This window comes from Bradyrhizobium sp. CCBAU 45389, assembly GCF_028128625.1.
GTDB lineage: Bacteria > Pseudomonadota > Alphaproteobacteria > Rhizobiales > Xanthobacteraceae > Bradyrhizobium > Bradyrhizobium liaoningense_B.
This window is the reverse complement of the sequence record NZ_LBIY01000097.1, coordinates 279,103-391,453: the sequence shown is the minus strand read 5'-3', so window position 1 is coordinate 391,453 and position 112,351 is coordinate 279,103. Positions and strand designations below refer to the sequence as shown.

Annotated in this window: 113 protein-coding genes and 3 tRNA genes (2 of these 116 running past the window's edge); 39 read left to right on the top strand and 77 right to left on the bottom strand. The window is 64.2% G+C overall.

Features of this window, described 5'->3' with window-relative positions; translation table 11 throughout:
• The 3 genes from XH79_RS34750 to XH79_RS34740 all read right to left on the bottom strand — a co-directional run.
• Positions 1-173, bottom strand: partial view of an NIPSNAP family protein gene (locus XH79_RS34750; protein WP_271584603.1) — the 5' portion only. Its footprint begins 169 nt before the window's first position; 173 of the gene's 342 nt are visible here — the first part of the coding sequence; it begins with the start codon at positions 171-173; its stop codon lies beyond the left edge, outside the window.
• Positions 174-531: 358 nt separating this feature from the next.
• A complete protein-coding gene (locus XH79_RS34745) occupies positions 532-1,590 on the bottom strand; it encodes a phosphotransferase family protein (protein WP_271584602.1) in 1,059 nt (352 codons plus the stop codon).
• Between the two features lie 140 nt (positions 1,591-1,730).
• The gene (locus tag XH79_RS34740; RefSeq protein WP_212346020.1) at positions 1,731-2,966 is read right to left on the bottom strand and encodes an acyl-CoA dehydrogenase family protein; all 1,236 of its coding nucleotides are present in this window, start codon (positions 2,964-2,966) and stop codon (positions 1,731-1,733) included.
• Positions 2,967-3,279: 313 nt separating this feature from the next.
• On the opposite strand from XH79_RS34740, the gene XH79_RS34735 reads away from it, so the two are divergent.
• The gene (locus XH79_RS34735; protein WP_212346023.1) at positions 3,280-3,942 is read left to right on the top strand and encodes a TetR/AcrR family transcriptional regulator; all 663 of its coding nucleotides are present in this window, start codon (positions 3,280-3,282) and stop codon (positions 3,940-3,942) included.
• Between the two features lie 6 nt (positions 3,943-3,948).
• On the opposite strand, the gene XH79_RS34730 is transcribed toward XH79_RS34735, so the two are convergent.
• From XH79_RS34730 to XH79_RS34695, 8 genes are all read right to left on the bottom strand, one after another.
• The gene (locus XH79_RS34730) at positions 3,949-4,341 is read right to left on the bottom strand and encodes a RidA family protein (RefSeq protein ID WP_212346026.1); all 393 of its coding nucleotides are present in this window, start codon (positions 4,339-4,341) and stop codon (positions 3,949-3,951) included.
• A gap of 90 nt (positions 4,342-4,431) precedes the next feature.
• Positions 4,432-4,647 carry a hypothetical protein gene (locus XH79_RS34725; protein ID WP_063682708.1) on the bottom strand — a complete coding sequence of 72 codons (216 nt, stop codon included), beginning with the start codon at positions 4,645-4,647 and terminating at the stop codon, positions 4,432-4,434.
• A 175-nt stretch (positions 4,648-4,822) separates the two neighbouring features.
• Positions 4,823-5,698 carry a 3-keto-5-aminohexanoate cleavage protein gene (locus XH79_RS34720; protein ID WP_271584601.1) on the bottom strand — a complete coding sequence of 292 codons (876 nt, stop codon included), beginning with the start codon at positions 5,696-5,698 and terminating at the stop codon, positions 4,823-4,825.
• A gap of 217 nt (positions 5,699-5,915) precedes the next feature.
• Positions 5,916-7,145 (bottom strand): CaiB/BaiF CoA transferase family protein, encoded by a 1,230-nt coding sequence (locus XH79_RS34715; protein WP_271584600.1) that lies wholly within the window; start codon positions 7,143-7,145, stop codon positions 5,916-5,918.
• Positions 7,146-7,323: 178 nt separating this feature from the next.
• A complete protein-coding gene (locus XH79_RS34710; RefSeq protein WP_271584599.1) occupies positions 7,324-8,529 on the bottom strand; it encodes an MFS transporter in 1,206 nt (401 codons plus the stop codon).
• Positions 8,530-8,659: 130 nt separating this feature from the next.
• Complete coding sequence (locus tag XH79_RS34705; protein WP_212346035.1) at positions 8,660-9,487, bottom strand: 3-keto-5-aminohexanoate cleavage protein; 828 nt, start codon at positions 9,485-9,487, stop codon at positions 8,660-8,662.
• A 122-nt stretch (positions 9,488-9,609) separates the two neighbouring features.
• A complete protein-coding gene (locus XH79_RS34700; protein ID WP_271584598.1) occupies positions 9,610-11,007 on the bottom strand; it encodes an MFS transporter in 1,398 nt (465 codons plus the stop codon).
• Positions 11,008-11,268: 261 nt separating this feature from the next.
• Entirely contained in the window at positions 11,269-12,009 is a 741-nt protein-coding gene (locus XH79_RS34695) for an NUDIX hydrolase (protein WP_271584597.1), read from the bottom strand.
• Positions 12,010-12,109: 100 nt separating this feature from the next.
• Here XH79_RS34695 and XH79_RS34690 point away from each other — a divergent pair, with 100 nt between their 5' ends.
• Positions 12,110-13,156, top strand: coding sequence for an SPFH domain-containing protein (locus tag XH79_RS34690; RefSeq protein ID WP_271584596.1), 1,047 nt, complete (start codon positions 12,110-12,112; stop codon positions 13,154-13,156).
• Positions 13,140-14,075 (top strand): sugar kinase, encoded by a 936-nt coding sequence (locus XH79_RS34685; protein ID WP_271584595.1) that lies wholly within the window; start codon positions 13,140-13,142, stop codon positions 14,073-14,075. Before XH79_RS34690 ends, XH79_RS34685 begins: the two co-directional genes overlap by 17 nt.
• 5 nt (positions 14,076-14,080) lie before the next feature.
• Here XH79_RS34685 and XH79_RS34680 read toward each other — a convergent pair whose 3' ends face one another.
• From XH79_RS34680 to XH79_RS34650, 7 genes are all read right to left on the bottom strand, one after another.
• A complete protein-coding gene (locus XH79_RS34680; protein ID WP_018647184.1) occupies positions 14,081-14,284 on the bottom strand; it encodes a hypothetical protein in 204 nt (67 codons plus the stop codon).
• Positions 14,285-14,317: 33 nt separating this feature from the next.
• Positions 14,318-15,652 carry a PQQ-dependent sugar dehydrogenase gene (locus XH79_RS34675; RefSeq protein WP_271584594.1) on the bottom strand — a complete coding sequence of 445 codons (1,335 nt, stop codon included), beginning with the start codon at positions 15,650-15,652 and terminating at the stop codon, positions 14,318-14,320.
• Positions 15,649-16,101, bottom strand: a complete 453-nt coding sequence (locus XH79_RS34670) for a DUF2231 domain-containing protein (protein WP_271584593.1) — start codon at positions 16,099-16,101, stop codon at positions 15,649-15,651. The genes XH79_RS34675 and XH79_RS34670 overlap by 4 nt, the downstream gene beginning before the upstream one ends.
• 75 nt (positions 16,102-16,176) lie before the next feature.
• Positions 16,177-17,130 carry a GDP-L-fucose synthase gene (gene fcl / locus XH79_RS34665; protein WP_271584592.1) on the bottom strand — a complete coding sequence of 318 codons (954 nt, stop codon included), beginning with the start codon at positions 17,128-17,130 and terminating at the stop codon, positions 16,177-16,179.
• Positions 17,102-18,172 (bottom strand): GDP-mannose 4,6-dehydratase, encoded by a 1,071-nt coding sequence (gene gmd / locus XH79_RS34660; RefSeq protein ID WP_271584591.1) that lies wholly within the window; start codon positions 18,170-18,172, stop codon positions 17,102-17,104. The genes fcl and gmd overlap by 29 nt, the downstream gene beginning before the upstream one ends.
• Before the next feature lie 200 nt (positions 18,173-18,372).
• Complete coding sequence (locus XH79_RS34655; protein ID WP_271584590.1) at positions 18,373-18,636, bottom strand: hypothetical protein; 264 nt, start codon at positions 18,634-18,636, stop codon at positions 18,373-18,375.
• Positions 18,637-18,706: 70 nt separating this feature from the next.
• Positions 18,707-18,922 (bottom strand): hypothetical protein, encoded by a 216-nt coding sequence (locus XH79_RS34650; protein WP_271584589.1) that lies wholly within the window; start codon positions 18,920-18,922, stop codon positions 18,707-18,709.
• A gap of 150 nt (positions 18,923-19,072) precedes the next feature.
• Here XH79_RS34650 and XH79_RS43350 point away from each other — a divergent pair, with 150 nt between their 5' ends.
• The gene (locus tag XH79_RS43350; RefSeq protein WP_442870006.1) at positions 19,073-19,285 is read left to right on the top strand and encodes a DUF6894 family protein; all 213 of its coding nucleotides are present in this window, start codon (positions 19,073-19,075) and stop codon (positions 19,283-19,285) included.
• Here XH79_RS43350 and XH79_RS34645 read toward each other — a convergent pair.
• Together XH79_RS34645 and XH79_RS34640 are read right to left on the bottom strand one after the other, a co-directional pair.
• Positions 19,282-20,010, bottom strand: coding sequence for a Crp/Fnr family transcriptional regulator (locus XH79_RS34645; RefSeq protein WP_271584588.1), 729 nt, complete (start codon positions 20,008-20,010; stop codon positions 19,282-19,284). The genes XH79_RS43350 and XH79_RS34645 overlap by 4 nt on opposite strands.
• Positions 20,011-20,199: 189 nt before the next feature.
• Positions 20,200-20,667 (bottom strand): metallophosphoesterase family protein, encoded by a 468-nt coding sequence (locus XH79_RS34640; protein ID WP_271584587.1) that lies wholly within the window; start codon positions 20,665-20,667, stop codon positions 20,200-20,202.
• Between the two features lie 93 nt (positions 20,668-20,760).
• Here XH79_RS34640 and XH79_RS34635 point away from each other — a divergent pair, with 93 nt between their 5' ends.
• Complete coding sequence (locus tag XH79_RS34635; RefSeq protein WP_271584586.1) at positions 20,761-20,970, top strand: hypothetical protein; 210 nt, start codon at positions 20,761-20,763, stop codon at positions 20,968-20,970.
• 27 nt (positions 20,971-20,997) lie between these two features.
• Here the strand turns inward: XH79_RS34635 and XH79_RS34630 are convergent, their stop codons facing one another.
• From XH79_RS34630 to XH79_RS34620, 3 genes are all read right to left on the bottom strand, one after another.
• Positions 20,998-21,804: an aspartate dehydrogenase domain-containing protein gene (locus XH79_RS34630; protein ID WP_271584585.1), complete on the bottom strand. Its 807-nt coding sequence runs from the start codon at positions 21,802-21,804 to the stop codon at positions 20,998-21,000.
• Positions 21,805-21,839: 35 nt separating this feature from the next.
• Positions 21,840-22,565, bottom strand: a complete 726-nt coding sequence (locus XH79_RS34625) for an aspartate/glutamate racemase family protein (protein WP_271584584.1) — start codon at positions 22,563-22,565, stop codon at positions 21,840-21,842.
• Between the two features lie 174 nt (positions 22,566-22,739).
• Complete coding sequence (locus XH79_RS34620; RefSeq protein WP_271584583.1) at positions 22,740-23,594, bottom strand: transporter substrate-binding domain-containing protein; 855 nt, start codon at positions 23,592-23,594, stop codon at positions 22,740-22,742.
• Positions 23,595-23,740: 146 nt separating this feature from the next.
• Here XH79_RS34620 and XH79_RS34615 point away from each other — a divergent pair, with 146 nt between their 5' ends.
• Positions 23,741-24,661, top strand: a complete 921-nt coding sequence (locus XH79_RS34615) for a LysR substrate-binding domain-containing protein (RefSeq protein WP_271584582.1) — start codon at positions 23,741-23,743, stop codon at positions 24,659-24,661.
• 44 nt (positions 24,662-24,705) lie between these two features.
• Here XH79_RS34615 and XH79_RS34610 read toward each other — a convergent pair whose 3' ends face one another.
• From XH79_RS34610 to XH79_RS34570, 9 genes are all read right to left on the bottom strand, one after another.
• Positions 24,706-25,962: an NAD(P)/FAD-dependent oxidoreductase gene (locus XH79_RS34610; RefSeq protein ID WP_271584581.1), complete on the bottom strand. Its 1,257-nt coding sequence runs from the start codon at positions 25,960-25,962 to the stop codon at positions 24,706-24,708.
• A 48-nt stretch (positions 25,963-26,010) separates the two neighbouring features.
• Entirely contained in the window at positions 26,011-26,829 is an 819-nt protein-coding gene (locus XH79_RS34605) for an amino acid ABC transporter ATP-binding protein (RefSeq protein ID WP_271584580.1), read from the bottom strand.
• Positions 26,830-26,837: 8 nt separating this feature from the next.
• Positions 26,838-27,497, bottom strand: a complete 660-nt coding sequence (locus XH79_RS34600) for an amino acid ABC transporter permease (RefSeq protein WP_271584579.1) — start codon at positions 27,495-27,497, stop codon at positions 26,838-26,840.
• 5 nt (positions 27,498-27,502) lie between these two features.
• Complete coding sequence (locus tag XH79_RS34595; RefSeq protein WP_271584760.1) at positions 27,503-28,216, bottom strand: aspartate/glutamate racemase family protein; 714 nt, start codon at positions 28,214-28,216, stop codon at positions 27,503-27,505.
• 83 nt (positions 28,217-28,299) lie between these two features.
• Entirely contained in the window at positions 28,300-29,154 is an 855-nt protein-coding gene (locus XH79_RS34590; protein ID WP_212341567.1) for a transporter substrate-binding domain-containing protein, read from the bottom strand.
• A gap of 77 nt (positions 29,155-29,231) precedes the next feature.
• The gene (locus tag XH79_RS34585) at positions 29,232-30,362 is read right to left on the bottom strand and encodes a saccharopine dehydrogenase family protein (RefSeq protein ID WP_271584578.1); all 1,131 of its coding nucleotides are present in this window, start codon (positions 30,360-30,362) and stop codon (positions 29,232-29,234) included.
• A 10-nt stretch (positions 30,363-30,372) separates the two neighbouring features.
• Entirely contained in the window at positions 30,373-32,154 is a 1,782-nt protein-coding gene (locus tag XH79_RS34580) for a thiamine pyrophosphate-binding protein (protein ID WP_271584577.1), read from the bottom strand.
• A 191-nt stretch (positions 32,155-32,345) separates the two neighbouring features.
• Entirely contained in the window at positions 32,346-32,786 is a 441-nt protein-coding gene (locus XH79_RS34575) for an Lrp/AsnC family transcriptional regulator (protein WP_212341488.1), read from the bottom strand.
• 84 nt (positions 32,787-32,870) lie between these two features.
• Positions 32,871-33,773, bottom strand: coding sequence for a LysR family transcriptional regulator (locus XH79_RS34570; RefSeq protein WP_271584576.1), 903 nt, complete (start codon positions 33,771-33,773; stop codon positions 32,871-32,873).
• 154 nt (positions 33,774-33,927) lie between these two features.
• Between XH79_RS34570 and hglS the strand changes: the two genes are divergently transcribed.
• From hglS to XH79_RS34555, 3 genes are read left to right on the top strand one after another with little or no spacing between them, the layout of a single operon-like run.
• Positions 33,928-35,325, top strand: a complete 1,398-nt coding sequence (gene hglS, locus XH79_RS34565) for a 2-oxoadipate dioxygenase/decarboxylase HglS (RefSeq protein ID WP_271584575.1) — start codon at positions 33,928-33,930, stop codon at positions 35,323-35,325.
• A 36-nt stretch (positions 35,326-35,361) separates the two neighbouring features.
• Positions 35,362-36,924, top strand: a complete 1,563-nt coding sequence (gene amaB / locus XH79_RS34560; RefSeq protein WP_271584574.1) for an L-piperidine-6-carboxylate dehydrogenase — start codon at positions 35,362-35,364, stop codon at positions 36,922-36,924.
• Positions 36,925-36,935: 11 nt separating this feature from the next.
• Positions 36,936-38,165, top strand: coding sequence for a pyridoxal phosphate-dependent aminotransferase (locus XH79_RS34555; protein ID WP_271584573.1), 1,230 nt, complete (start codon positions 36,936-36,938; stop codon positions 38,163-38,165).
• A 98-nt stretch (positions 38,166-38,263) separates the two neighbouring features.
• Here XH79_RS34555 and XH79_RS34550 read toward each other — a convergent pair whose 3' ends face one another.
• On the bottom strand, positions 38,264-38,947 hold the full coding sequence (locus XH79_RS34550; RefSeq protein ID WP_212341483.1) for a GntR family transcriptional regulator: 684 nt from the start codon (positions 38,945-38,947) through the stop codon (positions 38,264-38,266).
• A 171-nt stretch (positions 38,948-39,118) separates the two neighbouring features.
• On the opposite strand from XH79_RS34550, the gene XH79_RS34545 reads away from it, so the two are divergent.
• Both XH79_RS34545 and XH79_RS34540 read left to right on the top strand, forming a co-directional pair.
• Positions 39,119-42,529, top strand: coding sequence for a molybdopterin-dependent oxidoreductase (locus XH79_RS34545; protein WP_271584572.1), 3,411 nt, complete (start codon positions 39,119-39,121; stop codon positions 42,527-42,529).
• A 49-nt stretch (positions 42,530-42,578) separates the two neighbouring features.
• Complete coding sequence (locus XH79_RS34540) at positions 42,579-44,033, top strand: short-chain fatty acid transporter (protein WP_271584571.1); 1,455 nt, start codon at positions 42,579-42,581, stop codon at positions 44,031-44,033.
• A gap of 191 nt (positions 44,034-44,224) precedes the next feature.
• Here the strand turns inward: XH79_RS34540 and argH are convergent, their stop codons facing one another.
• From argH to XH79_RS34500, 8 genes are all read right to left on the bottom strand, one after another.
• Positions 44,225-45,727 carry an argininosuccinate lyase gene (argH, locus tag XH79_RS34535; protein WP_271584570.1) on the bottom strand — a complete coding sequence of 501 codons (1,503 nt, stop codon included), beginning with the start codon at positions 45,725-45,727 and terminating at the stop codon, positions 44,225-44,227.
• A 63-nt stretch (positions 45,728-45,790) separates the two neighbouring features.
• The gene (locus tag XH79_RS34530) at positions 45,791-47,182 is read right to left on the bottom strand and encodes an MmgE/PrpD family protein (protein WP_271584569.1); all 1,392 of its coding nucleotides are present in this window, start codon (positions 47,180-47,182) and stop codon (positions 45,791-45,793) included.
• Between the two features lie 11 nt (positions 47,183-47,193).
• On the bottom strand, positions 47,194-48,201 hold the full coding sequence (locus tag XH79_RS34525; protein WP_271584568.1) for an ABC transporter substrate-binding protein: 1,008 nt from the start codon (positions 48,199-48,201) through the stop codon (positions 47,194-47,196).
• The gene (locus tag XH79_RS34520; protein WP_271584567.1) at positions 48,158-48,973 is read right to left on the bottom strand and encodes an ABC transporter permease; all 816 of its coding nucleotides are present in this window, start codon (positions 48,971-48,973) and stop codon (positions 48,158-48,160) included. The genes XH79_RS34525 and XH79_RS34520 overlap by 44 nt, the downstream gene beginning before the upstream one ends.
• Positions 48,970-49,824, bottom strand: coding sequence for an ABC transporter permease (locus tag XH79_RS34515; protein WP_212341470.1), 855 nt, complete (start codon positions 49,822-49,824; stop codon positions 48,970-48,972). Before XH79_RS34515 ends, XH79_RS34520 begins: the two co-directional genes overlap by 4 nt.
• Positions 49,821-50,876 carry an ABC transporter ATP-binding protein gene (locus XH79_RS34510; protein ID WP_271584566.1) on the bottom strand — a complete coding sequence of 352 codons (1,056 nt, stop codon included), beginning with the start codon at positions 50,874-50,876 and terminating at the stop codon, positions 49,821-49,823. The genes XH79_RS34515 and XH79_RS34510 overlap by 4 nt, the downstream gene beginning before the upstream one ends.
• 15 nt (positions 50,877-50,891) lie before the next feature.
• Positions 50,892-51,914 (bottom strand): ABC transporter substrate-binding protein, encoded by a 1,023-nt coding sequence (locus tag XH79_RS34505; protein WP_271584565.1) that lies wholly within the window; start codon positions 51,912-51,914, stop codon positions 50,892-50,894.
• A gap of 17 nt (positions 51,915-51,931) precedes the next feature.
• Positions 51,932-53,071, bottom strand: coding sequence for an amidohydrolase family protein (locus tag XH79_RS34500; RefSeq protein WP_271584564.1), 1,140 nt, complete (start codon positions 53,069-53,071; stop codon positions 51,932-51,934).
• Between the two features lie 359 nt (positions 53,072-53,430).
• On the opposite strand from XH79_RS34500, the gene XH79_RS34495 reads away from it, so the two are divergent.
• A complete protein-coding gene (locus XH79_RS34495; RefSeq protein WP_271584563.1) occupies positions 53,431-54,402 on the top strand; it encodes an agmatinase family protein in 972 nt (323 codons plus the stop codon).
• 4 nt (positions 54,403-54,406) lie between these two features.
• Here XH79_RS34495 and XH79_RS34490 read toward each other — a convergent pair whose 3' ends face one another.
• From XH79_RS34490 to XH79_RS34480, 3 genes are all read right to left on the bottom strand, one after another.
• Positions 54,407-55,345: a LysR substrate-binding domain-containing protein gene (locus tag XH79_RS34490; protein ID WP_212341465.1), complete on the bottom strand. Its 939-nt coding sequence runs from the start codon at positions 55,343-55,345 to the stop codon at positions 54,407-54,409.
• A gap of 101 nt (positions 55,346-55,446) precedes the next feature.
• Entirely contained in the window at positions 55,447-56,409 is a 963-nt protein-coding gene (gene ctlX, locus XH79_RS34485; protein ID WP_271584562.1) for a citrulline utilization hydrolase CtlX, read from the bottom strand.
• A 2-nt stretch (positions 56,410-56,411) separates the two neighbouring features.
• Positions 56,412-57,482 carry an ornithine cyclodeaminase gene (locus tag XH79_RS34480; protein WP_442870004.1) on the bottom strand — a complete coding sequence of 357 codons (1,071 nt, stop codon included), beginning with the start codon at positions 57,480-57,482 and terminating at the stop codon, positions 56,412-56,414.
• Positions 57,483-57,595: 113 nt separating this feature from the next.
• On the opposite strand from XH79_RS34480, the gene XH79_RS34475 reads away from it, so the two are divergent.
• Positions 57,596-58,021, top strand: a complete 426-nt coding sequence (locus XH79_RS34475; protein WP_271584560.1) for an Lrp/AsnC family transcriptional regulator — start codon at positions 57,596-57,598, stop codon at positions 58,019-58,021.
• 521 nt (positions 58,022-58,542) lie between these two features.
• On the opposite strand, the gene XH79_RS34470 is transcribed toward XH79_RS34475, so the two are convergent.
• Together XH79_RS34470 and XH79_RS34465 are read right to left on the bottom strand one after the other, a co-directional pair.
• A tRNA-Gly gene (locus tag XH79_RS34470) sits at positions 58,543-58,616 on the bottom strand.
• 315 nt (positions 58,617-58,931) lie between these two features.
• Positions 58,932-61,343 carry an ATP-binding protein gene (locus tag XH79_RS34465; protein WP_271584559.1) on the bottom strand — a complete coding sequence of 804 codons (2,412 nt, stop codon included), beginning with the start codon at positions 61,341-61,343 and terminating at the stop codon, positions 58,932-58,934.
• A 330-nt stretch (positions 61,344-61,673) separates the two neighbouring features.
• Between XH79_RS34465 and XH79_RS34460 the strand changes: the two genes are divergently transcribed.
• The gene (locus XH79_RS34460) at positions 61,674-62,387 is read left to right on the top strand and encodes a substrate-binding periplasmic protein (RefSeq protein WP_271584558.1); all 714 of its coding nucleotides are present in this window, start codon (positions 61,674-61,676) and stop codon (positions 62,385-62,387) included.
• Positions 62,388-62,397: 10 nt separating this feature from the next.
• Here the strand turns inward: XH79_RS34460 and XH79_RS34455 are convergent, their stop codons facing one another.
• Both XH79_RS34455 and XH79_RS34450 read right to left on the bottom strand, forming a co-directional pair.
• Positions 62,398-62,601, bottom strand: coding sequence for a hypothetical protein (locus tag XH79_RS34455; RefSeq protein ID WP_271584557.1), 204 nt, complete (start codon positions 62,599-62,601; stop codon positions 62,398-62,400).
• 26 nt (positions 62,602-62,627) lie between these two features.
• Entirely contained in the window at positions 62,628-62,807 is a 180-nt protein-coding gene (locus XH79_RS34450; RefSeq protein WP_271584556.1) for a hypothetical protein, read from the bottom strand.
• Between the two features lie 202 nt (positions 62,808-63,009).
• Here XH79_RS34450 and XH79_RS34445 point away from each other — a divergent pair, with 202 nt between their 5' ends.
• Entirely contained in the window at positions 63,010-63,390 is a 381-nt protein-coding gene (locus XH79_RS34445; protein ID WP_271584759.1) for a YciI family protein, read from the top strand.
• Between the two features lie 9 nt (positions 63,391-63,399).
• Here the strand turns inward: XH79_RS34445 and XH79_RS34440 are convergent, their stop codons facing one another.
• Entirely contained in the window at positions 63,400-63,990 is a 591-nt protein-coding gene (locus tag XH79_RS34440; protein WP_271584758.1) for a TMEM175 family protein, read from the bottom strand.
• A gap of 129 nt (positions 63,991-64,119) precedes the next feature.
• Here XH79_RS34440 and XH79_RS34435 point away from each other — a divergent pair, with 129 nt between their 5' ends.
• Positions 64,120-66,177: an ATP-dependent helicase gene (locus XH79_RS34435; RefSeq protein ID WP_271584555.1), complete on the top strand. Its 2,058-nt coding sequence runs from the start codon at positions 64,120-64,122 to the stop codon at positions 66,175-66,177.
• Here the strand turns inward: XH79_RS34435 and XH79_RS34430 are convergent, their stop codons facing one another.
• The 3 genes from XH79_RS34430 to XH79_RS34420 are packed head-to-tail and all read right to left on the bottom strand — an operon-like array spanning position 66,178 to position 69,297.
• Entirely contained in the window at positions 66,178-67,425 is a 1,248-nt protein-coding gene (locus XH79_RS34430; protein WP_271584554.1) for a metal-dependent hydrolase family protein, read from the bottom strand. It abuts the gene before it with no gap.
• Between the two features lie 13 nt (positions 67,426-67,438).
• Positions 67,439-67,942, bottom strand: coding sequence for a GAF domain-containing protein (locus XH79_RS34425; RefSeq protein ID WP_271584553.1), 504 nt, complete (start codon positions 67,940-67,942; stop codon positions 67,439-67,441).
• Entirely contained in the window at positions 67,939-69,297 is a 1,359-nt protein-coding gene (locus XH79_RS34420) for an MFS transporter (protein ID WP_271584552.1), read from the bottom strand. Before XH79_RS34420 ends, XH79_RS34425 begins: the two co-directional genes overlap by 4 nt.
• Positions 69,298-69,409: 112 nt before the next feature.
• Between XH79_RS34420 and XH79_RS34415 the strand changes: the two genes are divergently transcribed.
• Together XH79_RS34415 and XH79_RS34410 are read left to right on the top strand one after the other, a co-directional pair.
• On the top strand, positions 69,410-70,333 hold the full coding sequence (locus tag XH79_RS34415; RefSeq protein ID WP_271584551.1) for a LysR family transcriptional regulator: 924 nt from the start codon (positions 69,410-69,412) through the stop codon (positions 70,331-70,333).
• 136 nt (positions 70,334-70,469) lie between these two features.
• Complete coding sequence (locus tag XH79_RS34410) at positions 70,470-71,501, top strand: LLM class flavin-dependent oxidoreductase (protein WP_271584550.1); 1,032 nt, start codon at positions 70,470-70,472, stop codon at positions 71,499-71,501.
• 13 nt (positions 71,502-71,514) lie between these two features.
• Here the strand turns inward: XH79_RS34410 and rlmB are convergent, their stop codons facing one another.
• Positions 71,515-72,342 (bottom strand): 23S rRNA (guanosine(2251)-2'-O)-methyltransferase RlmB, encoded by an 828-nt coding sequence (gene rlmB, locus XH79_RS34405; RefSeq protein WP_271584549.1) that lies wholly within the window; start codon positions 72,340-72,342, stop codon positions 71,515-71,517.
• A gap of 207 nt (positions 72,343-72,549) precedes the next feature.
• Here rlmB and XH79_RS34400 point away from each other — a divergent pair.
• Positions 72,550-72,635: transfer RNA gene (locus tag XH79_RS34400), tRNA-Tyr, on the top strand.
• A gap of 210 nt (positions 72,636-72,845) precedes the next feature.
• On the opposite strand, the gene XH79_RS34395 is transcribed toward XH79_RS34400, so the two are convergent.
• Both XH79_RS34395 and XH79_RS34390 read right to left on the bottom strand, forming a co-directional pair.
• Positions 72,846-73,325, bottom strand: a complete 480-nt coding sequence (locus XH79_RS34395; RefSeq protein WP_271584548.1) for a hypothetical protein — start codon at positions 73,323-73,325, stop codon at positions 72,846-72,848.
• Between the two features lie 56 nt (positions 73,326-73,381).
• Entirely contained in the window at positions 73,382-73,867 is a 486-nt protein-coding gene (locus XH79_RS34390; protein ID WP_212341438.1) for a hypothetical protein, read from the bottom strand.
• Positions 73,868-74,173: 306 nt separating this feature from the next.
• On the opposite strand from XH79_RS34390, the gene XH79_RS34385 reads away from it, so the two are divergent.
• A complete protein-coding gene (locus XH79_RS34385; RefSeq protein ID WP_212341437.1) occupies positions 74,174-74,626 on the top strand; it encodes a hypothetical protein in 453 nt (150 codons plus the stop codon).
• Positions 74,627-74,790: 164 nt separating this feature from the next.
• A tRNA-Thr gene (locus XH79_RS34380) sits at positions 74,791-74,865 on the top strand.
• 369 nt (positions 74,866-75,234) lie between these two features.
• Here the strand turns inward: XH79_RS34380 and XH79_RS34375 are convergent.
• From XH79_RS34375 to XH79_RS34355, 5 genes are all read right to left on the bottom strand, one after another.
• A complete protein-coding gene (locus tag XH79_RS34375) occupies positions 75,235-75,654 on the bottom strand; it encodes a GFA family protein (RefSeq protein ID WP_271584547.1) in 420 nt (139 codons plus the stop codon).
• Positions 75,655-75,775: 121 nt separating this feature from the next.
• Complete coding sequence (locus XH79_RS34370) at positions 75,776-77,611, bottom strand: outer membrane protein assembly factor BamB family protein (protein ID WP_271584546.1); 1,836 nt, start codon at positions 77,609-77,611, stop codon at positions 75,776-75,778.
• A gap of 96 nt (positions 77,612-77,707) precedes the next feature.
• Entirely contained in the window at positions 77,708-78,415 is a 708-nt protein-coding gene (locus XH79_RS34365) for a class I SAM-dependent methyltransferase (protein ID WP_271584545.1), read from the bottom strand.
• Between the two features lie 79 nt (positions 78,416-78,494).
• A complete protein-coding gene (locus tag XH79_RS34360; RefSeq protein WP_212341428.1) occupies positions 78,495-79,214 on the bottom strand; it encodes a class I SAM-dependent methyltransferase in 720 nt (239 codons plus the stop codon).
• A gap of 247 nt (positions 79,215-79,461) precedes the next feature.
• A complete protein-coding gene (locus XH79_RS34355; protein ID WP_212341426.1) occupies positions 79,462-81,159 on the bottom strand; it encodes a methyl-accepting chemotaxis protein in 1,698 nt (565 codons plus the stop codon).
• Between the two features lie 143 nt (positions 81,160-81,302).
• Between XH79_RS34355 and XH79_RS34350 the strand changes: the two genes are divergently transcribed.
• Positions 81,303-81,596, top strand: coding sequence for a hypothetical protein (locus XH79_RS34350; RefSeq protein WP_333938922.1), 294 nt, complete (start codon positions 81,303-81,305; stop codon positions 81,594-81,596).
• A gap of 3 nt (positions 81,597-81,599) precedes the next feature.
• On the opposite strand, the gene XH79_RS34345 is transcribed toward XH79_RS34350, so the two are convergent.
• Complete coding sequence (locus XH79_RS34345) at positions 81,600-81,767, bottom strand: hypothetical protein (protein ID WP_212341424.1); 168 nt, start codon at positions 81,765-81,767, stop codon at positions 81,600-81,602.
• 103 nt (positions 81,768-81,870) lie between these two features.
• Between XH79_RS34345 and XH79_RS34340 the strand changes: the two genes are divergently transcribed.
• Both XH79_RS34340 and XH79_RS34335 read left to right on the top strand, forming a co-directional pair.
• Positions 81,871-82,257, top strand: coding sequence for a hypothetical protein (locus tag XH79_RS34340; protein WP_271584544.1), 387 nt, complete (start codon positions 81,871-81,873; stop codon positions 82,255-82,257).
• A 304-nt stretch (positions 82,258-82,561) separates the two neighbouring features.
• Positions 82,562-82,816, top strand: coding sequence for a hypothetical protein (locus XH79_RS34335; RefSeq protein WP_212341419.1), 255 nt, complete (start codon positions 82,562-82,564; stop codon positions 82,814-82,816).
• A 27-nt stretch (positions 82,817-82,843) separates the two neighbouring features.
• Here the strand turns inward: XH79_RS34335 and XH79_RS43165 are convergent, their stop codons facing one another.
• From XH79_RS43165 to XH79_RS34315, 4 genes are all read right to left on the bottom strand, one after another.
• Entirely contained in the window at positions 82,844-83,086 is a 243-nt protein-coding gene (locus XH79_RS43165) for a DUF6719 family protein (protein ID WP_212341417.1), read from the bottom strand.
• A 264-nt stretch (positions 83,087-83,350) separates the two neighbouring features.
• Positions 83,351-84,058: an outer membrane protein gene (locus tag XH79_RS34325; RefSeq protein WP_212341415.1), complete on the bottom strand. Its 708-nt coding sequence runs from the start codon at positions 84,056-84,058 to the stop codon at positions 83,351-83,353.
• Between the two features lie 287 nt (positions 84,059-84,345).
• Positions 84,346-84,780, bottom strand: coding sequence for a hypothetical protein (locus XH79_RS34320; RefSeq protein WP_212341413.1), 435 nt, complete (start codon positions 84,778-84,780; stop codon positions 84,346-84,348).
• Positions 84,781-84,975: 195 nt separating this feature from the next.
• Positions 84,976-85,419 carry a His-rich protein BRANT gene (locus XH79_RS34315; protein WP_271584543.1) on the bottom strand — a complete coding sequence of 148 codons (444 nt, stop codon included), beginning with the start codon at positions 85,417-85,419 and terminating at the stop codon, positions 84,976-84,978.
• A gap of 250 nt (positions 85,420-85,669) precedes the next feature.
• On the opposite strand from XH79_RS34315, the gene XH79_RS34310 reads away from it, so the two are divergent.
• Both XH79_RS34310 and XH79_RS34305 read left to right on the top strand, forming a co-directional pair.
• Complete coding sequence (locus XH79_RS34310; RefSeq protein ID WP_271584542.1) at positions 85,670-86,212, top strand: tetratricopeptide repeat protein; 543 nt, start codon at positions 85,670-85,672, stop codon at positions 86,210-86,212.
• A gap of 108 nt (positions 86,213-86,320) precedes the next feature.
• Entirely contained in the window at positions 86,321-87,703 is a 1,383-nt protein-coding gene (locus tag XH79_RS34305; protein WP_271584541.1) for a serine hydrolase domain-containing protein, read from the top strand.
• A 71-nt stretch (positions 87,704-87,774) separates the two neighbouring features.
• Here the strand turns inward: XH79_RS34305 and XH79_RS34300 are convergent, their stop codons facing one another.
• Positions 87,775-89,340: a S10 family peptidase gene (locus XH79_RS34300; RefSeq protein WP_271584540.1), complete on the bottom strand. Its 1,566-nt coding sequence runs from the start codon at positions 89,338-89,340 to the stop codon at positions 87,775-87,777.
• Positions 89,341-89,590: 250 nt separating this feature from the next.
• Here XH79_RS34300 and XH79_RS34295 point away from each other — a divergent pair, with 250 nt between their 5' ends.
• The 3 genes from XH79_RS34295 to XH79_RS34285 all read left to right on the top strand — a co-directional run bounded on the left by XH79_RS34295 (position 89,591) and on the right by XH79_RS34285 (position 91,600).
• Positions 89,591-90,370 carry an NAD kinase gene (locus XH79_RS34295; protein WP_212341408.1) on the top strand — a complete coding sequence of 260 codons (780 nt, stop codon included), beginning with the start codon at positions 89,591-89,593 and terminating at the stop codon, positions 90,368-90,370.
• A 77-nt stretch (positions 90,371-90,447) separates the two neighbouring features.
• The gene (locus tag XH79_RS34290; RefSeq protein ID WP_008549760.1) at positions 90,448-90,993 is read left to right on the top strand and encodes a response regulator; all 546 of its coding nucleotides are present in this window, start codon (positions 90,448-90,450) and stop codon (positions 90,991-90,993) included.
• A gap of 28 nt (positions 90,994-91,021) precedes the next feature.
• A complete protein-coding gene (locus tag XH79_RS34285; protein ID WP_212341407.1) occupies positions 91,022-91,600 on the top strand; it encodes an Hpt domain-containing protein in 579 nt (192 codons plus the stop codon).
• A 131-nt stretch (positions 91,601-91,731) separates the two neighbouring features.
• On the opposite strand, the gene XH79_RS34280 is transcribed toward XH79_RS34285, so the two are convergent.
• The 4 genes from XH79_RS34280 to folE all read right to left on the bottom strand — a co-directional run bounded on the left by XH79_RS34280 (position 91,732) and on the right by folE (position 95,504).
• Positions 91,732-92,907: a DUF2336 domain-containing protein gene (locus XH79_RS34280; RefSeq protein ID WP_271584539.1), complete on the bottom strand. Its 1,176-nt coding sequence runs from the start codon at positions 92,905-92,907 to the stop codon at positions 91,732-91,734.
• Between the two features lie 220 nt (positions 92,908-93,127).
• Entirely contained in the window at positions 93,128-94,189 is a 1,062-nt protein-coding gene (locus XH79_RS34275) for a lytic transglycosylase domain-containing protein (RefSeq protein WP_271584757.1), read from the bottom strand.
• A 184-nt stretch (positions 94,190-94,373) separates the two neighbouring features.
• Positions 94,374-94,796, bottom strand: a complete 423-nt coding sequence (gene hisI / locus XH79_RS34270; RefSeq protein WP_271584538.1) for a phosphoribosyl-AMP cyclohydrolase — start codon at positions 94,794-94,796, stop codon at positions 94,374-94,376.
• Between the two features lie 27 nt (positions 94,797-94,823).
• Positions 94,824-95,504, bottom strand: a complete 681-nt coding sequence (gene folE / locus XH79_RS34265; protein WP_212341403.1) for a GTP cyclohydrolase I FolE — start codon at positions 95,502-95,504, stop codon at positions 94,824-94,826.
• 252 nt (positions 95,505-95,756) lie between these two features.
• Between folE and XH79_RS34260 the strand changes: the two genes are divergently transcribed.
• The gene (locus XH79_RS34260; protein WP_212341402.1) at positions 95,757-96,212 is read left to right on the top strand and encodes an iron-sulfur cluster assembly scaffold protein; all 456 of its coding nucleotides are present in this window, start codon (positions 95,757-95,759) and stop codon (positions 96,210-96,212) included.
• Between the two features lie 118 nt (positions 96,213-96,330).
• Here XH79_RS34260 and XH79_RS34255 read toward each other — a convergent pair whose 3' ends face one another.
• The gene (locus tag XH79_RS34255) at positions 96,331-97,230 is read right to left on the bottom strand and encodes a hypothetical protein (protein ID WP_212341401.1); all 900 of its coding nucleotides are present in this window, start codon (positions 97,228-97,230) and stop codon (positions 96,331-96,333) included.
• 247 nt (positions 97,231-97,477) lie between these two features.
• On the opposite strand from XH79_RS34255, the gene yidD reads away from it, so the two are divergent.
• Entirely contained in the window at positions 97,478-97,816 is a 339-nt protein-coding gene (gene yidD, locus XH79_RS34250; RefSeq protein ID WP_271584537.1) for a membrane protein insertion efficiency factor YidD, read from the top strand.
• A gap of 56 nt (positions 97,817-97,872) precedes the next feature.
• Positions 97,873-98,085 (top strand): hypothetical protein, encoded by a 213-nt coding sequence (locus XH79_RS34245; RefSeq protein ID WP_271584536.1) that lies wholly within the window; start codon positions 97,873-97,875, stop codon positions 98,083-98,085.
• Here XH79_RS34245 and XH79_RS34240 read toward each other — a convergent pair whose 3' ends face one another.
• Together XH79_RS34240 and XH79_RS34235 are read right to left on the bottom strand one after the other, a co-directional pair.
• Positions 98,086-99,300, bottom strand: a complete 1,215-nt coding sequence (locus XH79_RS34240) for a hypothetical protein (protein WP_271584535.1) — start codon at positions 99,298-99,300, stop codon at positions 98,086-98,088. It lies immediately after the preceding gene.
• A gap of 2 nt (positions 99,301-99,302) precedes the next feature.
• Positions 99,303-100,670, bottom strand: coding sequence for an APC family permease (locus tag XH79_RS34235; protein ID WP_271584534.1), 1,368 nt, complete (start codon positions 100,668-100,670; stop codon positions 99,303-99,305).
• 319 nt (positions 100,671-100,989) lie between these two features.
• On the opposite strand from XH79_RS34235, the gene XH79_RS34230 reads away from it, so the two are divergent.
• Positions 100,990-102,294: an alpha/beta hydrolase gene (locus tag XH79_RS34230; protein WP_271584533.1), complete on the top strand. Its 1,305-nt coding sequence runs from the start codon at positions 100,990-100,992 to the stop codon at positions 102,292-102,294.
• 168 nt (positions 102,295-102,462) lie between these two features.
• The gene (locus XH79_RS34225; protein ID WP_212341393.1) at positions 102,463-102,789 is read left to right on the top strand and encodes a GrlR family regulatory protein; all 327 of its coding nucleotides are present in this window, start codon (positions 102,463-102,465) and stop codon (positions 102,787-102,789) included.
• A gap of 19 nt (positions 102,790-102,808) precedes the next feature.
• Here XH79_RS34225 and XH79_RS34220 read toward each other — a convergent pair whose 3' ends face one another.
• Positions 102,809-103,186: a hypothetical protein gene (locus XH79_RS34220; protein WP_212341392.1), complete on the bottom strand. Its 378-nt coding sequence runs from the start codon at positions 103,184-103,186 to the stop codon at positions 102,809-102,811.
• 92 nt (positions 103,187-103,278) lie between these two features.
• On the bottom strand, positions 103,279-104,397 hold the full coding sequence (locus tag XH79_RS34215; RefSeq protein ID WP_271584532.1) for an MFS transporter: 1,119 nt from the start codon (positions 104,395-104,397) through the stop codon (positions 103,279-103,281).
• A gap of 186 nt (positions 104,398-104,583) precedes the next feature.
• On the opposite strand from XH79_RS34215, the gene thrS reads away from it, so the two are divergent.
• The gene (thrS, locus tag XH79_RS34210) at positions 104,584-106,626 is read left to right on the top strand and encodes a threonine--tRNA ligase (protein WP_271584531.1); all 2,043 of its coding nucleotides are present in this window, start codon (positions 104,584-104,586) and stop codon (positions 106,624-106,626) included.
• Between the two features lie 93 nt (positions 106,627-106,719).
• Positions 106,720-107,283, top strand: a complete 564-nt coding sequence (locus XH79_RS34205) for a nitroreductase family protein (RefSeq protein ID WP_212341389.1) — start codon at positions 106,720-106,722, stop codon at positions 107,281-107,283.
• Between the two features lie 34 nt (positions 107,284-107,317).
• Here the strand turns inward: XH79_RS34205 and XH79_RS34200 are convergent, their stop codons facing one another.
• A complete protein-coding gene (locus XH79_RS34200; RefSeq protein WP_271584530.1) occupies positions 107,318-108,181 on the bottom strand; it encodes a LysR family transcriptional regulator in 864 nt (287 codons plus the stop codon).
• A gap of 217 nt (positions 108,182-108,398) precedes the next feature.
• On the opposite strand from XH79_RS34200, the gene XH79_RS34195 reads away from it, so the two are divergent.
• From XH79_RS34195 to XH79_RS34185, 3 genes are all read left to right on the top strand, one after another.
• Positions 108,399-108,812, top strand: a complete 414-nt coding sequence (locus XH79_RS34195; RefSeq protein ID WP_212341388.1) for a TadE/TadG family type IV pilus assembly protein — start codon at positions 108,399-108,401, stop codon at positions 108,810-108,812.
• Entirely contained in the window at positions 108,799-110,484 is a 1,686-nt protein-coding gene (locus XH79_RS34190) for a pilus assembly protein TadG-related protein (RefSeq protein ID WP_333938927.1), read from the top strand. Before XH79_RS34195 ends, XH79_RS34190 begins: the two co-directional genes overlap by 14 nt.
• 237 nt (positions 110,485-110,721) lie before the next feature.
• Positions 110,722-111,981 (top strand): serine hydrolase domain-containing protein, encoded by a 1,260-nt coding sequence (locus tag XH79_RS34185; protein WP_212341385.1) that lies wholly within the window; start codon positions 110,722-110,724, stop codon positions 111,979-111,981.
• Here XH79_RS34185 and XH79_RS34180 read toward each other — a convergent pair.
• A protein-coding gene (locus XH79_RS34180) for a putative bifunctional diguanylate cyclase/phosphodiesterase (RefSeq protein WP_271584529.1) crosses the window boundary here: on the bottom strand, positions 111,967-112,351 show its final stretch. The gene runs 2,078 nt beyond the window's last position; 385 of the gene's 2,463 nt are visible here — the last part of the coding sequence; the start codon falls outside the window, past its right edge — the gene reads right to left on this strand; it ends in the stop codon at positions 111,967-111,969. The two genes, XH79_RS34185 and XH79_RS34180, sit on opposite strands and share 15 nt — an antisense overlap.

The following is a 112,351-nucleotide window of genomic DNA, read 5'->3' as shown; positions in this document are numbered from 1 at the left end:
CATTCCAGGAGATAAGCGAATTCGGTGCGGTCGCTGAACCTGGTTTCCCACATCGCCACGATCCGGAAGCCATATCTGGTTCGCATGATGCGCGCCGCGTGGTCGCGAAAGCGGGCGTGGAAGGCGGCCTTGTTCTTCTCGAAGATCTCGTAGATGCGCAGTTGCTGGACCATGATCATTCTCCGTGCGGAGAGAGATATGGTCACGCCTGGTGGCAGGACAAGCTGAGGGCGTTCCTCACGATCTGCGTCATGCCCCGAGACGGCGGCCGTTCAGGCGACGCTGCCGTAGGGTGGGCATAGCGAAGCGTGCCCACCCTTTTCTCCGTGATCGCGGAGAGATGGTGGGCACAGCGCTACGCGCCTTTGCCCACCCTACGAGAGCTGACGTAGCCCGCATGAGCGAAGCGACATGCGGGATCATCTGTCCCGGATATCGCTTCGCTCATCCGGGCGACGACACCGAGTATGCGGAAACAGCGGCGCACATCGAAAGCAAAAGGCGCGGCCACCAGCCGCGCCTTCGTTCTTCCTACACCGCGCCCGCCTTCTGCGCGAATTCCCACGATGCCTGCGACAGCGGCACGGTGCGCTTGGCGGACTCCAGCGCCTTGGCGTTGGCGGCGGTGCCGTCGCGGATGCGGCCGGCGATGCCCTGCGTGATGCCCGCGAGGCGGAACAGATTGTAGGAAAAGTACCAGTTGAGGTCCGGGACGCTCATCCTGGTGACGTTGCAGTAGATCTGCGCCGCCTCTTCCAGGCTCGGGATGTTGAGCGCCTTGAGGTCGACGCCCTGCAGGCCCGGCATGATCCACTGCATCAGCAGATAGGTGAAGTCGGCCATGGGATCGCCGAGCGTCGACAGCTCCCAGTCCAGCACGGCCTGCACGCGCGGTTCCGTTGCGTGGAAAATCATGTTGTCGAGGCGATAGTCGCCGTGGACGATCGAGACGCGCGCCTGCTCCGGCACCGTCTTGGGCAGCCATTCGGCGACCTTCTCGAACTCCGGAATGTGCTGCGTCTCCGAGGCCCGGTACTGCTTGGTCCAGCGGTCGATCTGCCGCGCGAAATAATTGCCGGGCTTGCCGAAGTCGCCGAGGCCGATCGCGACGGGATCGAACATGTGGAGCTTGGCCAGCGTCTCGATCTTGCTGGTGAAGATCTTGCGTCGTGCATCGGCATCCTGGCTCGGCAGCGTCGGATCCCAGAATACCCGACCCTCCTCCATCGACATGATGTAGAAGGCGGCGCCAATGACGCTGTCGTCCTGGCACAGCGCATAGGCATGCGCGACCGGAAAGCCCTGCTTTCCAAGCGCCGCGATGACGCGATACTCGCGATCGACCGCATGCGCCGACGGCAGCAGCTTGCCGAAAGGCTTGCGGCGCATCACGTAGGAGCGCTTCGGCGTGTTGAGGCGATAGGTCGGGTTGGACTGGCCGCCCTTGAACTGGAGCACGACCAGCGGGCCTTCATAACCTTCGACGTTCTCGCGCATCCACGCCTCGAGGCGCAGCTCGTCGAAACGATGCCGCTCCTCGACCGGCTTGGTGCCCGAGAATTCCTCGTCTTTCCTGACGCCGTCAGCCACGGTGACGCTCCCTCTTCAGTCCTGACCGTTTCTGGTCGAGCACGATCCTAATCGGTAACCGCTGACGCACTTGCGTCAAGCGGTCACCCAATCATGCCCTGTCTTTTCTTTAGATCGGGAGCGCCGCCTGGCTCTCCCTCTCAATGACTGGCAGAGTTTGCATACTTCCGAAGTTCAAGTCTGGCAATGGCGCGATTGTGCACCTCGTCCGGACCGTCGGCGAGACGGAGCGTGCGGATGTGGGCGTAGTCCTTGGCAAGGCCCGCCTCGTCCGAGACGCCGGCGCCGCCAAAGGCCTGGATCGCCTGATCGATGATCTTCAAGGCCATGTTGGGGCCTGCGACCTTGATCATGGCGATCTCGAGCTGCGCGGTCTTGTTGCCGACCTTGTCCATCATGTCGGCGGCTTTGAGGCACAAGAGGCGATTCATCTCGATGTCGGTGCGGGCCTCGCCGATGCGCTGCTCCCACACACTGTGCTCGATGATCTTCTTGCCGAACGCGGTGCGCGAGGCGAGCCGCTTCACCATCTTCTCCAGCGCCTCCTCGGCCTTGCCGATGGTGCGCATGCAGTGGTGAATACGGCCGGGGCCGAGGCGGCCCTGGGCGATCTCGAAGCCGCGGCCTTCGCCGAGCAGGATGTTCTCCTTCGGCACCCGCACGTTCTCGAGCAGCACCTGGGCATGACCGTGCGGCGCGTCATCGAAGCCAAACACGGGCAGCATCTTCTCGACCTTGATGCCGGGCGTGTCGAGCGGAACCAGGATCTGCGACTGTTGCTGGTGCTTGGCGGCCTTCGGATCGGTCTTGCCCATCAGGATCGCGATCTTGCAGCGGGGATCGCCGACGCCGGACGACCACCATTTGCGGCCGTTGATGACGTAGTGATCGCCGTCCTTCTCGATACGGGTCTCGATGTTGGTGGCGTCGGACGATGCGACCGCCGGTTCCGTCATCAGGAAGGCCGAGCGGATCTCGCCGTCCATCAGCGGACGCAGCCATTTGCGCTTCTGCTCCTTGCTGCCGTAGCGGATGAACACTTCCATGTTGCCGGTGTCGGGCGCTGAACAGTTGAACACTTCCGAGGCCCAGGTGATGCGGCCCATCTCTTCCGACAGCAGAGCGTATTCCAGATTGGTCAATCCCGCGCCGCGGAATTCATCATCTTCATGCTCGTTTGGCGGCATGAACATGTTCCAGAGGCCTTCGGCCTTCGCCTTCTTCTTGAGGTCCTCGAGCACGGGGATGACCTTCCAGCGCTCGCCGCTGCGATCCTGCTCGTCATAAACAGGCACCGCCGGGCGCACATGCTTGGCCATGAAGGACCGCACGCGGTCGAGCCATTCCTTCTGCTTGGGGGACAGATCGAAATCCATGGGACGCTCCTCGTTTCTCTCTCGCTGATGCTTTTGCGCCGGACTGTCCTCCCGCCGCGCGCGGCCCGCAAGCGCGAATGCGCTCGCCTTGCGGACGCCCCGGAACCCGGCGCAGTTGCGAACGAGTCCCGATTGCGGATTGACTTTTCCCGGCCTTCAAACGATAGTTTCATACAACTGTTTGAATTGCAACTCCCTCGCTCACGACGTCGTTCCGGGGCAGCCCGCAGGGCTGAACCCGGAATCCCGAAATGTGGCGCGAGATTCCGGGTTCGACGCTGGCGCGTCGCCCCGGAATGACCGGACAAGAGCCATGGCCAGCGATCATACGAGGTCTGCCATTCTCGCCGCCGCCGAACGGCTTTATGCCGATCGCGGCTTCGGCGACGTGACGCTGCGCGACATCGTGGCGGAGGCCGGCGTCAACCTCGCCGCGGTGAACTATCATTTCGGCTCGAAGGACGAGCTGATCGCGGAATTATTTGTCACCCGCTCGATCGCCACCAACCGCGAGCGCCTGCGCGAATTGAAGGCGGCCGAGGAAGAAGGCGGCGGCCGCGCGCCGATCGAGGTGATCCTGCGGGCGCTGGTCGGGCCGACCTTGCGGGGCTGCCTGGGGCCGGAGAACCAGCGCTCGACGGCGGCGCGTTTCATGATCCGCGCCTCGATCGAATCCGTGCCGCCGATCCGCCGCATCAAGAACCGCGAGATCGACCATTTGCGCAAATTCGCCGGCGCGATGCGCCGGTCCCTGCCCGACCGCAGCGACGTCGATATCTATTGGGGCCTCAACTTCGCGCTCGCCATGGCCCACCACACCATCCGCGAGAGCGAGCGCCTGACGAAGCTGTCGGAAGGCAAATGCGACCTCGACGACGTCGAGGACGTGGTCGCGCGCGTCGTCAGCGTGGCGACGATGGCGCTGACGGCGGGACGGGTGGAGGCGAAGGTGCCGTCAAAGGTTGCGGCACGCTAGCGCGCGTTACATCATCGCGATGCAGTCGATCTCGACGTCGAACGGGCCGAACCATTCCGGCGTGCAGACGAAGATCCGCGCCGGCGGATCCTGCGGGAAGTAGCGCGCATAGACCGCGTTGAAGGCGGCGAAGTGTTTCGTCGAGGTGCAGTAGACGTTGCACTTCATGACGTTGTCGAGCGAGGCGCCGGCCGTCTCGAGGCACAGCTTCATCTGCTCCATGATGAGCTCGCTCTGGCGCTCGATCGGGGCGACGGCGATTTCGCCGGTCTCGGGGTCGAACGGCGGCAGGCCGGCGACGAAGATCATGTTGCCGGCACGCGTCACGGGCGAGGTCGGCGCCTTCCAGCGATCCAGAAACGACGAGATCGGTTCGACGCGGAGCGCTTCGCGTTTCATGCGGCCACCTTCGGTTCGAGCGAGACTGAGGCCTGACTACATCATTCTGCAGCCGGCATGTTTCGCTTCTGATCGAAGTGTGGTGGCGGGTTACGCCCGCTGCGGCATCTCCTCGGCCTCTTCCTTGGCGAGCAGCAGCAGCATCTCGATGCCCATCTCGCCTTCCTGCGGCGAGCGGATGAACTTTATTTCGTCGGCGCTTTGCCGCAGTGCGGCAATGATGGCGACGGCCTGATTGGCGGTTGCCGCCTCAGTCGCCAGAATGGACTTCTGGTTCTTGGACTGAAACCCGATGGTGTAGGACATTCGTTCCCTCCCGCGCTTACGAGAAGAGATCGAATCAGAGTCGCGCGCAGAGTGGAAGCCTGTGCGACTACGGACCGGGTTTATCTGGGGATTGCGCGCAAGCTCCACGCAAGGCCGCGCGAGCGCCACACTGAGGTCACCAGTCTATGGTTAGCGATCCGGCGTCGGCGCAGTGTTACACGAGCCCCAGCATCGCCCGCGCATCGGCCGCGCTCGCAACCGTCGCACCAAGGCTCTTCAGGACGCCCGCAGCGTGCGCGACGAGTTCCGCATTGGTCTTCGCCAGCACGCCCCTGGACATATAGAGATTGTCCTCCATGCCGACGCGGACATGGCCGCCGAGCAAATAGGCCTGCGCCACCATCGGGAATTCGGCGCGGCCGATGCCGAAGCCGGACCAGATCACGCCTGGCGGCAGCAGGCTGCGGGCATAGAACATCGTCTCCGGCGTCGCCGAGAAGCCGTATTTGACGCCGAGCACGAGGGAGAACAGGCCCGGCCCCTTCAGCGTGCCGTCGGCGAACAGGTCGCGCGCCAGATGGCAGTCGCCGGAATCGAACAGCTCGATCTCCGGCAACACGCCGGCGGCCTTCATCCGCTCGGCCATGATGCGGACATTGCGCGGCGTGTTGATCACGACCTCGCCGCCGGAATTCATGGTGTTGAGGTCGAGCGTGCAGATGTCGGGCTTGAGCAGCTCGATATGCTCGACGCGCTTTTCGGGCTGCAGCAGTGTGGTGCCTGGACCGGCGACGCGGGGATCCTCGATCGAGGGCACGAAGCGGCCGCCGGGGCCGGTGGTGAGATTGATGACGAGGCTCTTGTTGCGCGCGCGGATTTGCTCGACCACCTCGCGGTAGAGATCGATCTCCATCGAGGGCCGCCCCGTGGCGGGATCGCGCACATGGATGTGGGCGATGGCCGCGCCGGCTTCGGCGGCTTCCAGCGCGGATGTCGCGATCTGCTCGGGCGTGATCGGGAGGTACGGCGACTGCTCGGGTTTGGTGAGATTGCCCGTGATGGCGCAGGTGATGATGGTTTTGCCGGTCATGCGTATGTCGCCCTCTATCTCAACGCGATCGCCGCCCTCTTCCCTTCTCGCCTTGTGGGAGAAGGTGGCGCGAAGCGCCGGATGAGGGGTTCTCTCTGCGAACTCAACTAGCAGTGTCACGCGCGGAGAGAACCCCTCACCCGTCTCGCCGCTATCGCGGCGAGCCACCCTCTCCCACAAGGGGAGAGGGGGAAGCTCGCGCACCGCTTCTTAAAACTCAGATAATCCCCTGCTTCTTCAGCTCCTCGATCTTGCCCGCATCGTAGCCGAGCTTGCCGCCGAGCACCTCCTGCGTGTGCTCGCCGAGTAGCGGCGGGGCGCGGTAGGTCTTGATCGGGGTCTCCGAGAGGGTCAGCGCGTTGCGGATCAGCGAGAGATCGGGCTCGAAGGGATGCTCGGTCTTCACCCGCATGCCGCGCGACTGGACGTGCGGATCGGAGAACACCTGCTCGAAATTGTTGATCGGTCCCGAGGGCACGCCGGCCTCCTCCAGCTTGTCCAGCCAGTAGGCCACCGGCTGCTTCAGGAACAGGCCGGCGAAGATCGCCATGATCTCCTTGCCGTGCACGACACGGTCGTTGTTCTTGACGAAGCGCTTGTCGTTGGCGAGCTCGGGCTCGCCGAGCACGGCGCAGGTGCGCTGGAACTGGCCGTCATTGCCGACCACCAGCATCAGCTCGCCGTCGGTGCAGCGGAACACGCCGGCGGGCATGCCGCCATTACCCCAGGTGCCGCGGCGCGGCGGGGTCTTGCCATTGACGAGGTAGATCTGCAGCCAGTGCGACAGCGACGCGATGACGGTGTCGAACAGGCAGACGTCGATGTGCTGGCCCTGCCCGCCATTGGCATCGCGATTGTAGAGCGCCGAGAGAATCCCGATCGAGGAATTCATGCCGGTCATGTAGTCGACGATCGACGGACCGACCTTCATCGGTCCCTCGCCGGGCTCGCCGTCGATATGGCCGGTGACGCTCATCAGCCCGCCCATCGCCTGCAGGATGGCGTCATAGCCGGCGCGCGGCGCGTAGGGGCCGGTCTGGCCGAAGCCGGTCACCGAGCAATAGATGATGCGGGGATTGATCGCCTTGATCGTCTCGTAGTCGAGGCCGTAGCGCTTGAGATCGCCGACCTTGTAGTTCTCCATGAAGACGTCGACGTCCTTGGCGAGCTCGCGGATGATCGCCTGCCCTTCGGGCTTGGCGATGTTGACGGTGACCGACTTCTTGTTGCGGTTGGCGCAGAGATAGAACGAGTTGTTGTTGTTCGCCTTGCCCTCGGGATCGCTCAGGTAAGGCGGGCCGAAGGCGCGCGCGTCGTCGCCGGTGCCCGGCCGCTCGATCTTGATGACCTCCGCGCCGAGATCGCCCAGCATCTGGGCCGACAAGGGCCCGGCAAGCACGCGGGTGAGGTCAAGGATCTTGATGCCTGAGAGCGGCAAGGCCGACATGTCGGTTTCCTCCGGGGAACTGGTGTTGGCGCGGCGGCTCGAGCCAAGCCGCGCTCCCTGCGGATACACCATTTTCGTTCCCCGAGCACTGCGCTCCGGGCATACGGCCATCCGCGCCGCCAACAACCGTGACCCTGCGGCGGCGATTTTCCGCGTCGCGAAGATCAGCGCGCCGAGCTCAGGTTGCAGCCGCTGCGGCCAGGCTTGGCCGCCGTCGCCCGAGCAGGACCAGGATCAATACCGTCGCGCAGGAGCAGACGAAGGTGAGACCGAGCGCACTGCGGCTGCCGAACTGGGTGAGCAGGCCGGCCAGCAGCGGCGGCGACAGCGCGGAGGCCAGATTAAGCGGCAATGCGATCATCGACATCGCCTTGGCGAACTCGGCCTGGTCGTAGAACACGAGCGGAATGGTCGCCCGTGCCACCGCCATCGCGCCGCTGCCGGCGCCATAGAGCAGGATGAAGACCGCGACTGCCCAGGTCGCCCCCTCGCTCAGCATCAACAGCAGCATGGCCACGGGCAGCGCCGTGCCGGCGACGAGCCCGGTCGTGATGCCATCCCACCGTCCGCCGCCGAGGAAGTCGAGCCCGCGGGCGCTGACCTGGATGACGCCCAGCATCGAGCCGAAGGCGATCGCCTGGGCCGGCGCCAGCCCCTCCGCCCGCAGCAATTCGATGAACACCGCGCCGAGGCCGAAATTGACGAAGGCGTTGAGGGTGATCGCGGAGACCACGAGGCCGAACGTGCTGCGCGCAACCGGCGGCACATCCGCGTGCTTTGCCGGCGCCGGGCCCTTGTCCTTCGCGACGCTCCGGCGCGGCGCAGCCAGCGCATAGAGCGGGAGCGAGACCACGATCAGCATGGCGGCGTAGACGAGGCAGGTCCAGCGCCAGCCGACGAGACCATTCAGGAACGATGTGGCCGGCCAGAAGATGCTGCTCGAAAGCCCGGTCACCAGCATGAGCGCGCCGATCGCGCTCTTGGCCTGCCGCCCGGCGACCTCGTTGAGCATGATATAGGCACCGGTCGAGAGCGTGGCGCTGCCGGCAAGGCCAAAGACGATCCAGGCCGCGAAATAGAGGGCCGGGTCACGCGCGAAGAACAGGAGCACGAATCCGGGCACACTGACGACCGTGCCCACCATCATCACCTTGCGTGCCCCATGTCGCGCGAAAACCTTGGCGAGCCAGGGCGCGCACAGGCCCATGGTGACATAAAGTGTCGAGGTGCCCGCAAAAACCATCGGCAGGCTCATGCCGAGATCGGCGGCAAGGTCGCGGCCGATGATGGGCGGAAGGCCGATCGTTCCCCATCCAATGAGCTGGGTGATTGCAAGCACCAGCAGGACCCCGATGAGCCTGCCGTCAGATTTCAAGAACCGCATTCCAAACGTCGCCCGCCCCAGCTGCGTGCCTGTGCACGGACCGGTCATAGCGGGAGTCTTGGCGCAACGGAACGTCAGCCACCGAATAGCAGAAGGCAGCCGGGAGCATGTCAGGAGGAGGCAGTAGCCCCTACCCCGCGAGCCCGAGCAGGGATCGCGCCTCGGCCGCGGTGGCGACGCGCCGGCCATGGCGCGTGACCGCCTCACAGGCGACGGTCACGAGCTCCGCGTTGCTGGCGGCGAGTCGCGTCTTGTCGATCCTGATATTGTCCTCGAGCCCGGTGCGAACCGCGTCGGCGCCCCGCGCGAGCGCCCAGCCCATGACCTCGGCTTGATGCCGCCCGATCCCGGCAGCCGTCCACGTCGCGTTAGGGATCAGCCGCTTCAACTCTCCCAGAAGGATGTCGAGCACGTGCTCGTCCGCCGGCATCGCGTTCTTGACGCCCATGACGAACTGTACGTGCGGACGCGCATCCATCAGTCCCGACTCGATCAGGCGACGGGCGCCGTGCAGATGCGACAGATCGAAGATCTCGATCTCCGGCCGGATGCCGTTCGCCTTCATGCCGGTCGCGAGCGTCTCGACCAGGGCGGCGCTGTTCTCGTAGACGATGGTCGGAAAGTTCACCGAGCCCGTGGACAGCGAGGCCATGTCAGGCTTCAGGTAGAGCGATGATCCACGCGCCGAGGGATCGCGCCCTCGCCCGCCGGTGGAGAACTGAACGATCATCCCCGGACAATGCTTTTTGACGCCCTCCTGCACCAGCGCAAAACGCTCGGGATCGGAGGACGGCGTCTCGTCATCGTTGCGAACGTGGATATGGGCAAGCGTGGCACCGGCCTCGAAGGCCTGGTGGGTCGACTCGATCTGTTCGGACGGCAAGATCGGCACTGCCGGATTGTCCTTCTTGCGCGGAACAGAGCCGGTGATGGCGACAGCAACGACGACGGGGTTCATCCCTGGACCTCATGATGATCGCGCTCGCGCGCACCGAATTCGACTAGGCAGTTACATAACAAGTCGAGCCCTGCCGCTGCAAACATCATCGATCGCAGCGGCACGGCTTTCTCGCGTCAGCGTCAGGTCGGGACTGCGGTCGCCCCGCTCGCCGCTTCGGCACGCCGCCGCTCATAGTCGGTCCGCGGCATCGGAACGGCCTTGGGATTGCCGAGATCGTCGATGCTGATCCGGTAGGTTTCCCGCGCCGAGACGGCCGCCAGCGCCGCGATGACCGTGATGCCGAAGGCGATCGCCCCGACCGTCAGGGGAATGTTGGCCGAGCCGGGAGGCGCCACGGTCGCAAACAAGGCCGGAAGCAACGCGGTGATGGTCGTCCCGATGTTCTGCGAGATCGCCATCGCCGACACACGGGTGCGCGTCGGAAACAGCTCCGGGTAGAAGCTCGGGAAAATCGCGTTGTAGCCCTGGTAGACGACGCCCCACATCAGGAGCGAGAGCAGGATCGCCAGCGGCACGTTCCGGATGCTGATGGCATAGAGGTAGCCGAAAGCAAGCAGGCCGGAGAGCAGCGCGCCCACGATGATCGGAGGCTTGCGGCCGACCTTGTCGGAGAGATGGCCGACGAAGGGAATGACGAACACCGCCAGCATGTTTCCGAGCACCGGGATCCAGAGATACACGTCCTTGGCAAAGCCGATGCCATAGGCCGGCTGGACCGCGTAGGCCGCGCCGAAGATGGTCGCAACGACAGGGATGACGTTCATCAGCGCCATGCAAATGACCCTGAGCATGTCGCGCCAGCTCAGCTTGATGGCCTGGACGATGGGCGCCCGCGGCGTTTCCCCCTGCTCGCCCTCGCGGGTGAAGGCCGGGGTTTCGTCGACTTCGCGACGAATGATGTAGCCGGCGACGATGACGAAGAAGCTGAGCAGGAACGGAATCCGCCAGCCCCAGCTGTTGAAGGCCTCGGTCGGCATATAGGCCGCCAGCGGCAGGAAGACGGCTGCTGCGAGAATTTGGCCGGCCTGCACGCCCTGAAGCGCGAAGCTCGCATAGAAACCGCGCCGGCCGAACGGCGCGTGCTCCAGGATCATCGAGCTCGCGCCGGAGATTTCACCGGCGACCGCAAATCCCTGCACGAGGCGAAGGATGACGAGCAGGATCGGGGCGAGGATGCCGACCTGCTGATAGGTCGGCAGAAGGCCAACGGCCATGGTCGAGATGCCCATCAGGAACATGCAAACGATGAGCACGGTCTTGCGACCATGGGTGTCGCCCCAATGTCCGAGAACGAAGGCGCCAATGGGACGGGCCACGTAGCCGACGCCATAGGTCGCCAGCGAAGCGACGATTGCGACGGTGGGATTCTCCGACGGGAAGAAGATTTGCGGGAAGATCAGCGAGGCGGCCGTCGCGTAGATGAAGAAGTCATAATATTCGAGAGCCGACCCAATCCAGCCGCTCGCAGCGGCCTTCTTGGACTGACTCTTGTCATGGATCGCGCGAGTGGTGGTCATCTCAGAAATTCCTCCTCTGGGTTTGTCGACGTCCCGTTGGCGGGCTTCGTTCGAAATCGGACAGCACTCTCCAGGCGCTCTGCGGGGCTTCGCGGAGCGCTTGTCATGGCCGATGGCTGTCTGATTGGTCGCAACAATAGGCTTTCGCCGGGCTAACACAATTACCCAGTTATGCGATAAACCTAACATGATGTTATCCAGGCCGGAGCGTCTATCTCCGGGCTCCGGCGATGCTCGCGCTCGGCATGACGCCGCGAGAGCTCACTCCGGCGGATTGAACGTCCGCACGAAATACACGGGCTCCCTGCCTTTCTTCAGACGATAGAGCTGCGCCGGACGGTTCGGGCCGCGCCGCATCTTTGCGACCGGCTCGATCATGTCGGCCGACAGGATCCGCGTCCGGAAGGCACTCTTCTCGAGGGGGCGGTCGAGCACGATCTCGTAGACGCGCTGCAAATCCGGCAGCGTGAATTCCGCCGGCATCAGATAGGCCGGCAGCGAGGTGTACTCCACCTTGTTGCGCAGGCGCTGGACGGCCGTTGCCAGGATATCGCCGTGGTCGAAGGCGAGCTTGTCCCTGAGCCGCCCCCCTGGAATCGGAAACCAGCGCGCATCGGGTGCGAGCGTGCCTGCGTCGTCCGGGATCAGCGCGAAATAGGCGTGCGTCGCCGACCAGCCGCGCGGATCGCGCGTCGCACTGCCCCAGCTTCCGAGCTGCTCGAGATAAGGGCTCGTGACGCCGGTCTTTTCCCTGAGCTTGCGGGCCGCACAGGCCGCGAGATCGCGGTCCTTCGCGACGTCGACGAAGCCACCCGGCAGCGCCCACGTCAGCGGAAACGGCTCGCCCTCACCCGCCGGACGTTGCACCAGCAACACCTGAAGGCTGTCGTTCACGATCGCAAAAATCACCACATCGACCGTGGTCAGGGGCCGCGGAAAGTCCAATTGTCCTGACTTTCCATGGTCTTTGCCAAGGTTCTTGTTAAGCGCCTCGCCTGCCATCCCCAACTCCGCTGTTCGGCCTTGACAGTAGCATAGTTAGTTGTACAGTCCAACTTACTTAGTTGCTTAGACACACTTAGTAAGATCGACGGAGATGGCCATGTTCGGCATCAGGTTCATCAAGGCTCAGCCCACCACCTATCTCATGAAGTATCGCGCCGGCGAGATCGTCGCCGAAGGCGCCGGACTTTCCGCGCTCTACTACGCGCCGGTGACCATGCTCGTCGCCGTGCCGATCGGCAGCCGCGACGCCTCCTTCATCTTTCAGCAGATCGCGCGCGACTTTCAGACGCTGACGGTGCAGGGCCATGTCACCTATCGCATCAACGAGCCGAAGAAGGCGGCCTCGATGCTCGATTTCACGCTGAAGGCCGACGGCAAGACCTATGAGACCGACGATCCCGAGAAGCTGCCGCAGCGCATCCTCGGCACGGTCGAGGTGCTCGCGCAGCAGGCGGTGAAGGAGCTGACGCTGAAGGACGCGCTGCAGTCTCCCGACCGCATCGCCGACATCATTGCGGCGGGCTTGCGGGCGCGCGCCGACATCGCCTCTCTCGGCCTCGAGATCCTCGGCGTGTCCATTCGCGGCATCAAGCCGACGCCCGACACCGCAAAGGCGCTGGAAGCCGAAGCGCGCGAGGCGATCCTGAAGAATGCCGACGAGGCGATCTTCGCCCGGCGCAATTTTGCCGTCGAGCAGGAGCGCGCCATTCGCGAAAGCGAGCTCGACACCGAGATCGCGGTCGAGCAGAAGAAGCGGTCGATCCGCGAGACCCAGATGGACGCCGAGGCGAGCGTCGCCGCCAAGCGCAACGAACTGCGCCAGGCCGGCATGGCCGCGGACATCGTGCTGGAAGGCAAGCGCAAGGACTTCGTCGGCCTCAACGCCGAGAACACCAGGACGCTGGCCGACGCCGAAGCCTATCGTGTTGGCGCGCTGATGAAGATCTTCGAGGGCGTCGACACCCGCGTGATCCAGGCGCTCGCCGCGGCCGGCATGCAGCCGGGGCAGCTGATCGCGCAAGCCTTCTCCGGCATCGCCGAGAAGGCCGAGAAGATCGGCCAGCTCAACGTCTCTCCGGACCTGCTCAGCCAGTTGATGGAGAAGCCGAAGATGACGGAGGCCGGCAGTGCCCGCCGCCAATGACCGCAAGATCGTGCTGGTGACGCGCAAGACCAGGCTGGAGGACCTGATCGCGCGTTACCTGACGCCGGCGCAGGCGCGCTTCTATGTCGAGCATCTCGGCGCCGACTTCTCCGACTATGAGCGCGAGCACGAGGTCTATCAGGCGCAACGTCGCACGACGCTGCAGGTGCTGGAGCAATGGGGACGCTATCAAATCATCGAGCGCGGCTTCCTGCCCAATTTCATCTTCGCGCCCGATGACATCGTGGTTGCGCTCGGCCAGGACGGTGTCGTCGCCAACACGATGAAATATCTCGATGGCCATCCGCTGATCGGGGTCAATCCGGACCCTGCGCGCTATGACGGCATTCTCCTGCCCTTCGCGCCCCGCGACCTCGCAAAGCTCCTGCCGGAGGTCGCCGCTGAGAAGCGCGACAGCCAGGCCGTGACGATGGCAGAAGCGCGGCTCAGCGACGGTCAGGTCCTGCATGCCGTGAACGACCTGTTCGTCGGCGCACGCACGCATGTCTCTGCGGTCTACGAAATCGCGGCCGGCGGGATGACGGAGCGGCAGTCCTCGAGCGGGCTGATCGTCTCGACCGGGCTCGGATCGACCGCCTGGTTCAAGAGCATCGTCACGGGATCGCTTGCGATCGCCGGCAGTGTCGGCCAGCCCTCTCCGCCGGCCGCCTACGACGCCCTGCCCTGGGACGCAGCGGAGTTGCGCTTTGCCGTACGCGAGCCCTTCCCCAGCCGCCATTCGCAGACCAATCTCGTCTTCGGCCGGCTGGCGTCCGAGGATCAATTGCGCATCCGCTCCCTGATGGCGGAAAACGGCGTCATCTTCAGCGATGGCGTCGAAGCCGACCGCCTCGATTTCAACGCGGGCGCGGAGGTCACGATCGGAATTGCCGCGCGGCGCGGGCGGCTGATCGTGTGACGATCTCAGCTGCCGAGCGCGTTCTCGCCGGCTTCGCGGCCGGGCACGCTGACATGAACCTCGTGGCCCTCGCGTAGAGCCAGTGACGCCGCCGCGACCGCCGACTCGAATGCAGCTTCCTTGGTGGCGTATCTGCTCTTGACGTCGCCGTCATGCAGCACGCCCCATTCGTCCTGCACCGGCACGATCGCATATTGAGCAAGGCCCATGGTCTTTTCCTCCAGCTCTCTCATATCCATGCTCTATCGCTGCGTGAGTTGCGGATGCGTCGCGCTCACCCGCCACACCGTGTTGCCGCTGTCGTCGGCGACCAACAGCGCGCCGGTCTTATCGATGGCGACACCGACAGGACGGCCGCGCGCGTGGTTGTCGCTGTTGAGGAAGCCGGTCACGACATCCTGCGCCGGCCCGCTCGGCTTGCCGTCGCTGAACGGCACGAACACGACCTTGTAGCCGTTCAGCACCTGCCTGTTCCAGCTGCCATGCTCGCCGACGAAGGCGCCGCCGCGATAGACGCTCGGCAGGCTGCTCCCCGTATAGAATGCCATTCCGAGCGGAGCGACATGCGAGCTCAGGGCGTAGTCGGGCACGATCGCCTTGGCGACGAGATCGGGCCGCTCCGGCTTGACGCGGGGATCGACGTGCTGGCCGTAATAGCTGTAGGGCCAGCCGTAGAAGCCGCCGTCCTTCACCGAGGTCATGTAGTCGGGGACGAGGTCGGGGCCGAGCTCGTCGCGCTCGTTCACCACCGTCCAAAGCGCGCCGGTCTGCGGCTCGAAGCTGAGGCCGTTCGGATTGCGCAGGCCGCTCGCAAAGATGCGCCAGCGGCCGCTGTCGCGATCGACTTCGAGGATCGCGGCGCGATTGTGCTCGGCCTCCATGCCGTTCTCGGTGATGTTGCTGTTGGAGCCGACGCCGGCATACAGCTTCGAGCCATCGGGGCTGGCGACCAGGCTCTTGGTCCAGTGATGGTCGATCGGGCCGCCCGGCAGCGGCGTCAGCACCGTGCCCGGCGCGGTGATCTTCGTGTCCCCTTCCGTGTAGGGATATTTGACGATGGCGTCGGTGTTGGCGACATAGAGGTCGTTGCCGACCAGCGCGACGCCGAAGGGCGAGTTGAGATGGTCGAGGAAGACGCTTTGCGTATCCGGCACGCCGTCGCCGTTCGTGTCACGCAGCAACGTGATGCGATTGCTCTCGCCGGTATCGCCGCCTGACGTCGCCCAGGACTCGACATAGCCGATCACGATTTCCTTAGGCCGCTTGATCGGAGCCCCCTTCGGCGCCTTGGATTCCACCACCAGCACGTCGCCATTGGGAAGCACGTAGAGGAAGCGCGGATGCTGCAAGCCCGTTGCGAAAGCCTTGGCCTGCAAGCCCTGTGCGACCGTGGGCGTCTCATCCTTCTTCCAGCCGACGATGCGCGCGATATGCATCGGCGGCAGCAGGTATTGCTGAATCTCGGGTAGCTTCGGGTTGGCGCCGATTTGCGCGTTGGGATCGCCGCTGCCGTCATTGCAGCCGGCGAGGCACAGCAGCGAGGCGCACCAGAGCGCGCGGGCAAGCATGGACGTCATCGCGCAACTCCCACGCCGTGACGATAGACCATTGCCCAGCCGAGCCAGCCGGTGACGGGCAGGATCAGTACGGTGATCGCCGAAAGGATGAGCCCGGTCGGCCACACCGAGGTCCAGCCATCGCGCGTGTGGATCAGGACATTGAGGGTGGCGAGAACCAGCGCCAGCGCGTTGCCGAGCAGATGCGGCCAGGCCGGCGGCTGCGCGCGCACCAGGCGGTTGCCGAGGAAATCGGTCAGGCCCGCAATCGCCGCCAGCCAGCCGAAGATGACGCCAACGAGGAGAAGCCAGGCGGAGAAATTCGCCCACATGATCTCGGCGCTGGCGACATAGGCAATGTCGGTCAGCAGCGCGCCGATGAAGCACGCGATCGGGATCGGCACCAGCATCGGATGAATTGGATGGCCTGCGATTTGCGCGGTGCTGTGCACGCGCACGTCTTGCTGCACGGTCGGCCTCGTATGGCTCTCGCCCTGCCCGACCGCCAACTCGCGCTTGCGGCGAAGGTTCCTACTGCAGCGCGGTCACTGCGCGCCTGCCTGATACGCCGCATATGCGCGCTTCAAGCCATCGTGAAGCGACGTCGTCGCGCGCCAGCCGAGCTTGTCGAGGCGGCTGACATCGAGCAGCTTGCGCGGGGTGCCGTCGGGCCGCGTGGTGTCAAATGAGATCTCGCCGCCATAGCCGACGATGCCGGCGACGAGGCGCGCGAATTCGGCGATGGTGATGTCCTCGCCGGTGCCGATATTGACCAGTTCCGCACTGGAATAGGTCTTCATCAGGTGCACGCAGGCATCCGCCATGTCGTCGACATAGAGGAACTCGCGCCGCGGCGTGCCGGTGCCCCACACCACGACGCTTGTCACCCCCGACACCTTGGCCTCGTGGAAGCGGCGGATCAGGGCGGCGACGACGTGGCTCATCTCGGGATGATAATTGTCGCCGGGGCCGTAGAGATTGGTCGGCATCACGCTGATGAAGTCGCAGCCGTACTGGCTGCGATAGGCCTCGACCATCTTGATGCCCGCGATCTTGGCGATCGCATAGGGCTCGTTGGTCGGCTCCAGCGGACCTGTCAGCACGGAGTCCTCGCGCAAGGGCTGCGGCGCCAGCTTCGGATAGATGCAGGAGGAGCCTAGGAACATCAGCTTCTCGGCGCCGCTCTGATGCGCGGCCTGGATCACGTTCGCGGCAATCGCGATGTTGTCGTAGATGAACTCGGCCCGCAGCGTGTCGTTGGCGACGATGCCGCCGACCTTGGCCGCGGCGAGGAACACCACCTGTGGCCGCGCCTTTGCGAACCAGTCGAACACCGCGGCCTGGTTGCGCAGATCGACCTCGCGGCGCTCCACCGTGACGAGCTGGACGTTCTCCACTGCGAGCCGGCGCGCGAGCGCGCTGCCGACCATGCCGCGATGGCCGGCGACGTAGACGCTTTTGCCTTTCAGCTCAAACGGTGCGTTGGCCACGGCCTGCATCCCGCTTTGCCTCGGCCAGATCGCTTTTCATCATCTCCGCGACCAGCTCCGCAAACGTCCGCTTCGGCGTCCAGCCGAGCACCTCGCGTGCCTTGCTGGCATCGCCGATCAGGAGATCGACCTCGGTCGGGCGGAAATAGGTCGGATCGATCTTCACGACCGTCTTGCCGCTCTTCTCGTCAATGCCGGTCTCGTCGACGCCCTTGCCGCGCCAGACGATGCGGCGGCCGACCTGCGCGAACGACAGCTCGACCATCTCGCGCACCGAGTGCATCTCGCCGGTGGCGAGCACGAAATCATCGGCCTTGTCGGCCTGCAGGATCCTGTGCATGCCCTCGACATAATCCCTGGCATGGCCCCAGTCGCGCCTGGCCTCGAGATTGCCGAGATAGAGCGTGTCTTCCAGGCCGACCTCGATACGCGACACGCCACGCGTGATCTTGCGCGTCACAAACGTCTCGCCGCGGATCGGGCTCTCATGGTTGAACAGGATGCCGTTGGACGCGAACATGCCGTAGGCTTCGCGGTAGTTCACCGTGATCCAGTAGCCGTAGAGTTTGGCGACGCCATAAGGCGAGCGCGGATAGAACGGCGTCGTCTCCTTCTGCGGGATCTCCTGCACGAGGCCGTAGAGCTCGGAGGTCGAGGCCTGATAGAACCGCGTCTCCTTCTCCATGCCGAGGATGCGGATCGCCTCCAGCAGGCGCAGCACGCCGATGGCGTCGGCATTGGCGGTGTATTCCGGGCTCTCGAAGCTGACGCCGACGTGGCTTTGCGCGGCCAGATTGTAGATCTCGGTGGGGCGGATCTGCTGCACCAGGCGGATCAGATTGGTCGAATCCGTCATGTCGCCATAGTGCATCAGGAACGGCACGTTGCCGACATGCCGGTCCTGGTAGAGATGGTCGACCCGCGCCGTGTTGAACGAGGACGAGCGCCGCTTGATGCCGTGCACGACATAGCCGAGCGACAGCAGATATTCGGCGAGATAGGCGCCGTCCTGGCCGGTCACGCCGGTGATGAGAGCGATCCGCTCAGCCATATGTGCTCCCCACTCCCAACAGCGCTCCGAGGGGCCGCCGGATTCCCGTTTCGGCCGCCGTCCTTCTCTGACAGATCGGCCGCCGGGGTCAACCCAATATGGGACAAGGGTTAGCGGCGTCGCAAGCCCGACGATGATCCCGGATCGCCGCCTTGGCATTTTTTGGCAAGGGCTTCGGCGCGGGAGGGCGGTCCGCAGGTTCAGTGCGCGCCGCGACAGCCGCCACAGCGGGCGAGATCGTCGCCTTCGCTGATGTGATGCTGATATTCGGAGATCGCGCGATTGGCCATCCGGATGCGATTGGTCTGGCCTTCCTCAACCATCGTGGCGACGCGCTGCGCGAGGAATACGCACGCCTCGAATTCATCCCGGATCGCCCCCGTGCGCGCGAGAAAGTCCCACGCGATATCATATGCCTGCTCGGCGGCTGGATTGCGGTAGTCGCTGAAGATGATATGCGTCATCACATCACACTGTCATTTGACCGCCTTCGTTGGCGCAACCTGTCGCCGGAAGAGACGTTCCTATCTTCGTCTAGCGGCGCCGCGCGACGAGGACGCCGATCACGAACGCCGCGGCCAGCGACCGGAGCGGCGCGGCCCTGGCGATCTCCCGCAATTGCCCGGCGAGGCGCGCTGCGGCCGTCTCCGCTGCCGGTTCAGATTGCCGGGTGTTCGCTCTCCGTGCGCCGGATGCGGCCGGGGCGTTTTCAACGCTGGGATCATCAGGAAGGCCGGATGCTTCGGTCATTGCGGAGGCGTCTCTCAGGTCCATCGGAAAACCTCTCATGGCTGGTTCGAAGCAACCGCGCTTTACCCGTCAGGTTCCTGTCGGTCGGCTTGCCAATCGCTATCTGCGCTGACGGTTAGGAACGCGTTGCGGGTCCCGCCGTTCACCTGGATGGTACGATATTCCTTCAAGATCACGGACGGCGGTGATTTCTCTGACAGCGAAGAGCTGCCGGACGATGAGGCAGCCTGGCACCAGGCTCTCCGCACGGTGAGGGACATTGAATCGACACTCAGCTCCAATGGAGGCGATTGGTCCCTTGTTGTCCACCGGGAGGGTGATCCGCTCTACCGCATCGATGTGCGGGCCCAAAAGCTCAGTTAAGTGCTCGGACTGAGATGGAGATAGGTCGGGTCGAAGCCTGCCAGCTCTTCCATCTCCCTGGGTTTGAGGATGTGAAACTCTGATCTGCTCACCGCCACCAGCCCTTCCTTGCGGAGGTTCTGGAGCACCCGGTTGGTATGTACCACCGACAATCCCAGGCAATCTCCGAGGTCGGCTTGAGTAATGGGCAAGCCGAACTCCCCGTCTCGGGTATGCCCGATCGCCTTGAGCCTCTGATGCAGTTCAATCAGGAGGTGGGCCATTCTCGGTGTCGCCTCCCTTCGTCCGACATTGACGATCCATTCCCTGAAGATCGCTCCATCAATCAGCGATTCGCGCCACAGTGCCGCTGCCAGGTTCGGGCGTTGCTGATTGATCCCTCTCAGATCATCGTGCGAGATGAAGCCCAGATTGCAACGCGTGACGGTGACTAGATCATGATCCATGACCTTGAGATGAAGGCTTTGAAGGTCAGGGATTTCGCCGGGTATGTGGATGGAGAGAACCTGTCGATCTCCATCCGCCGTCGTCTTCGACCGGAACGCGAATCCATTCGCGATCAGGCAACAGTCGCTGGGCCGCTCTCCGTCGCTCACGATGATTTCGCCGGCGTCGAGATGCCGCTCGCGAATCCGCAGGCCGTGAATGGCGCGGATGTCGTCGGCATCCAGATCGTTGGACACGGTCAGCTTCGTGATCAGCGCCGCAGCGAGGTTTGCCGGCATCGGATGCTCCTATTCGAGACCCGAACGGTGCAAACCACTCCGGCCTGTCAGGCGGGAGCGCTACACTCTCGGCACCGGCGCCCAGGACTATCTGCCGGTGATGTAAGACAACGCAAAGTTATAAGATCGTTCCAAAATGCCCCATCGAGCAACTTTTGACGGAAAATCATAACGTTGAGCTGCCTTTGGCTAGGCCCCGCCGAGCGTATGCAGGACCGGTCGAAGTTCGGTACTTTCATCCAGATCGAGCGTCGCCAGCGTGATCGGGAGCTTGAAGCGCCTCGGTCCGGCGCTTCCGGGATTTAGATAAAGCACGCCGTCGGCCGTCCTGACGCTCGCACGATGCGAATGACCGTAAATCACGGCATCGATGCCGTCGGGGGCTGGTTTACTCTCGAGCTCGTTCAGATCATGCAGGACATAGAATACGTATCGCCCGAGGCGTACGGTTTCCGTCTCTCGATAGTTCCGCGCCAAATCGCCGCTATCGACATTCCCGCGGATGGCCGTAACCGGCGCGATCCTGCGCAGCCCTTCCAGCACATGTTCGGCGCCGATGTCGCCGGCATGAATGATATGCGCGACCCCGGCAAAACAATGCTCGACTTCCGGCCGCAACAGCCCGTGCGTGTCCGAAATCACCCCGATGGTCGTCACCGTGCTCTCCTGACGTCCTGCCGATGCCTTGCCCGCGCTTAGGAACCATGACGGCACGCCCGCATTGCCCGCATATCTAACGGGAGCACACGGATGGGCAATAGCGGCGTCGGCATGTTTTTGGGAGACGTCTCGGCCACGGCATTGTGGCTATGGTTCATCGGCGCCTTCATTCTTGGCGCCGTGATCTGGTATGGCGTCAGGCAATCGGGACACTTACGCCGCAGCGAGCGGGCGCAGCTGGACCGGAACACGGAAGCGGCGCAGCGCCGCGATGATCCACAAAAGCCGATGGCGAGGTAATGACCGCTCCGAAGACGCTGCGACTCGTTACGATCCGATTCTGATCGTCGCAACGCGCGATCGAAGTGCAGCAAGGATGCTCGGCGCGACAATTCGGGACGTCTTAGGGTTGACGGACGGAACGTTCCGACTCTCCATGGTGAGACCGATTTCATCACCTTCGATCTGAAGGAGATGGATCGCCCCGGGAATGCCGGGATCCATCCACAGCTCGATTGTTGTTCGTTCAAATCCAATACCAGCGAGACTAATTGCAACCGCGACATTGAGATGCCGTGGGAAATGTCGAGCGGCATCAGAAGCAGAGCCTAAGAAGACCCGGACGGGGCTCTTTGGCCGTTCAGTTCGGAAATCAAACCCCTGGTCGAGCACGTAAGCTTCGTTTGCGAGCGTCTCCGGCTTAACGCGCCCTTTCAGGTGAACGCTCCTGATCGAGCCCTCTGCCGCACATCTCAGAATATCGAGTCCCGGCATCGCCCCGGACGCAATCTGGACTCGCGCACCGTGTTTTCTAGCGATCTGCTCCAAATTCGGCACGGCCAGGAAGCCGCCGGCGCTCACGCATATCAGGTCCTTCCCTTTGAGCAGAACCGCATCGACGATCTCGGGTATCGCTGCACCGGTCGCCGCTTCCACGACCACGTCGCAATGGTCGGCAAGCTCGCGAAGCGCGACTACAGCGACGGTCGGATCCAATGTGCCGAGATGCTTGCGCGCGTTGTCGAGGTCGCGCGCGGTCACCACCGCGAGACGTACGCCAGGGATTGCCCCCGCGACCAGCGCCGCGGCCACCGCTCTGCCGACGCTTCCAAAGCCTGCCAAACCAACTTTCATCGGTGATCCCCGTTCTTCGGCAATGCCAGCTGGAGCTATAGATACCGGCGAGGATTGGCCGCACCGTAGAACATGTGGATCAGCGTATTCACGTCGAAGACCGGCAGTCCCGATTCCTTCGCCACGAACGACGCGAACGGGCACATGTTGGTGCATTCAAACAGAATGGCACCCGGATTCGGGCAGGTCGCCATGAACTCCCGGGTCATCTCAAGCATTTCTTCCTTGAGGACGTCGATGTTCAATTCCTTACGATTGCCAATATAGGTGGCGGGAAATTCGGCATCTGGCTTCATCCCCTGCACCTGAACTGGAATGTCCTTCATGGACCAACCGACGCCCTTAAAATGATCGTCGTTGAGGTGATGCGCCCTTTCGGTAAAGACACCAATGATCTTGCCCGGCGGGAGCATGGCATGGATGATAGGCGCTTGAAGCAGCGAAGACGTAAACACGGGTATGTTGACGGCGGCGGCGATTTCCTTCTGAAACGGGCCAAGGAAGCCGCAGCTGGTGGTGATCGCTTTCACGCCCTCCGCTTCCAGTTCACGCGCGGCCGTAATGAATGGTGCGATGAGATCGGCATCGGGATGGTCGCCCATGATCTTCGTTGCAAGGGCACCCCTCACCGTCTTGTACCGCACGGGAAAGTCGTACGAACGCGCATTGCCAATGTCACCCGGCGGCCGCGGAAAGACTGTATCCAACATCAACACGCCGATGTCCTCGCCGTAATTCGTGAAGCCGCCCTTCAGGATCAATTTCAGTCTCCGTCTTTCTTTTCATCGGTTGAGATGCGTTTCGATACAGCGCTCAAGAACGCCGAGCGAACAGCTCTCCGTCCGGCTACAACGATCTGTTGCGGCCGCGACCAGCACATCGTGACGATCGCAGGCGACCTCACGCTCGAACGAGAGTTCGCCCTCGAAGCTAGCTCAGAAGGTGATGCTCGACGGAATGTCTTCCGGCTTGATATTGGCAAGGTCCAGGCTGGAAACGATCCACCCCTTCATGGCACCAAGGGCGCGATTATATTCGAGCCAATTGTTGACGAAGCGAAGGAAGCGGCCGTCGGAATCCGGCCGAACGCCTGCGCAAGTCGGTTGAGCGCTGATCGGCGTCGGCACGATGATCGAACCAATCGCCGGATTCTTCTTGACGGTCGCAAGCGAGTTCATCGCAACCTGGACCGAGCAATCTGCACGTCTTGACAGCAGCGAGAGAGCAACGTCATCGAAATTCTTCAGCGCGACCAGGGTTGCCTTTGGCAGGGTGCGGCGGGCGAAAAGATCCTGCGTCGAGCCGATGTCGACGGCAACTCGAACTTCCGGCTTGTTGAAGTCTTCCCAGGTCTTTCCCTCAAGCCCGGGCTTCGCGACGATCGTGAAGGTGTTGTTCATGATCGGATTCGTGAAGTCGACGACCAGCGCGCGAGCGGGCGTTGGACTCAATCCAAACATGATGTCGATCTTGTTCGCCTGCAGATCCAGGACCGCATTGCTCCACGTCGTCTCGGCAACCTCGATTTCGGCATCCAGCGATCTTGCGAGATCCTGGGCCATGCTGATGCAGAAGCCCGTCCATTGCCCGGAAGCGACGTCTCTGTGGTAGTAAGGCTCCGTGCCTACGACCCCGGCAATGCGAAGCTTCTTGCTGCTGCGAACCTTGTCGAAAGTGGATCCCGCAGCAGCCGATTGTGCAGCTGCTGACGTCGATGCGGCCAGCGAGGCCGCTCCGGCCGCGGCAAGCCCTACCAGCCCTGCGAACTCTCTTCTCTTCATCATCTTCATCCCCCTCGCCCGTTAAGCCCCTTCGTGACCACTTCGACAGCGGCGCACCTTTCCGCCTGATTGTTCGTCGACCGGAGCCAAAAACAAACTATTGAAAAAATGCATGCTTCATGACTTTTAGTCATGATCGCCAGTGGGGCCGTTTCATGAGACGCTTCCTCCCCTCTCTCTCCGCACTCCACGCGTTTGAAACAGCAGCGCGCTACATGAGCTTCACCAAGGCTGCGGAGGATCTGTCGCTCACCCAAAGTGGAATCAGCCGCCAGATCCGGAATCTGGAGGATTTTCTCGGTGTCGCGCTCTTCCATCGCATTGGACCACGCCTGGTCCTGACAGAAGCCGGAGCGGCCTACTATCGGGACGCGGCTCTGATCCTGGACAAGCTTCAGGAGATATCGATGGATGCCGTGCGCGGGCGCCGAATTGACGCGGCGCTGATGATGGGAACGCATCCTACGCTGGGTTCGCGATGGCTGCCCGCGCGGCTCGGTTCATTCATAACGGCATATCCTGACATTCCCCTGGAAATCAGGCAGGCCACGCCAGATGTCGACTTTGAAACCACGCGGCTTGACCTGGCCATTCTCAGGGGTGTGGGATCATGGCTGCATGCCCGGTCCATCGAGCTCTTTGCCGAAGAGCTCGCGGTCGTCGCCTCTCCCAAGCTCATCCCGCTTGGAGAAACGCTCGATCCACTCGACTTCTCGAAATTCGCGATGCTGCAGAACGCGTCTCGCCCGAGCTTGTGGCTGCACTGGCTACGGCTTGCAGGTCTAACCTACAAGGGCAGCATACAGGGAATTCGGTTTGCCTACAGCAGCATGCTGATCAATGCCGCCGTTCACGGCATCGGGATCGCGGTTGTGCCGGTTGCCTATATCGAAGCCGAGCTGGAGAGAGGCGATCTTCATATGCCCTTCGGCTCCCCTATTCTCTCCGGCGACTCCTATTTTGCGGTCTACCCCGAGCGAAAGGCCAATCACACCAACATCATCGTCCTCCGTGATTGGCTCGTGCGGCAAACCCGCACCAATCGAAAGCTGGACATGCAGCGGACGGATCGATGAGCACTCCCGGTGGAGCGGATCCAACGGCCGCGCGTCGCGTGCACTCAATGACGGAAACGTGACGCGCCAAACGGTACGATATCGATACCGGCTTTCCTGCCGGCAATGAGATCGGCGACGATGGAGCCGGTGATGGGGCCCGACGCCAAGCCGACATGTCCGTGTCCGAAGGCGTGGACAATATCCGCCGACGCCGATGCCGTGCCGATGACGGGACGCCCGTCCGGCGTCGATGGTCGATGCCCCATCCAGCGATCGATCGTCAGGCCGCCGCGTGATCCAAGGCCGGGATACGTCCGCAAGGCATGCGTGACGAGAATCTCGACGCGCGCCCAGTCCGGCCCGGCGTCGACCAGCGCGAGCTCGACCTGTCCCGAAAGACGCAAGCCAGCCGGGGTCGGCGTGTTGGCCATTCGTCCGTCGCTCGGCATGATCGGAAACCTTGGGCCGGCCGCGGGCGATGCAATGACGCCGTGATACCCCCGCTCGCTCGCCAGCGGCACGCGATCGCCCGCGGCCTCGGCAAGCGCGCTTGACCAGATGCCGGCGCAGATCACGGCGCGATCGCATTCGATCGGGCCCTGATCGGTGACGATCGCAGCGAGACGGCGATTGGTGACAACAAACCCGGTTGCGCGCGCCTTGACCAGCCGTGCACTGCGCGCACGCGCGGCATCGACAATGTCTCGCACATATGCGCCCGGATCGGTGCAGTAGGCTCCTTCGTGGACGAAGGCGCCGAACTGATAGTTGGAGCTCAAATCCGGCTCCCGGCGGCGCAGCTCGCCGGCATCGAGCTCGAGCCACTGGAGCCCATTGTCCTTTCGAAGCCGCCAGGCGAGCGCCTCGCCGTCAAAGGCATTGCGATCGGGATAGGCATAGAGCAGACCCGTCTGGCGGATGTAATCCGGCCTCCCGATCTCCTTTGCGAGCGCGGCGTGCCGCCCCGGACCGTCGCGCAAGATCGAGGCGAGTACGCGCGCGGTATGCTCGACCTTCGCAACGGTCCATCCGGCCGCGAGGAAGCGGAGGAGCCAAGGCGCGAGCGCAGGCAGTGCCGTCCAGCGCAACACCAGAGGCCCGTTCGGATCGAACAGATAGCCCGGCAGCTTGCGCCACAGGCCGGGCATGGACATCGGGATAATGGAAGCAGGGCTGATCCAGGCACCGTTGCCATAGCTAGCCGCTTGGGGCCCGCCCGGCTCTCCCGGCTCGATCAGCGTAACGTCGTGTCCGTCCTTGATCAGCTCCCATGCGGTCGCAGCACCGACGATACCTGCGCCGATCACGGCGATGCTCATGGGCGTCCTATCCCGCTTCATCCTTCAACCCGATCGCAGATCGTCACGTCATCCGTTCGCCGCGGCTGCAGGCAGGCCGCTGCTGTGGTAGTGACTGAGGAAGGCCCGTGTTGCCGGCTGTCTTGGCGTGTCGATCACCTGCCGAGCCGGCCCCTCCTCCACGACGACGCCATCGCGCATGAAGACGACGGTATCGGCGACCTCGCGCGCAAACGCCATCTCATGGGTCACGAGCACCATGGTCATTCCCTCGGCCGCGAGTTGACGGACAACCGCGAGGACTTCTCCGACCAGCTCGGGATCGAGCGCAGACGTCGCCTCGTCGAACAGCATCACTTGCGGCTTCATCGCCAAGGCACGTGCGATCGCCACGCGCTGCTTCTGACCGCCGGACAGCTTGTCGGGGGCGACGTCCGCCTTGTCCTTCAACCCCACCTTCTCCAGCAACCCAAGCGCCGCCTCGCGGGCCGCGTCCGGCTTGGTTTTCAGAACCGTGACCGGTCCCTCCATCACGTTCTGGATCGCCGACATATGCGGGAACAGATTGAAATTCTGGAACACCATGCCCGTCCGCGCGCGGAATGCCGCGAGCTCCCTGTCGGCCGGCAGCTTGTGCCCATTGGTAAAATCCATGGTGCTTTGGCCAACCCGGATGAAACCACTTTCCGGGATGGTCAGCAGATTGAGGCACCTCAGCAGCGTCGACTTGCCCGATCCGCTCGGGCCGATCAGCGCGACGACGCCGCCGCGAGGCACCCGCAGCGAGATGTCCTTCAGGACGCTGACGGGCCCAAACGCCTTCTTCACGTGAGCCAGCTCGATCATCGGGACATCAGACACGGGACCGCTTCCCTCTTTGATGGACATGTCGTGCCTCACCGCGCCAGCCGCGCTTCGAGCACGCTCGCAGCGCGCGTCATCGGGAACAGGATGAGGAAGTAGATGACCGCGATCATGGTGTATGTCTCCAATGGCCGGTAGGTCGCGGATGTGATGAGCTGCCCCTGGTAAAGCAGGTCCGGGACCGCCAGGACCGAGAGCAGCGAGGTGTTCTTCAGCTGCAGCACGGCCTGGTTGACGAGCGGAGGAATCATTCGCTTGAGGGCCTGCGGCATGACGATGCGCTTCATCAGATCGAAACGGCGCATGCCCAGCGCGCGGCCGGCGTCCCATTGCCCGGCGTCGATCGACACGATGCCGCCACGTATGATTTCCGAATAGAACGCACCGCCATAAAGGCTCAGCGCGATGAACGCCGCCACGGCGGGGGAGAGCTCAACACCAATCAGCACCGGAAGTGCATAGTAGATCCAGACCAGCTGAACCAGCACCGGCGTGCAACGAAACACCTCGACCAGCATCACGAGGGGCGCCGAGACGAACCTCACCTTGGACAGGCCGGCGATAGCGACCACACATCCGATCACAAATCCGCTCGCCGCGGTGAGGATCGTAAAGCCGATCGTGTAAGCGGTGCCGACACCGATCAGCCTGCTGTATTGCAGAAGGAAACCAAAACTCCAGTCATAATGCATCGCAGCTATCCCATGCTCGGCGATTGCGAATAGGCGCTCTGGATCAGTCCCGAATAGAACCAGCGCCCGAGCGTGATGATGTCGTAGACCGGCAGTCCGAACTCGCGCGACACCTCTTCCGAGAATGGTGGAAGGTTAGTGCATTCGAACACGATCGCGCCAATGTCTGGATTTCCCGTAAGCAACGCACCGACGGCCCCATGCACATCGCGCCGCACTCGATCGCGATCATAAGGACGGCCATGTTCGATATGCGCGCGCAAGCTACCGTCCGGCGGAAGGCCGACGCGCGGCGTGTCAGGATCGGCGCCGACTCCGGCAAAATGCCTGTCCGTCAACGCCTCCGCGTCGTAGGTGACGACCCCGGCGCGGCGACCGGACGGAAGACAGCGCTCCACGATGGGCAATTGCAAAAGGCTCGACGTCGCAAGCGGCAGCTTCATCCGCGCGGAAAGCTCGCGCTGACGAGATGCCAGAAAGCCACACGACGTGGTCAGGCCGATCGCGCCCTCCGCGCGCAGCGCGTCGCCGGCCGCGACGAATGCGTCCATGAGGCCGTCGTCGTCGCCGTTCACGATCTTCCGCGCAGTCGCGCCCGGGACGGTTCTGAAGACGACGTCGAAGGGCCAGCTTGCGGAATGCCCAACATCTCCCGGCGGACGCTCGATCGCGATATCAAGCATGATGATGCCCAGCGGAGGATGTCGCCCATGTTGCATCGACCAGATGTTCCCTGTCCAAGCCCAACGACGCTGCTGAAACGAAACTGCCCGCGTCATCTGAAGACGCGGGCAGTCTGAGATCAAAACTGAAGCCCGGGAGGAATGTCTTGCTCCCCGATATTGACCAGAGTCAGACTCGAGAGAATCCACTCGCGCAACGCTCCCAGCGAACGGCTGTATTCGAGCCAGTTGTCGACATAGGTGCGGAAGCGGGTATCGACGTCCACACGCACGCCGCAGCAGGTCGGTTGCGAGGCAACCGGAGTCGGGATGATGACCTTGCCCACCTTCCCATTCTTCTTGACAGTAACCAGCGAAAGCATCGCGACCTGGATCAGACAATCAGCCCGCCCAGCCTGCACCGCGAGCACGGCCTCGTCAGGCGTCTTCAGTGCGACAAGCGTCGCCTTGGGCAGGATCCGGCGCGCGTAGAGATCGTGGGTCGAGCCGATATCGACGGCAACCCGCACCTCCGGCTTGTTGAGATCCTCCCAGGTCTTCGGTTCAAAACCGGGCTTCGCGATGATCGTGAAGGTGTTGTTCATGATCGGGCGCGTGAATTCGACGATCAGGGCGCGTGACGGCGTCGGGCTGAGGCCGAACATGATGTCGATCTTGTTGCTCTGAAGATCCAGGACCGAGTTGCCCCAGGTCGATTCGATGATCTCGACCTCGGCCTCGAGCGCCTTGGCCAGATCAGTCGCCATGCTCACGCAAAAGCCCGACCACTGCCCCGTGGCGATGTCCTTGTGATAATAGGGCTCCGTGCCGACGATGCCGGCGATGCGAAGCTTTTTCGTCTTGCGAATTTGAGCAAACGTACTCTCAGCCGGCGGCGTCTGGGCGACGGCCTGGGACACGGCTGAGCCGGCCGCCATAGCCGCCGCGGCGGCGCCGAGCCCAACGAGCGATCCGATTTCACGACGATTGACCATATCAAGCTTCCCCTCTTCGATTGAATTCCTCAAACCCCGACCATGACGCAAGATCCGCTCATCGGACTCCACGATTCCTAAGCCGCTCTCTTGGTGGAGAACCGTCCCGCAAAATCGTTCGTCTCGGAGCTGCGCGCTTCCCTCGCCAGCCGGCTGCCCTCGCGGGTCGCGAGAAAATCGGCAAGGCTTGCATCCTCCTGCCGCACGAATCCCTTTGCGGGAAGCTTGCCTGAAAGGAACAGCTCGACCATCGCGACGCAACCGGCAGCCGTGGTGAGCTGGATCGCGCCGAGCTCGGGGCGCCCGTCGTAGCGCAGCACGACGCTATCCTCTTCCATCCGCCCGTTGCGCTCGCCGATACCGGTCACGAAGATCACGACGACGTCCTTTCGCGTGAACGGCGCGGCGCGGTTGAGGATGCGGCGCATGGTATCGCGATCGTCGGCAAGCCCCAACCCCTGCAGCAGGAGCTTCATGATCTCGGCATGGCCGGGATAGCGCAGCGTCTTGTAGCTCATGTCGCGGACCTTGCCGGACAGCGTCTCCGTCAGTGTCCCGAGGCCGCCCGAGGTGTTGAACGCCTCGTAGGCGACGCCATCGATCATCACACTCTCGACACCCTCGAGCGCGGGCACCGATATCGGCTTGCCATCGAAGACGATCTCGCAAGGGTTACAATATTCGTTGATGAGGCCGTCGACCGACCAGGTGACGTTGTAGCGCAAGGCGTTGGTCGGATAGAGCGGCAGTGCACCGACCCGCATCTTGATGGCCTTCACCGTTTCGAAACGGGCCGCCATGTCGGCTCCGAGCACGCAGATGAACCCCGGCGCAAGCCCGCATTGCGGCGCCAGGATCACGTCGGCGTCTGCTGCGATCTCCTTGATGTAGGCCGTTGTCGCCACGTCCTCAGTCAGGTCGAAATAGTGCGTTCCGGTCTCCACAGCTATCCGCGCGATACCCTGATTGAGAAAATACGGACAGGCGCTGACGACGATATCCTGATCCTTCAGGAAACCGCGCACCGCATGGAGATCTCCAGCGTCCACGATCTTGGTAGCGAAGGTTTGCCCGGCGCTCAAGCCGAGTTGCGTCTCCGAAGCGTCAGCCAGCGTAACTTTGTGTCCCTGCTCCGCCAGCATCCCGGCGATCACGGCGCCGATCTGCCCGGCCCCCAAAACTGCGATTTTTTGCGATGAATGAGCCATTTCGAATCTCCTAGAGAGCAGCCTGGACGCCGATCGCTGCCGGGTCGGCGCCGACCTTCTTCAGCCACGAGAACACCGGCGGCAGGCGATCGGCGATGGATTCGACCGCGACATCGACGAAAACCGGCTCGCTGAGCGCGAAAGCCTCACGCAAGGCCGTCTCCAGTTGCGCCGGCGTCTCGACGCGAAAGCTTCGGATCCCGTAGACGGCGGCGAGCTTGCTCATGTCGTAACTGCCGAAATCGACGCTGAATGTCGGGTCGTTGACCGGTGCTGGTTCGCTGCGTCCGGAGGCCTTGCGGGCGTGGTCGCGGTCGACGACCCGCTGGAGCGCCTTGATCCAGCCAAAGCATGCGTTGTTGAAATGGACCAGCACCGCCGGGATCTGCAGCCGCGACAGCGTCTCCAGTTCACCCGCCGACATGCCGAGCGAACCATCGCCGAACAAGCCGACGGGCCTCAGATGCGGCGCTGCGAAATAGGCCCCGATGACAGCCGGGATGGCATAGCCAAGCCCACCGTAGAAGCGGGGAATCACGAGCTTGGATTGCGGATCGCGCAGACGCAGGAAGCGCGTCGCGTAGGGGGTCGGGGTGCCGGCATCCGACACCACGTTGCAGGGCACGGGCATGCAACGGTTGAGCGTCTCGATGACCCGCTCGGGACGCAAGGGGATAGCGTCGCTCTCGAGATGCGGCGCCATCACGTCCCAGAACTCCGCACGGCGGTGGTTGATGTCGCCGACCCATCCCGCCGTAGTGGACGCATGATCCACGGGTATCTTTGCATGAAGGGCATCGATCACGGCACGCGCATCGCCCACGAGCGGATGGTCGATCGCGTATGTATTGCCGATGACTTCCGGCTCGAGATCGATCTGGACGATGCGCGTCTCGCCATTCGGCACCGGCCACTGCCAATTCATGGTGGCGACCGAGCCCATGCGACAGCCGGCATAGATGACGAGGTCGGCTCGTCCAAGTGCCCACACCGCATGCGGATGGAAGCCGTTGTCGCCGATGATGCCAATGCCGAGCTTGTGGTCGTCGCGAATGACGCCCTGCCCTGTGATCGTGGTGACGACGGGAATGCCGAGCCGTTCGCCAAACGCCGTGATGGAGGCCCCCGCGCCGGACCGATTGGCGCCACCGCCGGCAACGATCAGCGGGCGCTCGGCGGCGAGAATGGCCTTGATGGCCGCGTCGAGATCGCCATCCGGCGGCCTGCTTCGATACGACGGCGCCTGTCGGCACTGCGGCTCGATATGCAGGGACAGGGCTCCGTCCGGAAGCTCCTCATAGAGAACGTCCTCAGGCAGTGCGAGAACGACAGCGCCCGGACGGCCGCCGGTCGCCTCGCGGAAGGCACGGCGCACGAGTTCGGGCAATTTCCCGACATGACCTAGCGTCTCTGCGCGCTTGCTGACCGGTTTGAACAGCTCCTCGACGGGCAACTCGGTCAGGGTGCCGCGGCCGACGCCGGGCTGGGGAATATCGTTCACGAGGAGGATCAGCGGCACCGAAGACTTGTTCGCTTCGGCCACGCCCGGCAGACCGTAAAGCGCGCCCGCGCCGCTCGGCACCTCCGCCACACCGGGCTTTCCGGACAGGCGCGCGTAGCAGTCGGCCATGAACACCGCAGAGCGCTCGTCGCGGCACAGGATATGACGCGGCGCATCCCTCGTCGTTCTCAAAGCCTCGTAGAAGGCAACGTTCGTATCGCCGGGGACGCCAAAAATGACCTCGACGCCGTATCCGGACAGCATGCTCACGAGAGCGGACGCACCATTCATTTTCAAAATGCTCCTTGTCGTTACTTTTATTCAGGAGCATAGGCGCGACATAAATATCCAAACCGCCGGCTATAGGAACAATATAGTTACAATCCGTCGGGCTAAGTTCTATTTCGATGGGAAATGAGGAATTTTGCCAAGAAATGGAGCAGCGACAACAGCTGCGAGGCAGTGTTTTGCCTACGCGCTGCTCACCTTTCGAATTTTCTGGCGAGAAGAATCGATGACGTGGTGCGGCGAACACCTTCCATCTCGGCGATCCAGTCGATGATCTCGTCGAGATGCGTTGACGTCGCGCAATTGATCTTCACGAACAGATCGAACGGACCGCTCAGCGTGTAGCAGTGAACGACTTCGGCCTTCTTTCGCAGGGCCGCGATGACGTTTCCTTGCTGCTTGACCTCCAGCTCGATCAGGATGATCGCCGCGATCGCCGTGACATGATCCTGCTTGCCCAGAACCGCCGTGTAGCCCGCGATCGTTCCCTCCTTTTCCAGTCTCGCCATTCGCCCCTGCGCGGTCGCGCGCGATACGCCCAGCGCCTTGGCGATATCGGAGATCGACGTCCGCGCATTTGCGATCAGGATGTTGAGAAGATCCTGGTCCTTCCTGGCATCCGCCGGACGCGCCATTTACAACTCTCCAAAGTGCCTGTTTCTGAACAAAACGAGGGGAAATTATTGCGCTCCGTCGGGGAAAGATCCAGCGCATCGTGATTAACGGTCCGGCGCGGTCTCCGAGACCAGCCACTCCCGGAAGGCCGCCAGCGGCGGGTATTTCGTCCGTTCGGACGGCCAAACCAGGTAATAGCGTTCAGGACTTTCCATCGGCAGGTTGATGGCACGGACCAGCTTGCGGCTCGCGAGCTCGTCCTGGATGAGGAAGGTCGGCAGAAGCGCGACGCCGAGGCCGGCGATCGCCGCTTGGGCTGCGGTCGCGAACTGATCGAACACCATGCCCTGAGCGGTTCTGGCCGGCACATCGTGAGCGGAAAACCACCGATCCCAGGCGTGAAAGCGCGTTGAGATGCTCAGCAGCGGGGCCTTGCGGAGATCACCCGCAGCCCGGAAGCCGTATTGCTTCTTCAGCCCAGGGCTGCACGCAGGGACAATCTGTTCGGATCGCAAGAGAGCCATCTCGGCCCCGGGCCACTCCGGTTGACCGAAGTGAATCGCCGCGTCCAGGGTCTCGGCCCTGAAATCGAAATAGGACAAGCGGGTCGTAAGATTGATGGTGATCCCGGGATTTGCAGCCAGAAACCCGGGCAGGCGCGGCGCGAGCCAGCGGGTGCCGAAGGTCGGCAGAATCGCGAGATTGAGAGTCCCTCCCCGCGGGTTCGCATGGAGATTGAAGGAGGCGGAGCTGATCTTGTGGAGCGCGTCGCGGATTTCGCGGGCATAGGACTCGCCAACGGAGGTCAGCCGAACGGTCTGACGCTCACGGATGAAGAGCTCGACCTCGAGCTGCTCTTCCAGGATCTTGATCTGCCTGCTGACGGCGCTTTGGGTCAGTCGAAGCTCGCGCGCGGCGAGCGTCATGCTGCCGGTCCGCGCCGTGGCTTCGAACGCCGACAAGACGGCGGTGGAGGGAAGAAAGCGACGAGGTGTTTGCGGATTCATCCCTACTCATTCCGTTTCAGAATGATCTTCTGATTAAACATCGTTTGAATTGGCCGAACTGGCAAGGTCTAATCGCCGGGTTCATGATGAAATTGCATGATACCTTGGATCAGGCCAACGATGACGGCCGGATCCGCCGTCGGTGGAGATTTTGATGCCAGCGCTGCGCGCGGACGCGGACGAGATCCGCACTCTGTTTTCCCGCGCCATGTCGGACATGTACCGGGTCGAAGTGCCGCAATACGGCACCCTGATGGAACTCGTCGACGACACCAATCGCGAAACGTTGCGCCAGCACGAGGAGCTTCGTGCGAGCCTCGAGCGAAGCGATGAACTCGAGCGGCTGAACGTCGAGCGTCACGGCGCCATTCGCCTGGGGCGCGCGGACGAATTGTTCGACATGCGTCGCGTCTTTGCGGTGATGGGCATGCACCCGGTCGGCTATTACGACCTGTCGGTGGCCGGCGTGCCCGTCCATGCCACGGCCTTTCGGCCGATCGACGATGCCGCGCTTCGGCGCAATCCGTTCCGGGTCTTCACCTCGCTGCTGCGCCTCGACCTGATCGAGGATGAGACCCTTCGCGCCCAGGCGGAGCGCATCCTTGGTGAGCGCCGCATCTTCACCCCGCGCGCGCTCGAGTTCGTGAGTATTTTCGAGACGGAGGGTCACCTGACCGCCGCGCAGGCGGAGGAGTTCGTACGCGAAGCGCTCGATACCTTTCGCTGGCACAGCGAAGCGACGGTCAGCCTTGAGGTCTACAAGCGGCTACATGACGCCCACCGGCTGATCGCCGACGTGGTGAGCTTCAGAGGGCCTCACATCAACCACCTGACACCGCGCACGCTGGACATCGATGCCGTCCAGGCCGGGATGCCCCGACGCGGCATTGCGCCGAAGGCGGTCATCGAAGGGCCGCCGCGGCGCGACTGCCCGATCCTGCTGCGCCAGACCAGCTTCAAGGCGCTCGAAGAGCCGATCCTGTTCAGGCAGACAAATGCAACGAACGTCGCCGGGACACATACGGCCCGCTTCGGCGAGATCGAGCAGCGCGGCGTTGCCCTCACGCCCAAAGGCCGCGAGCTCTACGACCGATTGCTCGCCTCCGTGCGGCAGGCAGGCGCGACCGCGCGCGACTACGACACCGAACTGGCCGAGCGATTCAAAGCGTTTCCGGACGATTGGTCGGAGCTTCACGCGCGGGGGCTCGCCTTCTTCCGCTATTCGGCGACGCCCGCAGGCATTGAGGCATGCAAGCGGCACGCTCCGCCATCTAGCCTCGATGATTTGGTGTCTGCGGGCTTTCTGCGCTACGATCCGATCGTCTACGAGGATTTCCTCCCTGTCAGCGCGGCAGGAATCTTCCAGTCGAATCTCGGCACCGACCAGCAGCAGAACTACGCCGCGCGTTCCAACCGGGCTGCGTTCGAAGCCGCCCTCGGCGCCAAGGTTCACGATGAAATGAAGCTTTACGCGCAGACGGAAAGGGATTCCCTGGAACAAGCTCTGGTCCAGCTCGGGTCACCGCACCTCGCACGCCGGGCCATGGCCTGATCGAACCGCCTTTCAACCGTCCAAGAGAAAACCGCCATGACGACCACAACCCAAGCAGCAACACGCACCATCAACTCCCTGGCGGGCGAGGCCGACGCGCTCCTGAGCTCACTCGGCGTCAAGCGCAGCCGGTACACCGGCGGCAAGCTGATTGCACGATCGCCGATCACCGGCGAGATCACGGGCCATGTCAACGAGATTGGTGCAGCCGATGCACAGGCGGCAATCGACAAGGCGCATGCGGCCTTCCTCGAATGGCGACTGGTGCCCGCGCCGAAGCGCGGCGAGCTCGTCCGCCTGCTTGGCGAGGAGTTGCGCGCCAACAAGCAGGCGCTTGGCAGGCTCGTGTCGATCGAAGCCGGCAAGATTGCGTCCGAGGGCCTCGGCGAAGTCCAGGAAATGATCGATATCTGCGACTTTGCGGTGGGCCTGTCGCGCCAGCTCTATGGCCTGACCATCGCAACCGAGCGCAGCGAGCACCGGATGATGGAAAGCTGGCATCCGCTCGGCGTCACCGGGATCATCTCGGCGTTCAACTTCCCCGTTGCGGTATGGTCCTGGAACGCGGCGCTGGCGCTGATCTGCGGCAACAGCATCGTCTGGAAACCGTCCGAGAAGACGCCGCTGACGGCGCTTGCGACGGAAGCGCTGTTCGATCGCGCGCTGGAGCGCTTCAAAGCGGAAGGCGGCAAGGCGCCGGACGCCCTGTCCGCCGTTCTCTTCGGTGGTCGCGAGATCGGTGAAATCCTCGTCGATCATGCCAACGTCCCCCTGGTGTCGGCGACCGGCTCGACTGCGATGGGGCGTATCGTCGGCCCGCGCCTCGCAAAACGCTTTGCGCGCGCGATCCTGGAGCTCGGCGGCAACAACGCCGCAATCGTCGCGCCGACGGCCGACCTCGACCTGACGCTGCGCGGGGTGGCGTTCGCCGCCATGGGCACGGCCGGCCAGCGCTGCACGACGCTGCGACGCCTCTTCGTCCACGACAGCGTCTATGACACGTTCGTGCCGAGACTGAAGCGCGCCTATGAGTCCGTGACCATCGGCGACCCGCTCAAGGACGGCAACCTGGTCGGTCCGCTGATCGACGCAGCAGCCTTCGCCTCGATGCAGAAGGCGCTGAGCGAGGCACGCGCGGCGGGCGGCAAGGTGTTCGGCGGCGAGCGCGTTCTCTCCGACGGCGCTGATGAGGCATACTATGTCCGCCCGGCGCTGGTCGAGATCGCAGAACAGACTGGCCCCGTCGTGCACGAGACCTTCGCGCCTATTCTCTACGTGATCAAATATCACGACTTCAATGCGGTGCTCGATTTGCACAACGCCGTCCCGCAGGGACTCTCGTCCTCGATCTTCACCAACGACCTTCGCGAAGCCGAAGCTTTCCTGTCGGTGCGCGGATCGGATTGCGGCATCGCCAACGTCAATATCGGCCCATCCGGCGCCGAAATCGGCGGCGCCTTCGGTGGCGAGAAGGAAACCGGCGGTGGACGCGAGTCGGGCTCGGATGCCTGGAAGGCCTACATGCGCCGCGCAACCAATACGGTCAATTTCGGCCGGACATTGCCGCTCGCGCAGGGCGTCAAGTTCGACGTGGCGTAACGAGAAGATGCATGAACGCGCCTCTTCACAGCTCGGCGTTATTCCGCCCCTCCCACCGCCTTTCGTCGATCGGCGTGTCGGAGATCCTGAAGATCAGCGGCCTCGCTGCGGAGATGAAGCGTCAGGGCCGGGACATCATCATCCTCGGCGCGGGCGAGCCCGACTTCGACACACCGGACTCCATCAAGGATGCAGCCGAGCGCGCGATGCGCGCCGGCGCGACCAAGTACACCGCATTGGACGGCGCGCCGGAACTCAAGGCCGCCATTCGTGCAAAGTTCAAGCGCGATAATGGGCTCGAGTTCGCGCAGGACGAGATCACCGTGTCGGCCGGCGCCAAGCAGGTGCTCTTCAACGCCATGATGGCCACCATCAACCCCGGCGACGAGGTCATCATCCCGACGCCGTTCTGGGTGACCTACGCCGACATCGTTGCGATCGCCGGCGGCACGCCGGTGCTGGTGCCTTGTTCCGAAGCCAATGGTTTCCGGCTTTCGCCCGACGATCTTGAACGCGCCATCACGCCTCGCACGCGATGGGTCATGCTGAACTCGCCGTCCAATCCATCCGGTGCGGCCTATTCGGAGGCCGACTATCGACCGATCCTCGACGTGCTCCTCGCGCATCCGCACGTCTGGCTGATGGTGGACGATATCTATGAGCATATCGTCTATGACGGCTTTCGCTTCGCCACGCCGGCGGCGATCGAGCCGGCTCTGCGCAACCGGACGCTGACCGTCAACGGCGTTTCGAAGGCCTACGCGATGACCGGATGGCGCATCGGCTATGGCGGCGGACCAAGCGCGCTGATCCGGGCCATGGCCGTCGTCCAGAGCCAGTCGACCTCCTGCCCTTCGTCGGTCAGTCAGGCCGCAGCCATCGAGGCGCTGAACGGCCCGCAGAATTTTGTCCGCGATTGCTGCCGATCGTTTCAAGAGCGGCGCGATCTCGTCGTCGGCGCATTGAACGGGATCGAAGGCATCACCTGCCGCGTGCCCGAGGGCGCCTTCTACACCTTTGCGAGCTGCGCCGGCCTGATCGGCAAAACCACCCCCGAGGGGCGAACGCTGAAGAGCGATAAGGACTTCGCCGAGCATCTCCTGCACGCGGCGGGCGTCGCGGTTGTTCCTGGTTCGGCGTTCGGCCTCGCGCCCTATTTCAGGATTTCCTACGCGACTTCCGCTGTCGAGCTCGAAGAAGCGTGCCAGCGTATCGCACGCGCAACCGCGCAACTCTCGTGAACGCGTGGAGAAGATGCTGAGTGGCCGCCCCCGCGCCACTTCATCGCGATACCTGATATCCCGGGAAACCTTGGATCTGCTTTGATTTTGGCCGGTCGCTATCGGCCACGGTCGCGGATGGCGACGATCGGCTCGCGCGGACTTGTCATCCGCGACAGCGCCTCGACAAAGATCGGCTCCCACGACCTGATGTGACGCCTGAGAAGACCGGTAAGCGCTTCTTCCTTGCCGGCCATCGCAAGTTCGATGATTTGATAGTGCTCGGCTGCGGATTCATTCTGGCGGGCAAGACCCGCGCGCGACTTGATGCCGTAAAGCCGCATCTGATCGCGCAATCCCATCACCATGTCGGTGAGGCGCGGATTGTCGGCCGCTTCCGTCAGCAATTGGTGAAAGGTTCGATCGGCCTCGAGATAGAGCCTGATGTCTTCCGCCTTGACCGCGCGCGCGACCTCATCGGCAAACGGAATGAGCTTCTTGAGATTCTTCTTTGGCTTACGCGCCACGATCGCCGCAGCATGAAGCTCCAGCACCTCGCGGAGATCGAACAGGTTGCGCAGCTCGGCCAAGGTCGGCTCGACCACCCTGAAGCCGCGATTGCGCATCGGCTCGATCAGCCCGCTGCGTGCCAATTCGAGCAGCGCTTCCCTGACGGGGGTGCTCGACACGCCTAGGCTCGCGGCAAGCGTGGGCACGGAATACATCGATCCCGGCATGCTCTGGCCGGAGATGATCTCCGCGCGCACCTGCTGCAGCACCTGCTCCCTTAGATTCTGATCCATCCCGCTCCCGCTTCGTCGGCTCCGGAATCATCCGGTTCGTCCGCGGCACAATAGTCAGGTTTGGTCACGGCACAATAAATGGGCTTGACGAAGAATACGCCACGGATGAGGATAAGTAACGTTTTACAGTAACGCACTACTACTCAACCTTCGGACGGTGTGGCACCTCATATGGCGCAGCGCGTACCCGGCTATTGCACGCTCTGCCGATCCCGATGCGGGTCGACCATGGTCGTCGAGAATGGCCGGCTGGTCGCTGTCGAGACCCTGCCCGGACATCCGACCGGCGGAGCGCTATGCGCGAAGGGCCGGGCCGCGCCCGAGATGGTGCACAGCCCGCGTCGCCTGACCAAACCGCTTCGCCGAACAGCACCCCGGGACGCGGCCGATCCCGGCTGGATCGAAATCTCCTGGGATGAGGCGCTGGACGATATCGCCGAGAAGCTCCGCGACATTCGGAAGACATCCGGGGCCGAAGCGGTGGCCTTTGCCGTGACCACGCCGAGTGGCACGCCGATGGTGGACAGCTTCGAATGGGTCGAGCGGTTCATCCGCTGCTTCGGCAGTCCCAACTTGATCTACGCGGTCGAAGTCTGCGGTTGGCACAAGGACTACGCCCATGCCCTGACTTTCGGACGCGGCATCGGCGTTCCCGACTACGACCGGGCCGACGCCATCGTGCTGTGGGGACATAATCCGGCCCGCACCTGGCTCGCCCAGGCCACACGCATCGCCGACGCTCGGCGACGCGGCGCGCGGGTCGCGGTGGTCGATCCCAAGCCGAACGGCTCCGGCCAGCAGGCCGATATCTGGTTGCGTATCCGTCCCGGCGCGGACGGCGCATTGGCGATGGGCGCAATCCGGCACCTCATCACTACGAACTCATATGACGCAGACTTCGTGACGCGCTGGACCAATGGGCCGCTGCTGGTCGACACCGACGCGGGCCGCTTCGTCCGCGCGAGCGAACTCTGGGCGCATCAATCAGACAGCAGGTTCGTCGTGCTGGATCAGTCCGGAACGGCACACGCCTTCGATCCAGGCCTTGCGGCGCTCGACCCCATCTCCTGCAAGCTCGATGGTGATGCAACACTCCGTGCGCTGGATGGGCGCGTGATCGCCGCCGCAACAGCCTTCCGTTTGCTGACCGCCGAGGCTGCTCCTTACACGCCCGCTTGCGTGGCCGAATTGACCTGGCTCGACGAGCGCAAGATCGCGGACTTCTACCAGATGTTCGAGAACAGTCCGCAACTCGCCTATCATTCCTGGACCGGCGTCGGCCAGCACACCAATGCGACGATGATCGAGCGGGCGATTGCAACGCTCTATGCACTTACCGGCGCTTGCGACCGCCCCGGCGGCAATGTCTGGCTTGCGCCGCCGCCGGCACGCACCGTCAACGACTATTCCCTGTTGCCGCGAGAGCAACAGGCCAAGGCGCTCGGCCTCGACGAATTGCCGCTCGGGCCGCCGAGCCGGGGATGGATCACGGCACGGGATTTCAGCCGCGCCGTCCTGACCGGCGAACCCTACCAGGTGCGGGCGCTGATGAGCTTCGGGACCAATCTCGTCGTCTCGCAGGGCCACTCCTCGCGCAACCGCGAGGCGCTGCGCGCGCTCGACTTCCACGTCCACGTCGACATGTTCATGAATCCGACGGCCGAGAATGCCGACATCGTGCTGCCGGCCAACATGCCCTGGGAACGGGACGCCCTGAAGATCGGCTTCGAGATCACGCAGGAAGCCGTCGAGACGATCCAGTTCCGTCCGCAGATGTTGCCGCAGCTCGGCGATTGCAAGGCCGACTATGAAATCGCCATCGAACTTGCGGCAAGGCTGGGCCTGGCCGCTCAATTTTTCGGCGGCGACATCCGTGCCGGCTGGAATTATCAGCTCGCACCGCTCGGCGTGACGGTCGACGAGTTACGTCGGCATCCCGAGGGCATGCGTTTCCCGCAACTGCTTCGTCACGAGAAATACGCGCTCGCGCAACAGGACGGTGCGGTTGCCGGCTTCGCTACCGCGACGCGCCGCGTCGAGATCTATTCGGAATTGATGCTCGAGCATGGCTATGCGCCGTTGCCGGCCCACATCGAGCCCGCCGAAAGTCCGCTCGCTGACCACGCCGACAGTCGCTTTCCACTGGTGCTCACCACGGCCAAGAGCGGCTGGTTTGTCCACTCTTCGCATCGTCACGTCGCTTCCCTGCGCAAGAAGACGCCCGATCCGGCGATCGAGATCAGCCCGGCGCTCGCCGCCGCGCGTGGCCTCAGGGATCGTGACTCGGTGATCGTCAAAACCCGCTCGGGAGAGGCCCGGCTGCGCGTGCGGCTGAACGAGGCGCTCGACGATCGCGTCGCTGTCGCCGAGTTCGGCTGGTGGGAGGATTGTCCGCCGCTCGGACGCGGCGCGATCCAGCCTGCGGGATCGCCAACGTCGAACATGAACGATGCCCTGAGCGATGCTAACCGCGATCCCGTGAGCGGCTCCGTGCCGCTGCGCGCCACGAGCTGCGACATCCGCAAGGATGAGACCGCGAGCCGCGGCCACTGGACCGGCAAGCGCGACTTCACTGTTTCAGCCGTTCATCGCGAGACCGACGACGTCGTCGCGCTGACGCTTCTGCCGAGCGACGGCCGCGCGCTTCCCGCCTTCCTCCCGGGACAGCACATCATGCTGAACCTGCCGGGCCCCGTTGCCGCTCGCGCCTATTCACTGACCGGCCATGACGGAGACGATTTTCTGTCGATCGCGGTCAAGAGGCGCAGGTCCGACGTTTCAGGAGTCGCCGACGATACCGTTCACCTTTCCGATCGCGTTCATCGTCTGGCGGTCGGCGATGGCGTTCGGATCGAGGCACCAAAGGGCATCTTCACGCCGCCGCTGCAAGGAAGCCGGCCGCTGATCTTCCTTGCAGGCGGAATCGGCATCACGCCGTTTATCGGTCATCTCGAAGCGTTGGCGAAACTAAAGCGCGCCGAACGCGTCGCCCGGGTGCTGCTGCTCTATGGTTGCCGTAACGGCGGCGAACATGCATTTGCCGGCCGGTTGCGCGAGCTCGAGGATCTGCTGCCGGAGCTCGATCTCGTCACGGCTTATTCGGCGCCGCGCGCACAGGATCGTCGTCCGGGAGACTACGACTACGAGGGGCGACTGGATCTCTCGGCGATTGATCCGTTGCTGCCACAAAGGCCCCTCGCCTATCTCTGCGGTTCGCCGGACTTCACGGCATCGATGACGGCCCGACTGATTGAACGGGGCGTCCCGCGCTTCGACATTTTCTCGGAAGCTTTCACCTCACCGCCGGTCGTGCCGCGCACACTGAAGCCGCAAATCGTCCACATCGCCGACAGCGACAGGAGCTTCACCTGGACGCCGGATCTCGGGACGCTTCTCGACGCGGCCCAGGCAGCCGGTCTGTCCCTGCCCAGCGGTTGCCGTGTCGGCCAGTGCGAGAGCTGCCTCATGCGCGTCGTCGACGGCAATGTCGCACGGCTCGGCGACGGCGGCGACGGCGGCGCGCCCGATCAGTGCCTGACCTGCCAATCCGTTCCGCTCTCGGAACTCACGCTTGCACTGTGATCCAAAGTGACGAAACGAACGCAACACCAACGCGACTATGGGGGCCGCAATGACCGACACGACGGATAAAGCCATCTTCCTGGACGATACGCCGAGACAGGCCAACGTGCTTGCGAGATTCTCGCAGCACATGGTCGCCTTCGCCGAGCGCTGGTTCCCCGATGCTTATGTGTTCGTTCTGGTCGCCGTGGTGGTCATCGCACTCGGCACCATCGCGCATGGCGGCTCACCGCTTGCGGTCAGCCGCGCCTTCGGCGACGGCTTCTGGAATCTCATTCCGTTCACGATGCAATTGGCACTCGCTGCGGTCGGAGGCTACGTGGTTGCGATGTCGCCGCCGGTCGCTGCGCTGATGCGACGACTTGCCAACGTACCCTCCACCGCGCGCGGCGCCGTGGTCTTCGTCGGCGTGCTCAGTATCGCCGCGTCATTGCTGAACTGGAGCCTGAGCCTGATTTTTTCGGGCCTTCTGGTGCGCGAGATCGCGCGGCGCAAGGACATCAAGCTCGACTATCGCGCAGCCGGCGCGGCCGGCTACCTTGGCCTTGGCTGCGGCTTCACGCTCGGCATCACCTCATCGGTTGCCCAGCTCCAGGCCAACGCGGCGAGCATTCCGGCCTCGCTGTTGCCAATCACTGGTGTCATCAGTTTTTCCGAGACGATCCTGACATGGCAAAACCTGGTAACGATTATCGTCGTGACTGCGTTGTCAGCGGCAATCTGCTATCTGACGGCGCCAAATGAAGCGCTGACCAGAACCGCAGAAGATCTCGGCGTGTCTCTCGATGAGGACCGGATCGAGCCAAAGAAGCCGACCCGGCCCGGTGACTTTCTCGAGTTCAGTCCCGTTCTGACCATCCTGATCGTCGCACTGGCGTCGGGCTGGCTCTGGCAGACCTTTCAATCCGGCAATCCGCTGATCACCCTGTCGGGCCTCAACACCTATAATTTCGTGTTCCTGGTGCTTGGCATTCTCCTGCACTGGCGGCCCCGCAGCCTACTCGAGGCTTTTTCGAAGGGAACGCCGAGCATCTCCGGCCTGCTGTTGCAGTTTCCGTTTTATGCCGGCATCGCCCACATGCTGACCAAGGTGCCGAATGCCAACGGGCTGACACTGTCCGATTCCGTCGCTCACTGGTTTGCAAACGTCTCGGTCAACTCGACAGTGTTCTCGTTCTTGATCGGGCTCTATTCCGCCGCGCTTGGCTTCTTCATTCCGTCGGCTGGCGGCAAATGGATGATCGAGGCGCCCTACATCATGAAGGCGGCCAACGAAGTCGGGGCTCATCTGGGCTGGACCACCATGGTCTACAACATCGCCGAGACGCTGCCGAACTTCATCAACCCGTTCTGGATGCTGCCGCTGCTGGGCGTGCTCGGGCTGAAGTCAAAAGACCTGATCGGCTACACGTCCGTGCAATTCTTCGTGCACTTTCCGATCGTCATGATCCTGGCTGCGATCTTGATGACGACTTTCACCTACCATCCACCAATTCTGCCTTGATCGAACGTCGGACCTGACGATGCGGGATGTCGGGCCTCAGCGCCCGGCATCCCGAAACTTGATGTCAGATCGAATTGACGCGAACGCCGTTGCATGGAACTTCTCTCGAGAGATCGACAATAGCACTTCAAGGTGAAGCACTGATCGCTCGACGCTCTGCGCGCGGCCCGCGGCATAACGCTGCGGACATCTCAATCGGCGATGAACGCCGAAATTGCAGTCTCCAATGCCTCATAAGCTCGTTCGATCCGACCTTCCAGAGCGCCGAGCAGCTTCGCATCTGCATCGAGCCTGCCACGCGCCGCCTCCACTTCACGGCTGATCGCTTCGGGCGCCGGCCCGCCCAGGAGTTTGCGGCGGCGAACAAACGCAGCGGGATTCATGGCATCCGAAAACACGGCCGCCGACAGGCGCGGCGCCGCGATGCCAAATTCACGGGCCGCTTCATCGAGCGAGGTTGACGTCGCCTTGTCCGGTCGGATGCCCGCGGCGATGTTGCGGCGGACGAACACGCTGACGATCTGGTGGGAATTGCGCCAGTCGATGCCGCTCTCGCGGACGAGCGCCGCGGCAAGGTCGGTGACCTGCGCCCAATTGGCGCCGGCAAGCTCGCGCATCCGGCCGACCTTGACCTTGAGGTCGCGCATCAATGGCGACAACGTCTCCAGGCGGACGCCGAGCGCCCTGCCCATGTCCCAGAGAATCGCCTGACTGTTGCGGCGTTCCATGATCGGGAAACCCGTGGGGCCCTTCTCGGCCATCATCACCGTGGCGACGATGCCGAGCGATTGCGCGGCGACGCCCTTGATGTCTTCCAGGCCGTCGGGGTTCTTCTTCTGGGGCATGATCGAACTCGTGCCGCAATAGCGGTCGGGCAGCTCAACCATGTCGAATTCCATCGTCGACCAAATGAAGAGATCGTCGGCCAATCGGCCGACATTCTGGCCGAGAACAGCCAGCACACTGGCATATTCCATCTCCAGATCATGGCTGAGGATGGCGTCCATTGTGTGCGAGAGCGGAGAATCGAAGCCGAGCAGGTCTGACACACGCTGGCGATTCAGGGGAAAATCGGAGCCGGTCATGATCGCGGCCCCTGCGGGAGAGCGGTTCACGCGCACATGGAAGGACAGCAGCCGCTGCGTATCGCGGGCAAAGACCTCCTCGAACATGGTGAGCCAGTGCGCAAACGTCGTGGGCTGGGCGTGCTGGCCATGGGTGTAGCCCGGCATGACCGTCTCGCGATGTTCCACAGCGAGGTCGAGCAAGGTGCCGCGCAGCACGATCAAGCCTGCCAGCATGCGCTGGACGTGACTGCGGAAAGTAATACGTCGTGCCACTTCGATCAGGTCACCAGAGCTGCGGCCCAGATGAAGTCTCCCGCCGATCTTCTCGCCCAACGCCTTGGTGAGATAGTGCTCGCCGGAGTGCATACCGCCGTCGGCCTCGGCGCGCGCCGCCTCGACGCCCCGCTCCTCCATCGTGCGAAAGGCCTTCAGCATCGCGATGCCGGTCTCGCGCGGCAGGATGCCCTCCTCGCTCAGCATCAGCGCATGCGCCTTGTCGAACGCATGGATCGCATGCACGGACTCCCCGAGCAGGCTCGATCGGTGAAAGTCGAGATGGGCAAGCGGCTCTTCGGTCAGCCGAGCGCCCGCGGTGCGGAAGCCGCGATAGTCCGAGGCTTTGGTCATGGCTCTTACTCCATCAAGTCGGTTCGCCGGCAAGCGCCGGCGTCGTGAACGTCGTGCCGGTCGTCAGCGCGGCGGCATACGAAGCGATTGCAGAATCTCGTTCGGCCGCACGCCCTTGCCGAGGCCGAGCACGGCGTGTTCGAGCCGGCTCGTGGCCTCTGGCCCGATGATCGGGGTCGCCAGGGATCTGTATTTGGCAATCACACCATAATCCGGCAGAGGATTGGTGGCAGAGCCAGCCGGGACGTCGATGCGCAAGCGACGCTGTCCGCCCTCCCTGAATTCGAGCACCAGCTCGGCTGCGACATTGCTCATCGGCTCGACGCTTTCCACGACTTCGACGCGACGCGCCTGTTCAAGCACGGCACGATCGCGCCGCACGGCCTCGCTGAACATCGGCAGGTCCGCGGCGCCATGCACCAGCGCGACGGAGAGCGCATACGGCAGGCTCATCTGGGCATCGAGCAAGGTCGAGACCTCGGTCGCGCCGCACATGCGCACGATGGTCGGGTGCACATTGACGCGGATCGCCGCCAGATTTTCGGGCGATGCCCCTTCGCCGCGGAGCTTCAGCATCGCCTCGACGGCGGCATGGGTACCGCGACAGGACGCATAGGGCTTGATCGAGGAGCGGTGAATACGCCAATCCTCACCGAGACCGATCGTCAGCGCGGACCGGTCGGCATTGTCGGCGGCATAGGTCGAAAGGAAGCCGCCCCAGGACGCATCCAGGATCGCAGCCGGCCCCGTCATCCCCGAGCGCGCCAGCAGCACGGCCAACACACCCGAGGCTGCGGCATGGCCGGGATGGAGACGCTTCGTCATGGCGCCTTCGCTCATGAAGGCCCATGTCCCCGAGGCAAACGAACCGGCGATGCCCAGCGCGTTGCATGTCGTCGCCGCATCGCAGCCGAGGAGACGGGCGACCGCGGCGGCGGCGCCAAAGACACCGCAAGTCCCCGTGGAATGCCAGCCGGCATTGTTATGGGCGTCATAACCTCCCGAGGCTTCGAGCATGCGCCGGCCGAGATCGTAGCCGATCGCGACGCCGGCGATCAGTTCGCCCTCGCCTGCGCCCGCCGCCAGCGGCAACGCCGCCAGCAGCGCCGGCACAACCACGGCGCCGCTATGGTCGCAGCCGCTGGCATCATCGAGTTCGAGCGCATGCGCCGCGGTCCCGTTGACGAGGGCCGCTGCCCCGGGCGCGGCGGTCTCCGTTCTGCCCCAGAGCAGCGCCGGACCGCTGTCGCCATAAGCGATGCGGGCTGCTTCGAGCGCGGCGGCCGGCTCAGGCTGTCGGGCACCCGCGAGCGCGGCGCCGAGCGTGTCGAGCACATGGCGCCGCACCGCATGAACGGTCTCCGACGGCAGATCCTCCGCACGCAGCCGGGCATAGAAATCGGCCAGTGTCGCGGCGGCGGGGGATTCGGTCTGCGGGCGCTTGCGACGATCCACGGGTAATACCCCTATTGCTTACGCGGCTCGGCGTTGATCATCGTCTGCGTGACCATGGCATAGGGCATCTCCCATTTGGCGAAGATCGTGGCATAGGAACCATCCTTGATCATCGCATCGACCACGTCGGCCACGAGGTCGCGCAATGCGGTGTTAGGCTTTGCGAAACCGAAACCGGCGTAATCGACCGCGATCGAACCACCGATCAGCGCATACTTGCCACGATCGGGCGAGTCCTTGCTCTCATTGATAAAGCGGATTGCATCGACGCCGATAGCGACCGCGATAGCGCGGCCCTGGAGCAACTGCAGGCGTGCATCGGCCGTCTTGTCGACGAGGACGTATTTGACCTCGGACAGCCCCTTGGCGACACAGGTCTGCTGGTTGAACTCCTGCAAACGAATATAGAAGATGCCGTTGCGATTGACCGAGACCGGCTTGCCGCAGACATCCTCGACCTTCCTCAACTCAGCTCCGGCGGCCGGCATGGTGAACAGCTGGGTACCGGTCGAGAAATAGTCAACAAAATCGGTCTTTCCACGACGGCTCGGGATGTCGGTCATGCCCGACGCACCCATGTCGATGCGGCCAGTGTCGAGCGAATTGATCAGCTGGTCGAAGGATTGCTCGCTCCATTCGACCTTGAGACCGAGACGCCGGCCGATTTCCTCGATCAGATCGATATCGAGCCCTTTCAGCTCGAGCGTCGCCGGGTCCTTGAATTCGAGCGGCGGGTAGGTCGGGCTCGTGCCGACGACGAGCTTGCCCGCCTCTTTGATCTTCGCCGGCACGCGGGCGGCCAGATCCTGGGCTTGCGTCGTAGCGCAAGCCAGAACGGTGACGATGGCGGCGCCCAGCGCCAGGCGAAGTGCGCTCCGGATCGATGGCATGGCAGTCTCCTTTCTCGTCACGTTAGCAGTCCTTGCCGCATTCATTCCGCGGACCACCCTTTCATAGTCTCGCAGCACCGCCGCCTCACGACATATCGAGAAAGCGATCGAGTCCCAGCAGCCATTCAATCGCGAAGACGACCCCGACGCTCATCAGGATCAGCAAGGTCGCCATTGCGGCGACCGTCGGGTCGTCGATGTCGCGGATGTAGCTGTACGCCTCAACCGGCAGCGTCGTCGTCGTGATGCTGGTCAGGAAGATAGTAATCGAGAAATTGTCCATCGCCTCGACGAAGGCGAAAGTGCCGCCCGCCACGAGACCCGGCGCAAGCTGCGGCATGGTCACGGTCCAGAACGCTGCAAGCGGGCTCGCCCCAAGATTGCGGGCGGCTTTTTCGAGATCCGGATCCAGGCCCGACAGGTTGGCAATCAGCGGCCGCAACACGAGCGGCAGCGTGAAGCAGATCATCGCGACCGTGATCGGCCAGAAGCCAGGCCCTATTCCGGTCTGTGCAACGAAGCTGAGAGCCGCGGTGCCGGTGATGACCCCCGGCACCAGCAGGGGCGCCGAGATCAGCGCCATCATCAGATCCCGGCCGCGGAAGCGGTGCCGGACCGCGACGATCGCGGTCGGCGCCGCGATGACCAGCGCGGCCATCGTGGTGATGACAGACACGGCCAGCGAATTCTGCAGCGCCGCCATGAAACGGGCATTCTCGAAGAACCGCTGGAACCATTGCAGGGTGAAGCCCTGAGGTGAAAACAGCACGTAACTGTTCTTGCTCAGCGCATAGAGGACGATGAAGGGCAGCGGCAACAGCACGAAGCCGAGTGTCACAAGCCCGAGCGCCGTCACCGCCGGAGAAACGGAGCGCGCATGATCGATGATCGCGCGCTTCACGTCGCCTCTCCCGAAAAACGCATTGTAACAAGACGCTTTATGCTGCCGACGACCCCGAGCATGAGCAGCACGAGCAGGAGAAACAACACCGCCAGCGCCGCAGCCGAGGGAACATCATAGCTCGCCTGGATACGGTCGTAGATCGCCGTCGCCAGGACTTGAACGCGTCCGCCACCGAGCATTTGCGGGAAGAGAAAAGCGCCAAGCGAAAGTGCGAAGCACAGTGAGGTAGCCGCTGCCAAGCCCGGCAGAGACAGCGGCAGGGTGACGGTGACGAAGCTGCGCCAACGCGTCGCACCGAGATTGCGTGCGGCGTGTTCCAGCGACTCTGGGATCGTACGCAACGCGCCGAAGAGCGTCAGCACGAAGAAGGGCAGCACGAAATTCAGCACCGAGACGATGACAGCGAACTCGTTGTTGATCAGCGCAGCGCGCGGCAGCCCGACGGCCCGTAGCGCTTGATTGATCAGCCCCTGATTGCCGAGGATGATCAGCCAGGCATAGGCGCGCGTCACGCCGCCGGAGAGGAAGGTCGCAACGAGGCAGAACAGGATGACGCGACGCAGCGTCCGCGAATGCGAGCGCGCCAGCACGCGCGCCAGGGGATATCCGAACAGGACCGCCAACAGGGTGATCTCGCTCGACAGCCGCAAGGTGGTCAGCACAGCGCGCCAGGCGCCTTCCGATGCCAGAAGCTTGCCATAGTTCGTCAGCGTCGGCGGGCCGTGGAAGACCGCGCCCCCGCGATCGACCACCATCAGGCTGACGCTTGCAAAGGACAACAGGACGACCAGGAAGAGCGCCAGCACCGACATCGCCGGCAGCGCGAGCAGGAAGGTGCCGCGTCTCATGATGCCAGCACCGTGCAGCGGCTTGCGGCGAACCTGAGTGAGACGGCGGCCCCGGGCTCGAAAGGAGGCGCGTCTCGGCGTACCTCCGTCACGGTCACCGTGGTGTCACCCGCAATCGCCACTTCATAGCGCACCGAAGCGCCGAGCATCTGGACGAAACCGATCACGCCGTCGATATCGCCCTGCCCCGGAAGGAGAACGCTGATGGCCGCCGAACGAATTGCCAGCGTGGCAGCACCGGCCGCAGCCGTCGCCTTGACGCCGGATATCCTGCTGCCCCCCAGCTCGATCGTATCCTCGCCGAGAAAGCGCCCCGGCAGCAGATTCTCGACACCGGTGAAGCTCGCGACATAGCGCGTTTGCGGATGATCGTGGATCTCGAGTGGTGTGCCGATCTGCTCGATGCGCCCGTCCTTCATGACCGCGATGCGATCCGACAGTACGATGGCCTCGCGTTGATCGTGCGTCACCATGACCGTGGTCAGGCCAAGATTGCGCTGCAGCTTGCGCAACTCGACCTGCATCTCCTCACGCAGATTCTGATCGAGCGCGCCGAGCGGCTCGTCGAGCAGCAGCAGGCGCGGCTCGGTGACGACGGCGCGCGCCAATGCGACGCGCTGGCGCTGGCCGCCGGAGAGCTGCGCCGGCCGCCGCTCCGCGAGTTGTGCAATACGCACCAGCTCCAATGCCTGCTCGATGCGTCTGGAAGCCTCGGCTTTCGGCACGCGCGCCATGCGCAGGCCGAAGCCGACGTTGTCGCGCACGCTCATATGCGGGAACAGCGCGTATTGCTGGAACAGCATCGCTGTGCGGCGCTTCTCGGGAGGCGTCGAGAGTATCGAGCCCCCATCGAGCCTGATGTCACCGCTATCCGGAGCCACAAAGCCGGCAATTGACTGTAACAGGGTTGTCTTGCCGCAGCCGGAAGGCCCGAGCAGAGCAAGAACCTCGCCCGGCTCGACCGAAAGCGAGACATTCTCGACGGCCTTGACGTCGCCATACGCCTTGGCGATGCGGTCGACGTCCAGCCGGCAGGATGATCCCCTGTTCATCACACAAGACGCTCGCTACTTGGCAACGGCCTTGTTGAACTCCTCGGTCCATTCACCGAGACGTTCATTGATCTTGGCCTCGTCGAAGGTGACTGCGTTCTCGGGTGTCGGCAAGACCTTGACCAAGGCCTCGGCCGGCGTGACGTCCTTGTTGACCGGACCGAGATTGTAGACATCGGTCATGTGCTTCTGCCAGTCCGCGGCCAGCGAACGGTTGATGAAGATAGCGGCGGCGTCAGCGTTACCGTTGTTGACCATCATCATACCCTCAAAGATCAGTGGCGTCGGCTTGGGGCTGACCATGGCGACCGGGATGTTCTGATCGGCAAGCTCCTTGACCGCGGAAGGCGATCCGATCATCGCCATGATCTCGCCTCGCGCCAGCGCCCGGCGCGCATTGGTATCGGAGGAATTGAACATCGCAACGTGGTCACGCATCTTGCCGAGAAACTCGATGCCCGGCTTCACATTGTCGATCGAGCCCCCGTTCAGCAGCGAGGCGATCAGGATGGTGCGACCGGGGTAGACGGTCGGCGCCGGCAGCGCGATGGCGTTCTTGAAGCCGGTTTGGAAGATATCGCTCCAGGCGGTCACCTTGCCACCCGGCACCAGATCGGGCCGATAGACGATCGCCGTTGGGAAATACCAGTAGGCGACGAACATCTCGTTGTGCGAACCCGGGATGAGCTTGGCCAGATTGGGCAGCTTGTCGACCGGCAACGGCAAGAAGAGCCCCTTGTCGGTCGCCGCGCGCATCGCGATCGCCTCTCCGGTGAACCAGACGTCGACGCCGGGATTCTGGCGCGAGGCCTGCAACTTCGCCAGCCCCTCGGCCGAGCTGTTCTGGATGACGGGCACGATCTCGATGCCGGTTTCCTCCTTGAAGGCGGGCGCCAACGGCTTGAGCACACGCTCCCAGGTGGAGCCGAAGGTCATGACCTTGACCTGCTTCTGCTGTGCGTTCGCAGCGCCACAGGCGGCGAGCGTCACGGCGACGGCGGCAAGACAGCGCCAGGACAGCTTGGATAGCGTCATCATGTTCATCCCCTCTGCTCTCAATGTACCGTCATTTCGCGAGTGATCATTCCGGGGCCGAAGACGACGCGGCCGGCGGCCATGGTCCAGACGACACGTCCGTCCTCCCCGACGAGTACGAGATCAGCGTCCATGCCTGGCGCGATCGCGCCCTTGCGACTGGAAAGGCCGAGAACGCGCGCGACGTTGCCGGTGACAAAGGCCAGAGCCTGCGGCCAGTCGAGACCGCCCTCGGTGGTCAGGCGCAGCAAATCGCGCAAGAGAATTGCCGGCGGAACCGCGCGAAAGCCGCCCCGGTGATCCGGGACCGCCACCCCCGCATCGGATGACAGCGTGATCCGTTCGGCCGGAACGCCGGCATCGAGCGCCCGCAGGACGGCCTCGACCGGATCAAGGCCGGCAGGCAGTCCGTCGCGCGGGCCAAGACAGCAGGTGAAGTCGATCGTGCCGCCGGCTTTGGCGAAACGTATGCCATGCTCGAAGACAGGCGAGACGTCAGACGCGCGGTTGATATGCGTCGGGACCGCCTGCGACGGCGGGAAATCGATCTTCTCGATGAGGTCGAACAGCGCCGCGAGGCCGCCCCTCAGCCGGCCGACATGCAGATGCAGCACGGCGGCCTTGCCACTGACCGCCTTCGCCTGCACGAGACTGCCGGCGAGCGCTGCGAAAGCTGCGAAGTCGAGATTGGGAAAGGCGCGTTCGGCGATCGCGCTCTTGGCGCCAATCACCTTGTCGAGCAGCGCGATATCGGACCGCACGCTTTGCGTCAGGAACGGCGCCGGCAACGCCATGGCGCCGGTGTAGATGAAGGTGGTGAGGCCGGCGCGGTCCAGTTCATGCGCCTTACGCAGCAGCGACGGCAGCGTCTTGGCCTCGATTTCGCTGCCCAGCAGGCCGACTGCCGTCGTGATACCCGCCGAGACAAAGGCCTCGAATGCGAGCTCGGGCATGCGCGCCTCGGGCCCGTCGCCTTCGCCACCGCCGATGAAATGGACATGTTGATCGATCAGGCCCGGGATCAGTCGTCCCGGCGGCAGCGTCTCCACGCTGATGAGGCCGTCAAGCGCCGAAGCGGCCGACAGATCCGCACCGACCGCCAGGATGCGACCGCCGCCGATCAGGATATCCTGCGCACCAAGCTCGGCCGGCGCGAACACGTGCGAGCACCGCAAGAGACGCAATGGGGCGTCCCGCGCGTCCTCGTCCCGAGCCGATCCGTGCTGCCCACGGAGCATTCGCATCCCCTGTCTAAAGCAATCCGGAAACGCTCATCTCAGCGAAGCTCCGGCTGCCTGCCAGAGCCCATCAAGCAAGAGGTCGCAGCTGGGGGCAATTGATGATTTATCAGCAAAAGCATGATCTAGATTCATGTATAAAACAGTATCGTTGAGCCTAATGCCTGGGCACAAGCCCAATCGATGAATTTGGCTCAGGCAACGCGTGAGTATCCATCACTTCACCTTGCACGGGGGGCGTGCCTTTAATCGGCCCGGCAGCCGACATGAAGGAGCGCGCCTTGACCACACTCGACCTTCTCCCCCCCGGCCTCGTCGTCAACACGATGAAGGGCGATGTCGCCGAGCATCGGGCCGGAGCCTGGCTGACCTGGGACGGCACGCTCGATCTCGATTGCGCCATCGTCGGCGTGCCCTATGACGGCGCCTCGGTCGTGCGGAGCGGATCGCGCCACGGGCCCGATGCGGTGCGCCAGGGCCTGATGTATTTCACCACCTATTCGAGCCGCGACCGCCGCGCCATGACCGCATTCCGCGCCGCCGATATCGGCGACGTGCAGGTCGTGCTGACCGACATGGACGGCACCTTCAAGCGCATCACGAGGACGGTGCGGACGCTCGTCTCAAAGGGCATCGTGCCGGTGATGCTCGGTGGCGATCACTCGATCGCTTTTCCAAATCTCCGCGGCGTGATCGAGGCGATGGGGCCAGGCAAGAAGCTGGGCGTGATCCATTTCGACGCCCATCACGATCTGCGCAAGGCGCATCTCGGCGCCGAATCCAGCGGCGTGCCGTTTCGCAAGACGCTCGAATTGCCGGGCACGCTGCTCAGCGGCCGCAATCTCGTGCAGATCGGCATGGCCGAGTTCACCAACTCTCCCCAGCTCGACGACTATGCGAAAGAGATGGGCGTGACGGTGATCTCAGGCCTCGAAGTACGCGAGCGCGGCATCGCGGCGGTGGTCGATCAGGCGCTTCGCATCGCCGGCGACGGCACCGATGCGATCTATCTCTCGATCGACATCGACGTGCTCGACCATTCGCAGGCCCCCGGCACCGCCGCGCCGAACCCGTTCGGCCTCAACGCGCATGACGTGCAATACGCCATGCGCAAGATCGGAGCGAGCGGGAAGCTCATTGGCGCCGATCTCGTGGAAATCTCGCCCCCCTTTGATCCACGCAACATCACGGGCTCGACCGGCGCCTCGTTGATCCTAAGTCTGCTCTACGGCCTGTCCCAGGCCAGGAGCTGAAAGATCACGCCTGCCCGCTTTCGTCCGCCTCTCCGGCCGAGGGCAGCGTCAACGACTTGCCGAAGCGCGCCAGCAGCCAGTGCAGGAAGAGCCGGGTGTTCGAGCGCTCGAGCTTGTAGTCGTCGCAGAGCACATACCAGCCGCCGGTCGCCAGAATGGTCCCGGCGAACGGACGAAGCAACAGCCCGTCCGCGACCAGCGAAGCCGACAGGGTATCGCTCACCAGAACCACACCCGCCCCTTCGGCCGCCAGGTCGATCGCGATGCTGAGATCGCTGCAATAGAGGTGGCGCCGATAGGCTTCGAAGGCGTGATCCCCTTCGGCCGCCAGCCAGCGACGCCATTCAGCACCGTCGTCCTGATGCAGCAGGATGACGTCGCGCAGATCCGACGGCTTGGTAAAGGCGCGACCAGCACCGCGGAACAGCAGGGGACTGCAGGCCGGCGCGATGGCGACCGTTTCCAGCAGCGTCGACCATTTGGCAGGCCAGGACCCACTGCCGAACTGAATGCCAAGGTCGGCGTCGGGCACATCCACGACGTGATCATTGTCGGCGAGCTTGATCTGACATTCGATCGCCGGGTGATCGGAGCAGAACGCTGCGATGTTCTTCGCCAGCCATTTGCTTGCGAACATCGGCGGGCAAGCGATGGTGAGCCGCCCACCGACCTGAGCCGCGTCCGCCAGGCTGTGAGCGGTGCGGGCAATGTCGTGCAGCGCCGCCGCGACGGAGCGAGCAAAGACGCGCCCGGCATCCGTCAGCGCCACGCCCCGTCCGGCCTTCTCGAAGAGATCGACGCCGAGCGCCTCTTCCAGTCGTCTGAGCTGATGGCTGACCGCGCTATCGGTCAGGTTCAGCTCCTGCGAAGCCTTCGCCAGGCTTTGATGGCGCGCGGCTGCCTCGAACGTGCGCAACGTGGCAAGGGGTAGATTCCGGAACACTATCGTCTCGATTCAGGCTGGCTGGGAGGCGATATTCTCGCCTGCCCGAATAGCCCCTGTCCAGAACGCGGATGCGGCGCCACCGCCATTTCGAGGCTGCGTCAAGACGCCGGCTCTACGCCAGAATTCAACGCGAGATTGCGCGAGGCCAGGTGGATTCCGGCGAGCATGCAACGCACCGAACCTCCCGCGAGCTCGATGGTCGCCACCTCGATCGGCAAGATCGTCGCCAGGCCTTCCAGTGTCGCGACCTGTTGCGGCCGCAGGGCCCTGAGGGCGCGCGCTGACATCGCCACGATCCGCCCGCTGCGGCCCTGCAGCTCGATCGCGTTGCCGGCAAATTCGCCGATCTGCTCTTGGCTGAGGTCGATCACGACGCGCCCCGTTCCTGCCAGCCGCTCCGCGATTTCAGCGCGCCGCATCAAATCGCGGCTCGTGTCGAGCCCGATCAGGCAAAAATCGGTGCCGATGCACATCAGCACGTTGGTGTGGTAAATTCGTCGTCCCTCGGGGTCGACCGCATCGAAGACCACCGGCTCGAAACTGAAGTGCGTGCAGAACCGCTCAAGCGCGACCTCATTGGTACGGTTCGAGCGGGCGGCATAGGCGACGCGCTCGATATGATCGAGCACCATCGCACCGGTGCCTTCGAGATAGACACCGTCCTGCTCAAGCCCGGAATAGTCGATCACGTCCTGCACGCGATAGCGCTGCTTGAGCATCTCGATCACATCCTGCCGACGCTCCCGGCGCCGGCTCGGCGAGAACATCGGATAGAGCGCGACATGACCGCCCGAATGGGTGGAGAACCAGTTGTTGGGGAAGACAGAATCAGGCGTCGAGCGGCCCTCATCCTCGAACAGATGTACTTCGACACCGGCCGCCTCCAGCGCATCGGCCGCTCGCGTCACCTCGTCATGGGCGGCAATTGCGATCGCTGCGGCGCTGCGGCACGCGTCCGTTGCCTGGAACAAATTGTCCTCGGCCGTCGCCGTATTCGGGCTGAAATGGTGCGGGCGGATCATCACGACGCCGCGCGGCGCCTGGACCGAAATCTTCTGCATGGTCAGCACGCCTCGAGCACCGGGCGCGGCTGTTGTGTCGACCGGGTGAGCAGGCCAAACAGGTTCCGCGGATCCTCCGGCTCGGTCAGCAGATCAATCTCATCGTAATAGTCCGTGCCTGCGATCAGATCGCGCAGATGGCGTAGCGCCGAGAAGTCTTCGATGGCGAAACCCACGGAATCGAAGATCGTGATCTGGTCCTGCGATCGACGCCCCGAGGCTTGGCCAGCAATGACCTGCCACAGCTCGGTGACCGGAAAATCGTGGGGCATCTGTTGAATCTCGCCCTCGATCCGGGTCTGCGCCTGCAGTTCGACGAAGACGTCGGCGCGCAGAAGGATATCCCGCTGCAATTCGGTCTTGCCGGGGCAGTCACCGCCGACCGCGTTGATATGGACGCCGGCTCCGATCATGTTGTCCGAGACGACCGTTGCCTTCCGCTTGTCGGCGGTCAGGGTCGTGACGATATCGGCACCGATAACGGCCGACTCCGCGCTCATGGCAGCCACGATCTCGAACCCATACGGCGCCAGATTGGCCCTGAACTTCGCGGTCGCAGTTGGGTCGATGTCGAAAACCCGCAGCCGCCGGATGCCGTTGACCGCCTTGAAAGCGAGCGCCTGAAACTCCGACTGCGAGCCGAGCCCGATGATCGCCATCACCTGCGCATCGTTGCGGGCGAGATATTTCGCAGCAACAGTCGAAGTTGCGGCGGTGCGCAGTGCGGTCGTGATCGTCATCTCCGAAAGCAGGCGCGGATAGCCGGTTTCGACGTCGGACAACACGCCGAAGCCGGTCACTGTCTGCAGACCGCTGCGCGTGTTCTTCGGATGGCCGTTGACATATTTGAAGCCATAGAACTCGCCATCGCTGGTCGGCATCAATTCGATCACGCCGTCACGGGAATGGCTGGCGAGGCGCGCGGCCTTCTCGAAGGCGCTCCAGCGCCGAAAATCCTCCTCGATATAGCCGGCGAGACCAATGAGGTAGGGCTCGATTCCGACTGCGCCGATCAGGCGAAGCATATTCTCAACACCGACATACCGAACCATTTGTGAGCCCTCCTGCACGATTCTCCTCGTTTAGGAATCGTAGGCCGGAGCAATTTGTGCCATACACTTCTAACAAGTTCGATTTTCGGCCAAAATATGTACAATTCGCTCAACTAAAGTAAGCAGATTGCTCAATGCTTGTTTTCGACGAACTGGATCGCCGGCTGATTTCCGTCTTACGCGAGGACGGACGCGCGCCCATCTCGAAGCTCGGGACAATTCTCGGTATCTCGCGCGCGACGGTTCAGAACCGGCTCGACCGGCTCATCGAGAGCGGGGCCGTGCTCGGCTTCACCGTTCGCTTCCGGCAAGACTATGACGTCAATGCCATCCGAGCGATCATGATGATCGAGGTTACCGGCAAATCCACCACCGCGGTGATCCGGCAACTGCGCGGCCTGCCGGAGTTGCACTCCCTGCATACGACCAACGGCACCTGGGATCTGATCGCCGAGATTCGCGCCGACAGCCTCTCCGACTTCGATCGTGTGCTGCGCGAAGTGCGCACCATCGACGGCGTCCTCAATAGCGAGACCAGTATCCTGCTGAGTTCGGTTTAGATCGATGCGCGGCACATTTTGGAGCCGACATATCCTTGAATCTGCGCGAGGAGCCGTTTGCGGGCAAGCACTGCGCGACTCCTATCCGCCGATCGGGCGATCGGTCGACGCGCTTCCGGAGGCAGGTCCCGATATCCATTCCGTAGTACGCCACACGCTCGGCGTGCTGACGCACCCGCCGCCTTCGGCGTGGATCGACCGTACAGGTCCGAAGCCTTGCATCATAACGGCGCGGACTGGGAGCCGGCTCTCACCGGATCGGCGTCCGCCACGTCTCGGCTCGGTGCAGTCAGGAGCAAACAAGGCCAGGATTGGTGCGCGGAGCAGCGAGTCGCGCGCCCGTATACCGGCTGCTCCAAGGCCTCGAATGCCTCGGATCGCCATCGACGCGTCAAGGACTCGATTACACTGATCGGCCAATTCGGGCTTTGTTGTACGGTGGTTGTATGAAAATCGAAAGCAAGCGGCAAAACCCACCCACAAAGCCAACGCAACAGCCTGCTTTCACTGGGGAAATATTTTGGAGCGGGTGAAGGGAATCGAACCCTCGTATTCAGCTTGGAAGGCTGCTGCTCTACCATTGAGCTACACCCGCGTTGGCGATCCCCTAACACGGCCGGGCGGCGGTCTCAACTGGCTCTGGACGGTCTTTCCCGCGTCAAGCCCCCTGTTCCCGGCATTTCGCCCCGCCCCTTAACGGCCGGGCAATCCCGCCCTATATTAAAATCTCCCGAAACCAACGAAAGGAGGTGATCCAGTGTCTTATCTCAAGCGCTGTCACCTCGCTGGGATCGCCCGCTAGGCTTTGAATAGGGCTTGGCATCGGGGCGTTCTCAGCCCTGGACCAGCGAGCAAGAAATCGGGCGCGACGGGGCCTCCCCGCCGCGCCTTTTTCGTCTGTCGGCGCAGCTCAGGCAGACGGCTCGCCCGCAAGGACTTCGCGAATCTTCTGCGACAGCTCCGATTTGCGGTACGGCTTCTGAAGCAGCGCCACGCCGGGATCGAGATGCCCTTCGTGGACGATGGTGTCGTCGGTATAGCCGGAAGTGTAGAGCACCCTCACCCCCGGCCGGCGGAGCCGGACGGCCTCGGCCAATTCCCGACCATTCATGCCGCCGGGCATGATGATGTCCGTGAACAGGAGATCGAATTTGGCGCCCTGGTCGACCAGCGCGAGCGCGGATGCGCCGTCGCCGGCAGCGAGCGTGCGATAGCCGAGACTGCCGAGCTGGGCGATGACATAGCCCTGCACCAGCGGATCGTCCTCGACCACGAGTATCGTCTCACGCCCGCGCGCTGTGGCGGGCGCCTGAACCGGCGCCGTCTTTCCCGGCGCCTCGCCCTTCGACCGCGGCAGAAACAAGCGCACCACGGTGCCACGCCCCTCCTCGCTCTCGATGGCGACGGTGCCGCCGGTCTGGCGGGCGAAGCCGTAGACCATGCTGAGCCCGAGCCCGGTGCCGCGGCCGACGCCCTTGGTGGTGAAGAACGGCTCGAACACGCGCTCACGGATGTCGGCAGGAATGCCGTGGCCGGTGTCGCCGACTGCGACCATCACGAAGGCGCCACGCACGACACCGCCCTCGCCGGCACCTTCCGTGCCGTCGAGCTCCCGGTTCGCGGTCTCGAGCGTCAGCCTGCCGCCGCCGGGCATCGCGTCACGCGCATTGACCGCGAGATTGACGATCGCGGATGAAAGCTGCGACGGATCCGCCATCGCCGACCAGGCGTCGTCCGCGAGCCGGGTCACGATCTCGACCTGCTCGCCCAGAATCGGCTTCAGCAGCTTCGCTGTCTCCAGCACGAGGACATTGACGTCGATCTCGCGCGGCTCCATCGGCTGGCGGCGCGCGAAGGTCAGGAGCTGCGAGGTGATCTCGGCGCCGCGCGCGGCCGCATCGTCGATGAGCTGCGCGATGGCGGCCAGCTGGGGCTTGTCCGCAAGCCCCTCCTGGATGATCTCGATCGTGCCGGTGATGACGGTGAGCACGTTGTTGAAGTCATGCGCGACGCCGCCGGTGAGCTGGCCGATGGCGTCCATCTTCTGGGATTGGCGCAGCCGCTCCTCGGTCTCGTGCTGCTCGGTGAGATCGGTGGCGGAGCCCCGATAGCCCATGAAGCGTCCGTCCGACGCGAACACCGGCTGGCCGTTGACGCTGAAATGATGCATGCGCCCGTTCGCATCGCGACCGCGATACTCGAACTTCCGGAACGGCTCGTGACGGTCCAGCGTCGCCACGTGCGCACGCCATTTCTCCGGCTCAACGTCGTGGTCGAAAGCGGCATCGGTGCGGCGCTTGCCGATCAGCGCCTTGTGGTCCATGCCGAAGGCACCGGCCCGCTCCGATATATAAGTGAACCGATGATCCGGCCCGGTTTCCCAGAACCAGTCGGACGCGGTCTCGGCATAGTCGCGGAAGCGCTGCTCGCTCGCGCGCGCATCTTCCTCGGCGCTGCGGCGGACCTTCAGGTCACGCTCGAGATTGGCGTTGGCCTCGCGCAGCTCGCCGTATGCGCGCCCGAGATTGGCGCACATGGCATTGAAGGCGACGATCACCTTGTCCAGCTCGTCGGGATCGTCGGGTGGCCGGCGTTCCAGGTGCAAAGGCGGCGGCGGCCGCGTCAAACTGTATTTGCTGACGAAGTCGGCGATGGCGACGAGATGTCGCGTCACCAGCAGATGGAACATGTAGATGATGAACAGCGAGACGAGAAACGTCTTCGCCGCCTGGCTCGCCAGAATGATCAGGGCGCGGTTCATCAATTGCCGATAGACCTCGCTCAGCGTCGCTTCGACGTGGAGCACGCCGATCGTGCGCACGGCTCCCTGCACGGTGTAGTTCAGCGGATAGTCGCGCGTTACGATGGAACGGGTGTTCGGCGCGCCGACCGCGATACGGATCGGATTGGGACGATCGGCGATCTCGCGCACCTCGGCGGCGCGGATGTCGGGCAGCCGCAGGATACCGTCGAGCAGGAGCTTGAGCTGGTTCTGGTCGAGATTCCACAGGCTCTCGCCGAGGCTGCCGGTGGTGCTGCGGCCGATCTCGTCGAGCCGCGTCTCGATGACGCCGACCTCGCGGTTGTAGTCGAGATAGAGCTGAAGCGCCGTCAGCACCAGCGTGACGATCGAGGAGAACAGCAGCACGGCGGCCAGCAGGCGCGGCCCGACGCCGCTGCGTAACCAGTTGAAGATCCGCGACAGCATTGTTCCGATCATCGCCGGCGCAAGTGCAGCGCCGATCCCGCTCAAATCCTGCTTCGCCGCCGCGGGGGCAACGGCGCGGCTGCGCTTGGAATCCTCATCGCCTGAGTTGCCCATGCACCATGTCCCGGAATGGCGGCACCTGCTCCGGCCGACCAGTCGCGGCCGCGAGCAATTCGACAGTTGAGATTCTCTTCACGCGAGGTGCGTGGCGATCCTGTCGCCCTTGGGCGGTTGAGGGTTGGCGGGGTCATGGCTTGCGCCCAGCAGCAGGATTCTCGCGCAAGCTAGCACCTCGCGTGCTAGAATGACACCGGTGAAAGTCCGGAGTCGCCTCACGTCGCGGGCGAGCGTTGATCGTCACGGCCGGCGCGCGGGCGCCACCCCCGGTAGATCGGGCTGGCCTCCGAATCCAGCGGTAGCAGGGTTAGACGAAGGAGAAGCGTGATGTGGCGGATCGCCGTCGCCTGGCTGTCTTTGCTCGCAGCCGCTCCATTGCAGGCGCAGGAAGTGATCCGATTGGCGCGCATAGCCGACATCCCCGATCAATATGTCGGCGGAGAGATGCTGCGGGTTGTCTACGCCAAGCTGAACGTCAAGCTCGAATTCGAGGACGTTCCCGGCAAGCGGGCGCTCGCGCTGTCGAGCGCCGGTGAGGTGGACGGCGAGATCCAGCGGATCGGGACGCTTTCCCGCGACTATCCGACGCTGGTCCAGGTTACGCCGGCGATCAACTACATCGAGCCCGCGGTGTTCACGACGAAGCTCCATTTCGATGTCGCCGGTTGGGATTCAATTCGAGACTACAGCATCGGCATCGTCCGCGGCGTCGGCTCATCGGAGGCCGGTACGCGCGGCATGGCCCGCGTCACGGCGACGACCAGCCTGGAGAGCATGGTCAAGATGCTCGACGCCGATCGTTTCGACGTGATGGTCACCGACCTCTTCAGCGGGCTCGTCGCCGTGAGGAAGCTCAACCTGCAGGCCAGGATCTACCCGCTCTCGCCACCGCTCGAGCGCATCCATATCTATCACTATTTGCACGAACGGCATCGCGCTCTGGTGCCTGAGGTCGGCAAGGTGATCGCGCAGATGGAGGCGAGCGGCGAACTGGCGACGCTGCGTGAGAGGCTCGTCAAGCAGATCCTGAGCGCACCATAACGGTGTCGGCTCAGGTCGCGCGAAGCCGTTCGCGAAAGGCGACGGCGGCGATCAGCATGCCGACGCACCAGGCCACGACAGCCCGCTGAGGCTGTTCGCCGAGCAGCACGGTGAATACGCTCGTGACCAGGCATGGCGCGATCGCGCAACCGTTCCGGCTCGCCAGCGAGAGCAGGAACGGCATCGCCGCAATCGAAATTTGCAGGACGCTCATTCGCGAAGCCTGTCTCGCCGGAGACTTCAGAAGCCGCAGACATTACGCGGGCGCTTGCCGCGGCGACTCTCGACAATGCGCTCGCCACCATTCTCGGCCGAGCTGCCGTAATAGCGGTGGTGACCGCTCTGGTCGTGCAGATCGGCCGGCTCCGACTGGCCCGCCCGCCGCGCGTCGCAGATGATCTTGATGAACTGACCCGACATTGCCGCCTCCAAATTCCTCAGCCTTCTTGGTGGTCATCAGTCGCATCGGCTTCGGGCGGCGTTCACAGCGGCCGGTCGCAATCGGGTTTCAGGATGGTTTCGTCGAGGCCTGCACGACGCAATATTTTGTTGAGGGGGATTGTCGGTTGCGGGCGTGATGATACGTCCTTTGGACGCGCGCAGCAAAATCAACGAGGTGACGATGTTTTACGCGATCCTGGCCTATCATGTTGAAGACGAGCTTTTGTCCTGGACGCCGGAGCAGGATGCCGCGGTGGTGGCCAAAGTCATCGAGGTTCAGGCGCCCATGCGGGCCAGCGGACATCTTGGGCCCGCCGCCCGCCTGGATGACACAAGAAAGGCTCGCACCTTGCGCGGCCCCGGCGCGGGCATGGTGCTGGACGGCCCGTTTGCCGAGACCAAGGAGCAGCTTCTCGGCTTCCACCTCGTCGAATACGACACGGATGAGGAGGCGATCGCGGCAGCGCGGAAGCTGCGCGAGGTCAACCCGACCGCGGTGTACGAAATCCGGCCGGTCAAGCTTTACGTGCCGGCCGATGGGTTCGGCGCGACAAAGGGGTGAGCCGGCGTCTTACGCGTCCGTCCTGATCGGTGCGGCATAGAAGCGCTGGATCAGCAGCCCTCCGAAAGCGACGAACCACACGAAGGGCGCGACGTGCGGCGCGAATGCCGCCACGACCGTGCCCGGGATGAACACGAGCAGCGGAAACAGCGACGCCATGATCTCGTGGCGCCAGCCGCCCAGGATCGTCCACCACAGCCAGGCGTTGAGGCCGGCTATCGCGGTCAGATGCAGGCCATAGAGCACGGCGACGGCGCTACTCATGGCGAAATTGGTGTAGAGGCCGTTGGTCACCGGCAGCAGCACGATCGAAAGCAGGAAGAACAGGTTGAGGATCACCACGCCGCGGCCGCCGACCGGTTGGCGCGCCAGCCGCCGGTGATGGCTGATCCAGAACACACCGGCGATGATGAAGCTGAGCGCAAGGCCGGCGAGCTTGCCGGAATAGACATGGGCGAGATCGCTCCAGCCGGGTGTGCTGCTGAACACAGCCGCCTTGGGCAGGTCATAGGCCAGAAGCGTCATGGCGACGCCGAAAATGGTGTTGCTGAGCGATTCCAGCCGCCGCATCTCGAACTGGTCGGGCTTGAGCTCGGTCATGCCGGGCATGCTCTTCTCGGGCTGGAACCTTGGGCCGTCTTTCCCCCTAAATCCTAATTCCGGTTCCGTCCAGCCGCATTGCGATTCGCGCCGGGATGGCCGACTCTCGGCCTTTCACCGGGGCGATTCGTGGCAACATATCTGGACACGCTCAATGCGGAGCAGCGCCGCGCCGTCGAGCATGGCGTGGCCGATGGCGCGACCGTGGGAAGCCCCCTGCTCGTCATTGCCGGCGCCGGCTCCGGCAAGACCAACACGCTGGCGCACCGCGTCGCGCATTTGATCGTCGCCGGCGCCGATCCGCGCCGCATCCTGCTCATGACGTTTTCGCGCCGCGCCGCGGCCGAGATGGCCGGCCGGGTCGAGCGTATCGCCCGCAAGGTCTTGGGCGAGAACAATGCCGCGATCATGCGCGACGCGCTCACCTGGGCCGGCACCTTCCACGGCATCGGCGCGCGGCTCCTGCGCGAATATGCCGAGCGGATCGGCGTCGATCCCGCCTTCACCATCCACGACCGCGAGGATTCCGCCGACCTGATGAACCTGGTCCGGCACGAGCGCGGCCTGTCCAAGACCGAGAGCCGCTTTCCGGCCAAGGGCACCTGCCTGTCGATCTATTCACGCTGCGTCAACGCCGAGATGGAGATCGAGAAGGTGCTAGGGGTGCACTATCCCTGGTGCGCGGGCTGGGCCGCCGAACTGAAGGGCCTGTTCGCGGCTTACGTCGAAGCCAAGCAGGCCCAGCACGTGCTCGATTACGACGATTTGCTGCTGTACTGGTCGCAGATGATGAGCGATGCGCTGATCGCCGAAGAGATCGGCGGCCGCTTCGATCACGTGCTGGTCGACGAATACCAGGACACCAACCGCCTGCAATCCTCGATCCTCTTGGCGCTGAAGCCCGACGGCCGCGGCCTCACCGTGGTCGGCGACGACGCGCAGTCGATCTATTCGTTCCGCGCCGCCACCGTGCGCAACATCCTGGACTTTCCGCAAAGCTTCTCGCCCCGCGCGGAAATGATCACGCTCGACCGCAATTACCGCTCAACGCAAGCCGTGCTGGCGGCAGCCAACGGCGTCATTGGCCTCGCGCGTGAGCGCTTTACCAAGAACCTCTGGACCGACCGCACCTCCGGACAGAAGCCGCAGCTCGTCACGGTGCATGACGAGGCCGACCAGGCCCGCTACATCGTCGAAGCGGTGCTGGCCAACCGCGAGCAAGGCGCGCTGCTCAAGCACCAGGCCGTGCTGTTCCGGACGTCCTCGCATTCCGGCCCGCTCGAGATCGAGCTGACCCGCCGCAACATTCCGTTCGTCAAATTCGGCGGACTGAAATTCCTCGACGCCGCCCACGTCAAGGATGTGCTGGCGCTGCTGCGCTTTGCCGAGAACCCGCGCGACCGCGTCGCGGGCTTTCGCATCCTGCATCTACTGCCGGGCATCGGCCCCGCCACCGCGCAGCGTGTGCTCGACCAGATGGCGGAGAGCACCGATCCGCTGCACGCGCTCGGCCAGCTCCCGGTGCCCGCGCGCACGGGCGCGGATTGGACCGACTTCGTCCGCACAGTCGAAAACCTGCGCTATTCGGAATGGCCCGTGGATCTCGAACGCGTCCGGCTCTGGTACGAGCCGCATCTGGATCGCATCCACGAGGATTCCGAGACGCGCCGCGCCGATCTGATGCAGCTCGAGCAGATTGCCAGCGGCTATTCCTCGCGCGAGAAATTCCTGACCGAGCTCACGCTCGATCCGCCGGATGCGACCAGCGATAAATCAGGTCCACCCTTGCGCGACGAGGATTATCTGATCCTCTCCACCATCCATTCCGCCAAGGGCCAGGAGTGGAAATCGGTGTTCTTGCTCAACGTCGTCGACGGCTGCATGCCATCCGATCTCGGCGCCGGCACCAGCGCCGAGCTTGAGGAGGAGCGCCGCCTGCTCTATGTCGCGATGACGCGCGCCAAGGACGATCTCCACCTCGTGGTGCCGCAGCGCTTCTTCGTCCACGGCCAGGCCGCCAAGGGCGATCGCCACGTCTACGCCTCGCGCACCCGCTTCATCCCGGAATCGCTGGTCTATCTGTTCGAGCGCGCCGCCTGGCCGAAGGCCGCGGCAGGTGCAGCGCGCACTGCCGCGCAAGGGCCGAAGATCGACATCGGGGCGAAGATGCGCGGGATGTGGCGGTAGTTACGCGTTCAACCGGTCGAACTGCACTTTGCCCGCCTTCATCACCAGCGGAATGTGCTCGCCCTGGCCGAGCAGGCAGGCGACGTCGCGCAGCGGGTTGCCGTCGACCACCAGCAGGTCCGCGATGGCGTCGGGCGCGATGCGGCCGAGCTTGCCCTCCATGCCCAGCACCTCGGCGCCGATCAATGTCGCGCTGGCGATGACGGCGCGCGGGCCGAGGATTTCGGCGCGGATGCGGAATTCGTCGCTCTGCAGCCGCTGCGACGGCCCGAGCAGGTCGCTGCCGAATCCCATCTTCACGCCGGCATCGCGATAGATCGCGAGCGAACGCAGGCCCGCGTCGCGGACATCGGCGATCTTGGCCACGCTCTCCGGCGGCAGGCCATATTGGGCGCCCTCGTTGGCCAGCGCCTCGTAAGTGACGAGCGTCGGGACCACATAAGCGCCCTTCTCGGCCATCAGCCGCGCGGTCGGAGCGTCGACCAGGTTGCCATGCTCGATGGTGCGCACGCCGCAGCGGACCGCGCGCTCGATGGCGGCAGCGGTATAGGCATGGGCCAGCACATAGGTCTGGCGGCCGCGCGCCTCCTCGACGATGGCGCGGATCTCGTCCTCGGAGTAACCGAACGCGCCGACCGGATCGGTCGGCGAGGCGACGCCGCCGGAGGCCATGATCTTGATCTGGTCGGCCCCCATCTGGAGCTCTTCGCGCGCGGCCTTGCGCACGCCGTCGACGCCGTCGGCGACGCGCGCCAACGCGCCGACACGCACGCAACACGGACAAGGTGCGTCGCTGGCGAGATAATCCGACCGCGCCCGCATGTCGCCGTGACCGCCGGTCTGGCTGAGCGCGCGGCCCGAGACGAACAGCCGCGGGCCGTCGGTCAGGCCGGTCTCGATCGCCTGCTTCAGCGCGTGGCCGGCGCCGCCGGCATCGCGAACGGTGGTAAAGCCACGCCGCAGCATCCCACGCAAGAGCAGCGTCGAGCGCAGCGTCACCAGCACGTTCGGCATGTGCACCTGCTGCGCCAGGTTGAGCTCGACGGCGATGGCATGCACGTGAAGATCGATCAGGCCGGGCATCAACGTCTTGCCCTTGAGATCGATGGTGCGATCGGCGGTGGCCTGGAGCGGACGGTCGGAGACCTCCTTGATCACATTGTCCTCGACCAGCACGTGATGGCCCTCCAGCAAGTCCGGCTGGAGGGGGTCGAGCAAAGCGGCATTCTTGAAGAGGATGCTTGGCATCACGGCAGTCCTGTCAGAGATCGGCCGGCGCGAGTAGCGCCGGCAAGGTGAGCTGGGCAAAGGGAAGGCACGCGGCGACATCATCTTCGCCGTACCAGCCCGCCTCGTGAAGCAGATTGAGCGAGCCGAGCGTGCGTCCGCGCCAGCGCACGGGCATGTTCAGCACGCTCTCGCAGCCGAGCGAGGCGATCAGCTCGTGATCGGAGAACACGGTGCGCAGATCATCCCGCGTATAGCCGATATAGGCCTCGCCGCGGTCGAGCACGGCCTCGGTCCATGGGCCCGGTGCAAGGCGCTTGCGTCCGCCGGCCGGGTACGGACCGGGCAGACTGGAATAGAGCCGCGCCAGTTCGCTGGTCGCCTCGTCATAGGTCAGGATCGTGAACAGCTTGTGCCCGATCGCCGACTTCACGGCCTGGTCCAGCGCCGTGAATAGCGCATCCGGCTGATCGGCCCTGCCCTGCGCCGCCGCGACGGCGCAGAGGAGCGGATCGGCCTTCAGTTTCGTCCGCGTCATGCCACCTCACCCGCCGCGATCTCCTCCAGCGAGCGGCCGCGCGTCGGCACACCCATCAGCACGACGGTGACGGCCCCTAGCAGCAGCACGGTGGTGGTGACGCCGAACACGCCGGCAAAGCCGAAGTTCGGATAGAGATAGCCGACCAGAATCGGCGAGACGATCGCGCCGATACGGCCGATCGCCGACGCAAGGCCTGCGCCCGTGGTCCTGACCGGCGTCGGGAACACCTCAGCGGTGTAGGCATAGACGCCTGCATAGGTGCCGTTCATGAACAGCGACAGGAAGATTCCCGCCGCCATGATCTGCTGGTCGCTCTGCGCGAAGGCGAGCCCGAGGGCGCTGATGCCGCCGAGCACCATATAGGTCGCGATCGTCGCCTGCCGGCCGATGCGCTCGTTGAAATACGCGGCGCTGAAATACCCGGGAATCTGCGCACAATAGATCGCGATCGAATACGCGAAGCTCTTGGTGATGCTCATGCCGTTCTGGACCAAGAGGCCGGGGATCCAGACGAAGAAGGAATAATAGCTGAAGGTGATCGCCAGCCACATGATCCAGGTCATGATGGTGATGCGCGCCTGCCGGCCCGCCAGAAGCGCGGCGAAATTGGCGAGCAGCGTCCCGCCTGTCCCCGCCGGCGCTGTGGCTTCGGCCACCGGCTGCGGCAGGACGTGGCCCTCGCGTGCAAAGCCCGCCTCGATCCTGTCCAGCAAGGCTTCGGCTTCCTTGCCCCTGCCCCGGCTTTCGAGCCAGCGCGGCGATTCCGGCAGCGACTTGCGCCACCACAGCAGCATGACGACCGGCACTGCGGTGATCACCAGCACGATGCGCCAGCCGTTGTCGAAAGTGGGCACGATGAAATAGCCGAGCAAGGCCGCAGCGACGAAGCCGAAGGAGAAGAAGCCGGCCAGCGCCCCGGTGAAGCTGCCGCGGTAACGCCGCGCCACGAACTCCGCGAGATAGGGCGCGATGATCGCGCTCTCCGCGCCGGTGCCCATGCCGGCGACCACGCGCGCGGCGAAGAAGGACGGCCATGTGTCGACCATGGCGCTGACGATAGAGGCCGCGCAATACAGCGCCAGCGCGGACATCATCACCGCACGGCGGCCGATCAGGTCGCCCAGCGTGCCCGCCAGCAACGCGCCGAACAGAAAGCCGATATAGGTGCTGCTGCCGAGCACGCCGATCTGCACGCTCGTCAGATTCCACGCCGTGCGCAGTACCGGCAGGATGAAGGCCAGCACCGCCGCGTCCATCGCGTCGAACATGTAGCCAAGCCCGCCCATCAGCAGCAGATGCGTGTGGAAGCGTGCGAACGGAAGGCGCTCGATGCGCGCCGATATCATCGACATGAAAGTCCCCCTCTGATGTCACGGGCCCGGCGCGCCGCTCGGGAGGGAACCATAGACAAAGTGACATTATCGTCATAATTTATAATCATGATCTGATATATCACGATGGTGAATGTTCGTGTCGTTCCGCGCGCTCGACCTCAATCTCCTGAAAGTCTTCGAGGCGCTGATGACCGAGGGCAGCGTCACGCGTGCCGCGAATGCGTTGCGGATGACCCAGCCCGCGGTCAGCAACGCGCTCGCGAGGCTGCGCGACGCGCTCGGCGATCCCCTGTTCGTGCGCGCCGGCACCGGCATACGCCCGACCCAGCGCGCCGTGGTGCTGTGGGAGCCGATCGGCGAGGCACTGGAGAGCGTCCGTGGTGCACTCGACGAGCAGGTGTTCGATCCCGCACGTGCACAGACCGAGTTCAGCCTCTCGATGTCGGACTACGTCTCCTCGCTGGTGATGCCGAACCTGCTCGACCATCTCGGCAAGGTTGCACCGAAGTCGCGCGTCCACACCGTGCCCAATACCGTCGTCGAGATCGCCGAACAGCTCGAGGACAACAGGGTGGACTGCGTGCTCAGCGTCTATGTCAACGAAGCGCAGCAACCGGCCGCCATTCGCTCGCGCTCGCTGTGGACGGTCGACTATGCCTGCTTCATGCGGCGCGGCCATCCGCTCGCCGCCCAGAAACGGCTGAGCACGCGCACTTTCCTCAACGCGGGCCATGTCGACGTGAGCCTCGCGGGCAAGACCATGCCGTCCTACGACCTCTTCCTCGCCTCGCGCGGCCTGTCGCGCAATCTGGTGGCCACCGTCAATCATTACAGCGCGGCCTATGAGGTCGTGCGCCAGTCCGACTTGATCGCCGTGCTGCCGAGCGACCTGCGCTCGCAATCGAGGCATGCGCCGTTCCTGCATGCGATGCCGCTTCCCCTCAAAGCGCCGCCGCGCATCGTCAGCCTGTTCTGGCACCAGCGCAACGACACCGTGCCGGCGCAGCGCTGGCTGCGCGAAACGCTGGTGGAGATGTTCGCCAGATCCGATTGAGCCCGCTGGTTCGATGTAAAATCGGAAACGATGCCTTTCCCGGATCAGCATTGTCGAAGCCGCCTCCCCGCCATAGCTCCACGGCAACTATTTCCCTCCCGTGAGGGGCCTGTCGCGCCCCGCAGAGATCTCATCAATGACCGCACCGCTCGAATTCGGACTGGACACCTTTGGCGATGTCACCAGGGCCGCCTCCGGCACCATGCTTCCGCATGCGCAGGTGATCCGCAACGTCGTCGACGAAGCCATGCTGGCCGACGAGCTCGGGCTCGATTTCATCGGCCTCGGCGAGCATCACCGCGCCGACTTCGCGATCTCCTCGCCCGAGACCGTGCTCGCGGCGGTCGCGGCGCGCACCCGGCGCATCCATCTCGGCTCGGCCGTGACGGTGCTGAGCTCGGACGATCCGATCCGCGTGTTCCAGCGCTTTGCGACGCTCGATGCGCTTTCCAACGGACGCGCCGAGGTGATCCTCGGCCGCGGCTCCTTCACCGAATCCTTTCCGCTGTTCGGCTTCGACTTACGCAAGTACGAAGAGCTGTTCGAGGAGAAGCTCGACCTGTTCGCCGCACTGCTGTCGCAGCAGCCGGTGACCTGGCAAGGCAAGCTGCGTCCGCCGTTGAAGGACCAGATCGTCCATCCGCCGGTCGAGAACGGCCGGCTTAAGACCTGGATCGGCGTCGGCGGCAGCCCGCAATCGGTCGTGCGCGCCGCGCATTACGACTTGCCCCTGATGCTCGCAATCATCGGCGGCGATCCCGCGCGCTTTGCGCCCTACGTCGATCTCTATCACCGCGCCTTCAAGGAGTTCGGCCGCCCGGCGCAGCCGATCGGCGTGCACTCGCCCGGCTACGTCGCCGAGAGCGATGCGCAGGCGCGCGAGGAGCTGTGGCCCGATTACAAGGCCATGCGCGACCGCATCGGCAAGGAGCGCGGCTGGCCGCCGATGGGCCGCGACGAGTTCGTGAGCGAGGCCGAGCACGGCTCGCTCTATGTCGGCTCGCCCGAGACTGTGGCGCGCAAGATCGCCAAAACCGCGAAAGCGCTCGGGATTTCGCGGTTCCAGTTGAAATATTCGGCGGGTCCCCTGCCGCACGAGAAGCTGATGAAGAGCATCGAGCTCTACGGACGGAAGGTGGTGCCGCTGGTGCGGGAGATGATGGGGTAGCAGCTCGGCAGCGCTACTTCATCAGTCCAAGCCGGCTTGCGCCGACATAGAGCGAGAGCACGGCGGCGTTGGAGACGTTGAGGCTCTTGATCTCGCCGGGCATGTCGAGCCGCGCCACCACGCTGCAGGTCTCGCGGGTCAATTGCCTGAGGCCCTTGCCCTCGGCGCCGAGAACCAGCGCAAGCGGCTCGCGCAACGCGACGTCCGAAAGGTTCTCGGTGCCCTCGCTGTCGAGGCCGACGGTCTGGAACCCGCGCTCGTTGAGCGCGGTCAGCGCGCGGGCGAGGTTCTGCACGGTAACCATTGGCACAAGTTCGAGCGCGCCGGAGGCGGCTTTTGCGAGCACGCCGGTGGCTTCCGGACTGTGGCGTGCGGTGGTGACGATCGCCTTCACCGCAAAGGCCGCGGCCGAGCGCAGGATGGCGCCCACATTGTGCGGATCGGTGATCTGGTCGAGCACCAGCACCATGCCTTCCTGCTTCAGGGTCTCGATGTCAGGCGAAGGCAGGGGATCGGCTTCGGCGAGCAGGCCCTGATGCACGGCGTCGGGCGATAGCAGGCGGTCGATCTCCTGGGGCCGCACGATCTCGGGCGCGACGCGGGTCTCGATGTTTTCCTCCGCGAGCCGCCTTGCGGCGTTCTCGGTCAGCGTCAGCTTGCGGATCCGGCGCTTTGGATTGGCGAGCGCCATGGTGACGGTGTGCCAGCCATAGAGGATGACGGGCCCGTCGGCATGCGAATCGCGGTCGCGCCGGGCCGGGCGGCCGGCCGATTTTCCGGGCCTGTTGAAGGGCTTAGCCCCGCCGCGGGAGCCCCTCGGGGCGAATTTTTTGTCCTTCATGGGCTCGCTTGTGTCACGGGTGCCGGAATATGGCAATTTCGGTGCCTTCAGGGGCGATTTTAGCTGTTCGCCTCGGTTGACTTTGCCCCACCGCTTCGCCCATAAACGCGCCCGGTCGCGCCCCCATCCGGGCTGTCGCGGCCTTCACGTTCCATGGCCGTCTTCGGTCCGCCGGCAAGGTCCGGCCCGATTGTGCTGCCGTCGAGCGGGGGAGTGTCCCGAGTGGCAAAGGGAGCTGACTGTAAATCAGCCGCCTCATGGCTTCGCAGGTTCGAGTCCTGCCTCCCCCACCAGCCTTCGCTCGCTTCGCGAGCTACGGCTAGGCAAGCCAGTTCAGAACATCATTAAGCGAAGCGAGCGAAGGCTGCCACGCCGTAGCCGGTAGGCGTAGGCGGGCTGACGGCCAAAACCGATTCCGATCGCGACCACGCGCACACCAACAAAACAAAACGCCCGTCCGCATCACGCGAACGGGCGCTTCGCAAATATCGACCGATCAGGGATCAGTAGTAGCGGCGCAGCACGCGGTGACCGCCGTAGTACGGCGCGTGGCGATGAGCGTAGCCATAGCGCGGGCCGTAGCCATAGTGCACGCGCGGCAGATAGCCGTAGCGCGGGCCGTAGCCGTAGCGATACGGACGGTAGTACGGGCGGTGATAGGGGGCGGCGCGATAGCCATAGCCGTAGCCGTAATTGGCGGGAGCGACGACCGCGTCCTCACGATAGGTCGGATACGGCGCGAAGGCACCCGGGCCGGTGTAGGTCGGACCCTGGTTGACGTAATAGTACTGCGTGGTCGGCTCGGCGAGACGCTCATAGGCGCCATAGCCGTATCCATAACCATAGCCGCCGCAGCCGGTGTTGCAGCCGGTATAGACCGGCGCAACGGGTGCGCACGTGGTGAAGCCGCAGGCCGCGGCAGGCGCAGCCCCGACAAACATCACGGTAGCCGCCGCGACCAGTCCCGAAATCATTTGACGCATTACTCTCTCCTGTTGATTTTCGTTTGTTGGAATTTGTCTTGGATTCTTGACGCTTCTTAACCCGGCGGCTTGCCGGGGATTTCGACATGCGGCCGTGGCCGGGGGCGCCGCGGACGTTCGTTGATCTCCGGCGCGTAGATCACCGGCGGAGGGTCGACGGGCACGTCCATCTGCGCCGGCAGCGGCGCCGACGACGCGCCCCAGCTCTGGTGATAGCCCTCGGCGGGCTTGGGCAATTTGCGGTTCGCGGGCGGCTCGACCTCGAGCCGGCCGTAGCCGGGCCGCAAGCCGAGCGTCGGATAATAATGACCGACGTCGGAGGGCTGCCGCTCGGCGACATAGCGTCCGCCATAGATCGTCGGCTGCACCTGGACGTTCTTGCCCAGGCCCCAGACACCTTCGACGACGCTATAGGACGCATCGATGTTGTTGATGATGATCGGCACGCCGGGACGGCCGGGCACGACGATGTCGAAGCCGCCGCCGGCCAACGCCGTCGCGGGCAGTCCGATCAGAAAGGCAGCGAGCGCCACAGCGCGCATGAGAAGGCCCCGGTTATCCGGAACACAACCTATCCGATCGCAACATGGAGAGGGTTAAGGCCTGCTCACCAAATTCCGGTAAGCCTAACGCGTAAGGATCGCGAGCCGCTCAAATGCCGAAAGGCGCGCTAGCAAAGCGTTAACGCGGCGCGAACTCACGGCAGGTGCCGGAGCGAGCAAGGTTGCGTGGCACAAATTTCACATCCTGGACGGGCTCACGTCGATGTGACCCCGCAGGCGAGAATCCGCGGAACGACTGCCGGAGGTGGCATTTAGCACAGGTCTCAACAACATGGAGAAAATGCCATGACGAGCCTGAAGCTTCTTGGCTTGGCCGCGATCGTCGCGTCCACGCTGGCAACACCGGCCTTCGCACAAGCCACGGTCGACAATTCGGGCCGCTGCACGGGGCTCTTCCAGGATCCCAATTGCCAGAATCTCGGTCCCGCCAATTCCACCACCGACCGCGCCTATCGCCGCCGCCACATGGCCCGCAACCAGGTGAATCCGAATGATGGACGGCAATCGGGCTTCTGGCCGCTCGATACGGCGGGCGCAGTGGCTGGCGCGGCCGTCGGAACCGCAGCAGCGGTCGCGGCTGCGCCGTTCCAGGGCTGGGGCAATGCCTACGCGAGCTACGACCGCGGCGGCCCGGGCTGGTACGGCAACTGGGACGCCTATGCGACCCGCAACGGCATCGTCTGTAGGCCCGGCACCTGGACCAAGGGCGAAGACGGCCGGCGGCACCTCTGCCAGTAAGCTTCCATCGGGTTGAACGGTTTCAGGCGGCCCAGCGGGCCGCCTGTTTCATGCCGGCGAGACGCCACCTTCGGGTTCTGGCACTTTCCAATCAAGTCTGGTATTGCGGCGCGCACAGGCGGACAGCCCCGGCGCATGCCGACCCGGCCCCGCTTCCCAGCGTCGCCGGCTTAGCTCAGCGGTAGAGCAGCGGTTTTGTAAACCGAAGGTCGGGGGTTCAATCCCCTCAGCCGGCACCATTGGTTTAGCCGACACCGCGTCGTGGCCTGACGCAAGAACCAAATCATCAGTTCGGCGTTATCCTCGCACCATAGAGCCGTCTCGTGGAGGTCTAGCGATGGACCCGAATGATCGAGCAGCCTTAGCCCTATCCGCTGTCGCCTTGGCCATCGCCATTGTGGTTGCATCGACAGTGACGTTAGAGCGCGTCAATACCCGCACGGCCAGCAACGACGCACCTCCCGGAACGGTCGGACTCGCCAGGCCTCACCCGCCGCTGGACCGTGCTCCCGGTGAGCCGATACAGACGACAGGAGCGCCGTCTAACGCACGGCAGCATCCCTGACCGAATACCGGCCGCGCCGGCACCAGCGCTCGATGCCTGTGCCTCAGCCTGAACTCTTCCGCGCGCTGCTCTGTTCGAAGTGCTCGACAGCCGCGCCGCCGATCTCGACCCAGGCATGTTTCGATTGCTCGAACACCGATCTGACGGGCGCCGGGAAATCCGGGTCCGCGATGGCGCCGACGGCAACGCCGATCATCGCCGGCAGATTGTCGGCTTGCCAGTAGACCGTTGAACCGCAGTCGGGACAAAAATGGCTGCGGACCTTGCCGCCGCTTGCGGCGGCGCGAACGTACTCCTTCGGCGCGCCGAAGATCGTGACGGCTTCGACCGGGTAAAACGCACCGACACCGAACGGTGCCCCGGTTCGCCGCTGGCAGTCGATGCAATGACAGGCCGCGACCAGCCTGGTCGGTCCCGGAAGCGAAAGTGAAACAGCGCCGCAACTGCATCTGGCATCGATCATCGAATTTGCCTCCCATTGCCGCATGCAAATTGAAAGAGCAGCGCCACTCACCCTCCGTCGTCGATGAGGCAACCTCAAGCCGGGTCCCGGACGCAGTGCAGGGAAAGACTCCGTGACGCCCTCACTCCGTCCCCACCTCGAACGCCAGCAGCACGTTGCCGGCGACGCCGCTCCACTGGCCGTAGCCGGCATTGGTGTAGAGCATGCCGCCGGCGATGACCGGCCCGGGGCCGTCGATCGCGCCACCATGGGCGGGGACGCCGTTCACGGCCTTGAAATCCTGCGCGGTGTCGAACTCCCAAAGCAGCTTGCCGTCGGTGGCGTAGGCCCGCAGGAAGCCGCTGACGCTACCGGAGAACACCACGCCCGGGATCAGGCTCACCGCCGCCGAAAGCGCGGGACTGCATTGACGACGGTCGCCGCAGGGGACCGGGGGCACTTCCATTGCGATCTTCCCGCTGGCGAGGTCTAGGCCGAACAAGCCTCCTCCTTGCGTGGAATCGAGTTGCCGCGTTCCGTCGCGGGTAAAGCGCACGTCGGAGTTGGCGACATAGATGCGCTCACCATCCGCGGCCGAGCCCCACTCGCTGCCACCGAGCGCTCCGCCCTTCCCGATCCGCGTCTGCCACAGGATCTTGCCACCGTCATCGGGATCGAGCGCGTGCACGACCCCGGATTTCTGCGCGATGGCGAGCACGCGGCTGCCGTCGCCTAAGGTCGCCAGGATCGGCGACTGGCCGAAATCGTGATCGGGTCCGTGATCGTCGGGACAATTGGTCTTGTCCGCGCCGTAGCATGCCACGACATAGGCGTCCTTGGGCGTCGCCTGCTGCTTCCAGAGCAGTTTCCCGGTCCCGAGCTCGAAAGCCAGGATCGCATCTGCGGTTGCGGCCGGCGGGTTCGAATAGGAATTGCTGGTAGCGACATAGACGGCGTTGCGCTTCGGATCGATCGTCGGCGCCGACCAGATGGCGGCGCCGGACGGACCGAACAGCTGCGTGCCCCTCGCATTCTTGCTCGTCGGATGCGGCACCTCGGGAATCGTATAGGCCTGCCACACCAGCTTGCCGGTCGCGGCCTGCAGCGCCACCACACTGCCGCGGAAGGTGCAGCATTCGTAACTGGGTTGCGAGCCGGCGGCTTCCTCGAGCGAGGACACCGGGACGTAGAGCACGCCGGAATGCAACGTCGGCGCGCCGGTGATGCGCGCGGCGGCATGCTCCTCGACCTTCGTCTTCCAGATCAGCGCGCCGGTCAGCGCGTTCACGGCATAGGCGTTGGCGCGCAAATCGCCGAAGAAGACCGCGAACTGATCGGAGCCTGGAAGCTGTCCAAAGCTGATCGCAGCGCGCACGGCCCCGTCTGTCGCGAACGTCCACAACGTGCAGCCGCTTCGCGCGTCGAGCGCATGCACCTTTCGATCGGTGCCGCCGATGAACAGCACTCCGCCCATGATCGTCGGCGGCGCAAAGGACACCGAAGCGCCGGGAAACGCATAAGCCCATTTCAGCCGCAGGTGCGGCACCTGCTCCGCCGTCAGCCCCGCCATGTCGGCGGGCTGGAAGCGGCTGTTGTTGAGGTCCACGCCCCACCCGTTCCAGCGCGGACCATCGAGGGGCTGCGGAAAGCCGCTGAGCTGCTGCGTGCAGCGACCCTCCGCGTCGGCTGCAACGCCGCTACCTGCGGTCTTGCCGGTGACGAAGGCGGCAATCGCGCGGCGTTCCGCGTCGCTGCGATCCTTGGCCATCGCCGCCATGCTGCCGGAGGTCAAAGCCCCCAGCACATGATCGAACGACATCGCCTGCATGGCGGTGCGGCCCGGTACACGGCTCTGCGCATCGCCCTCGTGGCACTGCGCGCAATGCGTGGCGTAGAGTGCGGCGCCGTCCTGCTGCTGCGCCAGGGCCGGAGCGCAGCACCAGATCAACAACGCGGCCAGGACGGCACTTGCTCTCATGGGTGAGCTCCGGCAGGGTCGATACGAGATCGCTGCACAACCGAAAGTCTATCGCCGGGATGATCACCGGCGCAATGGACGATCGACCCGCGCCTGTCACACATCCGTGGCAATGCGATCGGGCAGTCGGTCGAGTTGCCAGAGGCCGAGGCTCTTGTCGCGCCAGCCGCCGCCTCCCTCCTCGCAGCGCTCGTTGATCAGCTCGCGCGGCGACGGCCAGTTGAACGGCGCCCTCATCATGTTCAGCGCGCGCCAGTCGCCGTCCTCGCAATCGCGATTGTCGTCCCATTCGGGAAACGTCGTGACCAGCAGGAAGCGCGCGCCGCTCGCACGAAAATTCCGTAATGCCCGCGAGATGTTGTCGAAACTCAAATGCACCAGGCAGTCGCGGCACAGGATCAGGTCGGCGGGCGGCAGCACATCGCGCGTGATATCCCGAACGCAGAAGCGACCGGAAAGCTCGCCGCGCGCGGCGCGCTCGTTGTTGGCCGCGATCAGCGACGGCACGATATCGATGCCGGTGTAGTCGAGACCGAGCTTCATGCGGCCGATCCAGCCCGCATCGCCGCACGGCGCATCCAGCAGCGAGCGCACGCCGAGCCGTTGCAGCAGAGGAGGCAGCGCGTCCCGGATTGCAGCAGTCGCTGGGTCCTCCGAGCCGAGGCCCGAGACCGAGTTGGCTGCGCCCCACAGGTTCGTCCGCTCGATCCGCTCGAAGCGCGCGGCGAGATCAAGGCCGACAAAATTGTCGCGATCGGCGACGAAGCGTTCGTGAGCCAGCACGGGAGGACGATCGGGGATCATGGGAGGATTCCAAATCCAGATTCCATCGCGAGCGCAGTCTACACATGAAAGTCGCGTCAGAACTCACCGGCCTCGCCACTCAAGCCGGCTTCAGCCACTCCATGATGTGGAAGTAAGGCACGCGGCGATGAATGGCGTTTCTGCCGGGGTCGCCGCCCTCGGGCTCCGGCTCGATGAACAGGCGCAGCTGAAGCCCGTGGTCGAGCAGCAGCGTCATGTAAGTGCTGAGCGGACGATGCCAGTTCTGGATCCGGATGCCGTGCCAGCTCACCCAGATCGGGCGCTCGTCCATGTAATGATCGATCGCGAAGCGCATCTCGCCCTCGCGATCGCGGGTCCAGCCGTCGGGCTGCCCCGCAGTGTTGAAGCTGGTCAGATTGGCGATGAGCAACGTGCCGCCAGGCCGCAGCGCCCCCACCATCTTCGCGATCGCCGCGCCGAGATCGGGCATGTCGATCAGGCTGAGATAGCTGACGACCAGATCGAAGGACGCATCGAAATCCATCGTCTCGGCGCGGCCGAGCCGATAATCCCCGCCAGGGTCGAGTTCCCTGGCGCGCGCGAGCAGCGCCTCGGTCGGATCAATGCCGGTGGTGCGGATGCCGGCGCGCTGCATGATGCGGCAGAAGCGTCCCTCCCCGCAGCCGACGTCGAGCGCATTGCGGAAACCGCGGCCCTCGATCCGCGCGCGCATCGGCGCATCCAGCACGAAGCGGCGACCGTAGTCGCCGTCTTCACCTTGCTCGATGATCCAGGCGGCCGCGGACGCGGCCCAGCCGTCGCCGACATCTTCGGTCATGGACTGCCTTCGAAGGAGCGCGGACGCGGAACGCCGCGGGGACGGCTACTGATCACAGATTGGATCAGAATTCAACATCAGGTAGCATGCAGGCCGCATGCGTCCCACCACCCGAGAAAATGCCAGGATCATCGCCGGCGCCGTGACGGCCGTCATCATGACGGCCGTCCTGTTGGTCATTGCGCTCGCATTTCTGCTGGCGCGATAGAGTGGTCGGCGCGGCGGGACGGACGCCGCCGCACTGCCCTCACGCCGCGCGCACAGTGCGCAGGAATTTTCCGACTTCGTCCTTCAGCCGGGTGCTGTCGCTCGCCAGCATCTTGGCGGTCGAGAGCACCTGCGAGGAGGCCGAGCCGGTCTCGGCGGCTCCGCGCTGCACGTCGGTGATGTTCGAGGAGACCTGCTGGGTGCCGTGGGCGGCCTGCTGCACGTTGCGCGAGATCTCCTGGGTCGCGGCGCCCTGCTCCTCGACGGCGGCAGCGATGGTCGAGGACACTTCCGAGAGCCGCTCGATCGTCGCGGAAATGTCGCGGATGGCGTTCACAGATTCCTGGGTCGCGGTCTGGATGCTGGAAATCTGCTGGCTGATCTCGCCGGTGGCCTTCGCGGTCTGCTCGGCGAGCGTCTTCACTTCGGAGGCAACGACCGCGAAGCCGCGGCCGGCCTCGCCGGCGCGCGCCGCCTCGATCGTGGCGTTCAGCGCCAGAAGATTGGTCTGGCCGGCAATGGTGTTGATCAGCTCGACGACGTCGCCGATGCGGGTGGCGGCGACCGAGAGCTCGCTGACGCGCTCGGTCGTGGTGCGCGCCTGGGTGACGGCTTCGCCCGCCATCCGCGCCGATTCCTGCACCTGGCGGCTGATCTCGTTCACCGAGGACGACAGCTCTTCCGTCGCGGTCGCAACCGACTGCACGTTGCCGGTGGCTTCGCCCGAAGCGGCGACGACGACCGAGGTCAGCTCCTGCGCGCGATGCGCGGTGGTGGCCAGCGTCGAGGACGATGCCTCGAGCTCGGTGGACGCCGATCCAACCGTCTCGATGATCTCGCCGACCGCCCGCTCGAAGCCATCGGCAAGGTTGATCATGTCGCGGCGACGCTGCTCGGCCGCCTGCTCCTCGGCTTCGGCCTGCGCCGCCTTGAGCCGCTCGACCTCGAGCCCGTTGGTCTTGAAGATTTCGACGGTCTTGGCCATGTCGCCGATCTCGTCGCGGCGCTCCTTCTCGGGCACCTCGATCTTGAGATCGTTGCGGGCAAGCCCCTCCATGGCGAGCTTGAGCCGGGCGATCGGCCGGGACATCGCATTGAGGCCGATGAACAGCGCGATTGCAATTCCGAGGATCAGGCCACCGCCGCTGACGCCCATCACGGTCCAGGTCGCGGACCTGGCATCACGCTCGATGGTTTCCTTGCGCTTGCGCGTCGCCTGCGAAGTATCGGTCACGAACTGGACGATGCGTGCGAGGGCTGCGTCCAGCACCGGATCGCACTCCTTGTGCGCACGTTCGGCAGCCTTGGCGTTCTCCTCCATGCTGCTCGCCTGCGCGCCGGCCTGGAGCACCGGATCGCAGCTGGTGAACGCGGCCTTGAGCTGATCCGCGATGCTCTTGATCTGGCTCGCGCGGGACGGATCGTCCTTCTCCGCCGCGTCGAGATATTGGCCGATCTCGTTGCGGTTCTGGTTCGCGGTCTTCAGGCGGGCGCCGTTGCCCGCCTCCGTCGCCTCGGTAAAGACCGCATAGAGCGCCGCGTGATAGGTCTCGGCGCGGCGCTGGGCGCGCGTCAGGTTGAGGGCGGAGGATTGCGCGGCAGCGAGCTCGCTGAACCCGTCGACAGTCGCGGAGAGCTCGCGCGTGCCGAAGCCCGCGACAGCGATCATCGCGCAGCCCATCACGGCCACGATCAGCGCAACTTTCCACACGATCTTCAGATTGTTCAAAAAGCTCATCTCAGCCGTTCCAATGATTTCAGGGCGTAATCCCAGCAACATGCATTGGAACCCGGCGGACGTTAAAATTTGATGCCAAATAGCCCGGGTAGTCTTACGGAAAAATAACCTTCTGCCGCGCACGCGTAAGCTTCACGTAAGCTTTGGCGCGTTTCGACGGCATCTGGTGGCGCCCGGCCGTCCGGAACCAATCGCCCGCGTCGATCGTTTTCGCCCCGATGCGAATCCGGGAAGAAAATCGAAACATGTTTCTTTTGGGAGCGGTGACGCTTTGCTGCGCCATCGTGGCCGGCACGCTTACGCTGCTCGAGCCTGTCTTTGGGCAGGCGCCGGAGAGGCAGGTCGCCGAGAGCAAACCTGTCAATGTCGCTGCGCCTGCGGCGGTCCGGGTGGTCGGCGCACCCTTCGTGCCGAACGTCAAACCGCGCGAGCGATAGCGCTCACCGTGCCGGCGTGCCTTCGGCCTCTCCGGCCTGGGCATGAGCACGGGCCAGCTCTTCGACGAACGCGATCACCTCCGCCCGCTTCTCGGGCGGCAGCGAGAGGAAAGCGCGCACAAGTCTCAAGCCCTCCACTTCGACCGACTGTTCTTCTTTCCCGGCATTCATCCGCTTACTGTCAGGCGACCGGGAAAAATATGCAATCCCTTGCAGGATACCTCCTTGATTCGCCCCTCCACCTTTGGTGGAATGGCCCCAACGGGGGTGACCCATGAAGTGGATCAGCGAGCGCGACGCACTGATCGCGCAGACACTGGCCTTCGTCCAATCCGTAACCGGCAAGAAGGATGAGCTCCATCCGCCGGAGCGTCCGCCTGCTGCGTTCGCGGTCACCGCGGAGGTCGTGACCGTGCAGGCTGTTGCGATCGAAACCGACCCGCCGCCGGCCGTATCTCCGTCCGTGCCCCAACCTCAGCCCGTCCAGATCCCGCCGTCTCGCCCCGGTGATTTCCGTACCGAGATGCAGGCCAGGATCGCGAATTTCCGCAAGCACCAGGAGCGGTTCGAGCGCGAACGCGAGGAATATTGTGCGGCGACCCTGACCAAGCTCCGCGCCGCCCTCCGCGATGTCGGCCCCCCTCCGCCGGCCAAAAAGTAGGGCAACGGCCGTCCGTCACGGACTTACAGCCAGGACCACACCAGCCAGAGATTGGCTGCGCAGGCGCCGAACAACGCCAGCGTCAGCGGCAGGAGCATGTGCCCGCAGGAGGTTTTCAGGTCGCTCGTCATGCCCGAAACATCCGCTGATTCCGGCCGGAGAGTCCCAGGGATTCTTTTTTTGAGGATTCAGGACTCGTTTACGACTCAAGGCCCCGGGGCCCTGATCACGGCGCCGTGATCGTCTTGCCGGCCGGAACCCCTCGCCGGACAATTCGTTAATGCGCTTTCCCGGAGCGGAAAGAATGCCGTACGCCCTGTTCTGCAACGATGCCCAAATCAGCAAGGCCTATCCCGATGAGTCCGACGTCTGGAAATTGGCGCTGCGGAGCGGCCTGGTCGTGGATGTCGGCGCAGATGAAGAGCGTGCCGGTCCGCGCCGGGTGCTCGACAACGACTACGAGATCAAGCCTTGCCGGGCAGCCCAAGGAGAGGATCCTGCCAGGAACAAGGCCGAGGCCGAGCGTCAGTCCAGGATGGAGCTTGAGCTGAATTCCTGAGATCCGGCCCGGAAGCCGGCGGATAGCTCAGGGCGTCGCGGTCGCGAGGGAGGCCTGTTCACCAGCCAGGACCACGCAGGCCTTGCGGCGGTGCAGCCCGCGGATCGCGCCGGTGACCTTCAGCACCTTGCCGGACGGACAGGAGGCGTCCTTGACGAAGGCCACCTCATAGGGTGCCAGCATCAGAGGCTCGGATTTGAGGATTGTTTGGGCAGAGCACGGCAGAGCGAGGAAGCACGAGAGCACTATTGCCGACACCAAGATACGCATGACCGTCGTCCCACCAGCCCGGGAAGTCCCATAATAACGCGTTCCGGAGCGCGAGTTCCGTAAGCGGCAAAAATTATTTTTGCTTTACGCCAGCCCCATGACACGCATGAGAAAGCGCGTGCCGGAATGTTTGCTTGCAAATGACGCGCCAGATGGTTCACGCAAAGCAAACAGCGGACCGGCACGCAGGAGCCGGCAAACGAAAGGCCGGCGGGGAGCCGGCCTTTGTCAGATCTTTGATCCCTTGGGATCGCCTCTGGCGGGTCAGTAGCGCGAGGCTGCCGGACCGCCCCAGCCGAAGCGGTAGTTCACGCCGACCTTGACCGTATGCTCGTCTTCCCGGCCGCGGACGCCGACGATGTCGGCCGGCCCGGAGGTGAAGGTCGTACTGCCAAAGTTGTAGTACTGGTACTCGGCCTTGGCCGACCAGTTCGGCGCGAACATGTATTCGAGGCCGGCGCCGACGGTATAGCCGTCCTTGCTGTTGCCGGTCGCGGTGAAGGTCTGCGGCACGCCGGCGACGTTGACGCCAAGGCCGCCATTGCGCCAAGCGTAACCGCCCTTGGCGTAGAGCAGCGTCGGGCCCCAGGTGTAGCCGATCCGGCCAGTCACCGACCCGAGCTGGTCGGTGTTGGAGGTCACCTGCGTGCCCGCCGGGAACGTGACACCGTTGTTGTTGGTCGGCAGCCAAGAGTACTGGGCCTCGATACCCACGACCCAGTTGGGCGCGAACTGGTAATCGAAGCCGCCCTGCACGCCGCCCAGGAAGCGGGCGTCGCTCGACTGGAAGCTGCTGTCGCCGGCAAACGCGCCGCCGACATGGCCGCCGATGTAGAAACCGGTCCAGTTGTAGATCACCTGCGGCGGCGTGGGGGCCGGCGCCTTGGTGTAGGGGCGCGGCTGGATGTCGGCTGCTGCGGCCGGCGCGGCCAGCGCAAGCAAGGCGACTGCTCCCAGCAAAATCGTTTTCATATCCATCCCCGTTCTTTCAAAATCGACCCTCAGGAAACAACGTGGCGTGAATTTGGTTGCTTCGCGGCGATGCCGGAACGTTGATCGTTCGCAACTGTGACGGGGTGGCAACATCGCGATTTTGTTCCGTCACGCCGCCTTGCACCGACCGATTTTGTCGTTTGCGCAAGGCCTGCCGTAACGATTAGTCGCAAGGCAAATCCGCCCCGTTCAAAGCTCGCCGAAATGTGATCCAGCGGCTCCGGCCGCCCTCGTTGTAGCACCAGGCGATGAAGGCGGGCTTTGCGCTACCGCGTCATCTTTTCCAGTTCCGGAAAGGGTGCGTAAACCGATCCGGCGCAGAGCTCGCTGGCTTTGTCGACGACGCGATCGGCCCGTCCGTTGACGAAAATCACGGCGCGCTCGCGGGCGCCCTTGTAGCTGCCGTCAGTCTCGCGCGGGTTGAAGCGCAGGCAGCTGACATAGAACTGCCGGCCACCGACCGGCCGTTGCACCGGATCGGCCATGCTGGCTTCACGCACGCCGACCGGATTGTTCAGATAGGTGCGCATCAAGGCCAGCGTGTCGCTGCGGAAATTGTCGGGAAAGGGCTGCGGTCCTCCGGCCTGGGTCCCGTCCATCAAGGATGGACGGTCGCCGTCGCTGCCGAAACACGCCGCAAGCACCAGCGGCAATGCCAGGACCAATGCCGCGCGCACCGCACGTTTCGCCAATCGCCCCACAGGTCACGCTCTCCGCTCACCCAGACTCGGAAAGACGTTCTAGCCCCAAGGCCGCGCGAAGGGAATTCGCTTGCAAAGCGCACCGGCCCGCCGCCGGCACCTCGCGCTTTCGCGCAAGGCGCCGGACGGCAGGACGGGCCTGAAGTCCGCGCGGCAGCGGGGCAATGCCAGGGATGCCGCCGCGCAGGGTCAGACTTAGCTGCGCTTCTCTGTCGTCACCGGCTTGGTGACGTCCGGCTGCGTCTTCAGCGACTTCTTCGCCGACAGATGCTTGTGGTGATGGCGATGCTTCCGCACCGTCTTGTGCTCGTCGGGCGTGACCGCGGCGTTCGCATTCATCGCCTTCGACTTGCTGTCGACCTTGGCGTCCGCCTTGACGTCGGCCTTCGCATCGGGAGCCTTGGCATCGAGAGCCTTCGCGTCGGAAGCCTTGGTACCCGAAGGCTTGACGTCCGACGTCTTGGCATCGGCCTTGATGCCGGCGTCCGGTTTCACGGCGGTGGTCGACGCCTTGGTCTGGCTCTGGTCCGCCTTGATCACCGGCGCGGTCGTGGTGGTGGTCTTGGCGGTTTCGGCGGCGAAGGCCGGGGCTGCGATCACGGAGGCTGCAAGCAAGGCTGCGGAAATGGTCTTCAACATGGTGGTCTCCTCTTGGAAGGATCTTGAGGCGGCGCCCTCTCGCCGACCCTTCGATCGTAGGTGGGAGCCTAGGCGTCGCGCGCTGAACCCATTCTGAAGCCGATCGCAGGCTTCCGTTCATCTGGATGACAAGTTTGTCATCTGCGCCGGGGCGAATAGATCGTGCGAAGCGGGAATGTTTTCCCCTCCCGGGTGTTCCGGTCTTCGGGCAATCGTGTAGGATCGCCACGTTCCATACGGGAGAACTTAGATGCGCAAACTCTCAATGCTTGTTTTGCCGGGCCTCGTCGCCATGACGCTGGCGGCCGCGCCGGTGCTGTCCAGCGCCTACGCCGCTGGCAGCGACGAGCCGTCCTCGCCGCCGAAATCGGACTCCTCGTCCAAGAAGGGCAAGAAGAAGAGCTCCTCCGTCAGCGATCCGAAATTCCTTGCGGCCTATCGCACCGCCTATACCGCGATCTACGACAATCATGACTACACCAGCGCGATCGGCCAGCTGAAGTCGCTCAAGCGCGACGACGTCGCCGACGTCGCCAACCTGATCGGCTACTCCTATCGCAAGCTCGGCGACTACCAGTCGTCGAAGGTCTATTACGAGCTGGCGCTGAAGGACGATCCGAACCACGTCCGCACCTGGCAGTATTACGGCCTCTGGCAGCTCGAGCAGGGCAACCGCGAGCAGGCGCAGTATCACCTCAACAAGATCGCATCGCTCGCCGGCACCGAGAGCTCCGAATATCGCTCGCTTGCCGCAGCGCTCGACAAGCCGACCGGCGCGACGCTCGTCTACTGAAGATACCGCATCTTCGAACGAAGCGAACGGGCACAACCTTCCGGTTGTGCCCGTTCCGCTTTCTCGGCTAGCCTTCGCGCACGAATCCTCCCTTACGATTGGTGCGCAATGGATACGTGGCTGCGATCCGCGATCGACTACATCGGCTCCTGGATTGAATTCCAGCAGACGACAATCCAGCAGCCCGGCGTCATCGTCGCCTTCGCCCATCGCGGCGAGATCGTCGCCGAGCATGCATTCGGCCTCGCCAATCTCGACACCGGCGAGAAGCTCACCCCGCGTCACCGCTTCCGCATCGCCTCGCACTCCAAGAGCTTCACCTCCGCCGGCATCATGAAGCTGCGCGAGCAGCGCAAGCTCCGGCTCGATGACACGGTCGGCCAGTATGTCGGCGGCCTGCACCCGCGCGTCGCCGAAACGACGATTGCGCAGGTGCTCTCGCACAGTGCCGGGCTGACGCGCGACGGCGCCGATTCCGGCCAGTTCATCGACAGCCGCTCCTATCTCGACGCCAAAGAGCTGCTCGCGGAGCTAAAGCTGCCGACGGCGATCGAGCCCGGCACGCGCTTCAAATATTCCAATCACGGTTTTGCCCTGATCGGTCTCGTCATCGAAGCGGTGACGAAGGAGCCCTACTCCGTCTGGATCAAGCGCGAGATCATCGAGCCCGCGGGGCTGCGCGAGACCGAGCCGAATGCGCCGCTGCCCCGGGGCGCGCTGTTCGCACGCGGCCATACGCGAAAACTGCCGTTCGGCGAGCGCTGCGTGATCCCCGGCGACAATCCCGCATATGCCATGGCCTCGGCCGCCGGCTTCGTCGCCACCGCCGCCGACACCGCCCGCTTCTTCGCGCAGCTTGCACCCAACGCGAAAAGGAGCGTGCTCTCGGTCGCGAGCCGCCGTGAAATGACGCGGCATCATTGGCGCATCCCGCAGAGCTTCGAGGCCTATTACGGTCTCGGCGTCAACGCCGGCAAGACCGACGGCTGGGACTGGTTCGGCCATAGCGGCGGTTTTCAGGGCTACATCTCGCGCACCTGTTCGATTCCCGTCTGCGAGCTCGCGATCAGCATCCTCAGCAACTCCCTCGACGGCGCGGCGCCGTTCTGGATGGACGGCGCGATGCAGATCCTGCGCGCCTTCAAGACCCGCGGCGCCCCCGACCGCCGCGTACGTGACTGGACCGGCCGCTGGTGGACGATCTGGGGCGCGACAGACTTTGTCCCGATGGGCAACCGCGTGCTGCTCGCCAACCCACAGTTCAACAATCCGTTCATGGACGCCGGCGAGATCGAGGTGACCGGCCGCGACAGCGGCAAGCTCGCCTGGGCCGCCGGCTATTCAAGTCACGGCGAGCCGGTGCGCCGCGTCCGCGACAAGCGCGGGAGGATCAGCGACATCTGGATTGCGGGCGCCAATGTGAAGCCGGAAAAAGTCGTGGCACGCGAGATCGCGCGCCGTTATCCGCCGCGCAAGCGGCGGCCCGTCTAGTTAAGCATGATCTCGTCGGAAAACCGCTGCGCACTTTGCGCTAACGCGGCCCTTCGGGTCCGGATCATGCTCTATTCCCGAATGAGCGCCTCGACCTCGCCGCGTAGCGCCTGCCGTGAGCCGTCGCGCGAATAGAACATGTGACCGCCGGGATAGACGGCGAATTTCACGCGCCGGGTCGCGAAGGCCGGCAATTGGTCGAGCACCCGCTTCGTCCCGAAATAGGGTGTGGCGAGATCGAACAGTCCGTGCGCGACCAGCACATTCAGCTTCGCGTCGGTTGCGAGGATCTGACGCAGGTCCGACACCGATTGCGGCGGATTGATGCCGCGGCCGAAATCCCAGTTGCCCTCGACGCTGCCGTTCAGGACCTCGTAGGAGCCGTCGGGCCGCCAGTTGAGCTTGCGCGTGAGGACATCGACCGCCGCGCTCGTCAGCGGCGCCTGGAGCGCATCGCCGGAAGGGTCGCCGAAACGGGAGCTGCCCGAATCCGGATAGGGATCGTAGCCGCGCACCGAGCCGTCGTAACGTCCCGTCACCCTGCCGTTCTTGCGGTCGAACTCGCGGCGGAATTCGCCGACGTCGAAGCGGCCGGCAAGCCTGCGGCTCACCGCCTGGTCGATGCCGGTGAGCTCGGCGACCTTGTCGGCCAGGCGGGTGGTTGCCTCCCTGTCGGCCTCGCCCTTGACGAGGTCAGCCAGGAATTCGCCGCGCGCGTAAGCCTCGACGTCGGCGAGATCGGCGCGCTTGACGGGACCTTTGGCTTCGCGCGCCACCGCCACATAGCTCGGCAGCGTCGCGACATATTGCAGGAGGCTCGTGCCTGTGAACTCGCGGAAGTCGAGCAGCGGCGACACCAGGATCAATCCCCTGACGCCGACGCCGTGCTGGATCTGCAACTGGCGCACCACCTTCGGCCCGCGAATGCCGCCATAGCTTTCACCCCCGACGTATTTCGGCGAGATCAGCCGGTCGTGTTTCTCGAGCCAGCGGCGGATCACGAGCGCGATCGAATTGACGTCGCCGTCAACCGAGTAGAACGACTTGCGAGCGTCCTCGCCGCTCGCAACGAGGCGGCTGTAACCGGTGCTGACGGGGTCGATGAAGACGAGATCGGTGAAGTCGAGCCAGGTCTCCGCATTCGGCTTCACCTCGGGCGAGGCCGACGGCGACAGCGCTTCGCCGTCGAGCGGCAGCCGCCACGGACCCGCAGCGCCGAACTGGAGCCAGGCCGAGGACGCGCCGGGTCCGCCGTTGAACAGGAAGGTCACCGGGCGCGTCGCGCGGTCGGCACCGTCGAGCTCGTAGGATGTATAGGCGATGTCGGCCAACGGCTCGCCCTTGCCGTCGAACACGCGGATCGAGCCCGCCGTCGCGGCGAAGTTGAGGGTACGGCCGGGCAGATCGAGCGTTTGCTTCGTGGTCGAGTCCGGCGGGAGACGGTGCGGCTCGGCGGACGGCGAATTCTGCGACGCGCTTTGCGCGCCACCACCGCGCCCGCCCTTCTGTCCGGCTGGCGCCGCCGTCTCCGAGCGCGGCTGCGGCGGATCATCAGCGCGCGCAAATCCTGCGAGTGCGAAAGCCGACACCGCCAGCACCAAGGCCGTGCAACGCAGCGCCCGCAAGCCCGTGACCATGGTCGTTCTCCCTGACCGGCTGTGACAGCCGGTGAGGCTCCAAGGCTAGCGCGAAATTGCGACGGTTTGGGGAATCATTGACGCTGCGCCCCCTTGAAGAGGCCGATCGGGCTCGAAACGACCCGGTTTGCCCCGGATCCGGCAGTCGGCCGTTTGCCTTGAAGGGTGGTCATCCTCGACAATGGAGCCCCACCTCGTATAGACGAGCCCGGCGGAACTTTCTCGAGCCAGCGAGCCTGCCCGAAAAGCCATGACCAAGCCCTCGCGATACGAACGGATCGCCTTCGTCGCCAGCCCGAGCAGCGAGGCCCAGGTCGCCTTCGGCCAGCTCGCCGCGCAATATGGCAATTGCGACCCAAAGGACGCCGATGTGGTGGTCGCGCTCGGCGGCGACGGGTTGATGCTCCAGACGCTGCATCACCACATGCGCACGGGAAAGCCGATCTACGGCATGCACCGGGGCACGGTCGGCTTCCTGATGAACGAGTACTCGACACACGATCTCCGCGCACGGCTCGAGACGGCGCAGGAATCCGAGATCAATCCCCTCTTGATGCGCGCGACCGACGTCAACGAGCGCGTCCACCTGCACCATGCCATCAACGAGGTCTACCTGTTCCGCCAGACCTCGCAGGCGGCGCGCTTGCGGATCCTGATCGACGAGCGCGAGCGTATGCCCGAGCTGATCGCCGACGGCATCATCGTGGCGACGCCGGCTGGCTCGACAGCCTACAACCTCTCCGCCCAAGGCCCGATCCTGCCGATCAACGCCGCCTTGCTGGCCCTGACACCGATCAGCGCCTTCCGGCCACGGCGCTGGCGCGGCGCCCTGCTGCCCAACACCGCCTATGTCGTGATCGAGGTGCTGGAAGACGACAAGCGCCCCGTCGCCGCGGTCGCAGACCACGAGGAGGTGCGCAGGGTCCGGCGCGTCGAGGTGCTCTCGGACAAGAGCATCTCGATGCGGATGCTGTTCGACCCCGGCCACAGCCTGGAAGAGCGCATTTTGCGCGAGCAGTTCGGCTACTGACCCCCGTCTGCGGCAACCCTTCGTTAACCCCCGCCACGATATGGTTAACGAAGGTTGACCGCTTTGGCCCGGGCGTCATGTTCCGCATCGATTTCAACAAGCTGCGCTTCCTCGTCTGCGACGACAATCCGCATATGCGCCGCATCCTGCGGACGCTGCTGCATTCGTTCGGCGCACGTGAAGTCTATGAAGCCGAAGACGGCGCCACCGCGCTGGAAATGTACAGCCATTACGTCCCCGACATCGTCATCACCGACTGGGCGATGCCGATCTTCGACGGGCTCGAGCTCGCGCAGATGATCCGGCAGCCGGAATCCAAGGGCAATCCTTACGCACCGATCATCATGCTGACCGGCCATTCCGAGAAGCGCCGCGTCACGGTGGCGCGCGATGCCGGCGTCACCGAATTTCTGGCCAAGCCGATCTCGGCCAAGGGCCTGTACCAGCGCATCCTCAACGTCGTCGCCAATCCCCGGCCCTTCATCAAGACCAAGACCTATTTCGGCCCGGACCGGCGCCGCAACACCAACTCCGCCTATATGGGCCCCGAGCGCCGCGTCGGCGAAAAGCACGAGGTGCTGCAGCAGCCCTCGCTGCTCGACAAGGCCCGCTCCTCCATCTAGCGCAACGTCTTCAGACGAGGCAGGCATCATGGCGAAGAACAGCGCAAAGGACATCGAGGTCAAAGCCTTCGCCACGCATCAGGTCATCACGCAGCCCAATCCGCTGCGCAAGGTTCTGCGCCGCGTCGAAGAGAAGGACCTGGACGATCCGGTCAGCCGTGCCGAGCAGGCGCTCGCGGGTCTCTCCGGCGAGTTCAAGGACTGGATGGCAACCGAGGTCAACCGCCTGTCGGCCGCCTACGTCGCCATCCGCAACGACGGCTTCACCAAGGAGCGGCGCGACGAGCTGTTCCGCGCCGCGCACGACATCAAGGGCGATGCCGCGACATTCGGCTTCCCGGCGGCGGCGGGGGTAGCCGAGAGCCTGTGCCGCGTCATCGAGCACGCCCCTGATCTGGAAAAGGTGCCGGCCGAGCTGTTCACGCACCACATCAATGCCATCCTGGCCATCGTGCATGAGAACACGAGGCTCGACCGCATCAGCGTCTCCGCCGAACTCAGCCGCCGCCTGCGCAAGGTCGCCGACGACTATCTCACCCAGGTCAACCGCGACCGCCCCGAGCATCTCGAGGCAATCCTCGCGCCGAGCATCGTGCCGGCGGAGTGAGGGGTCTTCTCTCTATCATCACGATCAGTATCGTAGGGTGGGCAAAGCGGAGCGTGCCCACCATCTGTCGCTATCGTTGATGGATGGTGGGCACGGCGCAAGAGCGCCTTTGCCCACCCTACGGCATCTCGCTAGGCAGCGATCAGATCATCGTAGACGGGATCGACCACATCATCCGCGACCAGCTCGTCGCAGAACAGCCGCGCCTCTTCGCGCGCGGACTCGGTGGCGAAGCGGCGGAGCAGGACCATCAGTGGCTCGGTGGCGCCACGGTCGGTCTCGCAATGGGTCAGCACCCGCTCGACCATGCGCCGGCGCAGTCGCGCCGCACCGTCGTCGCTATCGACGAAGCCCTGCTCGTGACAGGCATCGAGCGCCACCTGGAACGCCGCAAATGTCGCCTCGGGAAGGCCGGCGCGGCGCAGCAGCGCGTGCAGGCCGTTGCCGCCGCGGTCGTGCAGCAGCGCGGTGACGCGCGCCAGCGGCACATCGGCGAGCTCGGCCAAGGCCGCGTCGAACAGGTCGAGATTGCTCGACAGCAGCGCGCGCAGAATGAGGCCGGCGGTCAGCTGGCCGGTGACACGGAGGTGATGCACCAGGCCCTGCATGTCCTCGCCGCGCGAGCGCGCCGCGATGTTGATGGTGGAGCGGTCGCGCGCCTCGATCGTCACGCGCTCGGCGCGGTCGGCGCTCAGCCAGTTCCGCGCCACGACGAATTGCGCCAGGGTCTCGGAAAGCTTTGCCACCAACGCGGCACGCGTTGCGGCAGGCAGATCGTCCAGCACCAGCATCGCCTCGCGTATCGCGGCGAGATGGCCGTGGCGCTCGACGATGCGAGTCCAGGAGAACGGCGCGAGCTCGGCATGGGGATTTTCGATCAGCTCGAGCGCCGACGCCGCGCAGCCGACCTCGGCGATGGCGGCGCAGACCGACACCGGCAGCGCGATGCGGCGGGCGACCGCGCACTGCACCTCGTCATTGCCGGTGGCGACGATGTCGACAAGATCGGCGTCGATCAGCAGCGGAGAATGTTCGAGCACGGGCAGCGCGACGGTCGGCTGGTCCGCCGACAGCGCCCGCACGATGGACGGCGGCGCATCAGGGCTGCGCGCAAACGCCTCGGCCATCGCCTGCCGCACCAATGGCGAGGGATCGTCGAGCAGCATCAGAAGCGCGCCTTCGGCGGCGACGCGGTCGTCATGGGAGAGATCTGAGATCAGCCAGGCCCGGGCCAACGCCCGCGTTGCCTCGGCCCGCTCGCCGGCGGGCGCCGTCCTGATCCAATTGATAAACTGCCGAACAATCATGCTGCTTCCGGCTTACACAACAAACGAAAATGGCGACGGCTCGTCACCTGCAACACAAAATAAACCACGACGCTTAACAAAGCGTTCACCATAACTGGCTGGTTTTATTGACGTTTTGTTAAGGGAACAAAACCGCTTTGCTCTCGCGCCCCCGGCCCTGCGCAGCAGCGTTGCACGCTGCGGCGCGTGCGGAACACGAGCGAGAATGTCAGGCCGAGTATCAGCTGCTGAACGTGCCGCTGCGATCGCTGAAGAGATCGAGCGGCTGTGGCGGCCGCACGTCCGGCGTCGCTGAGGCGACTGACGTGAGCGAGGCGTTGTTGCCCCACAATTTCTGCACCGTCGCCGAGACCGGCTGCGTGGTGTCGCCGGGCTGATAGATCGAGCGGAATGCGGGCGTGATCGGCGCATTATCCGCGACCGTCGTTGACGAGGTCGCGCCGACCGGCGTCACCGCGCGTGAATTCGGGAAGGTCTGGAGATAGGCGGCGTTGTCGACCACAGGGACTGCGGGCTGCACGCCGTTGGCGCTGGCGACCTCAGTGGTCGAGGGCGCGCCCCCATACATCGCCATCGCACTGCGCGTGAGTTTCGAATTGGCCGCACTGGCATAGCGGGCATCCAGCACCGAATAGACATCGGAGACGCTGCGGGCGCGGCCGTCCCTGGCGTAGAAGATCGAGCGGTTGGCGGCGGCCGCGTTGGGAAACAACCGCGCGCCGACGGCCTGCGGATTGTCCTCGGCATTGGCGATCAGTTTTGCGGCCCCGCCGATGCCCATGAAATGCGCCATATAGAGCTCGCTGTCGGACGGCCTGCGGCCGAGCAGACCGGTGAGCTTGAAGCTGTTCGACTGCGTCAGCGCCGCCGCCATGGCGGATGCGGCCTCGGGATCGTCGCGCAGCTTCATGATCGACCGCTTCATGAACGGGTCGTCGACGGTGTAGGTGCCCGACGACGTCCTGGTGATGGCGTCGGCGTAGTTGCCATAGCCGAGCTGGCTCCCCGCCTCTTTCACGGTGCCGAGCCAGGTCTGATCGATGAACTGGTAAAGGCCGTGCGCGGACGATGTGGTGGCACCCGCGGTCGGATCGAAATCCGATTCCATCTTGGCGGTGGTCAGCATGTACTGGAAGCTGACGCCCGAGATGTTGGAAGCCTGCTTGATCGCGCCGGCGACGCGCGCCCGCGACGGATCGAGAACCGCCGTCTGTGAGGCACTGAAATTGTCGACCGACATGATGGAGTGCCCGCCCCGCGCGGCGTTGAGCGACACCGGCAATTCGGCGCCCTGTCGTCTCACCGTGGGACAGGTATGGTTAATGCGGGGTTAATTTGGCTCTACCCGCCGCCCCGCGTCATTCCGGGGCGCACCGAAGGTGCGAGCCCGGAATCCATTGGGCCGCGTGTGATGCCTTGCGATGGATTCCGGGCTCGCGCTGCGCGCGCCCCGGAATGACAGCAGGTTACTTCTTATAGACGTCGTTCGGATCGAACAGGCGCTCGGCGTCGGTGAAGACCAGCTTGGCTCCCCCGCCCTCGGCCTCGACCTTGCGGTAGAAGCACGACTGCCGCCCGGTGTGGCAGGCCGCGCCGATCTGCTCGACGCGGATCCAGACCGCGTCCTGATCGCAATCGGTGCGCATCTCGACTACGCGCTGGGTCTGACCTGAGGTCTCACCTTTTCGCCACAAGGCATTGCGCGAGCGGCTGAAGTACCAGGCTTCGCCGGTCGCGATGGTCTTGCGCAACGCCTCGTCGTTCATGTGCGCGACCATCAGCACATCGCCGGTGGCGACGTCGGTCGCGACGCAGGTCACGAGGCCGCTGGCGTCGAACCGCGGCTGGAAAGAAAGCCCTTCCTCGATCTCATGGGAGTGAGCGGACACGACGACCTCGCCGATCTATTCGCGAGGTCAGCGCTGCAGGCCTCGCACCAAGGACAGGAAACGGGCCTGCTCTGCCGGATTGTCGCGGAACATGCCGGTGAAGCGGCTGGTGAAGGTGGAGGCGCCATGCTTGGCGACGCCGCGCACCGACATGCAGGTATGCTCGGCCTCGATCAGCACCGCAACGCCGCGGGGTTTCAGGACCTCGTCGATGGCCGCCGCGATCTGCGCCGTCAGATGTTCCTGGGTCTGGAGTCTCCGGGCGAAGATGTCGGTCAGGCGGGCAAGCTTGGACAGGCCGACGACGCGTTCCACCGGCGTGTAGGCGATATGCGCCTTGCCGTAGAACGGCATCATGTGATGCTCGCACTGCGAGGTGAACTCGATGTCGCGCACCAGCACGAAATCGTCATAGCCCGCGGTCTCGCCGAAGGTGCGGTCGAGCACCTCGGCCGGGCACTGGTGGTAGCCCTGATAGAGCTCGTCGAAGGCCTCGACCACGCGGCGCGGCGTGTCGAGCAGGCCCTCGCGATGGGGGTTCTCGCCGATATAGGCGAGCAGTGTCTTCACCGCCGCTTCCGCCTCGGCGCGCGCGGGGCGCGGCTGGTCGGCGCGGACGGCGGCCGCGAGGAATTCGGCAGGGTCAAGCTCGGCCGGACGGCTCTCGAGCTGCTTGTTGGGGCGGATCGGCTTGATTGTAGCGTCCATGTCTACTCCGTTCGACGGCCTTGTGGCCGGAGTGTCACCGGCAGACGGGGCGGCAAGCCGCCGGACGCCTGAAGAGAACAGTTTTGGCGAAAAGGCCCTTCGGTCACAACGTCGATAGCGCAGATCGGGATCACCGCCGCCGCACCGCTGGACTGTTTTTCCACCAGTTCCGCCCCTATATAGGACCGTGGACGGCGCCCGCCAAGGCCGATCCGGCCCGGAAGTGGGTGTGGACGTGTTGGACCCCATCACATGCTGAACGACATTTATAACAAGCGGATCATCGAGCTGGCCGGGAATATTCCGCGCCTCGGGCGGCTGTCGGCCCCCGACGCCAGCGCGACCGCCCACTCCAAGCTGTGCGGCTCGACGGTGAAGGTCGATCTCAAGATGAGCGGCGATACCGTCACCGACTTCGCCCATGACGTGAAGGCCTGCGCGCTGGGACAGGCCTCTTCATCCATCATGGCAAGTCACGTGGTCGGCTCGACTGCAAGCGAACTCCGTGAGTTACGCGAAACCGTTCGCAAGATGCTCAAGGAGAATGGCGCCCCTCCTCAAGGCAAATGGGAGGAGATCAAGTTCCTCGAGCCGGTCCGCGATTACAAGGCGCGCCACGCCTCGACGCTGCTGACCTTCGATGCGGTGGTCGATGCGATCGGCCAGATCGAAGCCAGGGCCAAGCAGCCCGCCGCGGCACAGGGCTAGCTCTCCCCCGTCATTCCGGGGCGATGCGTAGCATCGAAGCCGGAATCCAGAGATTGCCGATCGAGATTCCGGGTTCGCGCTGACGCGCGCCCCGGAATGACTGCCAAGATTTATGATCTTACTTCTGCGCCGCCGTAGCCGGCGCCGCCGCGCTGCCCGTGGGCACCACGGCTTCCGCCGTTTTGGTCGACTTGGTCGACTGCTCCGGTTCCGCACCGAACCTCGCCTGCGTCTTTGGTGCGAGTTCCGCCATGGCCGGCGCTGTGACGTCCACATGCGGCAGCACGTCGGCGACGAGATCCGTCGTCACCAGATTGGTGAGCTTCAGCTCGCCTGCATCGAGCTCATGCAGATCTTCCCAGGGCGGCACGCTGAGCGCGAGCGACAGCAGGTCCCCGGCCCCGCCCATGTCGAAGGTGTATTTGGCGAGGCGGCCGATGTCGCGTTCCACGATCATCAGGTCCTGTGCGCTGTAGCTCGCGGCCTTGGCATCGTCGGCGCGGTCGCCCATCCAGATCTGATGGACGCGGACATGTGCCGCGTCCGGCACGTAGCGCTTCTTGCCGGCCAGCAACAGGAACGCGCACATGGACTCGCAATAGGCCTCGGGCGCGACCGCCGGACGGGCCGATTGCCCGCCACGGTTCTGAATACTGATGCCGACGGTTGTCAAAAGTCCGAGATTGCGGAAGCGCCGGCCGAGCGTGATCGCGTCGTTGACGGAACCGCCGCTGGAATCGAGCACCACGGTGGCACCGCCGAGCTGGCGTCCGCGCGCAAACTCTTCGAACTCCTTGGGCGTATCGGCGGTGATGATGCCGACCGCGCTGACCCAGCCGCGGCAGTTCGGCTCGCAAGCGATCCAGCTGAATTTCATCGGCAGCTTGCGCTCTTCGAGAGCGCTACCCGCTCGGGCCGACGATCCGAATGTCGCGACGGCACCGGCCAGCGCGAGTCCACAGACGGCGGTTCCCACCAACAACCAGCTGCGAAGATCAAGGGAGTTCAGAAGTTTCAATCTGGTTCCTTCCCCAAAGCCCCAAGGTCGCCAAACAATCCCCGGTAGCGCCCTCTGAGTCCATCATACAGGCGTATGTTTCTACACACCGGCGTCATAAAAATGGTATCCGGGCGAATACAGATCGTCCACAGATACTTGCTGCACTGCTCCCAGAAAGCAGGCAAAATATGGCGCGCAAACAACACCTTACAGTTCCCTGCGTCGGAACCGAGCAACACTTCGCTTAACGTCGCAGCACACGCACATGAAGCATTCAGCCTGCGAGCATTGTTCCACTCCCGTCGAAGGCATCCTTCGCCTTCCGCGGAGATTTGGTCGTGCGCTGATCTGGCTCTATCGCCACACGCTCTCGCCGCTGGTCGGATACAATTGCCGGCACCTGCCGACCTGCTCCGTCTATGGCGATGAGGCGATCGAGCGCTTCGGGCTCTGGGCCGGCGGCTGGATGACGCTCGCACGCCTGCTCCGCTGCAATCCGTACGGCACGTCGGGCATCGACAATGTGCCGCTCGCCGCGCCGCAAAATGCGCGCTGGTATCTGCCCTGGCGCTATGCCCGCTGGCGCGGCGTCAACGCGGCCTGAGGGAACCTGAACTTTCCCTTCGCGTTGTTGTGATGCTCCCACGGGAGGAAACAACAATGCGCTGGAAAATCAGCCATCTTTTCCACTTCAGACCTGCGGCAAATCTCAGGGACGGCTCGCGCGGCCATGATCCCAGAACCCTCGACATGCTCGCCATCATCGCCCTGCTGGTGCTCGCGGCCGGCTCAGGATGGTATCTGGCCACGAGTCTTGCGACGCCGCCCAGCACCACGGCTTTCATCGTGCCGAGCCAGAGCGTGCACTGGTAATCAGCGGAACCAGAAGAAGCGCCCCGGCGGCGGCGGAATCGGCTCGGGCGGACGCGGCCGCTTCGGTCGCGGCGGCCTTGGCGTCGGCTCGGCGGACGAAGTTGTCTCCGCCGCCGGCGCAGTCTCGGTCCCTGGTACCTTCACAGACAACAGCAAATTCGACTCATGCATGCGCCAGCGATAGCCGACGCCGAAGTCGATCGGCTGGGCGCGCGTAAACAGTTCGGCGTAGCGCTCCTGGTAGCGTCCGGGGAATTCGCTGATCGGTCCGAGGTAACGGCCAAACGGGAAGAAGCGCCATTGCCTTGCATTGTAGTTGGCGAGCGGAATGCCTGAATCGTCCTGGACGATGGTGGCGCTGTTGGCGAGCAGCCAGTCGCGGACGACAGTGAAGTTGCCGGAGTGCATGAGATAGGACGCGCTCTTGAGCAGGCTGTTGCCGGGGCCGAGCGTCTCGCAGAACTTCAGGAAACCGGTCGCGCGAGCGCCGGCATTCGAAAGATCGGTCGAGAAATAATACAGCGTGCGCACTTCGCCGTCGCCGCCGACGAAAGTGATGCGAACACCGCGCGTCGCGTTCGGTCCTGGATTGTCGTTCCCCACATGCATCCCACCCTTGTTGTCGAGCGCGACCATCTCGACGTTGCGGATGGTTTTGCCGGAGCGGGCCAGGAAGACATAGAGGATCGGCAAGGTGCCATTGACCTGGTTGGTGTGCAGGTCGACCTTCATCTGCTTGGTGATGAAGAAGGAGAAGCTCAGGATCGAGCCGAGCGAGCGCTCGACATTGTAGAGTGCGGCGCCGACCGAACCGCGCGGCAGCCGCGTCAGGTCGGGCACGGCGCCGACCGGCTCAAGCGCGCCGAGCACGTAGGTGCTGGCCTTGGAATAGAAGGCATTGGCGTAGAGGAAGTCCGGGCCGCTGAACATGTAGAACATGGTCGGCCGCGGCGCGGCCAGATTGACGTCCGCCCAGGCGCGGATCTTCGATATTTGCCGCTGCTCGAGCTGAGCGAAGGCGTTGTCGAAGAATTTTGCGTGATGCTGCCAGTTGGGGTCTCTGGTCAGCGGCATCAGCGGCGAGTCCGCCGAAGGCTGCATGCCCGCGAGGAAGCGTGCGGTATCGTCAAAGGTGACGTCGGCGGCACGCGCGGACGACACGGCCGCGGCCAGGAGGGCAAGAGCGACGGCCGCAATTCTCATGGGTCGAAACATGTCTATTCGCGGTGTGATGAATTGCCAGCGGCGACCGGCCGCCTGCGGAAAACAGCATAGATCAACAGGCCCGAGAGCATGACGAGCATCCCCGAGAGCGACTGCACCGGTCGCTCGGTCAAGAGGTAGTACATCATGAACGCGGTCACGAGCAGGAAAACCAGCGGCGTGAACGGGTATCCCCAGGCGCGATAGGGTCTGGGCAGATCGGGATCGGTGATACGCAGCTTGATGACGCCGGCGACCGTGAAGAACGAGCAGAACAACAGCGCGAACTGGATGAAATCGAGCACGGCCTCGAAGCTGCGCGTGAACAGCAGCAGGGTCGCGACCGCGAGCTGGAACAGGATGGCATAGGCCGGCGCACCGCTGACGGACCGCTTCGAGAAGACGCGCAAGGCTGGAATGTCCTCCCCCATCGTCATCATCACGCGCGGGCCGATCCACATCATCGCGCTGATCGAGGAGATCAGGCCGACGCAGATCATGGCGCCGACGATGCGGCCGCCGAGGCTGCCGAAGATGGCGGTGCCGGCAACGCTGGCGACGTCGAGCTGGCCGGCGAGCGCACTGACTGGCGTGGAATAGAGGAACACCGCATTCAGTGCGACATACAGCACGAGCACGATCAGCGTGCCCGCGAGCAGCGCACGCGGCAGGTTCCGCTGCGGCATGTTCATCTCGCCGATGATGTAGGTCGCGGCATTCCAGCCCGAGAACGAGTACATCACGAAGACGAGTCCGATCGCGAAGGGCGCGCTGACGATATGCGCGAGGTCGCCCGGCTGCGGCGTGAAGGCGATCGGCTGCGGCACGCCGATGATGAAGCCGGCGACCAGGAAGGCGACGATCAGCACGACCTTCAAAATGGTCGAGATCAGCTGGAAGGTCGAGGAATGCCTGACGCCGGTCAGTTGCACGATCGAGACCAGCCACACCACGCCGATGGCGAGCGGGATCGGCGGCAGATCGGGAATGACCGACTTGGCATATTCGCCGAAGGCCATCGCGGCGAGCGCGACTGGTGCTGCAAAGCCCACCGTCGCCGAGACCCAGCCGGCGAGAAAGCCGAAGGCGGGATGATAGGCGCGGCCGAGGAAATTGTACTCGCCGCTCGAGCGCGGAAACATCGCGCCGAGCTCGCTGTAGGAGAACACCCCGCACAGCGCGACGATGCCGCCAACGGTCCAGAGCAGGAGGATCGAGAAGCCGGACGGGATGTCCTTGACCTGGAAGCCGAGGCTGGTGAAGACGCCAACGCCGATCATGTCGGCAATGACGATGGCGGTTGCGACCAGGACGGAGACCCCCGAACCGTTCCCGGTCAGCCGGCCAGTCCAGGGGGCGGTACCCGCATCTGATGCCGTCATCGGTCCTTAACCTCAGGCGTCACGCCTCATGGGGAGCATCGTGCAGTTTGGTCCAGTCAATTCAAGCAGGGTTAACAAGGGCTAAATGAGGCAAAGCGAATCGGTATTTTCGCACCTCCTGCGCGTGGTCATGGGCAATAAACCGGCTCAAACACCGGAAAATCCCGTTCCCCGCCCCCACAATCACGACACGATTGCATGGTCCTTTTGAGCATTCCGGATGTGGGGAAGTTTCTCCGGACACTTAACGTCGCCTAAACGCCCCTCGGTTCAATTGTCTAGAGATTGCCGATGGACGTGACTTTGGGGTCATGGGTGGATGGTCGGGGCCGTTCCGAGCATGAGAGCTGACATTCGTGCCGATCGGGCTTCGTCCGGTCGGCACGGTCGTGCGCTCCGGGTCGGCCTGATCTCAGCCTTGGTGCCGCTGTCGCTCGCGCTGGTTCAATGCGGCAAGGCGTCCGATCCGGCAGCGCTCGCGGCGAACTCGCAGGCCAACGTCCAGGTGGTCGCCAAGACCAATCCCCAACAGATTGCCAGCGCCGACACGTTCGAGGATCGCTTCCCCGCCCCGCAGTTCAGGGAGCGCTTCCCCTCCGCGAGCGAGAGTTTCCTGCAACGGCAGATGTCGGACTTCTCGCCCAAGCGTGCCGTGCAGCAGCAGCCGGAGCAGGCGCCCTACAAGGTCGCCTCGCTCGCGCCGCAAGTCCCCTACCAGCGTCCGCCGCGCGAAGACCTGACCACGCTCGTCAGCATGAAGTCGTCGGCCTTCCCCTATTTCGGCAACAACCCCGCCTCCGACGCGCCGTTCCTCAACATCTCCAAGGGCGACCGCCGCGGCCACCGCAGCTATTCGGGGCGTGTCTACTGGCAGGACGAGACCTACAGCGACAGCCGCGTGCTGGTGCACGTGCCCGAGCATTTCGACCTGCGCAAGCCGGGCGTGATCGTGGTGTTCTTCCATGGCAATGGCGCGACGCTGGAGCGCGACGTGCGCAACCGGCAGCTGGTGCCGCAGCAGATCACCGATTCCGGCGCCAATGCCATCCTGCTTGCGCCGCAGATGGCGGTCGATGCCGCCGATTCCAGCGCCGGAAAATTCTGGCAGCCGGGCGGCTTCAAGCGCTTCATGGAGGAATCGGCCAGCCATCTCGCCCGCCTCACCGGCGATCCCAACAGCGCGCGCGCCTTCGCCAACATGCCGATCGTCATCGTCGGCTATAGCGGCGGCTTCCTGCCGACGGCCTGGAGCTTAGAGGTCGGCGGCATCAGCGACCGCGTCCGCGGCGTCGTCCTGCTCGACGCCGTCTATGGCGAAATGGACAAGTTCGCCTCCTGGATCGAGAGCCACCGCTCGGGCTTCTTCGTCAGCTCCTACACCCGTTACACCGCACGACGCGACCGCGAGCTGATGAGCATGCTCAGGCAGAAGGGCATCAGCGTCTCCGAGGAGATGGACGGGCCCTTGCGTCCCGGCAGCGTGGTGTTCGTCGAAACCGGCGACGGCATCACCCATCGCGACTACGTGACCCGCGCCTGGACGCGGGATCCGCTCAAGGACGTATTGGTGAAGATGTTGGCGACGCCGGCGCTGGCGCTCACCCGGGTTGCGTCAAGCCGTTAGGATATTGTGCCAGCCGGTATTTGCCCGCGCTTGCCTGCAATCGTCTCAGCCGCTGATCAAAATGTGATGTTGATGGGCTTTCGTCCCCGGGAGCCAACGGATTGCGCCCGCTACCAACGATCATAATTTGCCAGCCGAATTGCAGTTGGAATTCTGCGGAGATCGGCGGTGCGTCAGGGACTATACAAGGCCGACTTCCACACGGTGCACGGGACCGGGTGCGGCGTCGTCTATGTGATGGACGGCAAGATGCGCGGCGGCAATTCCGCTTTCGCCTTCATCGGCACCTACACGGGCGAAGGCGACAGCATCAAGGTCAAGATCTCGACCCAGCGCTACAATGATGATCCGTCCTTCAAGGCCCTGTTCGGCATCGACCGGATCACGCTGACGCTCACCGGTCGCGAGGACGGCGACACGGCGGAGTTCGAAGGCAGCGCGCTGCAAGTGCCGGGCGTTGTCTTCAGGGCCGTGCTGAGCCGGATCAGCGATTAGCCGCCCGGCTCCAAACGTCTCAGGTCTTTGGCAGCTTCGGAATGCTCTCGGCAAAGCCGTTGAAGCAGGCCAGCCGCTCGTCCTCTTCCTTGAAGAAGCGGCAATCGGCGTAACCCTTGGCCTTTGCCGGCTTCGGCTTCGGCGCCGGCGGGATCACGGCGTCGTAGCAGTTGAGACGGTCCTTGGTGCCGTCGTCGATCTCGAGGCAGGCCTGGAGCCGCGCCGCGATCGATTGCGGCTTGCCCTTCGGCGCGGGCGCGGCAGTTGCGGCCGCCGCCTTGGTCCCCTTGGGCTTGACCTGCACCAGCGGCTTGTCCCCGATCATCGGTGGCTTGTCGGCTTGCGCGAACGCGGAGGTGGAATAGAGCACCGCCGCAACCGCCAGAATCATCCTCATCTCTGTCAACTCTCTCTGGTCCCCATGACCGGCCTTCTAGCGCTGTAGTGCGCCGTTTGCCAAGCACCTTGCGCACACGAACACGCGGGATTTCAGGCCGTCGCAGCCGCAGCCGGCCGGGGCCGGGTCAGGATCACCAGGACCAGCGCCAGCACGACGAAGCCGACCGCCACGAAGCCGATCGCATGCAGGAGTTCGCGGGCGAACAGCAGTCCGCCGGTGGCAGACCCGACGGCCTGGCCGATATAGAGGACGGAGGTGTTGAGCGCGACGGTCGCCGGCGCCAGCGGCGGCGCGGCCGCGACCAGCCGCACCTGCTGCATCGAATTGGTCGAGGCAAAGCCGAGCCCCCAGATCGCGACCGCGATCGCCATCAACGCGATGGTGCCCGCACTCAGCGCCCACGCGGTGATGCCCGCGAGCACGAGGCAGGTGAACAGCAGCGAGGTCCGGTAGGGTCCCCAGGTGTCGACGATGCCGACCGCATCGGGGCTCGCCCCGGTCAGCTTCTTCAGCAGCGGGCCCATGAAGGTGAACACCACGAACTGCCCGGACATTTGCAGCATCGTGATCGCCAGCAGCAGCAAGATCGCCCTGCTGCGGCCGACTGCGCTCCAGGTCTTCAGATCCACCGGCGTGCCCTTCAAGCCTGCCGGCAAGCGCAACAGCAGCAACAGAAAGCTGATCCAGCCGAGCGCGCCGATCCCAGCATAGGCGGCGCGCCAGCCATAGCGGCTGGCGATGAAGGTGATCAACGGCAGACCGACGGCGGCCGCCAGCGACCAGCCGAGAAAGATATAGGCGATCGTGCTGCCGCGCCGCTCCGCCGGCACGATCAGCGCTGCCGTACCGGCCGCCTGCGGCGTGTAGAGCGCGCCGACCGCGAGCATGACCAGGCGGATGACGAGCAGGCTCGCATAGTCGGGCGCAAACGCCGAGGCGAGATTGCCGAGCGCGAGTACCGCCAGCGTCGTGGTGAGCAGAGTCCTTCGCTCGATCCGGCTGGTCAGCCACGCCGTCAGCGGCGAGCCGATGCACAGCGTCACCGCGCCGAAGGTGATCAGGAGCCCGGCCGCATGGATGCTGATCCCGAGCCCCGCCGACAATTCCGGCAGCATGCCCGCCGGCGCCAGCACCGAACAGCCGGTGACGAGATTGCCGAGCATCAGGGCGGTCGGCGCGAAACGGCCGGCGGCGGGGGTATTTTCCATGCAAACGCATGTAGCGGCGGCGTGTGACGAGTTAAAGGGCACAACGCCAAATAGTTGGGGCTGCGCCGCGGGTTTTGCGCGCCACTTTCTTGGAAATGCCGGATTGCACAGGCCGAATCGCCTGATATATCGCTCGTTCCCGCTTACCTGCGCTCGTTCGCAGGAGTGAGCCTCAGGAGAAAAGCAATGACCGACCAGCCCAAATCCGAGTCCGGCTTCCAGTACAGCCTCTCCAACCTAAAGCCCGTGACCCCCGCTCCCAAAGTCACCCTCACCTTCCCCGACGGCGCCCGGCGCGAATACGACAAGGGCATCACCGGCCTCGATATCGCCAAGGGTATCTCGCCGTCGCTGGCCAAGCGCACGGTTGCGATGGCGCTCGACGGCGCGTTCGCCGACCTCAACGATCCCATCGAGGCCGACGCCAAGATCGAGCTCGTCAATCGCGACGATCCGCGCGCGCTCGAATTGATCCGCCACGACTGCGCGCACGTGCTGGCGGAAGCCGTGCAGACGCTTTGGCCGGGCACCCAGGTCACCATCGGCCCCGTCATCGAGAACGGATTCTACTACGACTTCTTCCGCAACGAGCCGTTCACGCCGGAAGACTTTGCCGCGATCGAGAAGAAGATGCGCGAGATCATCGCGCGCGACAAACCCTTCACCAAGGAAGTCTGGGATCGCGAGAAGACCAAGCAGGTGTTCCGCGACAAGGGCGAGGCCTTCAAGGTCGAGTTGGTCGACGCCATTCCCGGCACCGAGCCGATCAAGATCTACTACCAGGGCGACTGGTTCGACCTGTGCCGCGGCCCGCACATGACCTCGACCGGCAAGGTCGGCAATGCCTTCAAGCTGATGAAGGTGGCCGGCGCCTATTGGCGTGGCGACAGCAACAACCCGATGCTGACCCGCATCTACGGCACGGCCTTCGCCAAGCAGGAGGACCTCGACGCTTATCTGAAGCAGATCGAGGAAGCCGAGAAGCGCGACCATCGCAAGCTCGGGCGCGAGCTCGACCTCTTCCACTTCCAGGAGGAAGGTCCGGGCGTCGTGTTCTGGCACCCGAAGGGCTGGACCATCTTCCAGCAGCTGATCGCCTATATGCGCCGGCGCCTGACCGGCGACTACAGCGAGGTCAACGCGCCGCAGATCCTCGACAAGGTCCTGTGGGAGACCTCGGGCCATTGGGGCTGGTACCGCGAGAACATGTTCGCGGCGCAGTCGGCTGGCGATGAGGCCGAGGACAAGCGCTGGTTTGCGCTCAAGCCGATGAACTGCCCCGGCCACGTCCAGATCTTCAAGCACGGCCTGAAGAGCTACCGCGACCTGCCGCTGCGCCTCGCCGAGTTCGGCGTGGTGCATCGCTACGAGCCGTCCGGCGCCATGCACGGCCTGATGCGCGTGCGCGGCTTCACCCAGGACGACGCGCACATCTTCTGCACTGAGGACCAGCTCGCCGAAGAGTGCCTGAAGATCAACGATCTCATCTTGTCGACCTACGCCGATTTCGGCTTCACCGGCGACCTCACGGTGAAGCTGTCGACCCGCCCCGACAAGCGCGTCGGTACCGATGCGATGTGGGATCACGCCGAGCGCGTGATGGCCACGGTGCTGCGCGAGATCCAGACGCAGAACAATCACATCAAGACCGAGATCAACCCGGGCGAAGGCGCGTTCTACGGGCCGAAGTTCGAATATGTGCTGCGTGACGCCATCGGCCGCGACTGGCAGTGCGGCACCACGCAGGTCGACTTCAACCTGCCGGAACGGTTCGGTGCGTTCTACATCGACCATGACGGCGGCAAGAAGCCGCCTGTCATGGTGCACCGTGCGATCTGCGGCTCGATGGAGCGCTACATCGGCATCCTGATCGAGCATTATGCCGGCAACTTCCCGCTCTGGCTCTCGCCGGTGCAGGCGGTGGTCACGACCATCACCTCGGAAGGCGACGAGTACGCCAAGCAGGTCCTTGAGCAGGCACGGCGCGCAGGCCTCCGGGTCGAGATCGACCTGCGCAACGAGAAGATCAACTACAAGGTCCGCGAGCACTCGCTGGCCAAGATCCCGGCGCTGCTCGTGGTCGGCAAGAAGGAGGCCGAGACGCATTCGGTTTCCGTCCGCCGCCTCGGCAGCGACGGCCAGAAGGTGATGACGACGGAAGAGGCGATCGCCGCGCTGGTGGACGAGGCCACGCCGCCGGATGTGAAGCGGGCGCGGGGCACCATCTGATCCCTGAAATCGATCTAAATTCGCTTCCGGTTGCGGGCGTGCATGCTTATCTCAGCATGGCACGCCCGACGACCAGCTGAAGAGGACCTCCCCGTGCCCGACGCCATCGAACTCCTGAAGACCCGCCGCTCGGTCAAGCCGCGCGAAATGACCGGACCCGGCCCGTCGGCGGCCGAGCTCGAGACGATCCTCACCATCGGCGCGCGTGTACCGGATCACGGCAAGCTCGCGCCCTGGCGCTTCATCATCTTCGAGGGCGACGCCCGCCAGCGCGCCGGCGAGGTGATCGCGAAGGTCTTTGCCCGCAAGAATCCCGGCGCACCCGCCGCCGACGTCGAGACCGAGCGCAAGCGCCTCCTGGACGCGCCGCTGGTGATCGGCATCGTCAGCTTCACCAGGCCGCATCCGAAGGTGCCGGCGTTCGAGCAGGAATTGTCGGCCGGCGCCAGCGCCATGAACATCGTCACGGCCGCGGTCGCGCTCGGCTATGGCGCCTGCTGGCTGACCGGCTGGTTCGCCTTCGATCGCGACGTGCTTGACGGTCTCGGCCTCAAGCCGGACGAAAAGCTCGCCGGCTTCGTCCATATCGGCACGCCGACCAAGCCCAGCGAGGACCGTCCGCGCCCCGCTCTGTCCGATATCGTGACCAGATTTTAGGCCCGGAAAGCTTGCGCCTTTTGAGCTGAAGATCTCATCTCGGCTCGAAGAACAAGGATGCCAGCTGCTTCGTGAGTTCGGCCGCACGCGCGTTGCCGAGACTAGCTCTTACGCACATAATCCGGCGTATGGTCGGCAATTCAGGAAGATAATAGTCCCTGGCGACGACCACCGTGTCTGGCACCTTGCTGGCAGGCACGGCGGTGAATCCCATGCCGGCTTCGACCGCTCGCAGCTTGACCTCGAAATCGGGACTGTTGAAGACGATCTTGTATGAGATCTCGTGACGCTCGAGCGTTCGCACCATCCAATCATCGCCAGGCCACGTCAGGATCGGAATGGGAGACCCCGGACTTACCACGAACTGCTTAGACCTGACCCAGACGAGCGGCTCTTCAATTCCCGCCACGATCATTTGGCGGACATCGCCATCCAAGCGCTGATGATCAAACATGCAGGCAATGTCGAGATATCCCTCGATCAAGGCTTTGGCGAGGGTGCCGGACTGATCGACCTGGACGAAAATGCCTGAAAGATTGCCGGCACCTTGCTGCGCCTTGAAGAAATTGGTCGCGAAGAGCGAATTGAGCCCCAGCCTGACCGGCTGCGAGCGGTCAGTATTGCCGGACAATCTCAGTAACTGGTCATTCGCCTCGATCATGCGCCTGGCTTGTTGCAGGGCAAGCCTGCCGAGGTCGCTGAGGACCGTCCCGGTCGAGGTCCGCTCAAACAGCGGTCCGCCCACCAGATTCTGAAGCCTCTTCATCTGTGAACTGATCGCCGGCTGGCTCAGGCCCAACAGTTCACCGGCCTTCGACAGGCTTCCGGTCTCGGAGATCGCAATGGCAGTGCGCACGATTTCCGTAGGAATATTTACGTACCCCCTGCGTTGATTCATCTAATTAATTCCCCTTTAAAGTGATTAACTAGAAGTTGTTTCCGTCAGGACACACTACAACTCTGAAGTGTCGATCTAAAACAATCTTTTTATGGCCCTATAAATTTTTTGGGCCCTAGAGCTCGCAATGGCACCCGCATATTTACGGAACGATCCATACAATAAGCTGTAACGAGCATGCCCCCATCCTCGGCCACAACAAAGGGTTGAGGTCGATATGCTCAGATTCGTGCTCTGCCTGCGCGGTGCTTCCGCCGTCGAATTCGCGCTGATCACACCTCTCTTTCTATTGATGCTGTTTGGGATCGTGATCTTCGGCGGCTATCTGACGATGATTCACGGGGTCCAGCAGCTCGCCGCGGAAGCCGCCCGCTCTTCGGTCGCCGGCATCTCCGACGGCGAGCGCAACACGATTGCGACCGGCTACGTCTCCGCAAACGCCTCGACCTACCCGCTGCTGGATCCGGGCAAAATTGTCGTCAGCGCCGCTCCATCAAGCAACTCCGCGAACGTGTACGTGGTGACCGTGACATATGATGCCTCCGGCAGCATCATCTTCGCGCTTCCACTCGCACCGGCTCCCTCCTCCACGATCATTCGCTCCGCCGCGATTCCCTATGGAGGGTTCTAGGATGAAATTGGCACGGCACCTCGTGCGCCGGTTTGCCTCCGACGATCGTGGCAACGTTGCGATCATGGGAGCGATCGTAATGACCCTGGTCATCGGCTTCGCCGCGCTTGGCGTGGATGTCGGCGCGATCTTCGCCGACAGGCGCAAGGCCCAGAGCGCAGCGGACCTTGCAGCGATCGTCGCCGCCGGCAACCTGAACAACGCGACGAATGCCGCCTCAGCAACTGTCGTGCGCAACAACTATCCGGCGAACGCGCTGGTCGGCGTCGAGCTTGGCAATTACACGGCCAACGCTGCCGTCGCGCCGGACAAGCGCTTCGTCACGCCCGCAACCGGAACGCCGACGGCCGCACGAGTCACCCTCGAAACAAAGACACCGCTCTATTTCGCCCGTTACATCACCGGTTCGAGCCAATACACGATCAAGACATCGGCAACGGCATCGAGCACGGCCCTCGCTTCATTCGCGATCGGCTCACGCCTCCTTGCGGTCAACGGCGGGCTGATCAACGCCGTGCTTGGATCAATGCTGGGCACAAGCCTTTCACTGACGGCCATGGACTATCAGGCCCTCGCCAACGCGCGCATCGACGCGCTCGATTTCCTCTCTGCGGTCGCCACGCGGGCCAATGTGACCGGCCCGACTTACGACAATGTCCTGACCAGCAACGTCAAGATGGCCGACCTCATTGCGGCAATGCTGACGACGCAACAAGCCGCCAACGGCAACAACGCGGCCACGATCACCCTGTCGAGCATCGCCCAGGCCACATCCGCGCAGTTAACCCGGATTGCTCCGGGATCGCTGCTGGATCTTGGGCCTTACGGCAGCCTCGCAATTGGCCAGAAGCCGAGGGTCGGAGCCAGCCTTTCGCTTTTGAGCTTGCTGGCCGGCACCGCCGCGGTCGCGAATGGAACCAATCAGATCGCAACCAGCGTGAACCTCAACTTGCCGGGAATTACGCAGGTTTCAGTGGTTGCCACGGTCGGTGAACATCCCGTGGGCTCGGGCTGGTTCGCCGTCGGCGCGCAGGGCGCGAGCGTCCACACGGCTCAGACGCGCGTCCTGATCACGATCCAGCTCGCCGGCAGCGGCGGCATTCCCTCTGTCAATCTGCCGATTTATGTCGAGGTCGCACCGGGTACGGCGACGCTGTCCGGCATCTCCTGCGGCCGGCCAGACATCAGCAGTTCGACCGTAACGCTCGGCGTCACCCCGGGCGTCGTCGATGCCTGGGTCGGCAACGTTTCGATGGCCGACATGACCAATTTCAGGACCAAGCCCAATCCTCCGCCCGCCACATTGGTCAACGTAGCTGGCGTAACCATCACCGGCCGCGCTCATGCCGAAATCAGCAACACCTCGGCAAGGCAGGTCGACTTCAGCTACGCCGACATTCAGGCTCAGACAATCAAGACAGTCACCACGACAAATTTCACCTCGTCGTTGATGTCGAACCTGCTCAGGGACATGAGCCTGACGGTCACCGCCGGTCCGCTCGCGCTGCCGCTGCCCGGCGCCGGCTCAACGGTCGCCAATATCCTCTCCGGCGCCACCGGCTCGATCGATCAGATCCTCGCAGCCACGCTTGCCGCACTCGGTGTCGGAATTGGGCAAACGGACGTATGGGTTTCCGGGGTGCGATGCGACGGTGCGGTGCTCGTCAACTGAGTTGCCGCAGTCCATCCGAGCTGGAAGTCCAGGTCGATAAATTCCTCGCGAGCGTTCGTGCCATGTAGACGCACCCTCTCAACTGCGCCGTTGACGCCGAGATCAGGCCTGCGGACCAGACCTAGCGAGGACCGTCCGCGACCGTTCCTTTCGGAAATCGTGACGCGATTTTAATCGATGGCTTGTTGACGCCTTCGGCATCTTGCGGCTTTGATCCCGCCAGGGAGGAAGCTAGGGATGAAGCGTCGTGAATTTCTGGTCGGGGCCGCATTGCTCGCCGGCACGATGGCGCGGAGCCGCGCCGCGGACATCCCTGCCCCGTCGCCCGACGGGCTCGAGCGCATCACCGCCTATTTCGACAACGAGGTGCGAAGCGGCCGGCTGCCGGGCGCCGTGGTCCTGGTGCAGCAGCACGGCAAGCCGGTCTACCTCAAGACCTTCGGCGTGCGCGACACCAGGACCGGCCTCGCCATGACGCCGGACACGATCTTCGCCATCCACTCGATGACCAAGCCAATCACGTGCCTCGGCGCGATGATGCTGATCGACGAGGGCAAGCTCGCGCTCACCGACCCCGCGTCAAAATACGTCCCGCTCTTTGCCGACACCAAGGTCGGAATAGAGCCGGAGGGCACATCGACGGTCGAACTCGAGCCGCCGATCCGTCCCGTCAACATCGAAGATCTGCTGCGGCACACATCGGGCATCAGCTACGACTATATCGGCGCCCCCTGGGTGATGCAGGTTTACCAGGCTGCCAATATTTTCGAGGGCCCCTTCAACAACAGACAGTTCGCCGACCGTATCGCCAGGCTGCCGCTGACGCGCCAGCCCGGGACGCTGTGGCGCTACGGTCATTCGACCGACGTGCTCGGCGCCATCGTCGAGATCATCTCCGGCCAGACGCTGTACCAATTCCTCAAGCAGCGCATTCTCGATCCGCTCGGCATGACCAGCACCAAATTCGTGCTCACTGGTCCGGAGGAGCGCGCGCGGATGGCGCGGCCACTGCCGAACGACCCGATCCTGCTCGCCGGCGAACGCGACCGCCTCGCCCATCCCGAATGGGAATCCGGCGGCGGCGGGCTGCTCTCGACCATCACCGACTATCAGCGCTTCTCGCAGATGCTGCTCAATGGCGGCGAGTTCGAGGGCAAGCGCTATCTGAGCCCGGCGGCCTTCAAGGCCATGACGACCGATCACGTCGGTCCCGGCTCCGGCGTCGGACGCGACTATTTCTACTTTCCGGGCGACGGCTTCGGCTATGGCTATGGCATCGGCGTGCGCACCGATCCCGGCAATGCGAAGCCACCCCCGCCCGGCTCGATCGGCGAGTTGAAATGGGACAGTGGCAGCGGCACCTATTTCGGCGTCGATCCCAAGCTCGACATGGTCTACCTCATGATGCAGCAGACCCAGAACGAGCGCAGCCGCATCACGCCCGCGTTCAAGGCGCTGGTCTACGACTGCTTCCCCGAGGCGCTACGCCGCCCGTGAGGTGCGCTGGCCGAACTCGGCCAGCAGTGTTGCGATCTCGGCGGCGGGCCGCGCCGCGCTGAACAGAAAGCCCTGCACCTCGTTGCAGCCTTCGGCGCGCAGCCAGTCGAGCTGATCCTCGGTCTCGACGCCCTCCGCGGTCGTGGTGATGTTGAGGCTGCGGCCGAGCCCGGAGATCGCGCGCACGATCGCGCCGCAATCGGGCCGCTGCGCCAAATCCTTCACGAAGGAGCGGTCGATCTTGATCTTGTCGAACGGGAAGCTGCGGAGATAGCTGAGGCTGGAATAGCCGGTGCCGAAATCATCCATGGAGATGCCGACGCCGAGCTCGCGCAGCTGGTGCAGGATGGCGAGATTGGCATCGGTCTCG

Bases quoted from the DNA above. Each gene is read 5' to 3' on its own strand.
- XH79_RS34550 (WP_212341483.1), bottom strand. From the start codon at position 38,947: ATGGATCAGAATCTAAGGGAGCAGGTGCTGCAGCAGGTGCGCGCGGAG.
- argH (WP_271584570.1), bottom strand. From the start codon at position 45,727: ATGACCAAAGCCTCGGACTATCGCGGCTTCCGCACCGCGGGCGCTCGG.
- XH79_RS34215 (WP_271584532.1), bottom strand. From the start codon at position 104,397: ATGGAAAATACCCCCGCCGCCGGCCGTTTCGCGCCGACCGCCCTGATG.
- XH79_RS34620 (WP_271584583.1), bottom strand. From the start codon at position 23,594: ATGAAGATGATGAAGAGAAGAGAGTTCGCAGGGCTGGTAGGGCTTGCC.
- XH79_RS34185 (WP_212341385.1), top strand. From the start codon at position 110,722: ATGAAGCGTCGTGAATTTCTGGTCGGGGCCGCATTGCTCGCCGGCACG.
- XH79_RS34600 (WP_271584579.1), bottom strand. From the start codon at position 27,497: ATGCATTATGACTGGAGTTTTGGTTTCCTTCTGCAATACAGCAGGCTG.
- XH79_RS34315 (WP_271584543.1), bottom strand. From the start codon at position 85,419: ATGTTGAAGACCATTTCCGCAGCCTTGCTTGCAGCCTCCGTGATCGCA.
- XH79_RS34505 (WP_271584565.1), bottom strand. From the start codon at position 51,914: ATGATGACGCTATCCAAGCTGTCCTGGCGCTGTCTTGCCGCCGTCGCC.
- XH79_RS34540 (WP_271584571.1), top strand. From the start codon at position 42,579: ATGACCGACACGACGGATAAAGCCATCTTCCTGGACGATACGCCGAGA.
- XH79_RS34715 (WP_271584600.1), bottom strand. From the start codon at position 7,145: ATGTCGGCCTTGCCGCTCTCAGGCATCAAGATCCTTGACCTCACCCGC.
- XH79_RS34190 (WP_333938927.1), top strand. From the start codon at position 108,799: ATGGAGGGTTCTAGGATGAAATTGGCACGGCACCTCGTGCGCCGGTTT.
- XH79_RS34610 (WP_271584581.1), bottom strand. From the start codon at position 25,962: ATGAGCATCGCCGTGATCGGCGCAGGTATCGTCGGTGCTGCGACCGCA.
- XH79_RS34285 (WP_212341407.1), top strand. From the start codon at position 91,022: ATGGCGAAGAACAGCGCAAAGGACATCGAGGTCAAAGCCTTCGCCACG.
- XH79_RS34465 (WP_271584559.1), bottom strand. From the start codon at position 61,343: ATGGGCAACTCAGGCGATGAGGATTCCAAGCGCAGCCGCGCCGTTGCC.
- XH79_RS34460 (WP_271584558.1), top strand. From the start codon at position 61,674: ATGTGGCGGATCGCCGTCGCCTGGCTGTCTTTGCTCGCAGCCGCTCCA.
- XH79_RS34650 (WP_271584589.1), bottom strand. From the start codon at position 18,922: ATGACCGAAGCATCCGGCCTTCCTGATGATCCCAGCGTTGAAAACGCC.
- XH79_RS34430 (WP_271584554.1), bottom strand. From the start codon at position 67,425: ATGCCAAGCATCCTCTTCAAGAATGCCGCTTTGCTCGACCCCCTCCAG.
- XH79_RS34340 (WP_271584544.1), top strand. From the start codon at position 81,871: ATGAAGTGGATCAGCGAGCGCGACGCACTGATCGCGCAGACACTGGCC.
- XH79_RS34570 (WP_271584576.1), bottom strand. From the start codon at position 33,773: ATGAATCCGCAAACACCTCGTCGCTTTCTTCCCTCCACCGCCGTCTTG.
- folE (WP_212341403.1), bottom strand. From the start codon at position 95,504: ATGGACGCTACAATCAAGCCGATCCGCCCCAACAAGCAGCTCGAGAGC.
- XH79_RS34195 (WP_212341388.1), top strand. From the start codon at position 108,399: ATGCTCAGATTCGTGCTCTGCCTGCGCGGTGCTTCCGCCGTCGAATTC.
- thrS (WP_271584531.1), top strand. From the start codon at position 104,584: ATGACCGACCAGCCCAAATCCGAGTCCGGCTTCCAGTACAGCCTCTCC.
- amaB (WP_271584574.1), top strand. From the start codon at position 35,362: ATGACGACCACAACCCAAGCAGCAACACGCACCATCAACTCCCTGGCG.
- XH79_RS34730 (WP_212346026.1), bottom strand. From the start codon at position 4,341: ATGAAACGCGAAGCGCTCCGCGTCGAACCGATCTCGTCGTTTCTGGAT.
- XH79_RS34690 (WP_271584596.1), top strand. From the start codon at position 12,110: ATGTTCGGCATCAGGTTCATCAAGGCTCAGCCCACCACCTATCTCATG.
- XH79_RS34305 (WP_271584541.1), top strand. From the start codon at position 86,321: ATGGATACGTGGCTGCGATCCGCGATCGACTACATCGGCTCCTGGATT.
- XH79_RS34415 (WP_271584551.1), top strand. From the start codon at position 69,410: ATGTTCGTGTCGTTCCGCGCGCTCGACCTCAATCTCCTGAAAGTCTTC.
- XH79_RS34740 (WP_212346020.1), bottom strand. From the start codon at position 2,966: ATGGATTTCGATCTGTCCCCCAAGCAGAAGGAATGGCTCGACCGCGTG.
- XH79_RS34725 (WP_063682708.1), bottom strand. From the start codon at position 4,647: ATGTCCTACACCATCGGGTTTCAGTCCAAGAACCAGAAGTCCATTCTG.
- XH79_RS34410 (WP_271584550.1), top strand. From the start codon at position 70,470: ATGACCGCACCGCTCGAATTCGGACTGGACACCTTTGGCGATGTCACC.
- XH79_RS34615 (WP_271584582.1), top strand. From the start codon at position 23,741: ATGAGACGCTTCCTCCCCTCTCTCTCCGCACTCCACGCGTTTGAAACA.
- XH79_RS34360 (WP_212341428.1), bottom strand. From the start codon at position 79,214: ATGACCGAAGATGTCGGCGACGGCTGGGCCGCGTCCGCGGCCGCCTGG.
- XH79_RS34260 (WP_212341402.1), top strand. From the start codon at position 95,757: ATGCTGAACGACATTTATAACAAGCGGATCATCGAGCTGGCCGGGAAT.
- yidD (WP_271584537.1), top strand. From the start codon at position 97,478: ATGAAGCATTCAGCCTGCGAGCATTGTTCCACTCCCGTCGAAGGCATC.
- XH79_RS34310 (WP_271584542.1), top strand. From the start codon at position 85,670: ATGCGCAAACTCTCAATGCTTGTTTTGCCGGGCCTCGTCGCCATGACG.
- XH79_RS43165 (WP_212341417.1), bottom strand. From the start codon at position 83,086: ATGCGTATCTTGGTGTCGGCAATAGTGCTCTCGTGCTTCCTCGCTCTG.
- rlmB (WP_271584549.1), bottom strand. From the start codon at position 72,342: ATGAAGGACAAAAAATTCGCCCCGAGGGGCTCCCGCGGCGGGGCTAAG.
- XH79_RS34425 (WP_271584553.1), bottom strand. From the start codon at position 67,942: ATGACGCGGACGAAACTGAAGGCCGATCCGCTCCTCTGCGCCGTCGCG.
- XH79_RS34680 (WP_018647184.1), bottom strand. From the start codon at position 14,284: ATGGGCCTTGCTCAATATGCGATCGTGCCGGTGCAGGACGAATGGGGC.
- XH79_RS34395 (WP_271584548.1), bottom strand. From the start codon at position 73,325: ATGCGTCAAATGATTTCGGGACTGGTCGCGGCGGCTACCGTGATGTTT.
- XH79_RS34510 (WP_271584566.1), bottom strand. From the start codon at position 50,876: ATGAACAGGGGATCATCCTGCCGGCTGGACGTCGACCGCATCGCCAAG.
- XH79_RS34515 (WP_212341470.1), bottom strand. From the start codon at position 49,824: ATGAGACGCGGCACCTTCCTGCTCGCGCTGCCGGCGATGTCGGTGCTG.
- hglS (WP_271584575.1), top strand. From the start codon at position 33,928: ATGCCAGCGCTGCGCGCGGACGCGGACGAGATCCGCACTCTGTTTTCC.
- XH79_RS34390 (WP_212341438.1), bottom strand. From the start codon at position 73,867: ATGCGCGCTGTGGCGCTCGCTGCCTTTCTGATCGGACTGCCCGCGACG.
- XH79_RS34555 (WP_271584573.1), top strand. From the start codon at position 36,936: ATGAACGCGCCTCTTCACAGCTCGGCGTTATTCCGCCCCTCCCACCGC.
- XH79_RS34735 (WP_212346023.1), top strand. From the start codon at position 3,280: ATGGCCAGCGATCATACGAGGTCTGCCATTCTCGCCGCCGCCGAACGG.
- XH79_RS34655 (WP_271584590.1), bottom strand. From the start codon at position 18,636: ATGACGCATATCATCTTCAGCGACTACCGCAATCCAGCCGCCGAGCAG.
- XH79_RS34230 (WP_271584533.1), top strand. From the start codon at position 100,990: ATGGTCGGGGCCGTTCCGAGCATGAGAGCTGACATTCGTGCCGATCGG.
- XH79_RS34375 (WP_271584547.1), bottom strand. From the start codon at position 75,654: ATGATCGATGCCAGATGCAGTTGCGGCGCTGTTTCACTTTCGCTTCCG.
- XH79_RS34635 (WP_271584586.1), top strand. From the start codon at position 20,761: ATGGGCAATAGCGGCGTCGGCATGTTTTTGGGAGACGTCTCGGCCACG.
- XH79_RS34240 (WP_271584535.1), bottom strand. From the start codon at position 99,300: ATGTTTCGACCCATGAGAATTGCGGCCGTCGCTCTTGCCCTCCTGGCC.
- XH79_RS34370 (WP_271584546.1), bottom strand. From the start codon at position 77,611: ATGAGAGCAAGTGCCGTCCTGGCCGCGTTGTTGATCTGGTGCTGCGCT.
- XH79_RS34280 (WP_271584539.1), bottom strand. From the start codon at position 92,907: ATGATTGTTCGGCAGTTTATCAATTGGATCAGGACGGCGCCCGCCGGC.
- XH79_RS34605 (WP_271584580.1), bottom strand. From the start codon at position 26,829: ATGTCCATCAAAGAGGGAAGCGGTCCCGTGTCTGATGTCCCGATGATC.
- XH79_RS34455 (WP_271584557.1), bottom strand. From the start codon at position 62,601: ATGAGCGTCCTGCAAATTTCGATTGCGGCGATGCCGTTCCTGCTCTCG.
- XH79_RS34245 (WP_271584536.1), top strand. From the start codon at position 97,873: ATGCGCTGGAAAATCAGCCATCTTTTCCACTTCAGACCTGCGGCAAAT.
- XH79_RS34450 (WP_271584556.1), bottom strand. From the start codon at position 62,807: ATGTCGGGTCAGTTCATCAAGATCATCTGCGACGCGCGGCGGGCGGGC.
- XH79_RS34720 (WP_271584601.1), bottom strand. From the start codon at position 5,698: ATGACCGGCAAAACCATCATCACCTGCGCCATCACGGGCAATCTCACC.
- XH79_RS34445 (WP_271584759.1), top strand. From the start codon at position 63,010: ATGTTTTACGCGATCCTGGCCTATCATGTTGAAGACGAGCTTTTGTCC.
- XH79_RS34345 (WP_212341424.1), bottom strand. From the start codon at position 81,767: ATGAATGCCGGGAAAGAAGAACAGTCGGTCGAAGTGGAGGGCTTGAGA.
- XH79_RS34695 (WP_271584597.1), bottom strand. From the start codon at position 12,009: ATGGCAGGCGAGGCGCTTAACAAGAACCTTGGCAAAGACCATGGAAAG.
- XH79_RS34630 (WP_271584585.1), bottom strand. From the start codon at position 21,804: ATGAAAGTTGGTTTGGCAGGCTTTGGAAGCGTCGGCAGAGCGGTGGCC.
- XH79_RS34475 (WP_271584560.1), top strand. From the start codon at position 57,596: ATGCTTGTTTTCGACGAACTGGATCGCCGGCTGATTTCCGTCTTACGC.
- XH79_RS34710 (WP_271584599.1), bottom strand. From the start codon at position 8,529: ATGCGGTTCTTGAAATCTGACGGCAGGCTCATCGGGGTCCTGCTGGTG.
- XH79_RS34595 (WP_271584760.1), bottom strand. From the start codon at position 28,216: ATGCAACATGGGCGACATCCTCCGCTGGGCATCATCATGCTTGATATC.
- XH79_RS34420 (WP_271584552.1), bottom strand. From the start codon at position 69,297: ATGTCGATGATATCGGCGCGCATCGAGCGCCTTCCGTTCGCACGCTTC.
- XH79_RS34295 (WP_212341408.1), top strand. From the start codon at position 89,591: ATGACCAAGCCCTCGCGATACGAACGGATCGCCTTCGTCGCCAGCCCG.
- gmd (WP_271584591.1), bottom strand. From the start codon at position 18,172: ATGGCTGAGCGGATCGCTCTCATCACCGGCGTGACCGGCCAGGACGGC.
- XH79_RS34705 (WP_212346035.1), bottom strand. From the start codon at position 9,487: ATGAACCCCGTCGTCGTTGCTGTCGCCATCACCGGCTCTGTTCCGCGC.
- ctlX (WP_271584562.1), bottom strand. From the start codon at position 56,409: ATGCAGAAGATTTCGGTCCAGGCGCCGCGCGGCGTCGTGATGATCCGC.
- XH79_RS34545 (WP_271584572.1), top strand. From the start codon at position 39,119: ATGGCGCAGCGCGTACCCGGCTATTGCACGCTCTGCCGATCCCGATGC.
- fcl (WP_271584592.1), bottom strand. From the start codon at position 17,130: ATGCAGGCCGTGGCCAACGCACCGTTTGAGCTGAAAGGCAAAAGCGTC.
- XH79_RS34200 (WP_271584530.1), bottom strand. From the start codon at position 108,181: ATGAATCAACGCAGGGGGTACGTAAATATTCCTACGGAAATCGTGCGC.
- XH79_RS34575 (WP_212341488.1), bottom strand. From the start codon at position 32,786: ATGGCGCGTCCGGCGGATGCCAGGAAGGACCAGGATCTTCTCAACATC.
- XH79_RS34220 (WP_212341392.1), bottom strand. From the start codon at position 103,186: ATGAGGATGATTCTGGCGGTTGCGGCGGTGCTCTATTCCACCTCCGCG.
- XH79_RS34585 (WP_271584578.1), bottom strand. From the start codon at position 30,362: ATGGCTCATTCATCGCAAAAAATCGCAGTTTTGGGGGCCGGGCAGATC.
- XH79_RS34590 (WP_212341567.1), bottom strand. From the start codon at position 29,154: ATGGTCAATCGTCGTGAAATCGGATCGCTCGTTGGGCTCGGCGCCGCC.
- XH79_RS34290 (WP_008549760.1), top strand. From the start codon at position 90,448: ATGTTCCGCATCGATTTCAACAAGCTGCGCTTCCTCGTCTGCGACGAC.
- XH79_RS34675 (WP_271584594.1), bottom strand. From the start codon at position 15,652: ATGACGTCCATGCTTGCCCGCGCGCTCTGGTGCGCCTCGCTGCTGTGC.
- XH79_RS34235 (WP_271584534.1), bottom strand. From the start codon at position 100,670: ATGACGGCATCAGATGCGGGTACCGCCCCCTGGACTGGCCGGCTGACC.
- XH79_RS43350 (WP_442870006.1), top strand. From the start codon at position 19,073: ATGGTACGATATTCCTTCAAGATCACGGACGGCGGTGATTTCTCTGAC.
- XH79_RS34645 (WP_271584588.1), bottom strand. From the start codon at position 20,010: ATGCCGGCAAACCTCGCTGCGGCGCTGATCACGAAGCTGACCGTGTCC.
- XH79_RS34700 (WP_271584598.1), bottom strand. From the start codon at position 11,007: ATGACCACCACTCGCGCGATCCATGACAAGAGTCAGTCCAAGAAGGCC.
- XH79_RS34385 (WP_212341437.1), top strand. From the start codon at position 74,174: ATGACGAGCCTGAAGCTTCTTGGCTTGGCCGCGATCGTCGCGTCCACG.
- XH79_RS34440 (WP_271584758.1), bottom strand. From the start codon at position 63,990: ATGACCGAGCTCAAGCCCGACCAGTTCGAGATGCGGCGGCTGGAATCG.
- XH79_RS34580 (WP_271584577.1), bottom strand. From the start codon at position 32,154: ATGAATGGTGCGTCCGCTCTCGTGAGCATGCTGTCCGGATACGGCGTC.
- XH79_RS34325 (WP_212341415.1), bottom strand. From the start codon at position 84,058: ATGAAAACGATTTTGCTGGGAGCAGTCGCCTTGCTTGCGCTGGCCGCG.
- XH79_RS34300 (WP_271584540.1), bottom strand. From the start codon at position 89,340: ATGGTCACGGGCTTGCGGGCGCTGCGTTGCACGGCCTTGGTGCTGGCG.
- XH79_RS34355 (WP_212341426.1), bottom strand. From the start codon at position 81,159: ATGAGCTTTTTGAACAATCTGAAGATCGTGTGGAAAGTTGCGCTGATC.
- XH79_RS34335 (WP_212341419.1), top strand. From the start codon at position 82,562: ATGCCGTACGCCCTGTTCTGCAACGATGCCCAAATCAGCAAGGCCTAT.
- XH79_RS34365 (WP_271584545.1), bottom strand. From the start codon at position 78,415: ATGATCCCCGATCGTCCTCCCGTGCTGGCTCACGAACGCTTCGTCGCC.